At 71.2% G+C, this 113,420-nt stretch carries 100 protein-coding genes and 4 pseudogenes (2 of these 104 running past the window's edge); 58 read left to right on the top strand and 46 right to left on the bottom strand.

All coding sequences use genetic code 11. The annotated features are described in order from the left end of the window. From ACTWQI_RS11635 to ACTWQI_RS11670, 8 genes are all read left to right on the top strand, one after another. Positions 1–408 carry the end of an acyl-CoA dehydrogenase family protein gene (locus tag ACTWQI_RS11635; RefSeq protein ID WP_443269739.1) on the top strand. The gene continues 813 nt to the left of window position 1, outside the view, so 408 of the gene's 1,221 nt are visible here — the last part of the coding sequence; the start codon falls outside the window, past its left edge; the stop codon is at positions 406–408. After that, positions 405–1,565 (top strand): acyl-CoA dehydrogenase family protein, encoded by a 1,161-nt coding sequence (locus tag ACTWQI_RS11640; protein WP_443269740.1) that lies wholly within the window; start codon positions 405–407, stop codon positions 1,563–1,565. The genes ACTWQI_RS11635 and ACTWQI_RS11640 overlap by 4 nt, the downstream gene beginning before the upstream one ends. 122 nt (positions 1,566–1,687) lie before the next feature. Next, positions 1,688–2,593: a phosphatidylinositol-specific phospholipase C/glycerophosphodiester phosphodiesterase family protein gene (locus tag ACTWQI_RS11645; RefSeq protein WP_443269741.1), complete on the top strand. Its 906-nt coding sequence runs from the start codon at positions 1,688–1,690 to the stop codon at positions 2,591–2,593. Positions 2,594–2,708: 115 nt separating this feature from the next. Continuing rightward, positions 2,709–2,903, top strand: coding sequence for a hypothetical protein (locus ACTWQI_RS11650; RefSeq protein WP_443269742.1), 195 nt, complete (start codon positions 2,709–2,711; stop codon positions 2,901–2,903). 190 nt (positions 2,904–3,093) lie between these two features. Beyond that, positions 3,094–3,840 (top strand): PIG-L deacetylase family protein, encoded by a 747-nt coding sequence (locus tag ACTWQI_RS11655; protein ID WP_443269743.1) that lies wholly within the window; start codon positions 3,094–3,096, stop codon positions 3,838–3,840. Between the two features lie 116 nt (positions 3,841–3,956). After that, positions 3,957–5,147, top strand: a complete 1,191-nt coding sequence (locus ACTWQI_RS11660; protein ID WP_443269744.1) for a thiolase family protein — start codon at positions 3,957–3,959, stop codon at positions 5,145–5,147. A gap of 153 nt (positions 5,148–5,300) precedes the next feature. Then, the gene (locus tag ACTWQI_RS11665) at positions 5,301–5,489 is read left to right on the top strand and encodes a hypothetical protein (protein WP_443269745.1); all 189 of its coding nucleotides are present in this window, start codon (positions 5,301–5,303) and stop codon (positions 5,487–5,489) included. A gap of 106 nt (positions 5,490–5,595) precedes the next feature. Beyond that, complete coding sequence (locus tag ACTWQI_RS11670; protein ID WP_443269746.1) at positions 5,596–6,138, top strand: MOSC domain-containing protein; 543 nt, start codon at positions 5,596–5,598, stop codon at positions 6,136–6,138. A gap of 115 nt (positions 6,139–6,253) precedes the next feature. On the opposite strand, the gene ACTWQI_RS11675 is transcribed toward ACTWQI_RS11670, so the two are convergent. Next, on the bottom strand, positions 6,254–7,069 hold the full coding sequence (locus ACTWQI_RS11675; protein WP_443269747.1) for a hypothetical protein: 816 nt from the start codon (positions 7,067–7,069) through the stop codon (positions 6,254–6,256). 214 nt (positions 7,070–7,283) lie between these two features. Continuing rightward, positions 7,284–7,937, bottom strand: coding sequence for a class I SAM-dependent methyltransferase (locus ACTWQI_RS11680; protein WP_443269748.1), 654 nt, complete (start codon positions 7,935–7,937; stop codon positions 7,284–7,286). A gap of 186 nt (positions 7,938–8,123) precedes the next feature. Here ACTWQI_RS11680 and ACTWQI_RS11685 point away from each other — a divergent pair, with 186 nt between their 5' ends. The 7 genes and pseudogenes from ACTWQI_RS11685 to ACTWQI_RS11715 all read left to right on the top strand — a co-directional run. After that, positions 8,124–8,894, top strand: coding sequence for an MHYT domain-containing protein (locus ACTWQI_RS11685; protein WP_443269749.1), 771 nt, complete (start codon positions 8,124–8,126; stop codon positions 8,892–8,894). 108 nt (positions 8,895–9,002) lie between these two features. Beyond that, on the top strand, positions 9,003–11,468 hold the full coding sequence (locus ACTWQI_RS11690; RefSeq protein ID WP_443269750.1) for a sensor histidine kinase: 2,466 nt from the start codon (positions 9,003–9,005) through the stop codon (positions 11,466–11,468). Next, positions 11,465–11,905: a roadblock/LC7 domain-containing protein gene (locus tag ACTWQI_RS11695; protein ID WP_443269751.1), complete on the top strand. Its 441-nt coding sequence runs from the start codon at positions 11,465–11,467 to the stop codon at positions 11,903–11,905. Before ACTWQI_RS11690 ends, ACTWQI_RS11695 begins: the two co-directional genes overlap by 4 nt. After that, complete coding sequence (locus ACTWQI_RS11700) at positions 11,905–12,348, top strand: DUF742 domain-containing protein (protein ID WP_443269915.1); 444 nt, start codon at positions 11,905–11,907, stop codon at positions 12,346–12,348. Before ACTWQI_RS11695 ends, ACTWQI_RS11700 begins: the two co-directional genes overlap by 1 nt. Continuing rightward, positions 12,329–12,937, top strand: coding sequence for a GTP-binding protein (locus ACTWQI_RS11705; RefSeq protein ID WP_443269752.1), 609 nt, complete (start codon positions 12,329–12,331; stop codon positions 12,935–12,937). Before ACTWQI_RS11700 ends, ACTWQI_RS11705 begins: the two co-directional genes overlap by 20 nt. Before the next feature lie 275 nt (positions 12,938–13,212). Further along, positions 13,213–13,623, top strand: coding sequence for a roadblock/LC7 domain-containing protein (locus ACTWQI_RS11710; protein ID WP_443269753.1), 411 nt, complete (start codon positions 13,213–13,215; stop codon positions 13,621–13,623). Between the two features lie 148 nt (positions 13,624–13,771). Further along, a pseudogene (locus ACTWQI_RS11715) lies at positions 13,772–14,497 on the top strand (DUF6397 family protein); the annotation flags it as partial. Positions 14,498–14,746: 249 nt separating this feature from the next. On the opposite strand, the pseudogene ACTWQI_RS11720 reads toward ACTWQI_RS11715, so the two are convergent. Together ACTWQI_RS11720 and ACTWQI_RS11725 are read right to left on the bottom strand one after the other, a co-directional pair. Next, positions 14,747–14,869 (bottom strand): annotated as a pseudogene (locus tag ACTWQI_RS11720) (acyl-CoA thioesterase II); the annotation flags it as partial. A gap of 277 nt (positions 14,870–15,146) precedes the next feature. Then, the gene (locus ACTWQI_RS11725; RefSeq protein ID WP_443269754.1) at positions 15,147–18,209 is read right to left on the bottom strand and encodes a glycoside hydrolase family 2 TIM barrel-domain containing protein; all 3,063 of its coding nucleotides are present in this window, start codon (positions 18,207–18,209) and stop codon (positions 15,147–15,149) included. Positions 18,210–18,723: 514 nt separating this feature from the next. Between ACTWQI_RS11725 and ACTWQI_RS11730 the strand changes: the two genes are divergently transcribed. The 4 genes from ACTWQI_RS11730 to ACTWQI_RS11745 all read left to right on the top strand — a co-directional run bounded on the left by ACTWQI_RS11730 (position 18,724) and on the right by ACTWQI_RS11745 (position 24,888). Further along, positions 18,724–21,597, top strand: coding sequence for a glycosyl hydrolase 115 family protein (locus ACTWQI_RS11730; protein ID WP_443269916.1), 2,874 nt, complete (start codon positions 18,724–18,726; stop codon positions 21,595–21,597). Positions 21,598–21,963: 366 nt separating this feature from the next. Then, positions 21,964–23,205: a glycoside hydrolase family 5 protein gene (locus ACTWQI_RS11735; RefSeq protein WP_443269755.1), complete on the top strand. Its 1,242-nt coding sequence runs from the start codon at positions 21,964–21,966 to the stop codon at positions 23,203–23,205. After that, the gene (locus ACTWQI_RS11740) at positions 23,126–23,530 is read left to right on the top strand and encodes an RICIN domain-containing protein (protein ID WP_443269756.1); all 405 of its coding nucleotides are present in this window, start codon (positions 23,126–23,128) and stop codon (positions 23,528–23,530) included. The genes ACTWQI_RS11735 and ACTWQI_RS11740 overlap by 80 nt, the downstream gene beginning before the upstream one ends. Positions 23,531–23,547: 17 nt before the next feature. Then, entirely contained in the window at positions 23,548–24,888 is a 1,341-nt protein-coding gene (locus ACTWQI_RS11745) for an SGNH/GDSL hydrolase family protein (protein WP_443269757.1), read from the top strand. A gap of 287 nt (positions 24,889–25,175) precedes the next feature. Here ACTWQI_RS11745 and tesB read toward each other — a convergent pair whose 3' ends face one another. Both tesB and ACTWQI_RS11755 read right to left on the bottom strand, forming a co-directional pair. Next, positions 25,176–26,042 (bottom strand): acyl-CoA thioesterase II, encoded by an 867-nt coding sequence (tesB, locus tag ACTWQI_RS11750; protein ID WP_443269758.1) that lies wholly within the window; start codon positions 26,040–26,042, stop codon positions 25,176–25,178. Positions 26,043–26,127: 85 nt separating this feature from the next. Further along, positions 26,128–28,653, bottom strand: coding sequence for a DEAD/DEAH box helicase (locus ACTWQI_RS11755; protein ID WP_443269759.1), 2,526 nt, complete (start codon positions 28,651–28,653; stop codon positions 26,128–26,130). Between the two features lie 179 nt (positions 28,654–28,832). On the opposite strand from ACTWQI_RS11755, the gene ACTWQI_RS11760 reads away from it, so the two are divergent. Both ACTWQI_RS11760 and ACTWQI_RS11765 read left to right on the top strand, forming a co-directional pair. After that, complete coding sequence (locus tag ACTWQI_RS11760; RefSeq protein ID WP_443269760.1) at positions 28,833–29,627, top strand: metal-dependent hydrolase; 795 nt, start codon at positions 28,833–28,835, stop codon at positions 29,625–29,627. A 217-nt stretch (positions 29,628–29,844) separates the two neighbouring features. Then, positions 29,845–31,158, top strand: coding sequence for an MFS transporter (locus tag ACTWQI_RS11765; protein WP_443269761.1), 1,314 nt, complete (start codon positions 29,845–29,847; stop codon positions 31,156–31,158). Between the two features lie 58 nt (positions 31,159–31,216). Here ACTWQI_RS11765 and ACTWQI_RS11770 read toward each other — a convergent pair whose 3' ends face one another. Together ACTWQI_RS11770 and ACTWQI_RS11775 are read right to left on the bottom strand one after the other, a co-directional pair. Further along, entirely contained in the window at positions 31,217–32,998 is a 1,782-nt protein-coding gene (locus tag ACTWQI_RS11770) for an ABC transporter ATP-binding protein (RefSeq protein WP_443269762.1), read from the bottom strand. Next, a complete protein-coding gene (locus tag ACTWQI_RS11775; RefSeq protein WP_443269763.1) occupies positions 32,995–34,911 on the bottom strand; it encodes an ABC transporter transmembrane domain-containing protein in 1,917 nt (638 codons plus the stop codon). The genes ACTWQI_RS11770 and ACTWQI_RS11775 overlap by 4 nt, the downstream gene beginning before the upstream one ends. A 157-nt stretch (positions 34,912–35,068) precedes the next feature. On the opposite strand from ACTWQI_RS11775, the gene ACTWQI_RS11780 reads away from it, so the two are divergent. Both ACTWQI_RS11780 and ACTWQI_RS11785 read left to right on the top strand, forming a co-directional pair. After that, a complete protein-coding gene (locus tag ACTWQI_RS11780) occupies positions 35,069–35,815 on the top strand; it encodes a L,D-transpeptidase family protein (RefSeq protein ID WP_443269764.1) in 747 nt (248 codons plus the stop codon). Between the two features lie 105 nt (positions 35,816–35,920). After that, positions 35,921–37,729, top strand: a complete 1,809-nt coding sequence (locus ACTWQI_RS11785) for an ABC transporter ATP-binding protein (RefSeq protein WP_443269765.1) — start codon at positions 35,921–35,923, stop codon at positions 37,727–37,729. A gap of 102 nt (positions 37,730–37,831) precedes the next feature. Here ACTWQI_RS11785 and ACTWQI_RS11790 read toward each other — a convergent pair. Then, positions 37,832–38,318 (bottom strand): annotated as a pseudogene (locus ACTWQI_RS11790) (pyridine nucleotide-disulfide oxidoreductase); the annotation flags it as partial. Positions 38,319–38,468: 150 nt separating this feature from the next. On the opposite strand from ACTWQI_RS11790, the gene ACTWQI_RS11795 reads away from it, so the two are divergent. Further along, positions 38,469–38,891 carry a secondary thiamine-phosphate synthase enzyme YjbQ gene (locus ACTWQI_RS11795; protein ID WP_443269766.1) on the top strand — a complete coding sequence of 141 codons (423 nt, stop codon included), beginning with the start codon at positions 38,469–38,471 and terminating at the stop codon, positions 38,889–38,891. Positions 38,892–38,930: 39 nt separating this feature from the next. Here the strand turns inward: ACTWQI_RS11795 and ACTWQI_RS11800 are convergent, their stop codons facing one another. Both ACTWQI_RS11800 and ACTWQI_RS11805 read right to left on the bottom strand, forming a co-directional pair. Continuing rightward, entirely contained in the window at positions 38,931–39,848 is a 918-nt protein-coding gene (locus tag ACTWQI_RS11800) for a D-alanyl-D-alanine carboxypeptidase family protein (RefSeq protein WP_443269767.1), read from the bottom strand. Positions 39,849–40,040: 192 nt separating this feature from the next. Beyond that, positions 40,041–40,526: an Lrp/AsnC family transcriptional regulator gene (locus tag ACTWQI_RS11805; protein WP_443269768.1), complete on the bottom strand. Its 486-nt coding sequence runs from the start codon at positions 40,524–40,526 to the stop codon at positions 40,041–40,043. 224 nt (positions 40,527–40,750) lie between these two features. On the opposite strand from ACTWQI_RS11805, the gene ACTWQI_RS11810 reads away from it, so the two are divergent. Further along, the gene (locus ACTWQI_RS11810; RefSeq protein ID WP_443269917.1) at positions 40,751–42,256 is read left to right on the top strand and encodes an FUSC family protein; all 1,506 of its coding nucleotides are present in this window, start codon (positions 40,751–40,753) and stop codon (positions 42,254–42,256) included. 132 nt (positions 42,257–42,388) lie between these two features. Here ACTWQI_RS11810 and ACTWQI_RS11815 read toward each other — a convergent pair whose 3' ends face one another. The 5 genes from ACTWQI_RS11815 to ACTWQI_RS11835 form a co-directional block, all read right to left on the bottom strand. Next, positions 42,389–43,342 (bottom strand): sirohydrochlorin chelatase, encoded by a 954-nt coding sequence (locus tag ACTWQI_RS11815; RefSeq protein ID WP_443269769.1) that lies wholly within the window; start codon positions 43,340–43,342, stop codon positions 42,389–42,391. Positions 43,343–43,468: 126 nt separating this feature from the next. After that, complete coding sequence (locus tag ACTWQI_RS11820) at positions 43,469–44,611, bottom strand: N-acetylglucosamine kinase (protein WP_443269770.1); 1,143 nt, start codon at positions 44,609–44,611, stop codon at positions 43,469–43,471. A gap of 130 nt (positions 44,612–44,741) precedes the next feature. Next, positions 44,742–45,419: a uracil-DNA glycosylase gene (locus tag ACTWQI_RS11825; RefSeq protein ID WP_443269771.1), complete on the bottom strand. Its 678-nt coding sequence runs from the start codon at positions 45,417–45,419 to the stop codon at positions 44,742–44,744. A gap of 76 nt (positions 45,420–45,495) precedes the next feature. Continuing rightward, complete coding sequence (locus ACTWQI_RS11830) at positions 45,496–46,581, bottom strand: WD40/YVTN/BNR-like repeat-containing protein (RefSeq protein WP_443269772.1); 1,086 nt, start codon at positions 46,579–46,581, stop codon at positions 45,496–45,498. 92 nt (positions 46,582–46,673) lie between these two features. After that, positions 46,674–47,789, bottom strand: a complete 1,116-nt coding sequence (locus ACTWQI_RS11835; RefSeq protein WP_443269773.1) for an NADH:flavin oxidoreductase/NADH oxidase — start codon at positions 47,787–47,789, stop codon at positions 46,674–46,676. Positions 47,790–47,910: 121 nt separating this feature from the next. Between ACTWQI_RS11835 and ACTWQI_RS11840 the strand changes: the two genes are divergently transcribed. Then, on the top strand, positions 47,911–48,270 hold the full coding sequence (locus ACTWQI_RS11840) for an ArsR/SmtB family transcription factor (protein ID WP_443269774.1): 360 nt from the start codon (positions 47,911–47,913) through the stop codon (positions 48,268–48,270). A gap of 10 nt (positions 48,271–48,280) precedes the next feature. On the opposite strand, the gene ACTWQI_RS11845 is transcribed toward ACTWQI_RS11840, so the two are convergent. After that, positions 48,281–49,639 (bottom strand): FAD-dependent oxidoreductase, encoded by a 1,359-nt coding sequence (locus ACTWQI_RS11845; protein ID WP_443269775.1) that lies wholly within the window; start codon positions 49,637–49,639, stop codon positions 48,281–48,283. Positions 49,640–49,749: 110 nt separating this feature from the next. Further along, positions 49,750–50,406: a DUF305 domain-containing protein gene (locus ACTWQI_RS11850; protein WP_443269776.1), complete on the bottom strand. Its 657-nt coding sequence runs from the start codon at positions 50,404–50,406 to the stop codon at positions 49,750–49,752. Between the two features lie 171 nt (positions 50,407–50,577). On the opposite strand from ACTWQI_RS11850, the gene ACTWQI_RS11855 reads away from it, so the two are divergent. Further along, complete coding sequence (locus tag ACTWQI_RS11855; protein ID WP_443269777.1) at positions 50,578–52,059, top strand: LVIVD repeat-containing protein; 1,482 nt, start codon at positions 50,578–50,580, stop codon at positions 52,057–52,059. On the opposite strand, the gene ACTWQI_RS11860 is transcribed toward ACTWQI_RS11855, so the two are convergent. From ACTWQI_RS11860 to ACTWQI_RS11880, 5 genes are all read right to left on the bottom strand, one after another. Further along, complete coding sequence (locus ACTWQI_RS11860; RefSeq protein ID WP_443269778.1) at positions 52,050–52,697, bottom strand: TetR/AcrR family transcriptional regulator; 648 nt, start codon at positions 52,695–52,697, stop codon at positions 52,050–52,052. The two genes, ACTWQI_RS11855 and ACTWQI_RS11860, sit on opposite strands and share 10 nt — an antisense overlap. Before the next feature lie 194 nt (positions 52,698–52,891). After that, positions 52,892–53,590 (bottom strand): phosphatase PAP2 family protein, encoded by a 699-nt coding sequence (locus ACTWQI_RS11865; RefSeq protein ID WP_443269779.1) that lies wholly within the window; start codon positions 53,588–53,590, stop codon positions 52,892–52,894. 55 nt (positions 53,591–53,645) lie between these two features. Then, a complete protein-coding gene (locus ACTWQI_RS11870) occupies positions 53,646–54,581 on the bottom strand; it encodes a M56 family metallopeptidase (RefSeq protein ID WP_443269780.1) in 936 nt (311 codons plus the stop codon). Between the two features lie 95 nt (positions 54,582–54,676). Then, the gene (locus ACTWQI_RS11875; RefSeq protein WP_443269781.1) at positions 54,677–55,234 is read right to left on the bottom strand and encodes a DUF5134 domain-containing protein; all 558 of its coding nucleotides are present in this window, start codon (positions 55,232–55,234) and stop codon (positions 54,677–54,679) included. Between the two features lie 147 nt (positions 55,235–55,381). Further along, on the bottom strand, positions 55,382–55,768 hold the full coding sequence (locus tag ACTWQI_RS11880; RefSeq protein WP_443269782.1) for a VOC family protein: 387 nt from the start codon (positions 55,766–55,768) through the stop codon (positions 55,382–55,384). Positions 55,769–55,867: 99 nt separating this feature from the next. Between ACTWQI_RS11880 and ACTWQI_RS11885 the strand changes: the two genes are divergently transcribed. Continuing rightward, positions 55,868–56,416, top strand: a complete 549-nt coding sequence (locus ACTWQI_RS11885) for a GNAT family N-acetyltransferase (protein ID WP_443269783.1) — start codon at positions 55,868–55,870, stop codon at positions 56,414–56,416. 153 nt (positions 56,417–56,569) lie between these two features. On the opposite strand, the gene ACTWQI_RS11890 is transcribed toward ACTWQI_RS11885, so the two are convergent. Beyond that, complete coding sequence (locus tag ACTWQI_RS11890) at positions 56,570–57,253, bottom strand: glycerophosphodiester phosphodiesterase (RefSeq protein ID WP_443269784.1); 684 nt, start codon at positions 57,251–57,253, stop codon at positions 56,570–56,572. 267 nt (positions 57,254–57,520) lie between these two features. Here ACTWQI_RS11890 and ACTWQI_RS11895 point away from each other — a divergent pair, with 267 nt between their 5' ends. From ACTWQI_RS11895 to ACTWQI_RS11915, 5 genes and pseudogenes are all read left to right on the top strand, one after another. After that, positions 57,521–58,963 carry a DUF6421 family protein gene (locus ACTWQI_RS11895; protein WP_443269785.1) on the top strand — a complete coding sequence of 481 codons (1,443 nt, stop codon included), beginning with the start codon at positions 57,521–57,523 and terminating at the stop codon, positions 58,961–58,963. Positions 58,964–58,986: 23 nt separating this feature from the next. Beyond that, positions 58,987–59,742 carry an SDR family NAD(P)-dependent oxidoreductase gene (locus ACTWQI_RS11900; protein ID WP_443269786.1) on the top strand — a complete coding sequence of 252 codons (756 nt, stop codon included), beginning with the start codon at positions 58,987–58,989 and terminating at the stop codon, positions 59,740–59,742. Continuing rightward, positions 59,721–60,803: a threonine aldolase family protein gene (locus tag ACTWQI_RS11905; RefSeq protein ID WP_443269787.1), complete on the top strand. Its 1,083-nt coding sequence runs from the start codon at positions 59,721–59,723 to the stop codon at positions 60,801–60,803. Before ACTWQI_RS11900 ends, ACTWQI_RS11905 begins: the two co-directional genes overlap by 22 nt. Positions 60,804–60,872: 69 nt before the next feature. After that, positions 60,873–61,085 (top strand): annotated as a pseudogene (locus ACTWQI_RS11910) (transglutaminase); the annotation flags it as partial. An 83-nt stretch (positions 61,086–61,168) separates the two neighbouring features. After that, positions 61,169–61,861, top strand: a complete 693-nt coding sequence (locus ACTWQI_RS11915; protein ID WP_443269788.1) for a B3/B4 domain-containing protein — start codon at positions 61,169–61,171, stop codon at positions 61,859–61,861. A gap of 37 nt (positions 61,862–61,898) precedes the next feature. Here ACTWQI_RS11915 and ACTWQI_RS11920 read toward each other — a convergent pair whose 3' ends face one another. Then, positions 61,899–62,627, bottom strand: a complete 729-nt coding sequence (locus tag ACTWQI_RS11920) for a lysophospholipid acyltransferase family protein (RefSeq protein WP_443269789.1) — start codon at positions 62,625–62,627, stop codon at positions 61,899–61,901. A 166-nt stretch (positions 62,628–62,793) separates the two neighbouring features. Next, complete coding sequence (locus ACTWQI_RS11925; RefSeq protein WP_443269918.1) at positions 62,794–63,201, bottom strand: DUF4395 domain-containing protein; 408 nt, start codon at positions 63,199–63,201, stop codon at positions 62,794–62,796. Positions 63,202–63,284: 83 nt separating this feature from the next. On the opposite strand from ACTWQI_RS11925, the gene ACTWQI_RS11930 reads away from it, so the two are divergent. The 5 genes from ACTWQI_RS11930 (at position 63,285) to ACTWQI_RS11950 (ending at position 69,206) form a co-directional block, all read left to right on the top strand. Then, positions 63,285–63,698 (top strand): TlpA family protein disulfide reductase, encoded by a 414-nt coding sequence (locus ACTWQI_RS11930; protein ID WP_443269790.1) that lies wholly within the window; start codon positions 63,285–63,287, stop codon positions 63,696–63,698. A 256-nt stretch (positions 63,699–63,954) separates the two neighbouring features. After that, positions 63,955–64,740: an electron transfer flavoprotein subunit beta/FixA family protein gene (locus tag ACTWQI_RS11935; protein ID WP_443269791.1), complete on the top strand. Its 786-nt coding sequence runs from the start codon at positions 63,955–63,957 to the stop codon at positions 64,738–64,740. 82 nt (positions 64,741–64,822) lie between these two features. Next, entirely contained in the window at positions 64,823–65,785 is a 963-nt protein-coding gene (locus tag ACTWQI_RS11940) for an electron transfer flavoprotein subunit alpha/FixB family protein (protein ID WP_443269792.1), read from the top strand. 150 nt (positions 65,786–65,935) lie between these two features. Continuing rightward, positions 65,936–67,225, top strand: coding sequence for a DUF6986 family protein (locus ACTWQI_RS11945; RefSeq protein ID WP_443269793.1), 1,290 nt, complete (start codon positions 65,936–65,938; stop codon positions 67,223–67,225). A gap of 136 nt (positions 67,226–67,361) precedes the next feature. Then, positions 67,362–69,206 (top strand): serine/threonine-protein kinase, encoded by a 1,845-nt coding sequence (locus ACTWQI_RS11950; protein WP_443269794.1) that lies wholly within the window; start codon positions 67,362–67,364, stop codon positions 69,204–69,206. A gap of 17 nt (positions 69,207–69,223) precedes the next feature. Here ACTWQI_RS11950 and ACTWQI_RS11955 read toward each other — a convergent pair whose 3' ends face one another. Beyond that, entirely contained in the window at positions 69,224–70,219 is a 996-nt protein-coding gene (locus ACTWQI_RS11955) for a LacI family DNA-binding transcriptional regulator (RefSeq protein ID WP_443269919.1), read from the bottom strand. A 170-nt stretch (positions 70,220–70,389) separates the two neighbouring features. On the opposite strand from ACTWQI_RS11955, the gene ACTWQI_RS11960 reads away from it, so the two are divergent. After that, positions 70,390–71,370 (top strand): ROK family protein, encoded by a 981-nt coding sequence (locus ACTWQI_RS11960; RefSeq protein WP_443269795.1) that lies wholly within the window; start codon positions 70,390–70,392, stop codon positions 71,368–71,370. Positions 71,371–71,558: 188 nt separating this feature from the next. Here the strand turns inward: ACTWQI_RS11960 and ACTWQI_RS11965 are convergent, their stop codons facing one another. Then, positions 71,559–73,601, bottom strand: a complete 2,043-nt coding sequence (locus ACTWQI_RS11965) for an NPCBM/NEW2 domain-containing protein (RefSeq protein ID WP_443269796.1) — start codon at positions 73,599–73,601, stop codon at positions 71,559–71,561. A 265-nt stretch (positions 73,602–73,866) separates the two neighbouring features. On the opposite strand from ACTWQI_RS11965, the gene ACTWQI_RS11970 reads away from it, so the two are divergent. The 4 genes from ACTWQI_RS11970 to ACTWQI_RS11985 all read left to right on the top strand — a co-directional run bounded on the left by ACTWQI_RS11970 (position 73,867) and on the right by ACTWQI_RS11985 (position 78,193). Beyond that, entirely contained in the window at positions 73,867–75,135 is a 1,269-nt protein-coding gene (locus ACTWQI_RS11970) for an ABC transporter substrate-binding protein (protein WP_443269921.1), read from the top strand. A 60-nt stretch (positions 75,136–75,195) separates the two neighbouring features. Beyond that, a complete protein-coding gene (locus ACTWQI_RS11975) occupies positions 75,196–76,119 on the top strand; it encodes a carbohydrate ABC transporter permease (protein WP_443269797.1) in 924 nt (307 codons plus the stop codon). Continuing rightward, positions 76,116–77,045, top strand: a complete 930-nt coding sequence (locus ACTWQI_RS11980; RefSeq protein ID WP_443269798.1) for a carbohydrate ABC transporter permease — start codon at positions 76,116–76,118, stop codon at positions 77,043–77,045. Before ACTWQI_RS11975 ends, ACTWQI_RS11980 begins: the two co-directional genes overlap by 4 nt. A 113-nt stretch (positions 77,046–77,158) precedes the next feature. After that, the gene (locus ACTWQI_RS11985; RefSeq protein WP_443269799.1) at positions 77,159–78,193 is read left to right on the top strand and encodes an NUDIX domain-containing protein; all 1,035 of its coding nucleotides are present in this window, start codon (positions 77,159–77,161) and stop codon (positions 78,191–78,193) included. A 182-nt stretch (positions 78,194–78,375) separates the two neighbouring features. Here ACTWQI_RS11985 and ACTWQI_RS11990 read toward each other — a convergent pair whose 3' ends face one another. After that, complete coding sequence (locus ACTWQI_RS11990) at positions 78,376–79,749, bottom strand: dipeptidase (protein ID WP_443269800.1); 1,374 nt, start codon at positions 79,747–79,749, stop codon at positions 78,376–78,378. A gap of 197 nt (positions 79,750–79,946) precedes the next feature. Between ACTWQI_RS11990 and ACTWQI_RS11995 the strand changes: the two genes are divergently transcribed. From ACTWQI_RS11995 to ACTWQI_RS12010, 4 genes are all read left to right on the top strand, one after another. Further along, positions 79,947–81,152 carry a geranylgeranyl reductase family protein gene (locus tag ACTWQI_RS11995; protein WP_443269801.1) on the top strand — a complete coding sequence of 402 codons (1,206 nt, stop codon included), beginning with the start codon at positions 79,947–79,949 and terminating at the stop codon, positions 81,150–81,152. 170 nt (positions 81,153–81,322) lie between these two features. Next, positions 81,323–82,621, top strand: coding sequence for a sensor histidine kinase (locus tag ACTWQI_RS12000; protein ID WP_443269802.1), 1,299 nt, complete (start codon positions 81,323–81,325; stop codon positions 82,619–82,621). Next, positions 82,618–83,283, top strand: coding sequence for a response regulator (locus tag ACTWQI_RS12005; protein ID WP_443269803.1), 666 nt, complete (start codon positions 82,618–82,620; stop codon positions 83,281–83,283). The genes ACTWQI_RS12000 and ACTWQI_RS12005 overlap by 4 nt, the downstream gene beginning before the upstream one ends. Before the next feature lie 72 nt (positions 83,284–83,355). Beyond that, positions 83,356–83,760 carry a MarR family winged helix-turn-helix transcriptional regulator gene (locus ACTWQI_RS12010; protein ID WP_443269804.1) on the top strand — a complete coding sequence of 135 codons (405 nt, stop codon included), beginning with the start codon at positions 83,356–83,358 and terminating at the stop codon, positions 83,758–83,760. Between the two features lie 53 nt (positions 83,761–83,813). Here the strand turns inward: ACTWQI_RS12010 and ACTWQI_RS12015 are convergent, their stop codons facing one another. From ACTWQI_RS12015 to ACTWQI_RS12025, 3 genes are all read right to left on the bottom strand, one after another. Next, a complete protein-coding gene (locus ACTWQI_RS12015; RefSeq protein WP_443269805.1) occupies positions 83,814–84,281 on the bottom strand; it encodes a DUF4442 domain-containing protein in 468 nt (155 codons plus the stop codon). A 51-nt stretch (positions 84,282–84,332) separates the two neighbouring features. Beyond that, a complete protein-coding gene (locus ACTWQI_RS12020; protein ID WP_443269806.1) occupies positions 84,333–85,085 on the bottom strand; it encodes a maleylpyruvate isomerase family mycothiol-dependent enzyme in 753 nt (250 codons plus the stop codon). 75 nt (positions 85,086–85,160) lie between these two features. Next, positions 85,161–86,567 (bottom strand): MFS transporter, encoded by a 1,407-nt coding sequence (locus ACTWQI_RS12025; RefSeq protein ID WP_443269807.1) that lies wholly within the window; start codon positions 86,565–86,567, stop codon positions 85,161–85,163. A 17-nt stretch (positions 86,568–86,584) separates the two neighbouring features. Between ACTWQI_RS12025 and ACTWQI_RS12030 the strand changes: the two genes are divergently transcribed. From ACTWQI_RS12030 to ACTWQI_RS12045, 4 genes are all read left to right on the top strand, one after another. After that, positions 86,585–87,811 carry an ROK family protein gene (locus tag ACTWQI_RS12030; RefSeq protein WP_443269808.1) on the top strand — a complete coding sequence of 409 codons (1,227 nt, stop codon included), beginning with the start codon at positions 86,585–86,587 and terminating at the stop codon, positions 87,809–87,811. 375 nt (positions 87,812–88,186) lie between these two features. Beyond that, positions 88,187–88,477 carry an SHOCT domain-containing protein gene (locus ACTWQI_RS12035; RefSeq protein ID WP_443269809.1) on the top strand — a complete coding sequence of 97 codons (291 nt, stop codon included), beginning with the start codon at positions 88,187–88,189 and terminating at the stop codon, positions 88,475–88,477. Continuing rightward, positions 88,474–89,310, top strand: coding sequence for an ABC transporter ATP-binding protein (locus ACTWQI_RS12040; protein ID WP_443269810.1), 837 nt, complete (start codon positions 88,474–88,476; stop codon positions 89,308–89,310). Before ACTWQI_RS12035 ends, ACTWQI_RS12040 begins: the two co-directional genes overlap by 4 nt. Beyond that, positions 89,307–91,940 (top strand): ABC transporter permease, encoded by a 2,634-nt coding sequence (locus ACTWQI_RS12045; RefSeq protein ID WP_443269811.1) that lies wholly within the window; start codon positions 89,307–89,309, stop codon positions 91,938–91,940. Before ACTWQI_RS12040 ends, ACTWQI_RS12045 begins: the two co-directional genes overlap by 4 nt. A gap of 29 nt (positions 91,941–91,969) precedes the next feature. Here ACTWQI_RS12045 and ACTWQI_RS12050 read toward each other — a convergent pair whose 3' ends face one another. Together ACTWQI_RS12050 and ACTWQI_RS12055 are read right to left on the bottom strand one after the other, a co-directional pair. Then, complete coding sequence (locus tag ACTWQI_RS12050) at positions 91,970–92,554, bottom strand: ATP-binding protein (protein WP_443269812.1); 585 nt, start codon at positions 92,552–92,554, stop codon at positions 91,970–91,972. Positions 92,555–92,725: 171 nt separating this feature from the next. After that, positions 92,726–93,055 carry a hypothetical protein gene (locus ACTWQI_RS12055; protein WP_443269813.1) on the bottom strand — a complete coding sequence of 110 codons (330 nt, stop codon included), beginning with the start codon at positions 93,053–93,055 and terminating at the stop codon, positions 92,726–92,728. Between the two features lie 175 nt (positions 93,056–93,230). Here ACTWQI_RS12055 and ACTWQI_RS12060 point away from each other — a divergent pair, with 175 nt between their 5' ends. Next, entirely contained in the window at positions 93,231–94,364 is a 1,134-nt protein-coding gene (locus ACTWQI_RS12060; protein ID WP_443269814.1) for a PLP-dependent cysteine synthase family protein, read from the top strand. Positions 94,365–94,454: 90 nt separating this feature from the next. On the opposite strand, the gene ACTWQI_RS12065 is transcribed toward ACTWQI_RS12060, so the two are convergent. Further along, complete coding sequence (locus tag ACTWQI_RS12065; protein WP_443269815.1) at positions 94,455–94,952, bottom strand: SRPBCC family protein; 498 nt, start codon at positions 94,950–94,952, stop codon at positions 94,455–94,457. Positions 94,953–95,047: 95 nt separating this feature from the next. Continuing rightward, positions 95,048–95,893: a DeoR/GlpR family DNA-binding transcription regulator gene (locus ACTWQI_RS12070; RefSeq protein WP_443269816.1), complete on the bottom strand. Its 846-nt coding sequence runs from the start codon at positions 95,891–95,893 to the stop codon at positions 95,048–95,050. Between the two features lie 144 nt (positions 95,894–96,037). Here ACTWQI_RS12070 and ACTWQI_RS12075 point away from each other — a divergent pair, with 144 nt between their 5' ends. Further along, positions 96,038–98,422 (top strand): hypothetical protein, encoded by a 2,385-nt coding sequence (locus tag ACTWQI_RS12075; protein ID WP_443269817.1) that lies wholly within the window; start codon positions 96,038–96,040, stop codon positions 98,420–98,422. Here ACTWQI_RS12075 and ACTWQI_RS12080 read toward each other — a convergent pair. From ACTWQI_RS12080 to ACTWQI_RS12095, 4 genes are all read right to left on the bottom strand, one after another. Further along, on the bottom strand, positions 98,382–100,901 hold the full coding sequence (locus ACTWQI_RS12080) for a right-handed parallel beta-helix repeat-containing protein (RefSeq protein ID WP_443269818.1): 2,520 nt from the start codon (positions 100,899–100,901) through the stop codon (positions 98,382–98,384). The two genes, ACTWQI_RS12075 and ACTWQI_RS12080, sit on opposite strands and share 41 nt — an antisense overlap. A 93-nt stretch (positions 100,902–100,994) precedes the next feature. Beyond that, positions 100,995–101,594, bottom strand: a complete 600-nt coding sequence (locus tag ACTWQI_RS12085) for an Rv1733c family protein (RefSeq protein WP_443269819.1) — start codon at positions 101,592–101,594, stop codon at positions 100,995–100,997. Between the two features lie 101 nt (positions 101,595–101,695). Further along, on the bottom strand, positions 101,696–102,520 hold the full coding sequence (locus ACTWQI_RS12090; protein WP_443269820.1) for an MOSC domain-containing protein: 825 nt from the start codon (positions 102,518–102,520) through the stop codon (positions 101,696–101,698). A 96-nt stretch (positions 102,521–102,616) separates the two neighbouring features. Next, a complete protein-coding gene (locus ACTWQI_RS12095) occupies positions 102,617–103,081 on the bottom strand; it encodes a DUF6643 family protein (protein WP_443269821.1) in 465 nt (154 codons plus the stop codon). Between the two features lie 305 nt (positions 103,082–103,386). Between ACTWQI_RS12095 and ACTWQI_RS12100 the strand changes: the two genes are divergently transcribed. Next, the gene (locus ACTWQI_RS12100; RefSeq protein WP_443269822.1) at positions 103,387–104,658 is read left to right on the top strand and encodes a TerD family protein; all 1,272 of its coding nucleotides are present in this window, start codon (positions 103,387–103,389) and stop codon (positions 104,656–104,658) included. Positions 104,659–104,673: 15 nt separating this feature from the next. Here the strand turns inward: ACTWQI_RS12100 and ACTWQI_RS12105 are convergent, their stop codons facing one another. Continuing rightward, a complete protein-coding gene (locus tag ACTWQI_RS12105; protein WP_443269823.1) occupies positions 104,674–105,882 on the bottom strand; it encodes a glycosyltransferase in 1,209 nt (402 codons plus the stop codon). A gap of 153 nt (positions 105,883–106,035) precedes the next feature. Between ACTWQI_RS12105 and ACTWQI_RS12110 the strand changes: the two genes are divergently transcribed. Beyond that, positions 106,036–106,824 (top strand): glutamate racemase, encoded by a 789-nt coding sequence (locus ACTWQI_RS12110; RefSeq protein WP_443269824.1) that lies wholly within the window; start codon positions 106,036–106,038, stop codon positions 106,822–106,824. Between the two features lie 101 nt (positions 106,825–106,925). Further along, positions 106,926–107,492, top strand: a complete 567-nt coding sequence (locus ACTWQI_RS12115; protein ID WP_443269825.1) for a hypothetical protein — start codon at positions 106,926–106,928, stop codon at positions 107,490–107,492. A 3-nt stretch (positions 107,493–107,495) separates the two neighbouring features. On the opposite strand, the gene ACTWQI_RS12120 is transcribed toward ACTWQI_RS12115, so the two are convergent. Beyond that, entirely contained in the window at positions 107,496–108,596 is a 1,101-nt protein-coding gene (locus tag ACTWQI_RS12120) for an O-antigen ligase family protein (protein ID WP_443269826.1), read from the bottom strand. 210 nt (positions 108,597–108,806) lie between these two features. On the opposite strand from ACTWQI_RS12120, the gene ACTWQI_RS12125 reads away from it, so the two are divergent. After that, entirely contained in the window at positions 108,807–109,286 is a 480-nt protein-coding gene (locus tag ACTWQI_RS12125) for an NUDIX hydrolase (RefSeq protein WP_443269827.1), read from the top strand. Between the two features lie 288 nt (positions 109,287–109,574). Continuing rightward, positions 109,575–109,790 carry a CsbD family protein gene (locus ACTWQI_RS12130; protein ID WP_443269828.1) on the top strand — a complete coding sequence of 72 codons (216 nt, stop codon included), beginning with the start codon at positions 109,575–109,577 and terminating at the stop codon, positions 109,788–109,790. A 240-nt stretch (positions 109,791–110,030) separates the two neighbouring features. Here the strand turns inward: ACTWQI_RS12130 and ACTWQI_RS12135 are convergent, their stop codons facing one another. The 4 genes from ACTWQI_RS12135 to ACTWQI_RS12150 all read right to left on the bottom strand — a co-directional run. Beyond that, complete coding sequence (locus ACTWQI_RS12135) at positions 110,031–110,462, bottom strand: VOC family protein (RefSeq protein WP_443269829.1); 432 nt, start codon at positions 110,460–110,462, stop codon at positions 110,031–110,033. Positions 110,463–110,660: 198 nt separating this feature from the next. After that, complete coding sequence (gene dhaK / locus ACTWQI_RS12140; RefSeq protein WP_443269830.1) at positions 110,661–111,653, bottom strand: dihydroxyacetone kinase subunit DhaK; 993 nt, start codon at positions 111,651–111,653, stop codon at positions 110,661–110,663. A 115-nt stretch (positions 111,654–111,768) separates the two neighbouring features. Beyond that, positions 111,769–112,254: a redoxin family protein gene (locus tag ACTWQI_RS12145; protein WP_443269831.1), complete on the bottom strand. Its 486-nt coding sequence runs from the start codon at positions 112,252–112,254 to the stop codon at positions 111,769–111,771. Between the two features lie 177 nt (positions 112,255–112,431). Then, on the bottom strand, positions 112,432–113,420 hold the 3' portion of the coding sequence (locus tag ACTWQI_RS12150) for a PP2C family protein-serine/threonine phosphatase (RefSeq protein WP_443269832.1). 127 nt of this gene lie beyond the right edge of the window; only the last 989 of its 1,116 coding nucleotides appear in the window; the start codon falls outside the window, past its right edge; the stop codon is at positions 112,432–112,434.

The raw sequence follows: 113,420 nt of genomic DNA on the forward strand, positions 1-113,420 counted from the left end.
TTGCGCACCCACGCGCTCCACCAGCGGCTGCTGGAGCTCTGGGTGGAGGCGGAAGCGGCCCGGCTCGCCGGGGAGCGGTTGCGGCAGCAGCTCGCCGCGGGACAGCCGGGCCCTGAGGGCTCGGCGATGAAGCTGGCCTTCGCCCGGCTCAACCAGGAGATCAGCGGGCTGGAGGTGGAACTCCTGGGCGAAGCGGGCCTTACCTACCAGGACTGGACGATGAGCCGCCCCGAACTGGTCGACTTCACCGGGCGCGACGCCGGATACCGCTACCTGAGGGCCAAGGGGAACTCCATCGAGGGCGGCACCACCGAGGTCCTCCTCAACATCGTCGCCGAGCGCGTCCTGGGGCTGCCGCCCGAGCCGCGCACCGACAAGGACATCGCCTGGAAGGAGCTCGCCCGATGAGCGGACCCGAGCCGACCGCCGCAGCGGACCTGCTGTACTCCGAGGCCGAGGACGACCTGCGGGCGGCCGTACGGTCCCTGCTGGCCGACCGCTGCGATCCGGCCTCGACACCCGCCCGGATCGAGGGCGGCGAGGCCTTCGACCGGGAGCTCTGGCGCCTCCTCGCGACGGACATGGGCGCCGCCGGGCTGCTCGTCCCCGAGAAGCTCGGTGGGCAGGGCGCCACCGCGCGGGAGGCGGCCGTGGTCCTGGAAGAGCTCGGCCGCAGTGTCGCCCCCCTTCCGTACCTGACCAGCGCCGTGCTCGCCGTCGAAGCCCTGCTGGGCTGCGACACGGGCGACCCGGAGGTCGCGGAGCTGCTGTCCGCGCTCGCCACCGCACAGACCGTCGGCACGCTCGCCCTGCCACTGAACGCCGCCCCGTGGACAGCGCCTTCGACGACCGTGCGGGTCACGGAGGGCGGGGCGCTGGAGGGCAGGGCCGGCAGTGTCGCGGATGCGGCGATCGCCGACGTTCTGCTGGTTCCGGCCCAGGGTCCGGACGGATACGGGTTGTACGCAGTGGAGGCCACCGGCCCCGGTGTCACCGTCTCCCCGCTAGTGCCCCTCGACCTGACGCGGCCGATCGCCGACATCACGCTCGCCGGCTCGCGGGCGCGCCGCGTGGCCGGCCCGGGCGCCGCCGAGGCCGCCGTCGGTCGTGCTCTGCTCACCGGGGCGGGCCTGCTCGCCTCGGAGCAACTCGGCATCTCCGAGTGGTGCTTGACGGAGACGGTCCGCTACACCCGCGAACGGCACCAGTTCAACCGGCCCGTCGGATCCTTCCAAGCCCTCAAGCACCGCCTCGCGCGGCTCTGGCTCGAGATCGTCTCCGCTCGCGCCGCGGCCCGTCATGCCGCCGACGCGCTGGCGACGGACAGCCCGGACGCGCCGGTGGCGGTCGCGGTCGCGCAGTCCGCGTGCTCGAAGGTCGCGGTGCACGCGGCGGAGGAGTGCGTTCAGCTGCACGGCGGCATCGGTATGACCTGGGAGCACCCGGCCCATCTGTTTCTGAAGCGGGCCAAGGCCGATGAATTGGCCCTCGGCACCCCGGGCCGCCACCGGTCCGCCCTCGCCTCCCTGGTCGGCCTTCCGCCACCCATGACGTCCGTGGACTGAGCCGGGGACTGGGCGGCGCGCAGGCGCCCCGGTCCGGCCAGTTTTCGGCGGTCGCCTCCTCGGTGGCGCAGGCGATACTCGCAGACGTCCGCCCGCGCCTGCGCCCGTTCCCGGGAGGCTCCATGCCCGCGTTACGCCCCACCCGACTCAGCCGTCGAACGGTCGTCGCGTCCTTCGGAGCCGTCGTCGCCGGCACCATGGCAGCCCCTGCGCACGCCTGGGCGGCCGGCGGCTCCAGGCATCGGCCGGGGCCGTTGCGCCGTGCGCATGCGCACAACGACTACGAACACGCCCGCCCGCTCGCCGACGCGCTGGCACACCGCTTTGCCAGCGTCGAGGCCGACATCTGGCTGATCGACGGCCAACTCCTCGTCGGACACGACCTCTCGGACCTCACACCGGAGCGCACCGTCGAAGCGCTCTACCTCGACCCGCTGCTGCGCCGGGTCCGCGCCAACCACGGCTGGGTGCACCGTGGCCACCGGGTGCCCCTGCAGTTGCTCATCGACATCAAGAACACGGGCGAGGCCACCTACCTCGAACTCCACCGCCGACTGCGGCGCTACCGCTCGATCCTCAGCGCCGCCGCGGGCGACAGGGTCCGCACCCGCGCGGTCACCCCCGTCATCTCCGGTGACCGCGCGGCTCGCGCCCCCATGGAGGCCCAGTATCTGCGCTACGCCTTCTACGACGGCCGTCTCGACGATCTCGGCACCGGCGCACCCGCTGCCTTCATCCCCCTCATCAGCAGCAACTGGGCGCAGAGCTTCAGCTGGCAGGGCGTCGGCCCGATGCCTGCCGCCGAGCGCACCGAGCTGCACGGCATCGTCGCCGCCGCGCACGCGGACCGACAGAGGGTCCGCTTCTGGGCGACACCCGACGCACCCGGCCCGGCGCGCGACGCCGTCTGGCGCGAACTCCTCGCCGCGGGCGTCGATCACATCAACACCGATGACCTCGGCGGGCTCGAGGCCTTTCTCAGCACCCACGACCGGGCCCACGGTCGTACGGGCCGGGCCAGGGCTTAACGGGCAGTCAACACCCATTCGGCGGACACCCGGACGGCCGTGACGAAGCATGCGATGCGCCACACTTTGGGCCGGTTGCCGCTCTGTCATCCCGCCGCGGCCAAGGAGGTTCGCCATGGCCATTTCGATCTCAGTGGTCTTGTTGCTCGTGATCCTGACCGTCGTGTTCCTGCGCAGCGGGTCGCTGAAGTTCACCCATGCGCTGGTCTGCATGCTGCTGGGCTTCTGTCTGGCCGGATCGAGCCTCGCGCCCACCCTCTCCAACGGGATCGCGGCGACCGCGGACGTCGTCAGCAGCGTCCGCCCCTGACTGCGCTTCGCCGGTCACAGCAGCGCGGACCGGAGTCCACCGGTTCCTGGGCCATCCACGGGCCGGTGGGAAATGCTTCCTCCCGGAGTCGATCGTCGGCTTGGATGTCCGAGCGGCCACGGGGGAGTGCCTCCATGGGAGTACCTCATCGCCCGCGACGCGGAGTTCGACAACCCGACCAGGAGACGTGATGACGGAGCAGCAGGAGCAGCAGCTCGAACCGATGCCCACCGACTGGGAACGCTGTCTGGCGGTCGTCGCCCATCCCGACGATCTTGAGTACGGCGCGGCCGCCGCCATCGCCACCTGGATCGACCGAGGGGCGGAGGTGTCGTATCTGCTGGCCACCCGAGGCGAGGCGGGCATCGACGGCCTGGCACCCACCAAGGCCGCCGCGCTGCGCGAACAGGAGCAGCGGGAGAGCGCGGCCGCCGTCGGTGTGACCGCGGTGGAGTTCCTGGACCACCGCGACGGTGTCATCGAGTACGACACGCGGCTGCGCCGCGATGTCGCGGCCGCCGTCCGCCGCCACCGCCCTCAGTTGCTCCTGACGCTCAATCACCACGACACCTGGGGCGGCACTGCCTGGAATACCCCGGACCACCGGGCGGTCGGCAGGGCCGTACTGGACGCCGCCGCCGACGCCGGCAACCGGTGGATCTTCCCCGAGCTGATCGAGGAGCAGGGCCTGGAGCCCTGGGACGGCGTGCGCTGGGTGGCCGTCGCAGGATCCCCCCGGCCCACTCACGCCACGGACGTCACGGCCGGCCTCGACCGCGGTGTCCGGTCGCTGCTCGCGCACCGCACGTATATCGAGGCGCTCACCGACGAGGACCCGGAGACCTACTGCCGTACGTTCCTCACCGGCAATACCGAGCTGGCCGCCGCCCGCTTCGGCGGCCGCCCCGCCGTGGCCTTCGAGGTCTTCCCGCGCTGATCGGCCTCTGGTGGCCTGGTCTCCCACGCGGAGCCGGGGATTGCGCGAAGGGCCGCGGCGCGATGAGGATGAACGAAAAGTTCACTCGGTGAACAGGCGAGAGACAGGGACCGAGGATGACCGACCGCCTCCGTGATGTGTACATCGTCGACGCGGTACGTACACCGGTGGGGAAGTACGGCGGCGCGCTCTCCGGCGTGCGGCCGGACGATCTGGCCGCGCATGTGGTACGGGCCCTGGTGGACCGTGCGCCCGACCTCGATCCGGGGCGGATCGGCGATGTGTTCTTCGGGAACGCCAACGGGGCGGGAGAGGAGAACCGGGACGTGGCGCGGATGGCCACGCTCCTCGCCAGGCTGCCGGTCTCGGTACCTGGAGTGACGGTGAACCGGCTGTGCGCCTCAGGACTCGAGGCCGTGGTCCAGGCTTCACGAGCCATCGCTCTCGGCGACCTCTCGGTCGCGGTGGCCGGAGGCGTGGAGTCGATGTCACGGGCGCCGTGGGTGCTGCCCAAGCCGGAGCGGGCCTTCCCGGCGGGCCACCAGGAGCTGTACTCCACCACCCTGGGCTGGCGGATGGTGAACCCCGCCATGCCACCGGAGTGGACCGTGGCCCTGGGTGAGGGCGCCGAGCTGATCGCCGACAAGCACGGCATCACCCGCGAGCAGCAGGACGCCTTCGCGCTGGCCAGCCACGAGAAGGCGGCACGGGCGTGGAAGGACGGGGCGTACGGGCCGGAGGTCGTCCGCTACCCGGGCACGGACCTCGTACGGGACGAGACGATCCGGGACAACACCTCCCTCGCCTCGCTCGCCAAGCTGAAGCCCGTCTTCCGCCCCGACGGCACCGTCACCGCGGGCAACTCCTCCCCGCTGAACGACGGCGCCGCCGCGCTGCTGCTGGTGGACGGCGACGGGCTGAAGGCCACCGGGCGTGAGCCCCTCGCCCGGATCCGCGCGTCGGCGGTCAGCGGCATCGAGCCGCAGTTCTTCGGCCTCGGCCCGGTCGAGGCGGTCCAGCGAGCCCTTGCCAAGGCCAACCGTTCCTTCGCCGACCTGACCACCTTCGAGCTGAACGAGGCCTTCGCCGCGCAGGCCCTCGGCTGCCTGGCGGAATGGCCTGACCTGGATCCCGCCCTGGTCAATCCGCGCGGCGGCGCCATCGCCATCGGCCATCCCCTGGGCGCCTCCGGTGCCCGGCTCGCCGGGGCGGTGGCTCACCAGCTCGCCGCCGCGGGCTCGGGAGTGGGCCTCGCCGCCCTGTGCATCGGCGTCGGTCAGGGCCTCGCCCTCGTCCTCGAGCGCTGACCTGCCGCGCGGCACGGGTACGAGCCGGGGGTCGGCGTTCCGCCGCGCGCGGAGTGAGACTGGAGTCGCGGGACTCCGTGGCGTGGGAACCGCCGGGGGCGCGTCCCCGTTCACAGGATGACTGCGCCGGTCGTCACGAAGGAGGCGTCGGAGATGTCGCGGACTGCCAAGATCGCCGTCGGGGGAGTGGCGGTGGGGATCATCGTGCTGTGGGTGCTCGGGCTGCCGTTCTGGGCGGCCGTGCTGATCATGGTCGGAATCCCTGCGGGTGGGTACCTGCTGCTCGACGAGTCGCAGCGGCGGAGGCTGCGCCGGTCGAGCCGGAAGGAGCTGGGCCGCTGACCGGCCCTGCCCGGCAGGGCGCCCTCATGAGCAATCGGTAAGATCACAGCCGGTCGCGGCTGTTCCGCGGCACGGCAGATCACCGAGCGGGGGGAGATTCGTGCGCATGGGGGGCAGGGTCACGGCGGTGAGCCGTAGCTCAGAGCACGAGTTCGGCAAGCGGAACCACGACAGCATCAGGCTGCTCGCCGGTCTGGGCGTCGAAGGAGACGCGCATCTGGGCGCGACGGTGCAACACCGCTCGCGCGTCGCCCAGGACCCGAGCCAGCCGAATCTCCGGCAGGTGCATCTCATCCAGGAGGAGCTCTTCGCCGAGGTGGCCCAGGCAGGATTCGAGGTGGGCCCCGGCCAGCTGGGCGAGAACGTGACCACGGCGGACATCGATCTGTTGGGCCTTCCGACCGGGACGCTGCTGCGCCTCGGCGCGCAGGCGGTCGTGGAGGTCACCGGTCTGCGTAATCCGTGCCTGCAGATCGACCTCTTCCAGGACGGGCTGCTGAAGCAGGTCCTGGGCCGGGACGAGGACGGCCGCGTCGTCCGCAAGTCCGGGATCATGGGCATCGTGGTGTCGGGCGGAGAGGTCCGTCCCGGAGACACGATCGAGGTCGAACTGCCGACAGGTCCCCACCGTTCCCTGCAGCGGGTCTGAACCACCCTGATGCAGGTCTGAGGGCGCCGCGACGGGTGCCCGGCGGCATGGCCGGCGCCTTGGCGCCCGGCGCGGCGCGTCTGGTGCCGGCGCCGTGTCGACGCGGCGCGCGGCCTCAGGACGGGCGGACCGCCAGGGCGTCGAGCGCCTTGAGCAGGCCGGGAAGTTCAGGACCCCGTCCCACCGGGAGAACCTCGCCGGGCTCGTCGTCGAGGAGGACGAGCGCGATGTCGTCCGTGCGCGCCACCATGCTCCAGCCGGGCCCGTCGACACGCAGGGTGCGGGCTCCGTCCGAGGCGAAGGACGAGCGGATGCGGCCGGGCGGCGGGGGCGCGTCGACATATGTGCGCGCCTCTGCCAGCACCCTGCGCACCCCGCCGTCGGACGTGTCGCTCTCGGCCTTCTCGCCGGGCGCCACGAACTCGACCCCGTCGTCGACCTGCTCCCGCCATATCGCCCATTGCAGAGCGATCTCGTCCGCCCCCAGCCGGCGCTGAGCCGGCCCCCAGTGGTCGGAGTCGGGCGGGCTCAGGGGCGGCCGATCGGTGTCATCCTGCTCCGGGTCGGGCACGGGGTCATGCGGAGCGGGCACACCGGGCGCGGCGACAGCCACGGCGAGCGGCCACCCGGGCAGTGCGGCGACCACGCTGCGCTCGTCGGGCGACAAGTCGTACTCCATGCCGCAGTCCCAGGCCGCGATGGCGCAGGCGACGAGCGACACGTCGTCGACGACCACCGTCCACCGTGCGCCGTCGCCGTCCTGCCCGAGCACCAGGCCGTACCCCTGCTCGTACGGCTCGAGGCCGAGCACCGAGCACGCCTCCGGGTAGTCGTCGCCGAGCACGCTCGGGAACTGCGCCGGCGTGAGCAGCACCGCAGTGAGGACGAACAGCGCATCCCCCGCGTCATCCACGTCATCCGTCCCCGGCACGGCCAACCTCCCCTGGTCTGTGGTCGCCGCACCTTAACCAGTGGGTAACCCTTCCGTCGAGAGTTCGGGAACACCGTGAGAGCCGCCATCCCGGCGGACACCCTTGGAGCCGAAAGGGCAGGCGTCGACGAGGAGCGCCCGTGCCACGGCCCGCGGGAACGCGTCCCGTCCGCGGCCGAGCGTGTCCGTGTCGCCCCGCCGCATCGGCGAACGTTCAAGTGTGCCTCGCACCGGTGCAGTCGGTCTGCATCGAGTGCGGTGAGCGAGAGCGCTCACGACGGACGGCCAGGGCCAGGAAGCGGGTGTCCTCGTCCGTGTACGAGACCAGGCGCCAGCCCGATGTCTCCAGCAGTGGGCGGAGGTTGGGCTCGGCGCGCAGGTCGTCCGGGGTGATCTGCCGGCCCTGGCGGGCGGCGAGGGCGGCCCTGCCGATGGGGTGGAACAGGGCGAGGCGGCCATCGGGGCGCACGACGCGCGCCAGTTCGCGCAACCCGGCGCGCGGCTCCGCCAGATGCGACACCAGGCCGGCGGCGAACACCGCGTCGAGCGAGGCGTCCCGCAACGGCAGCCGGGCGACGTCTGCGACGACGAGCCGTGCGCTGCGGTCGCGGCCGGCGTGGACGGCCGCCGTCAGCATCTCCGGGGTGAGATCGGCCCCGAGGACCGTCCCGTTCGGGCCCACCGCCTCGCGCAGCGCGGGAAGTGCCCGGCCGGTGCCGCAGCCGGCGTCGAGGACCGTGTCGCCGGCCCGGAGGCCGAGGTCCGCCACCGCGGCAGCGTAGGCCGGGGCGTCGTTCGGGAATCGGGCATCCCAGCTCTCGGCCCGGGCTGCGAAGAACTCCCGTGTGTGAGCGTGATCGGCGTCCATACCTCCATGATTCCCTGGCGGGCAGCGGTCCCGCCCGCCGGCCCGTCACGCGTTCGGCGAAACACACGTGCGGTGAGCATGCTCGAGCACAGCCCGATCGTTCGGCAGCGCGTCGCTGTCAAATTGCGTGCGGTTCCGAACTGCGCCCCCGGCGCACGCCCCCATCGGGTCTAGCGTCCCTGAGCCATGGGACATCTGGACCACGCCGCCTTCGGGTGGCTCACCCCCGTGCTGTCGTACGCGATGGCGTGCATCGGCGCCGCGCTCGGGCTGCGCTGCACCGTGCGAGCCCTCGCCGCCACCGGGCGCTCCCGGCGCAACTGGCTGATCACCGCGGCCTCCGCCATCGGCACCGGCATCTGGACGATGCACTTCGTCGCGATGCTCGGCTTCGCCGTCAGCGGCACCGAGATCCGCTACGACGTCCCGCTCACCGTCCTCAGCCTGGTCGTGGCCATGGCCGTGGTCGGCGCCGGAGTGTTCGCCGTCGGGTACGGCCGTCATCGCCTCCGGGCGCTTGCACTCGGCGGGCTGACTACGGGCCTGGGCGTCGCGAGCATGCACTACATCGGCATGGCCGCGCTCCGCCTGCACGGCTCCGTCCGCTACGACCCGGGACTGGTCGTCCTGTCCGTCGCGATCGCCGTGGTGGCCGCGACAGCCGCGCTGTGGGCGGCGCTCACCATCGAGGCGCCGATCGCGGTCGCCGTCGCCTCGCTCGTCATGGGCGTGGCGGTCAGCAGCATGCACTACACCGGAATGATCGCGGTCAGCGTGCGCATCACGCCCTCCGGCGACGCCCTGCCCGGGGTATCGGCGATGCAGTTCATCTTCCCCCTCGCCGTCGGCCTCGGTTCGTACCTCTTCCTCACGTCGGCGTTCGTCGCGCTCTCCCCGACCGCAGGGGAACGTGCTGCCTCCGCGTCGGCGCAGCGGCTGTCGGAGGAACCCGCCTGAGCCGCCTGCCCCAGCCCCTGTCTGTACGCCCCTGTCTCCGCCCACGCGTCGCACATCCCCGTCCCCCGGCGGTCGTTCCGGGGGCCCAGCACCCGGAACGAGGAGGCCATGCCGAACCCGCGCAGTACACCGGGCGGCGCAGCGCCGCAGCCCCCGCCCCCGGCGCGCGGACGACGTGCGCACGCCCGTCCGCCCGCCGAGGAGGCGGATCCGCCCAACGATTCGGCCGCGCGGCGCTCCACCGCAGCCTCCTGGTACCGGATACGTCCTCGGAGCGTACGGGCGAAGATCGTCTGCCTGCTGATGGTGCCTGTCGTCTCGCTGCTCGCCCTCTGGGCGTCGGCCACCGTCGGCACGGCGCAGGACGCCGCACGGCTTCGCGCCGCACAGCGCGTCGACACCCAGGTCCGGGCTCCGGTCGCGGCCGCCGTCGACGCCGTGCAGCAGGAGCGAGTCGCCGCAGTGCGCCAGCTCGCCGCACCCACGCCGAGCCGCGCGGCGGACCTCGCCCAGGCGGCACGCCCGACGGACCGGGCCCTGCGGCGGCTGCGGCTCGGCAGTCGGCACACCGTCGCCGACGCCGCGGACCTGCCGACCGCGGCCGCGCGGGGCGTGAATACCTTCGTCACCAGGGCGGAAGGCCTCGCCGAACTGCGCACGCGGATCGAGAACCGGCGGGCCGACTGGGACGAGGTCTACGACGCGTACACCGACGCGATCGACGCGGCTCTGGAAGCGATGGGCGGGCTCGCGGGGGTGCAGGACGTCCGGAGCACCGCCGACGGACGGATGCTGCTGGAGCTTGCGCGCTCCCGTGAACTGCTCGCCCGCGAGAACGCGCTGCTCACCTCGGCACAGCTCACCGGATCACTCGACGCGAACCGCCACCGCCGGTTCGCGGGCGCCGTGGAGGCCCGCCGGACCTTCGAGGAGGCGGCCGCGGCCGGCCTGCGGGGCGCCGACCGCGAACGGTGGGAGGAACTCTCCGACAGGGGCGCGTACGCTCACCTGCGCGCCGTTGAGGATCGGGTGCTGCGCGCCGCCCCGGGACGCAAGGCAGCAGAGGCTGCGCCGACCGACGCGTGGGAGCGGCCGTACGACACCCTGCGCGGTGACCTCCGTGCCTTGGAGAACGGCGCCCACCGAGCGGCCGAACAGACCGATCCGCTCGCCCGTGCACTCGTCTCACCGGCCGGAGCGGCCGTGCTGCTCGGCCTCGCCGCCGTCGTCGCGTCCCTCGTCATCTCCGTCCGCATCGGCCGCGGTCTGGTCGTCGAGCTCGTGGCCCTCCGCAACCGGGCGCTCGAACTCGCCCGCCACGAACTGCCGCACGCGATGCGGAAACTGCGCGCCGGGGAGGACATCGACATCCGGGCCGAAGCCCCCGCCGGTCCGCCTGCCGAAGACGAGGTCGGCCAGGTCGGTGAGGCACTCGGCAGCGTCCACCGGGCGGCGCTGCGTGCCGCCGTCGAACGCGCCGATCTCGCCGACGCAGTCGCGGGCGTCTTCGTCAACCTCGCCCGGCGCAGCCAGGTCCTCGTGCACCGCCAGCTCGCCCTGCTCGACCGCATGGAGCGGAGAGCCGAGGATCCGGGCGAACTCGGCGACCTGTTCCGGCTCGACCACCTCACCACCCGTATGCGCCGCTACGCGGAGAGCCTGATCATCCTCTCGGGCGCGGCGCCGGGACGTGCCTGGCGCACGCCCGTATCCCTGACCAGCGTGGTCCGCGCAGCGGTCTCGGAGGTCGAGGACTACGCGCGCGTGGAGCTGCTGCCGCTGCCGGAGGCGTCCGTCGCCGGCTCCGCCGTCGCCGACCTCACTCATCTGCTGGCAGAACTCATCGAGAACGCCGCACAGTTCTCGCCGCCGCACACCAAGGTCCGGATCGGCGGCGAGCCGGTAGGGAACGGCTACGCCCTGGAAGTCGAGGACCGCGGTCTGGGCATGGGGGAGGACACCCTCACCGAGGCCAACCGGCGCATCACCCAGTCCGAGGCGCTCGACCTCTTCGACAGCGACCGGCTGGGTCTGTTCGTCGTGAACAGGCTGTCCGCGCGGCACGGAGTCAGAGTCACGCTCCGGCCGTCACCCTACGGCGGCACCACCGCCGTCGTCGTGTTGCCCAGGCCGTTGCTGCGGGCGTCGGAGACATCGCCGAAGCAACAGCAGCGGAGGGAAGACGAGCGGACGGCGGATCCGGTGAAGGCGGCCGGCCCGGGAGGCGACGCCATGGCCTTGCCCGGCCCGTGTCGGAATGCCGGCCGGCGTCCCATCCCTGGTCCGCGGACCGTACCCGAACCCGAGGTTCCTGGCCCGCCTCCCGGGCGTCCCGGCCCCGGCGAGAGCAGCTCGGAGGGCGGGCCCCTGCCCCGCCGCGTCCGCCAGGCCAGCCTCGCCCCCCAGCTCCGCGAGGCACCCCCGCCCGAGCCCGAGGCCCACGCGGCCCCGTCCGAAGAGGCGCCGCAGGAGCGCACCCCGGAACTGGCCAGGGCCCGTATGGCGGCTTATCGCGACGGATGGGTCCGCGGCGGCGGTCCCGCCGCCCCGCCAAGTGAAGGAGACCGAGAATGACCGAGCCTCACAGGACCGACGTCATGCCTGAGTACGGCGAGCTCGACTGGCTGCTGGACGACTTGGTCACGCGGATCGAAGAAGTACGGCATGCGGTCGTGCTGTCGGTCGACGGCCTGGCGGTGAGCGCCTCCGGCGGCCTCTCGCGCGCGGACGCGGATCACCTCGCCGCCGTGGCCTCCGGATTCCACAGCCTCGCCAAGGGCGCGGGCCGCCACTTCGCGATCGGGCAAGTGCGCCAGACCATGGTCGAGATGGACGGCGGATTCCTGTTCGTGGCGGCAGCCGGCGACGGTTCCTGCCTCGCGGTGCTCAGTTCCGTGCGCGCCGACATCGGTCTGGTCGCCTATGAGATGGCCCGGCTGGTGAAGCGCGTGGGCGAGCATTTGAACACCCCCGCCCGATGCACGGCGCAGCAGCCACCGGCGACGAGCTGATGGGGACCGCGGTGTCCGACCTGCTCTGGGACACAGGTGGCCGCCCGGTCGCCGCCGGGCCGCGATACTCCAGCCACTGGTACGACCACGAAGCGGGCCCTCTCGTCCGTCCGTACACCCTGACGGGTGGCCGGACCCGGCCCGGGGCATGCACGGCGCCCTTGGACCTGATCACCCTGGTCTCCACGGACGACCGTGCGGCATCCGCCGACGCGGCCCGGCTCGGGCCGGAGCACCGGACGCTGCTGGACCTTTGTCGCTCCGAGGCCCAGTCGGTCGCCGATCTGGCCGCTGACACCGACCTCCCGGTGGGGGTCGTCCGGGTCCTCCTCGGTGACCTGCTCGACCTCGGCTGCGTACGCGTCAGCATGCCCGTATCCCCTGCGCACCTTCCCGACGAGAACATCCTGAGAGAAGTGATCGATGGACTCCGCGCACTCTGACGGGGCAGAACAGGCCGCCGGGCCGGAACTTGCACTGAAGATCCTCGTGGCGGGCGGATTCGGGGTGGGCAAGACCACCTTGGTCGGATCCGTCAGCGAGATCCGGCCGCTCCGCACCGAGGAACGGCTGAGCGAAGCCGGGCAGGACGTCGACGACATCGCGGGCGTCGAGCGGAAGACCACAACCACTGTGGCCATGGACTTCGGCCGGATCACCGTCCGATCGGGGCTGTCGCTGTATCTGTTCGGTACGCCGGGGCAGGACCGCTTCTGGTTCCTGTGGGACGAGCTGGCGACCGGGGCACTGGGCGCGGTGGTGCTCGCCGACACCCGCAGACTTGACGACTGCTTCCCGGCGGTCGACTACTTCGAGCACCGCTCGATCCCCTTCGTCGTGGCCGTCAACTGCTTCGCGGGGGCACGGGCGTTCGGAGCGCAGGAGGTCTCGCACGCCCTGGATCTCGAGCGGGGCACCCCGGTGGTGCTCTGCGATGCGCGGGACCGCGACTCGGGGAAGGAGGTGCTGGTCAGACTGGTCGAGTACGCCGGGCGGGTGCACACCGCCCGGCTGCTCGACTCGGTGAGTTAGGCCCGGCCTGATCGACCGGACAGGACCTAGTCGGCGACGCCGGACTCGGCCACGGCCCGGTGTACGGGGGCACGGCCGGCAGCTCTCCGGGCGTCTCATTCCTGGGCCATGGCCGCCGCCCGCTACGAGCCGTACGGCGCCGGTGCGGGCAGCGCGGGTTGCCCATCCTGCCGAGGTGGGACAGGCTGGCACGTCGGGTACGGGGGCAACGCCGCACGGCAGGATGCCGCACGAGCGGAACGCTGCACGGGGTAACGCCGAAGGGGGAGGCGCGCATGGCGCCGAGCAGGGGACTCGACTGGCTGCTGGACGACTTGACGCACCGGGTCGAGTCGGTGCGGCATGCGCTGGTGCTGTCGAACGACGGGCTCGTGACGGGAGCGAGCGAAGAGCTCGAGCGAGAGGACGCGGAGCACCTCGCCGCGGTGTCGTCGGGGCTGCACAGTCTCGCCAAGGGCTCCGGCCATCACTTCGGCGCCGGCCGGGTGCTGAAGACGATGGTCGAGTTCGAGGACGGGCTGCTGTTCGTGACGGCGGCGGGCCAGGGGAGTTGTCTCTGCGTGCTCAGCGCCGCGGACGCTGACATCGGTCAGATTGCCTACGAGATGACGCTGCTCGTCAACCGGGTGGGCGAGCATCTGGGAGTCGCCGACCGTGGGCAGGGCGGGGCGCCCGGCGAGCGCTGAGCACCGGCGTGTTGACCGCCGGTGCGCGGCCCTGACGGTCGATCACCGCCGCGTGGTCGGAGAGTTATCCACAGGGGGAGCGGGCCGGGGATCTCCAGCGCTACGGTCGTCACTGAGAGTGAACGGATCGGAGCCGGGGGAGGACGTCATGGCGGTTCGGGAACGGCGCGCGACGCAGGGCGCGGGCGGTAACGAGACGGTTGCATTCGGCAGGGCGGCCGAGGAGTTGGGCCTGAAGCCAGGGGAGTTGGAGCTTGCGATCCAGCTCGAGGAGGTGCGGACCGTTGCGGCACCGGGGACCGGACGGCGCCGGGTGCCGCGTCAGGAGCTGGACCGACTGAGGCAGGCCGAGGACTTTCCCGAGGGACTGCGCGAGCGTGTGCGGGCGGTCGGCACGGCCGAGGGGGCGCAGCTGATGGGCATCAGCCCCGAGCGTTTCACCCGCCTCGCCCGCGTCGGGCTGCTCAGTCCCGTGAAGTTCTATGTCAATCGCTACCGGGCCGTCGTATGGCTGTATCCGGCAGCGGAGCTGCGGAGGTTCGCGGAGAAGGAGCCAGCACTGCTGACCGGTGTCACGCCCAAAGGTTTACGGACGATGCTGGACGCCGGGGAGGACTGGCGGGCGCGGAGTTGGCGCAGCCGCAGGGTCGGGCAGTTGACGCGGCAGTCGGACGACCCGTGGGAGCGGGCCGCTGTGCCGGCTGCGGTGCTGCCCGGCGATGACCTCGCGGACATCGTCGACGATCCCTACGAGCGGGCGTATCTGCGCAGACTGCGACCGGCGCTGGTGCCGGTACGGGCCGACATCGGTGCGACGTGGGATGTGGTCGCGCGGCTGATCACGGCGGATGATCCGGATGAGATCCTCTGGATCCGGCTCGGCCTCACCTTCGCGCTGGACGAGGCCCGGGCCGTCCGGCCGGCGCCGATGCCGGGCGATTCTCCGTCGGTCGACCCACCTGCGGGCCGGCCACCGGGTTCGGACCTCGGATCGCACTCGGAAGGGCCGCCCGCCGAGCGAGGGCGACGACTTCGGGGCTGGTTGCGACGGCGGACGAGTCGTGGCGAGCCATCAGCTGCTCAGCCTCCGGGACAGGCCGTCCTGGCGAGGCCTGACACCCCTTCACACAAGTCTGAACAGACCCTCCTGCATCACCGACACGAGCAGTCGGCCCGCCCGGTCGAAGATCTGACCGCGGGCCAGCCCCCTGGCTCCGGTGGCGATGGGTGACTCCTGCTGGTACAGCGGGTCGGACCCTCTCTACGCCGAGATCGTCTACCGGGAGGGCGCCCACCCGGAGGTGGGCGCCCTCGGTGACGTACCGGCCTGGGTGTCGGGGGCGCCTGCGGGCGCCGAGGGGCCGGGCAGGCCGGGGAACGGCGCCGCTCCACGGCGAAGGGAGCTGCTGGTCCTGGACCTCCACGCCTTCGGCCCCGCCCTGAGCCTGTCACCGTCCCAGTATCGGCTGTCCAGCTCAGCGGGGGAACTTCAACGACTGCAAGATCCCCGACAGAGTCAAGTGCTAACGTCCGACCGCCACCTCCGCGATCCCGAGGAACCCGCGTGTGGTGCCCGGCGCGCGGCTGGTCAGGTCGAGGCGGATGCGGCTGGTGCTCACGGGAGCGAACGTGACCTTGGTCGGTTTGCCGGATTCCGTCGCCCACTCGACCCTCGCGTTGCGGACCGGCACGAACGCCGTTCCGTCCCAGTAGGACACCGAGATCGTCGCGGGCAGGGAATGCGACGTGTCGATGATGAACGAGGCCTGCACCGAGCTGATCGAATCGCCGCTCAGACCGGACAGCGACACCCACTCCGTCGCGTGCGCACGGCTCACCGCCGGCAGCAAGGCCGTGGCGACCTTGAGGTAGTAGTTCGACCACTTCGTTGACGCGTTGCCGTCGAGCATCGCGGCCGGGATCGTGTTCGGTGCGCCCGAATAGCTCGCGTCTGCCGTCACCGCCGCCGCCGTCGGCGGTGCTGACGGCTCCGGCACGGGACCCACGGCCGGTGCGACGCCAAGTCGGGCACCGGTTGCCATGACGGTCGCGGTCCCGGTTTGCAGACCCGGCGCACGCGCCGTGACCCTGATCGCGGAGGACTCCTGTCCGGATCGGACCATCGCCAACGCCTTGCCGTTGAACGCGGTGCGCGAGCTCGCCTGGTAGTTCTCCGCACTCTCCTGACGACCGTTGTCCAGCCCCGCCAGGCTGCCGCCGCTGACCTGGAACGAGATCAGGTTGTCCGCACCTGGCACGACCACCCCGGCGCTGTCGACGACGTCCGCGGTGACGAACGTGAGCGACTTGCCGTCGGCTTTGGTGGCGTTGCGGTCGGGCGTCAGCCTGATCGCGTGCGGCGCGCCCGCCGTGACGACCTCGTCCCTGGCGACCTCCACACCGCCGCGCTTGGCGACCGCGACGAGCCGTCCCGGCTGGAAGGGCACCGACCACGTCAGGTGCAGCTTGCCCGCGCTGCCGTTGGGACTGGTGTAGCTACCGGGGAAACGGCCCGAGGTGACCGTCTTGTCGTCCCCGCTCGCCTCGGTGGTCTCCAGGTACCGTGCGCCGTAAGTGGTCGTCTTCGTGTTGAACTTCTTCTCTCCCAACGACTTGCCGTTGAGGATCAGCTCGACGGTGTCCACGTTGCTGTAGGCCCACACCGACACCGGCTCACCCGGCTTGTGGTCGGTCCAGTTCATCGGCAGCAGGTGCACCATCGGCTCGGTGGTCCACTGGCTGCGGAAGAGGTGGTAGAAGTCCTTCGGGAACCCGGCGGTGTCCACCGCGCCGAAGAACGACGACTTCACCGGGAACACGTCGTACGGCGTCGGCTCACCGATGTAGTCGATGCCGGTCCACAGGAACTGGCCGGCGAACCACTTGCGGTCGCGGTCCTTCTTCAGCCCGTACTCGCCGCTGTAGGTCCAGCTCGCCAGGTTGTTGTCGTAGGAGGAAGTGTTCCGTTTACCCGGCGTGTAGTTCTCACCGGTGTTGAGCTGCTCCGGGTCCTGGTAGTAGCCGCGCGTCGAGGTGGAGGACGACGACTCGCCCTCGAAGAAGAACTTGGTGGGGTACCGAGCGTGCAGCCCGTCGATCGAGGACGAGTTGTTGTAGTTCACGCCCAGCCCGTCGAGCATCTTCAGGATCTGGTCCTGCGGTGACCCGGCCGACGGGACCTGGCGGTAGAAGTTGGAGCCCATCACGATCGGGCGGGTGGTGTCGATGGCCCGCACGTCGCCGATGAGCCGCCTGGCGATCGGCACGCCGGCCGCCGAGGTGGTGTCGGGGATCTCGTTGCCGATCGACCACATCACCACCGACGGGGAGTTCTTGGCAGCGTGCACCATCTCGCGGAGATCGGCGCTGCTGTGGACGTCGAAGAACCGGCCGTAGTCATACCTCGCCTTGGAGATACGCCAGGTGTCGAACGCCTCGACCTGCAGGAGCAGGCCCAACTCCTCGCACGCCCGGATGAACTGCGGTGAGGGCGGGTTGTGCGAGGTCCGCACGGCGTTCACACCCATGCTCTTCATGATCCGCAACTGGCGGACGGCCGCGTCCGGCGAGACCGCGGCGCCGAGCGCGCCGAGGTCGTGGTGGAGGTTGACGCCCTTGAGCTTCATCTCCACGCCGTTGAGCGAGAAGCCGTTGTTCGGGTGGAAGGAGAAGTACCGGATGCCCGTGCGCGTGCTCACGGTGTCCACGACCTTGCCGCCGACGCGGACCTCGGTGTCCACCGTGTACAGACGCGGCCGGTCCACCGACCACAGCGTCGGCCGGTCGATCCGCACGTCGGCGGTCGCGGTGCGCGGTTGCGCGGCCAGCGCGGCACGAACTGTCCCGGTGCCCACGACTTGGCCGTTCGCGTCCTTGACCGTCGAGACGATCTCGGCCTGGGCCTCGCCCTGTTCGCTGACGGCGGTGGTCGCCACGCGCATCGTGGCGTAGCCGGAATTGATCGTGTTCGCCAGGTTGGGCGTCGTCACCTGCATTCCGTGGCGCGTCACGTGCGTCTGCTCGGTGACGATCAGCCGGACGTCGCGGTAGATGCCGCTGCCCGAGTACCACCGGCTGCTGGGCACCTGGTTGCGGACCTTGACCGCGAGAACGTTCGGTGTGCCGTCGGTGTGTGCGCGCGAGCTGATGTCGTACGCGAAGCCGGTGTAGCCGTACGGGTGGCGGCCGAGGAGCGTGCCGTTGAGGTACACCTCGGAATCCATGTAGACGCCGTCGAATTCGATCGACACCTTCTTGCCCGCCATCGACGACGGCAGGGTGAACGTCTTGCGGTACCAGCCCAAACCACCGGGCAGGAATCCGGTGCCCGCGGTGGTGTTCGGCCCCTGCACGGGGTTGAGCCCGATGCTCCAGTCGTGCGGCAGACGCGTGTCACGCCACGCCGGATCGTTCGCATCCGGCTGCGGCGCGTCCGCGCCGGTCCTGTTGGCCAGGAAGAACTTCCACGCCTCGGTGAAGTCGACCGTCCGCCCGGCGGACCGCACCTGCTCCGCCGGCGCGGCCTGCGCCGTCCCCGGCGCACTGCACACCCCGGCCGCGACCACGCAGCCGAGGATCAGTGCCAACCATCCGTTCAACCTATTCGACCGTCGATTCGACAAAATCGCACCGCCCCATGGTGAATTCCGCACTGAAACCAACGTGAATCAACGCGAGATTTCCGCCAACCGGCACGGATGTCAATAGACGGTGTGGAAAACGCTTTCAGTCGTGCACGCCCTCGGCGGCCGACGGGTCCGAGCCGGTGCGCCGGCTGCGAAGCAGTCGGCGAGCAACGGGGCGATCAGCAGGCCGGCGGCCAGCAGACGGGGAGAGCGCATGGTCAGTTCCCTCGGATGGCAGGGATCGGGGGGAAGTCCCGGGTGGCCGCTTGACGGTCTCCTCGGACCCGCTCTACGGTACGGGTCAGTAAGCGCTTTCCATGATCTGCGTCACATCACCTCTTCTCCGCCGTCGGGTACCCAGTATCTCTGCAGTTGTCATATGCATGTCATCTTCCCGGGACCTTGCGCAGGAAGGTTGGGAGCCGTGTCGAACAAGGAATCGAGCGGATGGGCGCGCAGGTCGTTATTGCGCGGTATGGCGATCGCCGGGGTCGCCCCGCTGCTGCCGGGGATCGCGGTGGCCGCGCCCGAGCAGGACGGGGTCACCCTCGTCCACGACGGCGCTGCGGTGGACCTGTTCGTGGACCAGGCGGACGACCCCGCCGTCGCACGCGCCGCGGGTGACCTGGCCGCCGATCTGGAACGGGTCAGCGGCGTGCGGCCACGCCTGCGCCGCACCACGTCCGGGATGTCCGCGACCGCGGTGCTGATCGGCACCATCGGTGCGAGCCCGATCATCGACCGCCTGATCGCCGAGGGCCGGCTGGACACCTCGGAGGTGGCGGGCCGGTGGGAGGCGTCGGTGACACAGGTGGTGGAGCGTCCACTGCCCGGCGTGGCACGGGCGCTGGTGATCGCGGGCAGCGACCGGCGCGGCACGGTTTACGGCATCTACGACACCTCCGAGCGAATCGGTGTGTCGCCGTGGTACTGGTGGGCCGACGTGCCGGTGGAACGCCGCGCCACCGTGAGTGTCGAGGCGGGGCCGTTCAAGCGCCGTGAGCCGTCGGTCCGCTACCGGGGCATCTTCATCAACGACGAGCAGAACCTGACCACGTGGTCCCACCGGACCCAGGAGCGGGACAAGAACATCGGCCCCGAGACCTACAAGAAGATCTTCGAGCTGCTGCTCCGGTTGAAGGCCAACTACCTGTGGCCTGCCATGCACCCGTACTCCGACTATTTCAACAAGCATCGGGAGAACGCCCGGCTCGCCCACGAGTACGGGATCGTCGTCGGCTCCAGCCACCCGGAAGCGCTGCTGCGCAACGGTGTCCACGAGTGGCAGCCGTGGGCCGAGGCGCACCGCAACCCCAACGGCAGCCTGCCGGAGTACGACTACACGGTGAACCCCGGCGTCATCGCCGAGTACTGGAGGGCACGCGCCCGGCAGAACGCCGCCTACGAGAGCTGTTGGACGATCGGTATGCGGGGCCTGCACGACTCCGCGTTCCAGACCCGCTACGCGAAGACGGTGCCGGAGAAGGTGGCGGTGATGAACCGGATCATCACCGACCAGCGCCGCATCCTGGCCGAGGAGGTCGGCGCCGCCGCCAGCCCGCAGATCTTCATCCCCTACAAGGAGGTCCTGGACCTGTACAACGCGGGCGTGCGGGTGCCCGAGGACATCACCCTGGTCTGGCCGGACGACAACCACGGCAACATGCGGCAGATGCCCAACAGCGCGGAGCGGCAGCGCTCGGGCGGCAACGGGCTCTACTACCACATCTCGTACTGGGGCACCCCGAAGAGCTACCTGTGGCTGGACACCACCCAGATCACCAAGGTCTGGCAGGAGCTGCGCCGCGCCTACGAGCACCGCGTCGACCGCGTGTGGGTCATCAACGTCGGCGACATCAAGTCGATCGAGGCCGGCCTGTCCTTCTGCATGGACCTGGCCTGGGACGTGCACCGGTGGGGCCCCGACAACATCGAGGAGTTCCTGGTCGAGTGGGCCGGCCAGCAGTTCGGGCGGCAGCACGGCAGGGAGATCGCCGCCATCCGCACGGAGTTCTACCGCCTCGCCGCCGAACGCCGCCCGGAGTTCGTCGACCGCGGCTCGATCTCCTTGGTCCACCACGGCGACGAGGCGGGCGGGCGGATGGCCGCCTACCAGAACCTGCTGGAGCGGACGCGGGCGCTGGGCCGCCAGCTGCCCCCGGCCTATCAGGACGCCTTCTACGAACTGGTCCAGTACCCGGTGCACGGCGCCTACCTGATGAACCTCAAGTACTACTGGGCGGACTGCAACGCTCTCGCGGCCCGGCAGGGCCGGGGAGCGGGGGTGAACCGGTACGCGGACCTGTGCCACGCGGCGCACGCGGAGGAGGAGGCGCTCACCCGGCGCTACAACACCGAGATCGCGGGCGGCAAGTGGAACGGCGTCGTCAACCCCTACCCCTCGGAGATCCCCAAGGCACCGGGCCGCCCGAACGTGGTCCGGGTGAGGCCACAGAACACCTCGGGGCTGGGCGTAGCCGCCGAGGGGAACGAGACCGGGGCTTCGCGTCCGCTGTCCTTCTCCTCCTATCCGCGCGACCGCCGTTTTGTGGACGTGTTCAACACCGGGTTCCTCTCCTTCACGTGGCGCGCGTCGGCGAGTCAGCCGTGGGTGCAGGTGAGCTCGACCTCCGGCACCGTCACCGACCAGGTCCGCGTGTGGGTCTCGATCGACTGGGGGCGGGTGCCCGTGGGCAGGCACGAGGCGACGGTGACGTTCACCGGTGCCGGGCGGAGCGCCTCCGTGCCGCTGCGGGTCACCAACGACGGTGAGCAGGCACGCACGCGCGCCACGGGGTTCGTCGAGGCCCACGGCTACGTCTCGATCGACGCGGCGAACTTCCACCGCCGCGTGCCGCGCGGCGGCGCGGACTGGCGTGCGGTGCGAGGACTCGGCAGGCGGCGGGTCGCGGTGGAGGCCGTGCCTTCGACCGCGGCTCCCATCACCGGGGACCTGACCACCCGCTCGCCGGAGCTGTCGTACCGGATCCAGTTCACCAGCACCGGCACGTTCCCGGTGACGGTGTTCCGCCTGCCGTCGCTGGACGCGCGTGGGAAACGACGGCTTGCCATCGCCCTCGACGACGGTCCCGCCGTGGTGCTGTCGGGTCAGGCCATCGCCACGGGCAAGCACGATGACGTCTGGGCGCGCAACGTCACCGAGGGCGTGGAGAAGCTCACCGGCTCGCTGACCGTCACCACGCCCGGCGACCACGTGCTGCGCCTGCTGATGGTGGACCCGGGCATGGTCGTGGACCAGATCGTGGTGAACACCGGAGGCCTGCCCGCCAGCTACCTCGCTCCTCCGGAGAGCTACCACCCAGAGGCGGCGGACCGCGAAGCCCGCTAGGGGACCACTACCCGACCGAGTCGGCGCGGCTGGCCCTCGGGTCTGGCGCCTGGACGGTGCGCAAGTCAGGACCGGGCGGTTCTATCTGGCCGCCAGCGCCGCCAACAACGCCGTCGTCTGGAACTCCGGCGGTGTCGCCGCCGACTCGCTCTGGAATCTGGAACCGGTCTCCTCCGGAGGCTTCCGCCTCAACAACCAGAGCACGGGCACCGAGTACCTCCACGCGACCTCCTCCGGCGCGGTCAGGTGGAACACCGGAGCCCCCGACGCAGGCACGGTCTGGACCTTCGAACCCAAGTAACCAACGAGACGGGCATATCCATGGTTTCACCAGCAGGAAAGATCAAAGCAGTTTGCCTAGCCCTGATGTTGTCGGTCGCCGCATCTGTCGCCGGCCTGACGAACCAGGCATCGGCCGACACCACGACACAGCTGAACGCCTCGCAGATCGTCGCCGACATGGGCGCCGGCTGGAACCTGGGGAACCAGATGGAGGCCAACTCCAACGGATATCCCAGCGAAACGGTATGGGGCCAGCCGACCATCACGCAGGCCCTCATCGACAAGGTGAAATCCGCAGGATTCAAAACAATACGAATCCCGGTCTCCTATCTGCGACACATAGGCCCCGGGCCGGACTACACGATCAACGCCGCCTGGCTGAACAGGATCCAGGAAGTCGTCAACTACGCCTACAACCGTGGCCTGTACGTGCTGATCAACATGCACGGCGACGGCTACAAGACCATCTACGGCTCCTGGCTGATCTGTGACTCGTCCAACCAGACGGCGATCAGAGCCAAGTACCAGAAGGTCTGGCAACAGATCGCGACCAGGTTCCAGAACTACGACCAGCGCCTGATCCTGGAGTCCATGAACGAAAACTTCGACGGTCAATACGGCCGCCCCACCCAGCCGTGCTACTCGAACATCAACAGCTACAACCAGATCTTCGTGGACACCGTCCGGAGGACCGGCGGGAACAACGATTCAAGGTGGCTGCTCGTTCCCGGCTGGAACACGAACATCGAGTACACCGCAGGGAACTACGGCTTCGTGCTGCCGACCGACCAATATCGCTCCCCCTCCATCCCCAGTAATGAACAGCGCATCATGATCTCTGTTCACTACTACGACCCGTGGGACTTCGCCGGAGCAGAAAGCGGCACCATCACGCAGTGGGGACGAGCATCGACCGATCCGTCAAAGACGTCGACCTGGGGACAGGAGGACTATCTGGACGCGCAGTTGAAGAAGATGTACGACAAGTTCGTCGTGCGGGGATACCCGGTAGTCGTCGGTGAGTACGGTGCGATCGACAAGTCATCGTTCGATTCATCGAACCCCAGGTATCGTGCGGACTACGTGCGCGCCGTCGTGTCCACCGCCAAGAAGTACGGAGCGGCCACAGTCTACTGGGACAACGGAGAAACCGGACAATACGGTTTCGGGCTGATCAACCGACGCACTCTGGCGGTGAGCCATCAGGGCGTCATCAATGCCATCATGAGCGGACTCGGCGGCGGCGGTGGCAACCCTGGTCTGCCGACCGGCACACACAAGATCAAGAACACGGCGACAGGCACGTACCTCGACTCGGACGCTTAACGGCGCGGTCATCCTCGCCGCCGCCAGCACCTACGACGACCAGGACTGGGTCCTCACCCAGACATCGTCCGGCACCTGGACGATCCGCAACGTCCGATCCGGCCGGTTCAACCTCGCCGTCGCCGCGAACAACTCCGTCATCTGGAACTCCGGCGGCACCGGCGCCGACGCGCAATGGACCCTGGAACCGGTCTCCTCCGGAGGCTTCCGCCTCAACAACCAGAGCACGGGCGCCGAGTACCTCCACGCGACCTCCTCCGACGCGGTCAGGTGGAACATCGGAGCCACCGACGCAGGCACGGTCTGGACCTTCGAGCCCAAGTAACCAACCAGGAAACCGACATGCGAATCCGGAGAGTCTTCTGGCACCGGGCTGCCGCGGCTGTTGCCGCGGCAGCCCTCGCCCTCATCGCCCCCACCGCCCGCGCCGCAGCCGGTGTCCTCATCGACGAGATGTTCAGCGCGCAGACGTCCCCGGCGAACTTCGGTTTCCCCACCGGAGCCGCGGTGGGCAACGGAGTCCTGAACGTCACCAGCGGGATGCGCAACTACACCACCTCGGTCAAGACGTTCGACGCGGCCGTCGCAGCGGAACGGACTCTTGACCTGACCTTCGACTGGAAGACGGCGGTCGCCACCAACGGGAACAAGACGGGCATCGAACTGCGTGACAGCCAAGGCAATCTCGTGTTCTCGCTCGCCGGCACCACCACCGAGCTCCGGTACGGCGTGACCGGCCCCGTGTCCAACTCGGCGTCCGCCCCTGACTCGCTCAACCCGACCTGGACCAAGATCGCCTACGATCGCACCAAGTGGTACACGGTGAACCTGCACCTCGACTTCACACTGCAGCGGGTGCAGTACCTGATCAGCACCAGGGAAACCGCCGCGAGGGTCATGACCTCCGGCACGGCGAGCATCACCGGCAGGAACCTCGCCAAGTTCGTCGCCTGCAACTACTACGGAACCGGCGTGCAGTCCATCGACAACGTCCGCCTCACCGCGCCGGCGAACGCGGCGAACGGGCAGTTGCAGGGCAAGAGGATGTACGCGTTCGGCGACAGCATCGTCTACGGCCACAACTACTCGCGCAGCTTCGTGAACCTCACGGCCGAACGCGAGCTCATGAACCTGACCAAGTACGCCGTGAACGGCGCGACGATCGGCCCCGCCGGCGGTACGGGCCAGATCCTCTCGCAGGTGCGGGGCGCGTCCTCGCAGTCGCCTGACTACGTGGCGTTCAACGGCGGCACCAATGACGCCGGGCTCATCTACGAGGGCCGGTACAGGGTCGGCAGCATGGCGCCCGGCTTCGACCCCGCCACCTTCGACAGGTCCACCTACGCGGGCTCCCTGGAGACCACCCTCCACACCATGCGCACCAAATGGCCGGCCGCGCGGATCGTGTACGTCGCCGTGCACAAGCTCGGCTCCCGCGACTGGAACACCCAGCTCGCGATCCGTTCGGTGACGCTGCAGATCTGCACCAAGTGGGGTGTCACGGTCGCGGACGTCTTCAACGACACGGCCCTGGACACCCGCATCAACAGCCACCGGGTGGCGTACACCTTCAACGGCCTGGTCAACGGCTACCCCGGAACCGGCGGCACCGGCACACATCCGAACCTCGCCGGTATCACCTTCTACGTCCCGGTGCTCACCGCCGCATTGACCCAACCATGACGGCGTGCCTCGGCACGGGACAGCCCTTAGGCAGTCCCGTGCCGACAAACCAGAACCCAACACCGGTCTGACGATCGGGTGTGTGACTGTAAAACGTTCGGCTCTGTCCCGTAATCGGTGGTGAGCGCTGTGTGGTGATCACTGGAGGAGGATGCGATGGCGGAGCAGGGCGAACCCGGCTCGGCCGTGCATCTGCCTCATGATCCTCTTGGTTCGCGCGTTGACGCCCTCGGTGCGGCCGTTGTGGTGGGGGCACACCGCCCGAGTGGCATCGGTAGAAGACCAGGTCAGCTGCCCAGCTTCCGGAACAACCCCTCCTGGACGACCGAGACGATCAGCTGCCCCTCGCGGTTGTAGATGCGGCCCCGGGCCAGGCCGCGGCCGCCCGTGGCGATGGGGGACTCCTGGTCGTAGAGGAACCACTCGTCGGCGCGGAACGGGCGGTGGAACCACATCGCATGGTCCAGGGACGCGATGTCGAATCCCCGTGACCCCCAGAGCGGCTCGACGGGGACACGGACCGCGTCGAGCAGCATCATGTCGCTCGCGTAGGTGAGCGCGCAGGTGTGGACGAGTGGGTCGTCGCCGAGCGGTCCTACTGCCCTCATCCACACGGCGCTGCGCGGCTCGACCCCTGCGAGCTCTTCTCTGGACCAGCGCAGCCGCTCCACGTACCGGATGTCGAACGGCTGCCGTCGGGACATCCGCTCCAGCCGCTCGGGCAGCACCTTCAGGTGCTCGCGGATCTCGTCGGCCAGCGGCGGCAGCTGCTCCGGCCCGGGGACCTCGGGCATGGGCAGCTGGTGCTCGATGCCCGACTCCGGCTGATGGAAGGAGGCCGTCAGATTGAAGATGGTGCGACCCTGCTGCACCGCGACCACCCGGCGCGTGGTGAAGGACCGACCGTCACGCACCCGCTCCACCTGATACACGATCGGCACGCCGGGCCTGCCGGGACGGAGGAAGTAGGCATGCAAGGAGTGCACCGGGCGCTGCCCGTCCGTGGTCCGCCCCGCGGCCACCAGCGCCTGCCCGGCGACCTGGCCGCCGAACACCCGCTGAAGTGACTCGTCGGGGCTGCGGCCGCGAAAGATGTTGACCTCGATCTGTTCCAGGTCGAGCAGGTCGACGAGCCGGCCGGCTGGGTTGGTCATCAGTGCTCCTCGGGTCGTACCACCGCGGCGAAAGACTAGAGCAGCCCGAGGTAGGAGATCCGAAGGGGCGCTGCCGACGCCGGCGCTACAGCTGTCCCACCGACGTGACGCGGACGACTGCGCGGGCCTCCTCGTCGGACGCCGCGAGGTCGACCTCGGCACTGATGCCCCAGTCGTGGTCGCCGTTCGGGTCGGCGAAGGTCTGCCGGACCTTCCACAGCCCGTGCTCCGGCTGCTCCTCGATCAGCAGCAGCTTGGGGCCACGGGCGTCGGGGCCGGTCCCCAGGTCGTCGTACTCGTCCCAGTACGCGTCCATCGCCTCCGCCCAGGCGTCCGCGTCCCAGCCGGACTCGGCATCCATGTCGCCCAGCTCCTCGACCTTGTCGAGAGCGGCGAGCTCCACCCGCCGGAACATCGCGTTCCGCACCAGTACCCGGAAGGCGCGGGCGTTCGAGGTGACCGGCTTCACCTGGTCGGCGCGCTCCTGTGCTTCTTCGGCCGACTCCTCCTCCGGGTTGGCCAGCTGCTCCCACTCGTCCAGCAGGCTGGAGTCGACCTGACGGACCATCTCCCCGAGCCAGGCGATCAGATCCTGGAAGTCATCGGACTTCAGATCGTCGGGGACGGTGTGCTCCAGGGCCTTGTACGCGTTCGCGAGGTAGCGCAGCACAATGCCTTCGGTGCGGGCGAGTTCGTAGAAGGAGGTGAACTCGGTGAAGGTCATGGCCCGCTCGTACATGTCGCGGACGATCGACTTCGGGGAGAGGGGGTGGTCGCCGACCCACGGGTGGCTCTTGCGGTAGACGCCGTAGGCGTGGGACAGCAGCTCTTCCAGCGGCTTGGGATAGGAGACGTCCTGCAGCAGCTCCATGCGCTGGTCGTAGTCGAGGCCGTCCGCCTTCATCTGCTGAACGGCCTCGCCCCGCGCCTTGTTCTGCTGCGCGGCCAGGATCTGGCGGGGATCGTCCAGCGTGGATTCCACCACCGACACCATGTCCAGGGCGTACGACGGCGACTCCGGGTCCAGCAGCTCGAAAGCCGCCAACGCGAAGGTGGACAACGGCTGGTTGAGCGCAAAGTCCTGCTGCAGATCCACCGTCAGCCGTACGATCCGGCCCTCCGCGTCGGGATCGTCCAGCCGCTCCACGACCCCGCCGTCCAGCAACGACCGGTGGATCGCGATGGCCCGGCGAATGTGCCGCAGCTGCGAGCGCCGGTCCTCGTGGTTGTCCTCCAGCAGGCGTCGCATCGCGTCGAAGGCGTTGCCCGGGCGGGCGATCACCGACAGCAGCATGGCGTGGGTGACGCGGAAGCGGGAGGTCAGCGGCTCGGGGTCGGAGGCGATCAGCTTCTCGAAGGTGTTCTGGCCCCAGTTGACGAAGCCCTCGGGGGCCTTCTTCCGCACCACCTTGCGGCGCTTCTTCGGGTCGTCGCCCGCCTTGGCGAGCGACTTCTCGTTCTCGATCACATGCTCCGGCGCCTGGGCGACGACGAGGCCCGCGGTGTCGAAGCCGGCGCGTCCGGCGCGGCCCGCGATCTGGTGGAACTCCCGGGCGCGCAGCGTTCGCACTCGGTTGCCGTCGTACTTCGTCAGCGCCGTGAACAGGACGGTGCGAATCGGCACGTTGACTCCCACGCCGAGGGTGTCGGTGCCACAGATGACCTTCAGCAGACCGGCCTGTGCCAGCCGTTCGACCAGCCGTCGATACTTCGGCAGCATCCCCGCGTGGTGCACGCCGATCCCGTGCCGTACGTAACGCGACAGATTCCGCCCGAACTTGGTGGTGAAGCGGAAGTTGCCGATCAGCGCTGCGATCTCGTCCTTCTCCTGGCGCGTGCACATGTTGATGCTCATCAGCGCCTGGGCCCGCTCCACCGCCGCCGCCTGGGTGAAGTGGACGATATAGACCGGCGCCTGGTGGGTCTCGAGCAGCTCGGTCAGCGTCTCGGTGAGCGGCGTCATCCGATACTCGTACGACAGCGGCACCGGCCGGGTCGCCGACCGTACGACCGCGGTGGGGCGGCCGGTTCGCCGGGTGAGGTCCTCCTCGAACCGCTTCATATCGCCCAGCGTCGCGGACATCAGGATGAACTGCGCCTGGGGCAGTTCCAGCAGCGGGATCTGCCAGGCCCAGCCCCGGTCCGGCTCCGCGTAGAAGTGGAACTCGTCCATCACGACCTGGCCGATGTCGGCGTCCTTGCCGTCCCGCAGCGCGATGGATGCCAGCACCTCAGCCGTGCAGCAGATCACCGGCGCGTCCGCGTTGACCGACGCGTCACCGGTCAGCATGCCCACGTTCTCGGTGCCGAAGAACTTGCACAGGTCGAAGAACTTCTCCGACACCAGAGCCTTGATGGGAGCGGTGTAGAAGGTCACCTGGTCGCTCGCCAGGGCGGTGAAGTGCGCGCCCGCGGCGACCAGGCTCTTCCCCGAGCCCGTGGGCGTGGAAAGGATCACATTCGCCCCGGAGACCACCTCGATCAGCGCCTCCTCCTGGGCGGGATAGAGGGAGATGCCTCGCTCCTCGGCCCAGGTCGAGAACGCTTCGAAGAGGGCGTCGGGGTCGGCGTCGTCCGGCAGATGATCAATAAGGGTGGTCACGCCCTCCATACTGCCTGCCTTCGTACCGGATCCGGGAACCGGGCGTTCGCCCGAAGATCACGGAGCGATACGCTGTGCCGCCGACGGGGCGTCAGCTCGTGCGCCGAGGGTGCGGCAGGACAACCGCACCAGCACAACAGCAGAAGAACAACAGGAACGCACAACAGCAAAAGGGGTGGGGAACGACCATGATGGGACCGGCGCACTCGCTGTCCGGGGCGGCGGCCTGGCTGGGGGTGGGCGCGGCGGTTGCCGCGGCCGATCGCCCGATGCCCTGGCCGGTGCTCGTCGTCGGCGCCCTGATCTGTGCGGGAGCGGCGCTCGCCCCCGACCTCGACCACAAGTCGGCGACCATATCGCGCGCCTTCGGACCCTTGTCCCGTGGCCTGTGCGAGGTGATCGACAAGCTGTCGTACGCCGTCTACAAAGCGACGAAGATGCAGGGTGATCCGCGGCGCTCCGGCGGGCACCGCACGCTCACGCACACCTGGGTGTGGGCCGTCGCGGTCGGCGCCGGGACCTCGGCACTGGCGATGGTGGGCGGCCGCTGGGCCGTGCTGGCGATCCTCTTCGTGCACATGGTGCTCGCCGTCGAGGGACTGCTGTGGCGGGCCGCCCGCGGGTCGAGCAGCGACATTCTCGTCTGGCTTCTCGGCGCCACCAGCGCCTGGATCCTCGCCGACATTCTGAACAAGCCGGGCCATGGCTCCGACTGGCTGTTCTCCGCGCCCGGCCAGGAGTACCTGTGGCTCGGCCTGCCCGTCGTCCTCGGTGCGGTCGTGCACGACATCGGTGACGCTCTGACCGTCTCCGGCTGTCCGATCCTGTGGCCGATCCCGATCGGCCGGAAGCGCTGGTACCCGCTCGGTCCGCCGAAGGTGATGCGCTTCAAGGCGGGCAGCTGGGTCGAACTGAAGGTCCTCATGCCCGTCTTCCTGCTGCTCGGCGGGGTGGGCAGCCTGGGGGCGCTCGGCGTCATCTGAGCCCCACCGCGCATTGCCGTACGGCCGAAGAGAAGAGTCGGCCGGGGCCGACGTCGCCCCGGCCGTCGGCATACCGACCAGTAGGACGGTGAGTTCGGTGCAAACCGTTGACGCCATACCACCCGGTCGGTACGTTCGCGCTTCACCCGGGTCCCAGCCCCCCATGTCGGCGCCGACACCTTCATCCGTCTCCACGTCCCCTGCGAAGGGCGGCACCATGGACACCACCCCTTCTGTCAGATCAGCCGAGACCCCCACCGACGCCTCGCACCGACGACGCACCGCCGGCGCGGCAGCACTCGCCGCTGCCGTGGAGTGGTACGACTACTTCATCTTCGGCATCGCAGCAGCCCTGGTCCTGGGCGACCAGTTCTTTCCCTCCGCCAGCCCGGTCGCGGGCGTCCTGGCCGCGTTCGCCACGTTCGCCGTCGGCTTCCTCGCCCGGCCCGTCGGCGGTGTCATCGCGGGTCACCTGGGTGACAAGCGCGGACGCAAGCCCATGCTCGTCCTCGCACTGACGATCATGGGATTGGCCACCACCGCGATCGGTCTTCTGCCGTCGTACGAGACGATCGGCATCCTTGCGCCCGTCCTGCTGGTCGTCCTACGCGTCCTGCAAGGCATCGCCGTGGGTGCGCAGTGGGGCGGTGCGATGCTCATGGCCACCGAGTACGCCCCACCCGGCAAGCGCGGGCTGTACGGCAGCCTGGTCCAGCTCGGCGTCCCCATCGGCGTCGTCACCGCCAACGTCGCCTTCCTCCTTGCCGAGAGCGTGGCCCCGGGCGGGGCCTTCACCTCGTGGGGCTGGCGGCTGCCCTTCCTGGTCGGCGTCCTGGTCCTGGCCCTCGCCTGGTACATCCACACCCGCGTCGAGGAGACACCGGAGTTCCGGGCGGCCGAACGGCGCCTCGCGGCCGAGGAGAAGGCAGAGCAGGGCGACCGGTCCCCGCTGCGCGAGATCCTCCGCGACCACCGGGGGACGGTGCTCCTCGCGGGGGGCTCGTTCGCCGTCAACACCGCGACCTTCTACATCCTCATCACCGGAGTCCTCGACTACACCACCCGCGAACTGGGCATGGACCGCGGCTCCGTCCTCACCATCTCCCTGCTCGTCAGCTGCTTCCAGCTGCTGACGATCCCGGCCGCGGCGGCGCTGTCCGACAAGTTCGGCAGGATCAGGGTCTACGAGATCGGTGCCGTGGGCCTGTTGCTGTGGGCGGTTCCGCTCTTCCTGCTCATCGACAGCGGCTCACTCCTCGGGCTCGCGGTGGGCACCTTCGTCGGGAGCCTGTTCCTCAGCATCATGTACGGCCCGCAGGCAGCCCTGTTCGCCGAGCTGTTCACGGCGGAGATGCGCTACACCGGAGCCTCACTGGGCTACCAGATCGCCGCCGTGCTCGGCGGCGGACTCGCGCCCTTCATGATGGTGCTGCTCCTTGAGAGCACGGGCACATCGATGTCCGTCTCGGGCTACATCATCGTTCTCGCGGTGATCGCCCTCGGTTCGATCGCTGTGCTCAAGCGGAGGTAAGACGGTTGGGCATGCGTTCTTCCCCCAGCGGGGAGGAACGCATGCCCACAACGCGGCACTAGCCGTGCCAGGAGCGCCAGAGCGCGGCGTACGCACCGTCCGCCGCGACCAGCGCGTCATGACTGCCCAGCTCGCTGATCCGCCCGCCCTCCACCACCGCGATCACATCCGCGTCGTGCGCGGTGTGCAGCCGGTGTGCGATGGCCACGACCGTACGGCCGTCCAGCACCCGCCCGAGCGACCGCTCGAGGTGTCGGGCCGCCCGCGGGTCGAGCAGCGACGTCGCCTCGTCGAGTACCAGCGTGTGCGGGTCGGCGAGCACCAGCCGGGCCAGCGCGATCTGCTGCGCCTGTGCCGGGGTGAGCGCGAGACCACCCGAACCGACCTCCGTGTCCAGGCCGTCCTCCAGCGCCCGCGCCCAGCCTCCCGCGTCCACCGCGGCGAGCGCCGCCCACAGCTCGGCGTCCTGCGCATCCGTCCGCGCCAGCAGCAGATTGTCCCGCAGCGACCCCACGAAGACGTGGTGCTCCTGGTTGACCAGCGCCACGTGTTCGCGTACTCGCTCCGCGGGCATCCGTGCCAACTCCGCGCCGCCGAGGGTGACCTCACCCGCCCGCGCCGCGTAGATCCCGGCCAGCAGCCGACCCAGGGTGGACTTGCCCGCACCGGACGGGCCCACCAGGGCCAGCCGGGTCCCCGGCCGTACGTCGAGCGACACCCCGTGCAGCACATCGCTGCCCGCGAGGTAGCCGAAGCGGACGTCGTCCGCCTTGACGTGCCGGCCGTCGGGCGAGATGCCGGTGTCCGGGGCACCGCTCTCGACCTCCCGGACACCCACCAGCCGGGCCAGGGACACCTGGGCCCCCTGTAACTCGTCGTACCAGCGCAGGATCAGGCCCACCGGCTCGATCAGCATCTGGGCGAGCAGGGCCCCCGTGGTCAGCTGCCCGACCGTCATCCAGCCCTGCAGGACGAAAGTTCCACCGATCATCAGCACCGAGCCGAGGATCAGCATGTACGTGACGTTGATGACCGGGAAGAGGACCGAGCGCAGCCACAGCGTGTAGCGCTCCCATGCGGTCCACTCCCGGATCCGCCGCTCCGACAGGGCGACGCGCCGGCCGCCGAGGCGGTGCGTCTCGACGGTCCGCCCGGCGTCCACGGTCTCGGTCAGCACCGAGGCCACCGCCGCGTAGCCTGCCGCCTCCGACCGGTACGCGCCGGGAGCCCGGCGGAAGTACCAGCGGCAGCCGATCAGCAGGACCGGCAGGGCGACCAGCGTGGCGAGCACCAGCGGCGGCGCGGTCACGGCCAGCGCGCCCAGCAGCAGCGCGGCCCACACCACGCCGATGGCCAACTCCGGTACGGCCTCGCGCATCGCGTTCGCCAACCGGTCGATGTCGGTGGTGATCCTGGACAGCAGGTCGCCCGTACCGGCCCGCTCCAGTACCCCCGGCGGCAGGCCCACGGAGCGTACGAGGAAGTCCTCGCGCAGGTCCGCGAGCATCCGCTCGCCGAGCATCGCGCCGCGCAGCCGCACCAGTCGTACGAAGACCGTCTGCACCGCGACCGCCACCGCGAACAGCGCCACGGTCCGCTCCAGATGGAGGTCGCGGGCCCCGTCCGCCAGGTCCTCCACCAGGCCGCCCAGGAGGTACGGACCCACCATGGAGGCGATCACGGCGACCGCGTTCACCGTCACCAGCACGGCGAACGAACGGCGGTGCCGACGCAGCAGCTCGCCCACGTACGCCCGTACGGTCGCGGGTGAGCCCACCGGCAGGGTGGCCGCTGTCTCCGGCGCCGCGGGGTCGTGCGCCGGAGGTGCCACGCCGATCATGCCGACTCCTCCATCTCGTCCAGCCCGTCGTCCATCGCTTCGAGGCTGTCCCTCGTCGACGGTTCCGCCTGCCCGGCGATCCGCTTGCGCCGCTCCTCCTCCGTCTCCCGAGTGACGACCTCCCGGTAACCGGTGTGGTCCCGCAGCAGTTCGCGGTGCAGGCCCACCGCCGCCACCTCGCCCTCGGGCACGAACACCACGCGCTCCGCGCGGTCCAGCAGGAGCGGACTCGAGGCGAACACCACGGTCGTCCGCCCCGCGCGGATGCGTCGCAGCCCCTCCGCGATCCGGGCCTCGGTGTGCGAGTCGACGGCGCTCGTGGGCTCGTCGAGCACCAGCACCTCGGGGTCGGCGACCAGGGAGCGGGCCAGCGCCAGCCGCTGCCGCTGGCCGCCGGAGAGCGACCGTCCGCGCTCGGTGATCCTGGTCCGCATCGGGTCGCCCCGCTCCGTACGGTGAGTGGCCGTGTCCGGCGCGGCGAGTGCCAGCGCGTCCAGCACGTCACCGCACTGCGCCGCCGCCAGGGCATCGGCCGCCGACACCGCACCCGAGGACGGGACGTCCAGCAGCTCGGCCAGGGTCCCAGAGAGCAGCACCGGGTCCTTGTCCTGGACCAGCACTGCGGAGCGGGCGACCGCCAACGGCAGCTCGTCCAGGGCCACCTCGCCGAGCAGGGCGGACGGCAGGGGACACTTCCCGGCAATAGCTGGGGAAGGCTGGTCGTCCGCCTGGTGAACCGCATGACCGCCGAGGCGGTCGGCGAGCCGGCCCGCCGCGTCCGGATCGCCGCACACCACGACCGTCAGCCGGCCTTCCGGGGCCAGCAACCCGCTGACCGGGTCGTAGAGATCACCCGTCAGCTGTGCCGTGGTCGGCCGCCCGGCCACCTGCGCGGTGCGGCGCAGCCCGAGGACCCGGGCCGCGCGTTTCGCCGACGGGCGGGAGAAGGAGTACGCCATGGCGATCTCCTCGAAGAGCTGCAGCGGGAAGAGCAGGAAGGTGACCGCCCCGTACACCGTGACCAGTTCGCCGACGGAGATCCGGCTGTCAAGCGCCAGCCGGGCGCCGTAGAGGACCACGACGATGAGCAGCAGCCCCGGCAGAAGCACCTGCACGGCGCTGATCAGCGCCCACATGCGGGCGCTCCGCACGGCGGCCCGGCGTACCTCCTGGGACGCGCGCCGATAGCGACCGAGGAACAGCTCCTCGCCGCCGATACCGCGCAGCACACGCAGCCCGGCGACCGTGTCCGAGGCCAGCTCGGTGGCCCGGCCCGCCTTCTCCCGCTGCTCGTCGGCCCGGCGGGTGGCGTTCGGCAGCAGCGGCATGACGGCCAGCGCGAGGACCGGCACGCCGACCGCCACGACTACGCCCAGTTCGGGCCGGTAGACCAGGAGGGCCCCGCACACCGCCACGGTGGTGAGAGCGGCCGCGGTGAAGCGGGAGAGCGCTTCGACGAACCAGCCGATCTTCTCCACGTCGCCCGTCGACACGGCGGTGATCTCGCCCGCGGCGACGCGCCGGGTCAGCACGGCCCCCATCTCCGCCGCCTTGCGGGCGAGCAGCTGCTGCACCCGGGTCACCGCGCTGATCCAGTTGGTCACGGCGGCGCGGTGCAGCATGGTGTCGCTGAGCGCGATCAGCCCGCCGAGGACGGCGATGAGGCCGCCGGCGAGCGCCAGCCGGACACCGGACCCGCCCGGGCCGCCGGGCCCAGCGGGATCGACGACGGCATCCACGGCAAGGCCGATGGCCGCCGGCAGCAGGGCGACGGCGGACATGTGCAGGCTGCCCCACAGCAGGGCCTTGACCTGTCCGCCCAGCTGCCGGCAGCCCAGCCACATCAGGAACCGGGGGCCGGACCGTACGTCCGGGACGCCGGGTTCGGGATACGGAAGATCGCGAATCTGCATGACGTCCCAGGGGGTTGTGTGGCCACAGTCTTGTCGGGCTGGTCGGTGAAGCCGTGCAAGGTTCGCGCTCCAAGAGGGGCCGAATCAAACGATTTTTCCCAGCTCGTGCCGACGGTCGCGGATCGTCCCCGGCCCACCCGGGTGGGACCATGGGCTCATGCACAGATCGGGCATCACGTGGCCGGCGGTCGTGGTCGCGGCCGGCATCGCGCTCCTCGCAGGCTGCGCCGGCACGGATGGCGGCACGGGTCACACCAGCGGCGGGGCGAAGGACGACCAGCGCGCCCGGGCGCCCGGAGCCTCGCCCACCTCCGGACTCGAGCGGATCCCGGGCGTGGGCGACCGACTCCGGTCACGGATTCCGCAGGACGCCCGGCAGGTCGTCGCCGTGTACGGCCGGGGCGCGGATTCGGCCGAATCCACCGTCGTGCTCTGGACCAAGCAGGGCAGCACCTGGGACCGTACGGCCAGTTGGGCCGGGCACAACGGCAAGCGCGGCTGGACCACGGACCACCGTGAAGGTGACAAGCGCAGCCCCGTCGGCGTGTTCACCCTCTCCGACGCGGGCGGGCTGCTGCCCGACCCGGACCCCGGTGCCGGACTGCCCTACGACCAGTCGCCGGCCTTCACGACCCCCGGCCACTGGCCCCCGTCCCATCGCCATGACTTCGACTACGTCATCGCCGTCGACTACAACCGGGTCAGGGGCACCTCACCGGTCGACCCGACCCGGCCCCAGGGACAGTCCAAGGGCGGCGGCATCTGGTTGCACCTCGACCACGGCAGCGGCACCTCCGGCTGCGTCAGCCTCCCCAAGTCCGGGATGACGTACCTGCTGCGGGATCTCGACCCGGCCCGGCACCCGGTCGTCGTCATGGGCGACGAGGCGCACCTGCGCCGATGACCTTCCGCACCGGGCGGACATCCGGTGCGGGTACAGACGGGTGCGAACGGATACGTCACCGTATGCTCCTTCCGTCATCGTTCGCCGACGTCCACGAAGGAGCACATGCGCCACGACGAACCCGAATGGACCCCACCGCCCGCGGATCCGGAGCAACCCGCGCAAGTGCGGCGCATCCTCCGGCTCTTCCGCCCCTACCGCGGCCGGCTCGCCCTGGTCGGACTGCTGGTGGCCGCGTCCTCGCTGGTCACCGTGGCCTCACCGTTCATGCTGCGCGAGGTCCTCGACACGGCCATCCCCGAGCGGCGTACCGGCCTGCTGAGCCTGCTCGCCCTCGGCATGATCGTGTCCGCGGTCGTGGGCAGCGTCTTCGGCGTGCTGCAGACGCTGATCTCCACGACCGTCGGGCAGCGCGTGATGCACGATCTGCGCACCGCCGTCTACGCGCAGCTGCAGCGGATGCCGCTGGCCTTCTTCACCCGCACCCGCACCGGAGAGGTGCAGTCCCGCATCGCCAACGACATCGGGGGCATGCAGGCCACGGTGACCTCCACCGCCACCTCGCTGGTTTCCAATCTCACCAGCGTGGTCGCCACCCTGGTCGCGATGGTCGCCCTCGACTGGCGCCTGACGGTGGTCTCGCTCCTGCTGCTGCCGCTGTTCGTCTGGATCAGCCGCCGGGTGGGCCGGGAGCGCAAGAGGATCACGTCGCAGCGGCAGAAGCAGATGGCCGCGATGGCGGCGATGGTCACCGAGTCGCTGTCCGTCAGTGGCATCCTCCTCGGCCGCACCATGGGCCGCGCCGACTCGCTGACCAAAGGCTTCGCCGAGGAGTCCGAGCGCCTGGTCGGGCTGGAGGTCCGGGCCAACATGGCCGGGCGCTGGCGGATGGCGATCATAGGGATCGTCATGGCCGCCATGCCTGCCGTCATCTACTGGGCGGCGGGCGTCTCGCTGCAGTTGGGCGGCCCGGCGGTCTCCATCGGCACGCTCGTCGCCTTCGTCTCCCTGCAGCAGGGCCTCTTCCGGCCCACCGTGAGCCTGCTGTCCACGGGTGTGCAGATTCAGACTTCGCTCGCGCTCTTCCACCGCATTTTCGAGTACCTCGATCTCCCGGTCGACATCACCGAGCCCGCCACCCCGGTCCGGCTGCCCGAGGTCCGGGGCGACGTGCGCTTCGAGGCCGTCCACTTCGCGTACGACCCGGACGGCGCACCGACGTTGAGCGGTATCGATCTCATCGTCCCGCCCGGCGGGAGTCTCGCCGTCGTCGGGCCCACCGGCTCCGGCAAGAGCACCCTGGGCTACCTGGTGCCGCGCCTGTACGACGTGACGGGCGGTCATGTGCGCCTGGACGGTGTCGATGTCCGCGAACTCGACTTCGCCACCCTCTCCCGGGCGGTCGGCGTCGTCTCCCAGGAGACCTACCTCTTCCACGCGTCCGTCGCCGACAACCTGCGGTTCGCCAAGCCGGATGCGACGGACGAGGAGATCGAGGCGGCGGCCAGAGCCGCGCAGATCCACGACCACATCGCGGCCCTTCCCGATGGGTACGACACCCTCGTCGGCGAGCGCGGCTACCGCTTCTCCGGTGGCGAGAAACAGCGCCTCGCCCTCGCCCGCACCATCCTGCGAGACCCGCCGGTCCTGGTGCTGGACGAGGCGACCAGCGCGCTCGACACCCGTACCGAGCAGGCCGTGCAGCAGGCCATCGACGCGTTGTCCGCGGGCCGAACCACGATCACCATCGCCCACCGGCTGTCCACCATCCGGGACGCCGGCGAGATCGTCGTGCTCGACGGCGGACGGGTGGCCGAGCGGGGCACCCATGACGAACTGATCGCTCTGAACGGGCGGTACGCGGGGCTCGTCCGCCGTGACGCGGCACTCACTCCCGCGGCCGCCGCGCCCTGAGTCCGCCCCGCCTGCCTGAGGCCTTCGGACCGCGGACCTGTGCCCGGTGGTGCGTGCGATGCCGCCCGCGACGCGCGGAAGCCCCTGGACGGGAGGACGGCGTCACGCGGCGGGCTCGGCGGCCGGACGCGGGGCGTGTCCGCCGCGCCTGAGCTGCGCCCGGATCTCGCGTACGGCGGTGCGGCCGAACCGGTTGGCCCCGACGGTGCTGGCCGACGGCCCGTAGCCGACCAGGTGAACCCGAGGATCGCGCACCGCGCGCGTCCCCTCGACCCGGATGCCGCCGCCCGGCTCGCGCAGGCGCAGCGGCGCCAGGTGGTGGATGGCGGCCCGGAACCCCGTGGCCCACAGGATGGTGTCGGCCACCACCGTGCGGCCGTCCGCCCACCGGCTTCGGCCGCACCCGGGCCCCACCCGGAACACCGGAGGGCGCCGTGTCACCCACGTGGTCTCCGCCGCCACCTCCGCGATCTCCATCAGATGCTGTACGGCCGAGGTGCCGCCGCCCGAGAACGGTCTCCTGGCCCGGGTAGCGGGGCCAGAACGGGCGGTCCCAGGTGCCCGTGGCGTTGATCAGCGCGCGGGTGGCCAGCGCCTGCGACTACGACCTCGACCGGGGTGCCGGAATCTTCCGGCCCGCCTCGCAGGGCCCCGCACGTCGGCCACGGCGTCCGAGAGGACGGACCATGGTGCTCGAAACCTGGACGCGTGGTCCCCGTACCTGGGGGAGGATGGTGGCATGTCCGAGGCCTTCACCACGCGCATGATCGATGTCGTCACGGGCTCCTCCGAGACGGTGCACGATCTGACGGCGATCTGCGCGGAGTTCCTGCGCGAGGCGGCCGGCGGCCGCGACGGGCTGCTCAATGTCTTTGTGCCGCACGCGACGGCGGGCGTCGCCCTGATCGAAACCGGTGCCGGCAGCGATCATGATCTGCTGGCCGCGCTGCACTCGCTGCTCCCCGCCGACGACCGCTGGCAGCACCGCCACGGCAGCCCCGGCCACGGCCGGGATCACGTGCTCCCCGCGATCGTCGCCCCGCACGCGACGCTGCCCGTCATCGGCGGACGGCTGGAGCTCGGCACCTGGCAGTCCGTATGCCTCGTGGACACGAACCGCGACAACGCGGACCGCCAGGTGCGACTGTCCTTCCTGGGCTAGGTGCTGTCCGGCCGGAGAGCACCTCACGCGAACCGCGCGTCAGTCGCGCTGCGCGCCCTGCGGCAGCGTGCGCAGCTTCATCGACGATTTGGTGCCGTACGCCCAGTCGAGCATCTTCTTGGCGTCCGTGTACCGGTTGGAGTCGTTCAGGACGACCCCGGCGATCGCACGGCCGCCTCGCTTGGCGGCGAACACCAAGCACGGTCCCGCGACCGTACCGGTCCCGGTCTTGATGCCGATCGCGCCGCGGTACGAGCCCAGCAGCTTGTTCGTGTTGTACCAGGTGTAGGTGCGGCCGTTGGTCGCCTTCTGCTTGGTGCTCGCCGCCTTGACGACCGTGCCGAAGGTGGCGCTCTTCAGGGCGTGCCGCGCCAGCTTCGCCAGGTCGCGAGGCGTCGAACGGTTCCGGCCGCTCTGTGATATGCCGTCGAACGAGTCGAAGTCCGTCTTCGACATGCCCAGTTGATCGGCCCTCTTGTTCATCTTCGCGATGAACGATTTGGTGCGGGCGGCCATCGTGCTGCCCGTTCCGAAGGTGTCGGCCAGCGCGTACGCGGCGTCGCATCCCGACGGCAGCATCAGCCCGTAGAGCAGCTGTCGCACGCTCAGCTTGTCGCCCGTGCGCAGGTCCGCCGTGCTCGCGCCGTTCCGGGTCACGTAGTCCCGGTACCCCTGCTTGACGGTGACCTTCCGGTCCAGATTCACGCCCCGGGTGTCCAGCACCACGACCGCGGTCATGATCTTGGTGGTGCTGGCCATCTGCCGCTGCGTGTCGGGGCTCTTGCTCCACAACTGCTTGTTGGGACCGCTGTCGAGCAGAAACGCGCCCTTGGCGGTGATCCCCGACGGGCCGCCGGCGGCCTGCGCGGTGCCTGTCGGCACCAGAACCGACACGGCGGCCGCCGAGCCGACGACCGCCACCCCCCACCGGCGCACCGGTCTACCCCCTGTGGTCATCTACACTCCGTTTCCTTAGGTTTTCGCATGGCCGGCGCTCATGATTACGCCGCCCGCACCGGGAGATTACGGCAGGTGACGGCGGCTCAGCGCATCTGGGCGGTCCCGCGCAAGCGGTGTCGGCGGCGAACGCGTCCGCACCGCCGCCCTGCTGAATGCCGAGGAGGCGCAGCCGAAGGGCACCGGCCGGGGTCACCGAGTACGGGCGGAAGCCCGGCCGACCTCTGCGACCAGCGGCAGCATCCGATGCGGGACGCGCTCGCGGAGCGCCACCTCGGTACGGGTCCGCACCACGCCCGGCAGCTGGATCAGCCGCTGGATGACGTCCTCGAGATGGACGTTGTCGCGAGCGACGACCCGGGTCATCAGATCTCCGCCGCCGGTGATGGAGAACGCCTCGATGATCTCCGGAAGCTCCGCGAGTGCGTCCCCCACGTCGTCGAGATGCCCCTGGGTGACCTCGATGTGCACGAAGGCGAGCACCGGGTGGCCGAGCGCGGCCGGGGAGAGCCGGGGACCCGAGCCGGTGATGACCCCGGTCCGCTCCAGCCGGTCGAGCCGCGCCTGCAGGGTGCCACGGGCGATGCCGAGGACCCGGGCGCACTCGCGCATGCTCGTGCCGGGCTGCTCCAGCAGCAGTCGCAGGATCCGTGCGTCGAGCGCATCCACGTCCGCCATGGGCCATCGGCCCCCTTCCGGTCGCGCTTCCGTGCCCATAACTGTACCGATGGCCCAGTTCATTCCTCGCGAGTTGAGCCATCGATGCAGCGGATGCTTTCCTGGGGCCATAGATGGTGTTGCCCCACGCTGCGCGTCGGACGGCGAGGAAGCCGATTCCGTACACCGCAGCGCTTTGTCATGTCCGAGTGGGTGTAAGGGGCGGGAGAACCGCGGTGAAGAGGATGTTCGTGGCTCCGGACCCGGGGCTGCTGCGGCTGCGTACGTCGCTGCGCGCCGTAGTCGGTGTCGGCCTCGCCGTCGGGACAGCCGAGCTCTGCGGCCTTTCGCTTCCGGCCTCGATCATCGGCGGCCTGGCCGCCCTGCTGGCGCTCTTCGTCGTCGGCGATCCGACCGTGCGGCGGCAGGCGGTCACCACCATCCTGCTCCCCGCCGTCGGCCTCCCCGTGCTGGCGCTGGCCACCGCGCTGCACGGCAGTCCCGAACTGCGCGATGCGGCGTTCCTCGCCGTCGTCTTCGGCGGGGTCTACGCCCGGCGCTTCGGGCCACGCGGTCATGCGCTGGGGGTCTTCGCGTTCATGATGTTCTTCGCCGCGCAGTTCCTCCAGCCGGCCCCGGGTCGGCTGCCCGAGCTGTGCGCGGCCGTGCTGATGGCGCTCGGCGCCTCGTCCGCCATGCGCTTCGGCGTCTGGTGCATCGAGCGGCGGACCCCGCCGCCCGCGGCGCCGGCGCCACTCGGCGGACGCGGACTCGCCCGCCCCACCACGCGGCAGGCGTTCCAGTGCACCCTCGCCTGTGCGCTGGCGCTCGCCATCGGTCAGGGCCTCTCCGACGAGCGCTGGTACTGGGCCGTCGGCACGGCCTGGTGGATCTTCGTCAACACGGCCTCGCGGGGTGAGACCCTGATCCGCGGCTTCCGCCGGGTGGTGGGCACCGTGGCGGGTATCGCGGCGGGGCTGGTGGTCGCCGTACCGCTGCACGGGGTTCCGGGGCCGACCGCCGCCCTGGTGGCCGTCTGCGTCTTCGGGATCTTCTACACCGCCGCACCCTCGTACAGCTGGATGATGTTCTTCGTGACCGTCATGGCCGGGCTGCTCTACGGGCTCCTCGGTGTGCTGCACCCCGGCCTGCTCGCCCTGCGCTTCGAGGAGACGGTGGTCGGGGCACTCGCCGCCGCGCTCTCTGTCGCCGCCGTGCTGCCGATCACCACGCATGCGGCGACCGACGCCTGGATCCAGCGCGCGCTGCTGTGCGTACGGCAGTGCACCGCGGAGGCGGCCCGGCGGCTGGCCGGCGACGAGGCGTCCGACCCCGTGCAGCGCGTCGCCGAACTGGAGCTGCTACTCGGACGGGTACGCACCTCCCTGGCCCCTCTCGTGCACCCGCTCAACCCCCTGAAGGCACGCAAGGCCCGCGCGCGGCGGGTCCTGGAGCTGCTCGACGACTGTGCCCGGGAGATGCGAGGCCTGGCCGAGGTGGCGGCCGACCCGGACGCTTCGCACGACGCCCGGCTGACCGCCGCCTGCCTCCGGGTGGCGGCCGCAGTGGAGGCCCTGGTGGCGCCGGCCGAGCACCGTACGGCCCTCACCTCAGTCCCGGCGGCCGAGCCGCACCCGCACCACCCCGGCGTCGAGCGGGCCCTGGCCCATCTTCACGGTCTGGAGACGGCGCTGGCCGGGCTGGCCGCGCCCCTGCGAAGCAATCCGCGCGCCCCGCTCGCCTCGCCTTGAGCGCTACGGGCCCGCGGCCGGTGCCGTATTGGGGCTGGCGCGGTGGCTGTGGGCCGGTACGACGAGGGCCGGTGTCCGTGCTGCGGGACACCGGCCCTCGTGCCGTAGTGGGCGGGCTGGGTCAGAGGCCCGTCACCGGACCGGGGAGCCCAGGGTGAGCTGCGGAGCAATGCCGAGGACCGTCGCGTACTTCGCCAGCACCAGCTTGCCGATCGCGGGGTAGGCGCCCAACGCGTCGGCCGCCGCGCACCCGGCCTCCTCCGCGGCCGTCCTCAGCAGGCTCTGGGCGATCTCCGGGCCGATCAGGTACGGGGCGAGCGCCAGCTGCGCCGAGCCGGAGCCACGCAGCTGCTCGGCGGCGCGGGCGACCGCGCCGTCCACGTCCAGGGCCGCGGCCAGCACCGGCACCGCGAGGCGGGCGGAGAGCAGCATGCCGGTGATGCCGGCCGCCTGCTCGGCCTCTTCACCACCGACGGTCGCCAGGACGATGCCGTCCGCGGCGGTCGCCACGGTGAACAGGCGCGCCCGGTCGGCGCGGGCGAGACCGGCCTCGGACAGCCGTACGTGCAGGGCCTCCGCCAGGAGCGGGTGCGGGCCGAGTACATCGGTCAGCTCGGCGACCGTGCGGCTGTTAGCGACGGCCTGGCGTATCCGGCGCATCAGAGCGGCGTCCGGGCCGGCCAGCAGCGGGACGACCACGGCGACGGGGCCGTCGTCGGGCTGCGGCGCGGCCACGGGCTCGGTCTCCCCGGACTCCAGGGCCGCGAGCTCGGCGGCGCGTGCGGCGCGGGCGGCACGCTCGGCGGCGGTGGCCGCGAGCACGGCCTCCACCGACGGGAACTCCTGCCCGTCCCCGTCCACGTAACCGATACGGGCGTCGAGGCCGGGCAGCTCGGAGCGCGCGATGCTCACGACCTCCTCGGCCAGGCTGCGCGCGCCGTCCCCAGGGGTGCCGGGCACGGCGAGAACGAGCGCGGGCGCCCCCTCGGGAGCAGCCAGCGGCTCCGGTCTGCGGTGCCGCCCTGGCTGGCGGGGACGCGGCATTCGAACGGGCAGGCCGGACGCGGGCCCTGTGGGGTGGCTCATGGCGTCGCATGGTAACCCCTAGGGCGGCTCGGTTGTTCGGGGAGGGGGCAGCTGTGCGGTTTACGTCCCGATTTATTCAGAGCTGCGCCCTGGCTGGTGGGCGCTGAAAAGTTGAGTGCCTCGGCCTCAAGTGTCCGACGGATCCTGATACGGCAGATGCAGTAGCCGGCCGTCGACCGGCAGGACCAGGTTCCCCTTCGCGAGGGCACCGGCGATGCACAGCGCACCGTCGAGCGAATCACCGGCCGCCTCGACGCGGCGTGCGTACGGCAGCTGTCGCGCCAACTCGGCGCGGAGTGGGGCCAGCAGCGGTTCGCCGATCCGCAACAGGCCGCCGGTGAGGGCGACTTCGCCCCCTTCGCCGGGCGGGCAGACGGCGGCCGCGGACTCCGCGATGGACCGGGCCGCCTCCGCCAGGATGCCCGCCGCGACGGTGTCGTGGGCGGCGCACCGGGCGACCTCCGGGGCGAATGACGCGAGCAGGGCAGCCCGGTCGGTGCGGGGATACAGCTGCTCCGGGAGCCCGGGCGCCGGGCCGAACACCGCCTCCAGAGCGGCCAGCAGCGGCGTGGAACCCCTGGCGCGGCCGTCGTACGCACGCAGCGCGGCCTCCAGCCCGGCCCGCCCGATCCAGGCGCCTGAGCCGCAGTCGCCGAGGAGGTGGCCCCAGCCGTCGGCGCGCCGCCACTCGCCGTCGGGAGCCCCGGAATCGGATCCTTCCCGCCCCTGCTCCGTAGCGCGGTATCCCGCGCTCCCATCCTCTGTCCCCGGCGTCCCGGGACCTGCCCCCGGTGATCCGAGGCGGCCGCCTCGCCGGCCTGGTCCGACCGGTGTGTTGAGCATCGCGCCGAGCGCGATCAGGCCCGTGCCGGCGGCCACGACCGCACCGGGGCGCTGGCCCAGTGCGCCCGCGTAGGCGGTGACCGCGTCGGCGGCGAGGGCCAGCCGCCGCACGCCGAGGGATTCGGCCAGTGCGCCGGGAAGTACGGCTCGCAGATCTTCCCCGAGTGTGGCCATGCCGGCGGCGCCGACGGCGACCGCCGCCGGCTCGGCGGCGCCGACCCGGTCGAGGAGGGCCCGGGCGGCGGGCAGCACCTGCTCCAGCAGGTGTCCGGCGTCGATCCCGGACGGGCCGGTACGTACCGGCTCCCGGGACACCACCGTGTCGAGGGGCTTCACGTCCCCGGCGCGGGCGAGCCCCACCCGCACGCCCGACCCGCCGGAGTCGACGCCGATGACCCACGTGGGCGGCGCGTTCCAGGCCGTCATGAGCCTGCGGGGCCGACACCGTGCCCGGGGCGTCGGCGCCATCGCGGAGCACCTGCCCGGCCGCATCGGCCGATCGACCTGCCGTGGGGCAGCTGAGCCCGCGAGCGAGGGCTTCGCCGTGGCGGAGCGCTCACGGCAGCCGCCAGTCCACGGGCTGGGTCCCCTGGCGGGAGAGCAAGTCGTTGGCCCGGCTGAAGGGGCGCGAGCCGAAGAAGCCGCGGTCGGCGGACATGGGGGAGGGGTGGGAGGACTCGACGACGGGCAGACCGCCGAGCAGCGGGCGGAGGTTGCGTGCGTCCCGGCCCCACAGGATCGACACCAACGGCCGTCCGCGGGCGGCGAGCGCCCGGATGGCCTGCTCGGTGACGTCTTCCCAGCCCTTGCCACGGTGCGCCGCGGGTTTGCGGGGGGCGGTGGTGAGCGCCCTGTTGAGCAGCAGAACGCCCTGGTGGGTCCACGGCGTGAGATTGCCGTTGGACGGTCTGGACACACCGAGATCGCTCTGCAGCTCGCGGAAGATGTTCTCCAGACTGCCGGGAAGCGGACGCACCTCCGGTGCCACCGAGAAGCTCAGCCCCACCGCATGCCCCGGTGTGGGATAAGGATCCTGGCCGACGATCAGGACCCGCACCTCGTCGAACGGCTGCTGGAACGCACGCAGCACATTCGCACCCGCGGGTAGATAGGTCCGGCCCGCGGCGATCTCGGTACGCAGGAAGTCGCCCATCGCGGCGATCCGTTCGGCAACCGGCTCCAGGGCCTTCGCCCAGCCCGGCTCAACGATCTCATTCAACGGTCGTGCAGCCACGGAGCGTCACTCTACTGGCTCAGCGGCCCTTCTCCTCAACTGATCGCGGCCCATGACAGCGGTGACGAACGGCGGTTCAGGCGATGACGGCGGTCCGAACGCACAGCACGTCCGGCAGGTGGGAGGCGATCAGCTGCCAGCTGTCCCCGTCGTCGGCGCTGGCGAAGAGCTCGCCGTTGCGGTTGCCGAAGTACACCCCCGCGGGGTCAGCGTCGTCGACGCACAGCGCGTCCCGCAGCACCGTGCCGTAGTGCGGGCCCTCGGGCAGTCCCGCATGCAGCTCCTGCCAGCTCGCTCCCGCGTCCTCCGTGCGGTAGACCCGGCACCGCCGCCCCGCGGGAACCCGGTCCTCGTCGGCGTTGAGCGGGAACACGTAGGCGACATCGGGGCGGTGCGGGTGGGCGGCCACGGGGAAGCCGAAGTCGGACGGCAGACCCTCGCCGATCGACGTCCAGGTCGCGCCGCTGTCGTCGCTGCGGTAGACGCCCCAGTGGTTCTGCAGATACAGCCGGTCGGGGTCTCCCGCGTCCTGTGCGATCTTGTGCACGCACTGGCCGAAGTCCGGGTACCGGTTGGGCAGGAAGACCGCCTGCACCCCGGAGTTGGACGGCGCCCAGCTCGCTCCGCCGTCCTGAGAGCGGTACACCCCGGCGGCCGACACCGCGACGGTCACCGCATCGGCGTCGCGCGGATCCGTGATCACCGTGTGCACGGCCTCCCCGCCGCCGCCCGGCATCCAGTCCTTCCGCGTCGGGTGCTCCCACAGTGCCCGCACCAGCTCGAAGGTCTCGCCGTCGTCCTCGGAGCGGAACAGGGCACCCGGTTCGGTGCCTGCGTACACCACGCCCGGCGCCGCGGGCCCGGCCGGGTGCAGCTGCCAGACCCGTTCGAGCGAGGCACCGGTGTCCTGCGGGAACTTGATCGCCGGCTGCTGGGGCTCCAGCCAGGTCTTTCCGAGATCGTCGGAGTGGAACACCGACGGCCCCCAGTGCGAGTTGGTCCCTCCGGCCAGGAGCCGCGGCGTACTCCGGCGCCTGTCGATACCGATGGAGTAGACCGCCTCCGCGTTGAAGTGCGGGCCGTCGAACTCCCAGGCTCCGTCACGCCGCCTGCCGACGAAGAGCCCTTTGCGCGTGCCTACCGCGAGCAGTACATCGGCCATCGCCGACCACCTCCGGGACGCCGTTGTCGAGGTCAAGGGCCAGTCTGCACCCACCCACTGACAACGGCGCCCGGACGCGCCGTCGCAGCAGGTCAGGCGGCGCGATGGTACTGCTGCGGGGAGCTGACCACACCGCCCAGCTCGCGTGCCGCCTGGCGCGCGAAATAGGGGTTCCGCAACAGCTCACGGCCCAGGAGCACGGCATCCGCCCGCCCGGACGCCACGATCTTTTCGGCCTGCCGCGGCTCGGTGATCTCCCCGACGGCGGCAACCGGCAGACTTGTCTCCACCTTGACCCGCTCCGCGAACGGCACCTGATAGCCGGGGCCGGTCGGGATCCGCACTCCGGGGGCGTTGCCCCCGCTGGAGACGTCGAGCAGATCCACCCCGTGCGCCCGCAGGTCCGCCGCGAACCGCACGGTGTCGTCCACCGTCCAGCCCACCCGGTCGTCCGGCCCTGCTTCCGAAGTCGGACGAGTCTCCGTCAGCCAGTCGGTGGCCGAGATCCGGAAGAGCACCGGCAGTTCGGCGGGCCACACCGATCGCACCGCGTCGACGACCTCGAGCGCGAACCGCGTCCGGTTCTCGTACCCCCCGCCGTACGCATCGGTGCGGTGGTTGGTGTGCGGGGACAGGAACTCGCCGATCAGATAGCCGTGCGCCCCGTGCACCTCGACGACCTGGAAGCCGGCTGCCAGCGCCCGTCGCGCGGCGTCCGCGAACTGCTCGATGATCTCGGTTATCTGATCTGTTGTCAGCTCGTCCGGCACCGCATGTCCCGCGGCGAACGGCAGCGGGCTCGGCGCCACCGGCTGCCAGCCGTGCCGGTCCGCACCGACCGGCGCGCCCCCCAGCCAGGGCAGGTCCGTGGAGGCCTTGCGTCCGGCGTGGGCGATCTGAATACCCGGAACCGTGCCCTGCTCCCCGAGGAAGGAGGTGATCCGCCGGAAGGCGGCGAGCTGCGCGTCGTTCCAGATCCCGAGGTCGGCGGGGCTGATCCGGCCCTCCGGGCTGACCGCCGTGGCCTCGACCAGGATCAGCCCGGTTCCGCCGGTGGCCCGTGCCGCGTAGTGCGAGAAGTGCCAGTCGTTTGGAACGCCTGCGTCCGGCCCGAAGACTTCGGCGGAGTACTGGCACATCGGCGCCATCCAGAGGCGGTTGGGGATGGTCAAGGACCGCAGGGTGTAGGGCTCGAAGAGTGCGCTCACGGCGGGATCCCTCTCTCGTCTCGGCCGGGTCACGGCTCCTACGATAGGCATCGTAGTACGGCGAATGTCAAACTACGAGGAATCTCGTACAATGGCCTCGGGAGACGAGGAGGCCGCCGCCATGACGATCGCCACGAGCACGCAGCCCAGCCGCACGCTGGATCACCCGACGCGCGATCAGATCCGGCTGGAGGAGGTGCTGCACGCGCTGTCAGACCCGATGCGGCTTCGGGTGGTCCGCTGCCTCGCGCAGGGGGACCAGGAGCTCTCCTGCTCGGTCTTCGACCTGCCGGTCAGCAAGTCCACCACCACGCACCACTTCCGGGTGCTGCGCGAAAGCGGCGTGATCAGCCAGACCTACCGCGGCACCGCGAAGATGAACGGACTGCGCCGCGCCGATCTCGATGCGCTCTTCCCCGGGCTGCTCGACAGCGTCCTGGTGGCTGCCGACCGCCAGGCGGACCGGTACGGGGAGGCCTGAGAGCGGGCTCTCAGGTCCGGCGGCCGCCCCGCGCCGCGCTCAGCAGCCCCGCCCAGTCCGGGATCTTGACGGTGGTCCGGCCCAGCGAATGTCCCAGCGCGACCTCCGCCGCCTCGATGGCTTGCCAGCCCGACCAGTCCACCGGATCCTGCCCCAGGCGCCGCAGCGCCTCCCGCGGATCGTCGGACACCTGCCGCCTCATCAGCGCATCGGCGTCGGCGAGCAGCGACGCCGCGGTCTCCTTGGCGCACGGCCGGTTGGTGCCGATCACGCCGGTGGGTCCCCGCTTGATCCATCCGGCGACGTACTCGCCGGGCGAGGGCGCGCCGTCGCGCAGTATCCGCCCTGCCGTGTGCGGCACCGTCCCGCGCTGGGGATCGAAGGGCAATCCGGGCAGCGGTACGCCCCGATAGCCGACGGACCGCAGGACCAGCTCGGCGGGGATGTCCTCGAAGGCGCCCGTTCCCACGACGCCGCCGTGCCCGTCGGGCATCGTCCGCTCGAACCGGACCCCTCCGACCCGCCCGCCGCCGGGGGCCTCCAGCACTGCCACAGGACGCAGGAAGAACCGCAGGGTGAGGCGGCGGTCCCGACCTTGGGGCGGGAGGCCGGCCCAGCCGCGCAGCACCTCCACATTGCGCCGGTTCACCGCCGGCAGCCCGGAGGGGTCGGCGAACGCCGGGTCCAGGACCAGGTCCGCGGGATCCACGACGACCTCCGCGCCCGGCAGTGCGCCCAGCTCCCGCAGCTCCTTGGTGGTGAACTTCGCCTGGGAGGGCCCGCGCCGTCCCACCATCTGCACCTCGCGCACCCGGCTCTCCGCCAGTACGCCGAGCGCCGCCTGCGGCACATCCGTGGGTCGCAGCTCGTCCGCGCCCCGCGCCAGGATGCGGGTCACGTCCACCGCGACATTGCCCACGCCGATCACCACCGCCGAGCGCGCGCCCAGCAGGAAGCCGTTGACCGCGGCGTCCGGATGGGCGCTGTACCAGGAGACGAACTCGGTGGCGGAGAAGCTGCCGGGCAGCTCCTCTCCAGGGATGCCCAGCCGGCGGTCGGTCGCCGCGCCCACGCAGTAGACCACCGCGTGATACATGTCCCGCAGCTGCTCGGTGCCCAGCCCGCCGGTGCCGATCTGCACATGGCCGAGGAAATCGACGCGGGGGTGCTCCAGCACGGTGCGCAGATTCCGCTGCAGCGATTTGATCTTCTCGTGGTCGGGCGCGACGCCGTACCGCACCAGCCCGTACGGGCAGGGCAGCCGGTCCAGTACGTGCACATGCACATCCGGTACGGCCTGCTGCTCGACGAGGGACTGGGCGGTGTACACCCCGCTCGGTCCTGAACCGACGACGGCGACGCGAAGCACGGAAGGCTCCTTCCCGCAGGATGCTTCCAGCATCGCACCGGGGACGGCGGGACGGGAGATGCCCTGCCGGGCACGCCACAGGAGGTCCGCCGATTCCTCAGGACATTCGGCTAGGACATCCCGCGCATCCGGTTGATCTCACTCGTCTGCTGCGCGATGACGTCGCTCGCCATCTCTTCGACCAGCACGTTGTTGCCCTCCGAGAGCACCTCCGCGGCCATGGTGATCGCTCCCTGGTGATGCGTGATCATCAGCTTCAGGAACAGCGCGTCGAAGTCGTCGCCGCGCGCCGCGCGCAACCCGTCGAGCTGCCGCTCGGTGGCCATGCCCGGCATCGACCCGCCGCCGTGGCCGGTGTGGTCCTTCGGACCCCCGTTCTTCTTGAGCCAGGCCTGCATGGCCTTGATCTCGGGTCCCTGTGCCGCCGCGATCCGGGCCGCGAGGCGCCGGATCTTCTGTGAACCGGCCTGCTTCCCCGCCACGTCGGTCATCACCAGCGCCTGCTGGTGATGGTCAATCATCCGCTGCACATAGCCGAAGTCTGCCGAGTTGGGGCTGTCGTCGCCGAGAGCCTTCTCCGCGTCCTCCGCAGACAGCGTCTCCGCCGCCTCACCCGGCTTGCCCGGCGCCACAACCGAAGGCCGGTCGTCCGCCTTCGCCGAGGGGTCCGCGTCGGACTCGCAGGCGCCGAGGGCCGGTACCGCGACCGCGAGTGCCGCCACGGCGGTCACTGCACGGAGGCGCGCAGTCGAACGGCGGTGGAACACGGTGACCTCCTGGAAAGTGCGGGTCAGTCGGGTCTGTCTAGCACGCGACCACGGAGCGCTGATCGGAACGCAGCATTACAGCTTGGTTGCATCTATTGATATGTACATGCGACCCGCGATACTGCCGGGATCCGGACCGTTCAATTCCGAACGGACACAAGGGAGGACGCAGTGACGTCGTTGCACACACCCCCAGTGCGGCGCAGACGGCTCGGCGTGGCGGCGGCCGCCTTCGGCCTGATCGCCTCGTTCCTGGCAGCAGGCCCGGCGGCCGCAACGCCCGACCCGGGCGACGCACCCGCCGAGAAGCGCGTGAGCAAGGGCCAGGCGGCCGAGACCCGGACCGCCATCACCAGCGGTGAGATACCCGGCGTGGACGAAGTCGTCCACAGCGATAACGTGACCCACCTCGCCAACATCCCCAAGGACGCTCTCAAGGGGACCAATTCGGACCTCGCCTTCCAGGGCAGGTACGCCTTCGCCGGCAACTACGACGGCTTCCGCATCTTCGACATCCGTAACCCCAAGTCGCCGGAGACCGTAAGCCAGGTCCTGTGCCCCGGCGCCCAGAACGACATCTCCGTCTCCGGTGATCTCCTCTTCCTCTCCACCGACTCCTCGCGCAATGACAACTCCTGCAACAGCACCACGCAGCCGGCGAACGAGAAGTCCTCCTGGGAGGGCATGAAGATCTTCGACATCAGCGACAAGCGGAACCCGAAGTACGTCGCTGCCGTCGAGACCGCCTGTGGCTCGCACACCCACACCCTGGTGCCCGAGCGCCGCAACATCTACGTCTACGTCTCCTCGTACTCACCGAACGAGGCATTTCCCGACTGTCAGCCACCGCACGACGGCATCTCGATCATCAAGGTGCCGCGACGGGCACCTGAGAAGTCCGCCCTCGTCAACTTCCCGGTCCTCTTCCCGGATGGCGGCAATCCGGGCGGCCCCGCCAACCCGGGCGTCTCGAAGACCACCGGCTGCCACGACATCACGGCCTTCCCGAAGCTGAAGCTGGCCGCCGGCGCCTGCATGGGCGACGGCGTCCTGCTGGACATCTCGGAGCCTGCCGCCCCGAAGGTGATCGACCAGGTCCAGGACAACGTCAACTTCGCGTTCTGGCACTCGGCGACCTTCAACGAGCGCGGCAACAAGGTGGTCTTCACCGATGAGCTCGGCGGCGGCGGCGCGGCCACCTGCAACGAGCGGACCGGCCCGAACCGCGGCGCCGACGGCATTTACGACATCGTCGGCGGGGGGACCGAGCGCAAGCTCGCCTTCCGCAGCTACTACAAGATCCCGCGGCACCAGGCCGACACCGAGAACTGCGTCGCCCACAACGGCTCGCTGATCCCGGCGAGGGGCCGCGACATCATGGTCCAGGCCTGGTACCAGGGCGGCGTGTCGATCTGGGACTTCACCGACTCCTCGAAGCCGGAGGAGATCGGCTACTTCGAGCGCGGCCCGCTCTCCACGGACATTCTCACCGGCGGCGGCTCGTGGTCCGCGTACTACTACAACGGCCACATCTACTCGAACGACATCTCCAAGGGCTTCGACGTCCTGAGGGTCGCCGACCGGCGGACCGACAGCGCCAAATGGCTCCGGCTGCACGAGCTCAACGTGCAGACACAGCCGGACTACCGTTGATCGGTCTGGTGCACCAGCTGTGCCGAGGTCCCGCCGGGCGGTCCGCCACCCGGCGGGACGCCGAGCCCCCACTCCAGCCCGTAGCGCTGGAACAGCTCGGCGCGCAGCCTCGGGAGCGGCATCGGCGCGCCCGGGAGCAGCAGCGCGACCACTGCACCCATCAGCAGCGCACGCAGCATCGGATAGTCGGCGTCCGGGTCGGCCGAGCCGTAGCGCACCACCGTGTCCCGGAGCAGGGCGGCGAGCCGCTGCTGCTCCGGGCACTGGATGAAGCCCTCGGCCGTGAGGATGCCCGCCATGTGCGTGCGCATGAGCGTGGGTCGGTCGCGAGCGATCCCCAGGATGGCGTCGATCGCCCGGGCCAGCCGCTCCCTGCCGTCGTCGGTCCGCGGTTCCCGCTCCAGGGCGGCCTCGAGTGTCAGACGCATGAGCCGGTGTACCGCCGACTGCAGCAGCTGCCGCTTGCCGGGGAAGTAGTACGACACCAGGCCCCGGGCCGAGCCGGCCCGGTCGGCGATGTCGGCCAGCGTCGTCGCTTCGTAGCCGCGCTGTCCCACCAGCTCGACGGTCGCCTCCAGCAGCCGCTCACGCGAGCGTCGGCGCAACTCCTCGTTGGCCGCTGCACTTCGCGGGGACATTTGGTAACTCCGGCGTTGACTGGCTCAGAGCCAATATACTCGTGATGTCTCCGGACACCGGCCCCGGATTCGGGACAGTGGTCCGGGACGCTGCCGTCTCGGGCGACGCGGGGGATCGTCCGAGACGGCGGTTCCCGCTCGTAGCGGAACGGGCCCCGCCCCCGGGCGGGTGCCGGTGGTCTCCCCGCCTCCGCTCACGCCCGGCTGGACGATCGTGCCTCACGGTCGCCGCCCGGAGCGCCCCACCGGACGCAGGCAGCGGTCGCCAGCGCCGCCAGGGCCACGCCCAGCAGCCAGCCGCCCAGGACATCGGACAGCCAGTGCACGCCCAGGTACACCCGAGTGAAGCCCACTCCCAGGACCGAGACGACTGCCACCGCGGCGACGGCCCACAGCCACCGCGCTCCCGCTGCGCGGTGCCACAGCAGCCACAGCAGCAGGGTGCACGCCAGGGCCGCGGTCATGGCGTGACCCGATGGGAAGGCTCCGTTCTGGGCCATGTCGACGGGGTCCTGCCAGACCGGGCGCGCCCGTCCGACGGCTAACTTCATGCCCCCCTGCACGAGCCAGCCGATGACCGTCGCGACCAGGACGATCACTGCGGTCATCGAGTCGCCGCGCACCACGAGCAGGGCGGCCACCAGCAGAAGCAGCACGCGCATCGTCGCCGGGTCCCAGACCCAGTCCGTCAGCGCCTGGTTGGCGTCTGCCCAGCCGGGGTGGTCCACCGCCGAGCGGTGCAGACCGTGGGCGACCGTCCGGTCCGCCGACATCAGGGGCGCCCACTCCGCCACGACGAGCCCGAGCAGGGCGGTGTACGCCAGGCCGCAGGCCACTGCCGTCCACAGATACGGGAGATACCAGGCCGGTGAGCGAAGAGATGACGCGTCCATGGGGACGATCTTCGCGGATGGCCGGATCAGAAGGCCATCCGAACACCCCACGCCCCTAGAACAGCTGGCCGAGCGCGGGCACCAGGGTCACGACGAGCGGCACCACCGGCACGAGCGCGGCCGCGGCGGTCAGCCTCAGCCGTCGGGCCGGAGCGAGCCGCGGCGCCGCGGCCAGCAGTCGGTCCACCCGCCGCGGGACCTCGGCCTGGGCCGTCGGGCACGGGCCGAACACCCCTCGGTCCTCGTTGAGTTCGACCAGCGCCAGCGCGATCGTCAGCCGCCCGAACCGGCGCGAGGCGACGTCGTCAGCGGCCAGTTCGACCAGCCGGTGCATCTGGTCGCGGAAGGCAGCGAACATCGGCACCTGCGGGAATCCGCCCGCGAGCGCCGAGGAGCAGTGCAGCAGCCATGCGTGGCGGGCCCGCGCATGGCCCTGCTCATGGGCCAGTACGGCGTCCAGCTGGCGCCGGTCGAGCCGCCGGAGAGCAGCGGTGGTGATGACCAGCCGCGGCGCTGCACCCGGCAGCCACCAGGCGTCCGGTCGCTCGCCCTCCAGCACGCAGAGCCGGTCCTCGGCGGGCGCCTCGCCCGGCATCCGCGGGGAGCGGGCGAGCAGTTCCGCGCGCTGCTGCTGGCGCTTGGCGCGCGCCGCCCAGACCTCGCGGGTGAGCATCGTGGCCGTCCACACTCCGCCGCAGGCCAGCAGGGCGGCCACGGTCCCCGCCCACGGACCGTATCCCTGCAGGGCGTACGCCTCGACGACACCGCGCGGAGCCGGAGCGAACACCTGCCCGCGGACGGCCCCCCAGGCGGCGGCCGCGCTGAGCGCCATCGCCAGCGCACAGCAGAGCAGCACCGCTCCCACCACGCACTGCCACACCCACAGAGCCAGCACCGGCTCGCGGTCCGGCCACTCGGCCCGCGCCATCAGACGCGGGGCGACGACCGCGGCCAGCCCGCCGAGAGCCAGCAGCGCGAGCGGGAGCATCATGGTCGCCAGCCTACGAGGGGGTGGCTACCGGCGGGTATGACCCCGACCGCGAAGTGACGCAGACCACGGATTCGGAACTGAACGGTGCAGGTCCGTCAGACCGTCAGCAGCATGGCGAACGTCCCGATCCCCATCGAGACCCGGCACGCCGTCGCCACCTCCGGGCGCTCCACCCAGCCCGTGCCCGGGGCAGCCGGGCCACCGTCGGCCGTCGCCCCGAGCGGCACCATCCGGACGCCCGTGCGGAGCACGTACACCGCGAAGTACGCCAGCAGCAGACCCGTCAACAGGGGTATTCCGTCCGCAGGTTGGACGGCGGAGTGGTGGCCGCCGGCACCGCCCGAGAGTGCCATGTGGACCATCGCGACGGACCCCAGGGCGTGGTGCAGATGGTGCACTCCGGTGCGAACGAGCAGCAGCCCCCGCAGCGCCGCCGTGGCGAACACCACCACGAACGCCGACGACATCCAGGCCTGCGGATCCGCGGCCAGCACGGGAACCGCCATGGCCGCCATGCCCAGGCCCATGATCGCCTCGCCGCCCGCGTGCCGACGCACCTCCGGGTTGCGGGCGCGGGTGCGCATCAGGCAGTACAGCCCGCTGGCGCCGCACACCGCGACCATCAGCCAGCCGACCAGCGGCGGTCCGTGCACAGCGCACCTCCGTGTCCGGCAGGGAACACGCCGGGAGGATGCCCCGGGGTGCCGCCGCACACGGGAGCGCACGGGCGCACCGGGGGAGCGCGGCGGTGCGACGTTTCGGCGGGGCCTGCGCTGTGACGCCACCCCGGACGGCAGAGGTCACGGCCGATAGCGCAGGGGATGGTCCTCGGGGACCTCGACGACCGCGATCCGTACGCCGTCCGGATCGGAGATCCACATCTCCACGAGACCCCAGGGCTCCTGCTTGGGCTCCCGCAGGATCTCCACGCCGCGAGCGGCCAGCTCCTGGTGTGCGGCCACCGCGTCGGCGACCTGCAGCCACAGCTGGAGCCCGGGGGAGGGAGGAGCGTCGGACCTCCCGGACACCTCCAGGAAGCCCCCGCCGAGGAAGTAGACCGTCCCTCGCTCCGGCCCGGTCCCGAATTCGCGGTAGACCGCGAGTCCGAGGGCCTCCCCGTAGAAGGCCCGCGAGCGCTCGGGATCAGTGGGCCGCAGCAGGATCCGACTGCTCAGAACATGCACCATGCACCGCTCCTTGCGCACGAGTGCCCGCGGTAAACCCGCAGGAGGGGCTTGTTAGCCTCATAGCCCCCGGCCAGGCCGGACGAGAGGAGCCCCGCCGCCATGGACACCGCCCCGGCCAGCGATGCCGAACTCACCTTCCGGGACGCCACCGAAGCCGACGTCCCGGCGCTCGTCGAGCTCATCGAATCGGCGTACCGCGGCGACGTCAGCCGTACCGGATGGACCACCGAGGCCGATCTGCTGGACGGGCAGCGGACCGACCCCGAAGGCGTGGCGGTCGTGGTGCGGAGTGCGGACAGCCGGATGCTCGCCGTGGAGCAGGACGGCGAGCTCGTCGCCTGCTGCCAGCTGGAACACCGGGGCACGCACGCGTACTTCGGCATGTTCGCGGTCCGCCCGCGACTCCAGGGCGGCGGGCTCGGCAAGGTGATCATCGCGGAGGCGGAGCGGAGCGTCCGCGCCGGGTGGGGTGTCCGCGAGATGCACATGACCGTGATATCGGCTCGTGACGACCTCATCGCCTGGTACGAGCGCCGGGGTTACCGCCGCACCGGGAAGATGAGCCCGTTCCCCTACGGCGACGAGCGCTTCGGCATCCCGCTCCGCGCCGACCTGCAGTTCGAGCTGCTCGTCAAGGAGCTGGACTAGGTCTGCCGGACGAGGTCCGCGGCGGCGGACCGTCGCCACGGCAGCGTCCTCCCGTGAGGCTCACGACAGTGGCGAGGAGGACGCTGCGGACGTGCGACACCGACGCCGCTGTGGAGTGCTAGGCCCTGTCCGGCGTGATCGGCCGGACAGGGCCTAGGCGGTGAAGCGGCTGGTGCGCTTGACCTCCGGGAAGTCCGTCGTCGCGCCGTCCAGACCGAGGGCGCGCACCAGCCGCAGGTGGTCCGGGGTGTTGACCACCCACCCGATGACCCCCAGCTCGGCCGCCCGGGCGAGCTCCACGATCTCCAGGGTCAGCCGACGGATGTTCAGGACCAGCGTCTTGGCGCCCACCGCCCGCGCGCGGTCAATGGCCTCGGTCCCGTAGCGGCTGGCCACGAGAGCCGTACGGACCTCGGGCAGCAGCCGCCGGATCTCCGCCAGGGCCTCGTCGTGGAACGAGAGGACCTCCACCCGGCCCATCAGGTCTCGGCGGGTCATGACGTCGGCGAGCGCCCGTGCCGCGGCCACGTCCTTGATCTCCGCCTGGAGAGGTGCCTTCACTGCGTCGAGGACCTCCTCGAAGACCGGGATGCGCTCACCCTCGCCCGCATCCAGCTCACGAAGCTCGGCGAGGGTGAAGTCGGCGATCGGGCCCTTGCCGTCGGTCGTACGGTCCACGTCCGCGTCGTGCATCACCACGAGCGCGCCGTCCTTGCTCAGATGAAGATCCAGCTCGATGACGTCCAGGCCCTCGCGGTCTGCGCGGACGAAGGACCTCAGCGTGTTCTCCGGCTCGATGCCCATCACTCCGCGGTGTCCGATGGTCAGGAAAGTCAAGGCTGTCTCCATTCCGGTGTCCGTCCGGCGGGCAGTCCCGCAGCCTAACGGGACGGGCCGCCCCGGGCGCCCCGGCCGCGCTGGTTTCCCGTGCGTTTAGACAGCGGCAGGCGTGGGGCGCCGGACCTCCGGGTACGGGTGCCCTGCAGGAAAAACGTCGGTGTAGATAGGTGGCCTGCAGGATAATTTCCGGCGGCTCGGCTTGAGTGAGAGATCCTCATCTGGATACGGTGTCCGAACGAGAGGTTCTCCCGTGGAAGGTGGGCTATGACGGAAATTCTTGTGCAGGGCCGCAAGGGAGGCGGCGCTCCTTCCGCCGAGCGTGTCGTCGACCACGCTTCCTGGCCCGTCCTCAAGGGTGCCGTGGAAGAGATCCGCCGCTGGCAGTCCAAGGACGGGTCGATCGACTTCGAAGCCGAGGGCGCGCCCGCCCGGGCCACGGTGGAGCTCGCGCTCGACCGGGCCATCTCGGCGATCGAGGACCTCTCCCCGCTGCTGCCGCACGACGCGGAATATCACCGCGCCCTGGTCACCGACTTCCGCCGCTGGGCCGACGCCGGCTTCGCCGTGCCGGACTTCCTGGACTCGCTGCTCTCCTTCCAGCCCGCGCAGCAGCGCGCCGACGGCCTCCAGCACCTGGTCGTCTTCCCGATGTACACCCAGAACGGCAACCCGAACCGCAACCTCGAGGCTGTCGTGCTGCGCGTCGTCTGGCCGGACTGGCTCGCCGAGCTGGAGCGCACCCGCTTCGACAACCCGATGTTCCTCGGCATCACCTTCGAGGACTTCACCGGCGGCTACGACACCAACTCGGCGGTGCTCTTCCCGGAGACCATCGCCGTCCGCGAGGCCCCTGAGCGCTTCACCTGGGGCGCCATCTTCTGCGACCGCGAAGCCGCCCGCTTCCGCAAGGTCACCGAAGCCGCCGTCGACATCCTGCGGCTCGAGCTCCCCGAGGACATCCGGGAGATGATCGGCGACCAGCGGCGCTGCCAGCAGGCGTTCGTGCTCTGGGACATGGTGCACGACCGGACCCACAGCCACGGCGATCTGCCGTTCGACCCCTTCATGATCAAGCAGCGCCAGCCGTACTGGATGTACGGCCTGGAGGAACTGCGCTGCGACCTCACTGCCTTCAAGGCGGCCGTGAAGCTCGAGGCCGAGGGCTTCGCACAGGCTCGTGATGTGCAGTACGCGGTGATCTTCGACCGGATGTTCCGCTTCCCGGTGACCGGCGAACGGGTCCGCAACTACGACGGTCTCGGCGGCCAGCTGCTGTTCGCCTACCTCCACCGGCACGACGTCGTACGCTGGACGGACAACACCCTGCACATCGACTGGGACCGCGCCCCGCAGGTCACCAACCAGCTCTGCGCCGAGATCGAGAAGCTCTATCGCGAGGGGATCGACCGCCCCAAGCTGGTCCACTGGTTTGCCGCGTACGACCTGGTCTCGTCGTACCTCGCTCCGCACCCCGGGTCCACCTGGGCCAAGGGCCCCGACGCTCTCGACCTGACCCAGCCGCCGCGCAAGCTCGTGGACGACGTGCTTCCGGACGAGTTCCCGCTCAGCATGTTCTACGAGGCACTCGCCAAGAAGCTCAAGGGCGTGATCGCCTCGACGAAGGGGATCACGGCGCAGAGCGCCGCATCGACGAGCGGTGCAGGACCAGCGCCGGCGAAGCCGACGGTTACGGCGGGCGCCGCGTGAGCCAGTCCGGAGAGGCGACGACCATGACGATCAACGGTAAGGGGTCCCTCGACGGCGCGGTGGTCGCGGTCGCCGGAGCCGGCGGGCCTGCGGGGCGGGCGGCACTGCTGCGCCTCGCCCAGGCGGGTGCCACCGTCGTCGGTTCCGACGCCGACGCCGAGCGGCTCGCAGAGGCCGTCGACGCGGCCCGTTACGCCCACGGCGGCGCGACGGTCACCGGCGACATCGTGGACCTCCTCGACCTCGATGCGACCCGCGAATGGGCGGCCCGTATCGAGAAGGAGTTCGGCCGGGTCGACGGCCTGATCCACCTCGTCGGCGGCTGGCGCGGCAGCAAGACCTTCGCCGACGCACCCCTCGCCCACTGGGACACGCTGCACGACCTCCTCATCCGGACGGTGCAGCACACCTCGCTGGCCTTCCACGACGCCCTCGAGCGCGCCGGCAACGGACGCTATGTGCTGATCAGTGCGGCCGGGGCGAGCAAGCCCACGGCCGGCAACGCGGCCTACGCCGCGGCGAAGGCCGCCGCCGAGGCCTGGACGCTCGCGCTCGCCGACGCGTTCCGGAAGGAGGGGGGCGAGGCCGGCCCCAAGGCGGCGGCTGCCATCCTGGTGGTGAAGGCGTTGGTGCACGACGCGATGCGCGCCGAACGCCCCAATGCGAAGTTCGCGGGCTTCACGGACGTCAAGGACCTGGCGGACGCCATCGTCGGTGTCTGGGACCGGCCCGCCGAGGAAGTGAACGGAAACCGCCTGTGGTTGACCCCGCGACCGTGACCACCGACGCCCGGCGGCGTCACGACCCCGAGCTGCGCGGCTTCGCCAGTGACAACTACGCAGGAGCGCACCCCGAGGTCCTGGCCGCGCTCGCCCTCGCCAACGGCGGCCACCAGATCGCCTACGGCGAGGACGTCTACACCGAGCATCTGCAGCGGGTCATACGCAGCCACTTCGGCCAGTCCGCCGAGGCCTTCCCGGTCTTCAACGGTACCGGCGCCAACGTCGTCGCCCTGCAGTCGATCACCGACCGCTGGGGTGCGGTGATCTGCACCGACAGCGCGCACGTCCACGTCGACGAGTGTGGAGCCCCTGAGCGCGTCGGTGGGCTGAAGCTGCTCACCGTGCCGACGCCGGACGGCAAGCTCACCCCCGAGCTCATCGACCGCGAGGCGTACGGCTGGGACGACGAGCACCGTGCCATGCCGCAGGTCGTCTCGATCGCGCAGAGCACCGAACTGGGCACCGTCTACACGCCCGACGAGATCCGGGCCATCTGCGAACACGCCCATCAGCACGGCATGCTGGTGCACCTCGACGGGGCACGGCTGGCCAACGCCGCCGCGTCGCTGGATCGGCCGATGCGAGCCTTCACCAACGCCGTGGGGGTGGACATCCTGTCCCTCGGCGGCACGAAGAACGGCATGGTCTTCGGTGAGGCCGTGATCGTCCTGAACCCAGGTGCGGCGCGGGCGATGAAGCATGTGCGCAAGCTGTCCATGCAGCTCCCGTCCAAGATGCGCTTCGTCTCCGCGCAGTTGGAGGCCCTGCTCGCCGGCGATTTGTGGCTGCGCAACGCCCGGCACGCCAACACGATGGCCCGCCGGCTCGCCGAAGGGGTCCGCGGAGTGGGCGGTGTGGAGATCGTCCACCCCGTGGAGTCCAACGCGGTCTTCGCGACCCTGCCGCACGACCTCGCGGAGCGGCTGCAGAAGCGCTACCGCTTCTACGTCTGGGACGAGGCGGCCGGAATCGTCCGCTGGATGTGCTCCTTCGACACCACGGAGGCGGACGTGGACGGGTTCGTCGCCGCCCTCGCGGAGGAGATGGGTCGGCGGTAACTGCATGAGTATGCACTCTGCTGTAATTCGAATGACCCTGGTCGGGCGGATCCCTACGCTTCCGATGCCATGGAGCTGACGCAGGAAGTCCCGGACCTGTCCGGGTACCTCGCCGCCGACGAGGTCATCGATCACGAGCACCCGCTGGTGCGTGAGACGGCGGCCCGGCTCCGGGCGCGGTCCGGCGACGCATACGCATACGCCAAGGTGGCCTACGAGCACGTACGCGACACCATCCCGCACTCCGCCGACAGCGGAGCCATGCGCGTCACATGGCGCGCCTTCTGAAGGCCCTCCAGGACGCGACCGACCGGCCGCACCTGTTGCGGTTGCTCCCCACCGCCCTCTGAGGACGAGGACAGTGCATGACACTCTCCCTCACCGTCTCCGACGAGGTCCGCGCCATCGTGCCGAGCTTCGTGCACCTCGCCGTCGAGGCGCGCGGCCTGACCAACGGCCCCAGCGACGCGCACACCTCGGGGCTGCTCAACGCGGCCGCCCGTCGGCTCGCCGAGCGGCTGGGCGGGCGCGCCTTGCACGAGGACCCGCACATCGCCGCCTGGCGCGCCGCGTACACCGCGTTCGGGTCCAAGCCGTCCCGCACCCGCAACTCCGCCGAGGCGCTGGCCCGGCGCGCCCTCGCGGGCGGCGAGCTGCCGCGCATCAACCGCCTCGTCGACCTCTACAACGCTGTCAGCGTCGCCCACCTCATCCCGGTCGGCGGCGAGGACATCGATCACATCCGGGGCGGGATGCGGCTCGTACGAGCCGTGGGCGACGAGCGGTTCGCGACCGTGGCGGGCGGCGAGCCGGCCGTCGAGCACCCGGACCCGGGCGAGGTCGTCTGGTGCGACGACGAGGGCGTGACGTGCCGCCGGTGGAACTGGCGCCAGGGCGTACGCACTCGGCTGACCGACGCGTCCGTCAACGCGGTCTTCCTGCTGGAGCGGCTCGAGCCGATGACGTTGGGCGAGCTCGACGCCGCTGGTGCCGAACTCGCCGAGTCACTGGCGAAGTTCAACCCCGGCGCGGAGATCGAGGTCCACGGGGTCGCTTAGGGCGCGGGCGGCTAGGCCCTGTCCGATCGGACAGGACCTAGTCCCGTTCCCGGCCGACGGACTCCGCCGGGGCGGGTGCGGTGCCCCCGAGGTGGGCTGGAATCCACCAGGTGTCGTCCGGGCCCTTGGGGCGTACGGGGTAGGCACGCTGGCAGGCCTCGAGCAGATCCTGCACGCGGCCGCGCAGCCGGGAGGTAACGCTCATCGCTGTCTCACCCGGATCGGCGGCCAGCGGCTCGCCCACTCGCATCGTGATCGGTATGTGGTTGCGGCCGAGGTTGCGCGGGCGGCCCTTGGTCCACAGGCGCTGGGTCCCCCACAGCGCCATCGGCAGCAACGGGACCCCCGCCTCCTGCGCCAGCCGGGCCGCGCCCGACTTGAAGTTCTTGAGGGTGAAGGACGGCGAGATCGTCGCCTCCGGGAAGACCCCGATGATCTCCCCCGAGCGGAGCGCCTTCAGGGCGTGCACGTAGGCGTTCTCTCCTTGTGAGCGGTCGACCGGGATGTGCTTCATCGCGCGCATCAGGGGACCGGAGATCTTGTGCCGGAAGACCGACTCCTTCGCCATGAAGCGCACCAGGCGTTTGGCGGGGAGGGCGGTGAGCCCGCAGAACACGAAGTCCAGATAGCCGATGTGATTGCTGACCAGGACGGCCCCGCCGCGCCGCGGTATGTGCTCGGTGCCCTGGATGTCGAAGCGCAGGTCGAGCACTTTGAACATGGTGCGCGCGACGCCGATCACCGGTGGGTAGACGAGCTCTGCCATGCGGGGGACCCTTCTGCGCGGCCTGGGGAGGGTTCTCCCGGGGAAGTTACGCGGCCGTAGGTATGCGGCTCTGGCAGATCGTGCCTGATGCGTGGGCCCCCCGGCCAGCTCGCGGGCGGCCTCGGCAGGAGATTCTCGTCACGTCGGTCCGATACCTGACGCCTCGTCAGCCGACCGTGCGGCGTAGCAGAAGGTACATTTCGCAGCCCAAGCAGTAGGCAAAAGCCGCATTGAGGAAGGCCGCGGCAAGGGCGCACCCCGTGGCGGCCATCCCGAGCCACTCCGGCCCGACGACGTAGCCGACCAGCCCGAGGAGCGCGAAACAGAGGCCGACTCCCTGGGCGAAGCGCGGCGGAGCCGGGTCCTCGAACTCCGTGGGCGGCCCCAGTCGCGGGCGCACCACGGCCCGGAACAGCCAGCCGTACGGCGAGCGTCCCACCCCGGCCACCGTCCCGAGCGCGAAGCACAGCGCCTGCCACGCCAACAGCCATTCGCTGCCGGAGATCAGCACGGCGGCCAGCACGACCGTGGTCACGGCCGCTCCGAACCTCGGTCCTCGTACGTCGATGCCCACGGTCATGCCGACCAGCATGTCGCAACCCCGCGGACTGGACGCCGCGGGAATTCTTGCGGTCTCGTGAACGCTGCCAGTGGACGATGACGGGCCTGATGGTGTGTGTGGCGGTGCTCGCGGCGGCGAGCGTCTTCGGGCTGCTCCACAAGCGATGGAATGGACGGTTGACGGTGCGCGGTCGCGACGGCGAGACGCGGCTGAGTGCGGCGGAGCTGGGCCAGGCCCTCGGGGAGCGGGCGACGCTCGTGCAGTTCTCCAGTGCCTTCTGTCAGCCCTGCCGGGCCACTCGGCGCACCCTGGCGGACGTCGCCGGGATGGTTGAGGGCGTGGCTCATGTGGAGCTCGACGCCGAGGCCAACCTGGAGCTCGTACGGGGCCTGCGGATCCTTCGCACGCCCACCGTCCTGGTGCTCGACGCGGACGGCAGGGTCGTCCGCCGCGCCTCCGGACAGCCGCGCAAGGCGGATGTCATCGCAGCCCTCGGAGCGGCGATCTGACCGGGCTCCGCTCGACTGGGCGTGAACGCCCTCCGGGACTGAGCCGTCCCGGTTACGGAGCGTTGGCAAGGTCACACTCCGCCGCCCTTGCTCAGCGGGAATCGGGGGAGTGTACTGGCGAGTAATATGGGCCGAAGAGCGGGCCGCCCCAACCGGGATTCATCCCGAAAGGCGCCTATGCTGCCAGCAAGAAGGCAGGCCCCTGGCCTTCGGCATGGGGGACGCCCCGAAGTGACGATGCAGTAGGAGAGCCGGCGTGAGCTTGAGGATCGTTGTCTGTGTGAAGTACGTGCCTGACGCCACCGGCGACCGGCACTTCGCCGAGGACCTGACCACCGACCGCGAGTCGGTCGACGGCCTGCTGTCCGAGCTCGACGAGTACGCCGTCGAGCAGGCCCTCCAGATCGCCGAGGCGGCCGACGACGCGGAGATCACCGTCCTGACGGTCGGCCCCGAGGACGCTCGCGACGCACTGCGCAAGGCGCTCTCCATGGGTGCGGACAAGGCCGTCCACGTCGAGGACGACGACCTGCACGGCACCGACGCGCTGGGCACCTCCCTGGTCCTCACCAAGGCCATCGAGCACACCGGATACGACCTGGTGATCTGCGGTATGGCCTCGACGGACGGCACCATGGGCGTGCTGCCGGCGCTCCTCGCCGAGCGGCTGGGCGTTCCCCAGGTCACCCTGCTCTCCGAGGTTTCCGTGGCGGACGGCAAGGTCACCGGCCGCCGCGACGGCGACGCCGCGACCGAGCAGCTCGAGGCGTCCCTCCCGGCGGTCGTCTCGGTGACCGACCTTTCCGGTGAGGCCCGCTACCCCTCCTTCAAGGGCATCATGGCCGCCAAGAAGAAGCCGGTGGAGACCCTGGACCTGTCCGACCTGGGCATCGACGAGGACGAGGTCGGCCTCGAGGGCGCCTGGACCACGGTCGACGCGGCCGAGCAGCGCCCCGCCCGTACCGCCGGCACGGTCGTCAAGGACGAGGGCGAGGGCGGCAAGCAGCTGGCCGCCTTCCTCGCGGAGCAGAAGTTCATCTGACCGCAGTCACGAGAGCCGGAACCACCCCGGCTCGAACGCCCCACCGCCCCCAGATACTTCGCATTCGCAGGAGAGCAATCCCATGGCTGAAGTTCTCGTCTACGTCGATCACGTGGACGGCGCCGTCCGCAAGCCCACCCTCGAACTGCTGACCATCGCCCGCCGCATCGGCGAGCCCGTCGCCGTGTTCCTCGGCGCCGGTGCCGACGCCGCCGCCGCGACGCTCGCCGAGTACGGCGCGGTGAAGGTCCTCGCCACCGACGCGCCCGAGTTCGGCGACTACCTCGTCGCCCCGAAGGTGGACGCGCTGCAGGCCGCCTACGAGGCCGTCTCCCCGGCCGCCGTACTCGTCCCCTCCTCCGCCGAGGGCAAGGAGATCGCCGCCCGCCTCGCGGTGCGGATCGGCTCCGGCATCATCACCGACGCCGTCGACCTCGAGGCCGGCGACGAAGGTCCGGTGGCCACCCAGTCGGTGTTCGCCGCCGCGTTCACCACCAAGTCCCGGGTCACCAAGGGCACCCCGGTCATCACCGTCAAGCCCAACTCGGCCGCGCCCGAGGCCGCCCCGGCCGCCGGCACCGTCGAGCAGCTGGCCGTGAACATCGCCGACGCGTCCAAGGGCACCAAGGTCGTCTCGCGTACGCCGCGCGAGTCGACCGGCCGCCCCGAGCTGACCGAGGCCGCGATCGTGGTCTCCGGCGGCCGTGGTCTGGGCGGGGCCGAGCACTTCTCGCTCATCGAGAAGCTGGCCGACTCCCTGGGCGCTGCCGTCGGCGCGTCCCGTGCCGCGGTCGACGCCGGCTGGTACCCGCACACCAGCCAGGTGGGCCAGACCGGTAAGTCGGTCTCGCCGCAGCTGTACATCGCTGCGGGCATCTCCGGCGCCATCCAGCACCGGGCCGGTATGCAGACCTCGAAGACCATCGTGGCCATCAACAAGGACGCCGAGGCCCCGATCTTCGACCTGGTCGACTACGGCGTGGTCGGCGACCTCTTCCAGGTCATCCCGCAGCTGACCGAAGAGGTCAAGGCTCGCAAGGGCTGACCCCTTCTCCTGTTAGGCCCCCGCACGCGCGCGTGCGGGGGCCTTCTGCGTGCAGAGTGGGTGTTGACCTGCGAACCCGCCATGGATAGCTTCACTATGCGGATTACTCTTTCCGTTTTACGGAAGCCCGGCGAAGTGAAAGGTGTGGGAATGGGGCAGCACGAGACGGTCGCCACCAGCCTCGCGAGCGCGGTGCGTGCGGAGATCGGGGCCTCCCTGGCGGCCGTGGACGCGGAGCTCGCGCATCGCTACCCGGGCGACCCCGGCACCCGGCAGCCGGTCCACACCGTCTACGTCCCCGCGGACGCCGTCGACGCCGGCACCGTGCGCTCCTGGGGTGACCAGGCCCTCGCCGCCCTGGACGAGCACGCCCCCGACGCCGCCTCCTTCGCCGCCGTCCTCGGGCTGAGCGACGAGCTCGCCGAGCCGGTGTACGAGCGGGTGCGCGCCAAGCTCGTCCGGGAGCCCGTCGAGGACCTGCGCCTCGACTTCGAGGACGGCTACGGCCCGCGTCCCGACGCCGAGGAGGACGCCGCCGCCGCTCGCGCCGCGCGGCTCGTCGCGGACGCCTTGCGTGAGGGCGTGCCGTCCTCATGCCCTCCGTACCTGGGCATCCGGATGAAGTGCATGGAGGCCGCTGTGCGCGACCGGGGCATCCGCACCCTCGACATCTTCCTCACCGGACTGATGCGGGCCGGCGGACTCCCCGACGGGCTCGTCCTCACCCTCCCCAAGGTGACGTACGCCGAGCAGGTCGCCGCGATGGTGCGCCTGCTCGAGGAGTTCGAGAAGGCCCACAGCCTGGAGCCGGGCCGGATCGGCTTCGAGATCCAGATCGAGACCACCCAGGCGATCCTCGGCCCCGACGGTCGCGCCACCGTCGCCCGGATGATCGACGCAGCCGAGGGGCGGGCCACCGGCCTGCACTACGGGACGTTCGACTACAGCGCCTCCTGCGGCGTCAGCGCCGCGTACCAGTCCATGGACCACCCGGTCGCCGATCATGCGAAGGCCGTCATGCAGGTGGCCGCGGCGGGCACCGGCGTCCGGCTCTCCGACGGCTCCACCAACGTCCTCCCCATTGGCCCCCGTTCGCAGGTCCACGACGCCTGGCGGCTGCACTACCGCCTCGTACGCCGGTCCCTGGCCCGTGCCTACTACCAGGGCTGGGACATGCACCCCGGCCACCTGCCGACCCGCTACGCGGCCGTCTACGCCTTCTACCGCGAAGGCCTGGAGCAGGCCGCGGCCCGGCTCGCGGCGTATGTGAACCGCGCGGGCGGCGACGTGATGGACGAGCCCGCCACCGCCAAGGCGCTCAGCGGCTACCTGCTGCGCGGTCTCGACTGCGGCGCCGTGGACGCCGAGGAGGTCGCGCAGCTCACCGGCCTCGCCCGCGCCGACCTCGACCGGCTGGCCGGACGCCCGGTCAAGAGCTGACCGACGGCATCATCCCGCCGGCGCCACAGCCGAGTTGTGGCGCCGCTGTGAGTGTGTGCCCAGGTCACCGAACAGCCCGCCGAAACCGCCCCTTAGGCTGTACGCCACAAGAATCGGTTGAAGGAGCGGGGCGGCGGTGTCTTCGGGGGAGTACGGGCAGGACTGGGCGGGGCGACTGCTGGCTGGCCGTTACCGGGTGGTGCGTCAACTCGGCCGCGGCGGCATGGGCGTGGTGTGCCGGGCCGTCGACGAAGTCCTCGGCCGCGAGGTCGCCGTCAAGGTGCTGCGCACCTACCGCGACTCCTCGGGCCCCGAACTCACCGATCTGCGACTGCGGATGCAGCGCGAGGCGCGGGCCGCGGCCCGGATCAAGCACCCGGGGGTCATCGCGGTGCACGACGTCGCCGAGGACGACGGGTGCCCGCTGATCATCATGGAGCTCATCGACGGCCCCTCGCTCGACGACGTCATCCGGGAGCACGGTGTGATCGGCCCGCGGGAGGCGGCGGCCATCGGCGCCAAGGTGATGGAGGCGCTGGACGCCGCCCACCGGGCCGGGGTCCTGCACCGCGACGTCAAGCCCGGGAACGTACTCCTCGACCGAGGGAGCACCCATGCCGACGCTCCCCCTGGCCCCGGGGCGGGCGTGCCCCCACTGGGAGGCCGGGTCGTGCTCACCGACTTCGGCATCGCCACCATGGACGACCCGGGAGACGGAGCGGCGACCCGGATCACGCAGAGCGGGGACATCGTCGGCTCGCTGGACTACCTCGCTCCCGAGCGGGCCCAGGGACAGGAGCCGGGTGCCGCCTCCGACGTCTGGTCGCTGGGGGCGACGCTGTACGCCGCGGTGGAGGGCTCCGCGCCCTTCCGTCGCACGTCCACGTACTCCACCATCACCGCGATCGTCGCCGAGCCGATGCCCGAGCCGCGGCGGGCCGGGCCGCTGACGCCCGTGCTGCGGGAGCTGATGCACAAGGACCCGCAGCGGCGTCCTGACGCACCTCGCGCCCGGAAGCTGCTGGAAGCGGTCGCGGCGGGGCTGCCGTACGAAGGGCCGGGCGATGCCCCGGACCTCGGCGGAGCGGGGGCGTCGCGGGAGCCGACGGTGCTGGACACCCCGCGCTTCGGCCCGGTACGGGACGTACCTCTGCCCTCCGGACCCCCGCAGGCGATTCCCCCGCAGCCGGGCCCGCCCGGGGCGCCCGCGCACTCGATCGGGTATGCCGCCGACGCCCCGCTGGTCACCAGTGGCTCTTCGCAGGGCTCCGAAGGCGGCCGTCGCCGGCGGGTCGTCGTCGCCGCCGCGGTCGCGGCCGCTCTCCTTGCCGGAGCCGGAGTGACCGCCGCCGCGATGATCGACGGTTTCGGTGACTCGCAGCAGGCCGCCTCGCGCCGCACGCCGTCCGCTCCTGGTTCCGCACCCGGCGAGGAGAAGCCAGGGGAACAGGGCAAGTCGGCGGGCGAGAAGGCGAAGCGCGCCAAGCCCACGGGGAAGACGTCCCCGTCACCCGGGACGACCAAGCCGGCGGCCGGCGGCGGGGACGGTGAGACAACCGGAGGGAGCGACTCCGGCGGCACGGGCGACGGGTCGGACTCCGGCGGCGATTCGGCCGGCGACGGCAGCGGCGTGTCCACGTCCACGAGCGGCGGCGGCTCCAGCGGCGGCAGCACCGGCGGCGCCGAGGATCCGGCGCCGGCGCCGGTGTGCCACGCCATCGGCGGCGGCAAGTACAACTGCCAGGTCTGGAAGACCGCCAAGTCCTATAACAGCGCCGGCACCGAGGTGGGCGTGCTCAACGCGGGGACGAACTACTTCTACTGCCAGACGCAGGGCCGCCGGGAGACCTACGACCGGTGGACGAATGTCTGGTGGGCCAAGACCGATGACGACAGCGGCAACACCGGGGTCTACATCAGCGACGTCTACATCAAGGGCGGAGACAACGACCAACCGGTCCCGGGCCTGCCGATCTGCTGATGGACCACAGCAACGCGTCAGGCCAGATCCGCGGGCGGCGGCAGCTCCCCCGACCCTCGGGGGATCAGCCGGGTCGGCAACAGGACCTGGACCGGCTCGTCCGCCCCGCCGTCCAGCCGCCGGAACAGCCGCTCCGCGGCGGTGCGCCCCAACTGGGCGGCGTCCTGGGCGATCACGGTGACGGCGGGGGAGAGGAGATCGGCCAGTTCGAAGTCGTCGAAGCCGACCAGGGCGACGGGCCGCGGCCGACCGCTGAGGACACGGACCGCCGTGACCGTCACCCGGTTGTTCCCCGAGAACAGCGCGGTGATCGGTTCGGGGCCGTCCAGCATCGACAGGGCCGCGGACCGTACGCGCTCCGGGTCGGTGGAGCCCAGCGCCACCCAGGAGTCGTCGACCGGCAGACCGGCGTCCGCCATGGCCGCGCGGTACCCGCGCAACCGCTCGGTCGCGGTGTGGATCCGCGGCTGGTCGCCGATGAAACCGATCCTGCGGTGACCGTGGGCTATGAGGTGCGCCACACCGTCGCGCGCGCCGGTGAAGTTGTCGGTCAGCACCACGTCCGCCTCGATCCGCCCCGGCGGGCGGTCCACGAACACCGTGGCCACGCCCGCCGCGATCTCCGGTTCGAGGTAGCGGTGGTCGTCGCTGGCGGGGACGATCACGAGTCCGTCCACCCGGCGGGCGCAGAAGGCCAGTGCCAGCTCGCGCTCCCGCTCGGAGTCCTCGGCGCTGGACCCGTGGATCAACAGGGCGCCGTGCGCCCGGGCCGTCTCCTCGACGGCGCGGCTCATCGGCCCGTAGAAGGGATCCGCCAGGTCCTCCAGGACCAGCCCGATGCTCGCCGTACGGCCCTTGCGCAGCACCCGGGCGCTGTCGTTGCGCCGGAAGCCCAGGGCCTCGATCGACTCCTGCACCCGGCGCATGGTGTCGGGCGTGACACCGGGCTCACCGTTCACCACCCGCGAGACGGTTTTGAGGCCGACGCCGGCCCGCAAGGCGACGTCCTTCATGGTCGGCCGGGCGCTGTAGCGGCGCTTCGTGCGAGGGGCGATGTCGGCCACGGTGCACAGTCCTGTTCGTCCAATGGCGGGTCGGCTATGAGCATAAGGCCTGGACAACGTTGTCAAAAGCAGTGAGACTGAACCGTCGGAACCGCCGCCCACCAGGAGATACGACACCGATGCGCAACGACGTCGTCGCCGCCCTCGACATCGGGGGGACCAAGATCGCCGGGGGGCTGGTCGACAGCGGCGGGAAGCTCCTCGTCCGGGCCCAGCGGCCGACCCCCGCAGATGAGGACGGTGACACGGTCATGGCCGCCGTGGCGGCCGTGCTCCAGGACCTCGCCTCCGACGTGCACTGGGACCAGGTCAGCGCGGTCGGCATCGGCAGCGCCGGACCGGTCGACGCCTCGGCCGGGACGGTCAGCCCCGTCAACGTCCCGGGCTGGCGGGACTACCCGTTGGTGGACCGCGTGGCGGCCGCCGTCGGGGGCCTGCCGATCACACTCATCGGCGACGGAGTCGCGATGACGGCCGCCGAGCACTGGCTGGGTGCCGCCCGTGGCCGGGCCAACGCCCTCTGCATGGTGGTCTCCACCGGAGTGGGCGGCGGCCTGGTGCTGAACGGACGGCCCCATCCGGGCCCCACCGGGAACGCCGGCCACATCGGTCACATCAGCGTGGACCTCGACGGCGATCTCTGCCCCTGTGGCGCGCGCGGCTGTGTCGAGCGCATCGCGAGTGGCCCCAACATCGCCCGCCGCGCCCACGAGGGCGGCTGGCGACCGGGTCCTGACGGCGACAGCACGGCGGTTGCGGTGGCCCGCTCGGCACGTGCCGGAGACCCGGTCGCCCGGGCCTCCTTCGAGCGCGCGGCGCAGGCTCTCGCCGCCGGGATCGCGGCGACGGCCACGCTCGTCGAGATCGAGATCGCGGTGATCGGCGGAGGAGTGGCCGAGGCGGGCGAGGTGCTCTTCAGCCCGCTGCGCCGGTCGCTGCGGGACTACGCCACGCTCTCCTTCGTCCAGCGGCTCGACGTCGTACCAGCCCAGATGGGCACGGACGCGGGGCTCGTGGGCGCGGCCGCGGCAGCGTGGACGCCGTCCGGCGCGGTTCGCCCGGCGCCGGTGGCATCCCCCGCGGGGTCTCCCGCCCCGTAGCCGGTACGTCCCCCGCCACCGGCGTGCAGCCGCGTACGAGACGGGAACCCACGGCGGGGGTTGTGCGCCGTTGCCGGGTGCGGGCCCGGGTGTGCCCACCCTCCCCCAGAGCTTCGCCTGAGAGGTACCCCCAGCCCCGCGGAACGAATACCCACACCCAGGCACAGCGGGTCCTCCGAGCCTCTGCGTCAGCAGGTCAACTTCGCGTTCGCCCAGTCCGCGTGGTCGGAGTCGATGCCGTCACCGCCGTCTGTCACGACGAGGCGTACGACGCTCGCCCCGGTCACATCCGCCGAGAGGGGTTGCGCCGGCATCGCCGTGGTGAGCACCCCGGTCGACGCGACCTTCGTGCCGTCCGCCCAGATCTCGAAGGTCACGGTTCCGTTCGACGTCTTCTCGTCGTCGACCCCCACCTGTGCGGTCGCCGTACGGCAGCGTCCGCCCGTGTAGTACTCCACGACGCTCGGGGCGTGCACCCCCAGACCCTTGGCGAAGACCGCGCCGCCGATGGTGATCGGCTTCCCGTCACCCGCGGCGCTCTCTCCGACGCTGGTGTCCTTCTCCACCGGACCCCAGCCGTTGCTCGCGCTCAGCCACGGCACATCGCTGAGGTGCGAGGTCCCGCTCGGGGGCGGCACGACGACCGCGATGCCGGCGGGAAGCTCCGCTGCCGCTTGGGCGCCTTGCGGGGAGGTGTACGCGGATCTGAGGGTGAGGTTGTACGTGCCGGGAGGCGTACTGGACGGGGAGGTGATCGTCCAGGCCGTCGTCAGTTCCCCGCCGGTGGGCAGTGAAGGGGCCGTAGTCGGCGACGTGGCCTTCACCGTCCAGCCCTCGGGAGCAGCCAGAGTGGCCGAGACCCGCTTGGCGGGCGTGCGGCCCAGATTGGTCACGGTCGTGGCGAGCTTGCTCGTCTGTCCTGCCTCGGCCAGCGCCCGTCCGTCGAGCCCCAGCTCGACGGCGGGCGGGTAGTCGGCCCACTTCGGGTCGACCGCGACGCGTACCAGGACCGTGCCGTGCGCCGGCACGGATGCCGAGATCGTCCCCGCCGAGTTGGAGGTCTCGTGCTTCCACAGATCGCGCACCGTGTACGCATCCGCCTCCGGCAGACCCACGGCCTTCGCCGTGGTGGAGATGCGCTGCGTGGTTGCCGACTCGTTGAAGAGGGCGACGGCGCGGCTGCCGTCGGTCATCTCCTTGGCCACGACCCAGCGGCCGCCCTCGGAGGAGAGCACCTTGCCCTGCTTGCCCAGCGGGTCCTGATCGACGGCGATGACCTCGCGGTTGCCCAGAATCTCGAAGGTCTCCTGGCTCACCTTGCGCAGATCGGAACCGATGAGCAGGGGCGCGGCCATGACGGACCACATCGAGAAGTGCGTGCGGTACTCGGTGGCGGTCATGCCGCCGTTGCCGACCTCGAGCATGTCGGGGTCGTTCCAGTTGCCCGGCTTTGCGTAGGGCGCGAGCGGCAGGTTCTTCTTCATGATCGAGACCATGCTGGACCACCGGTCGCTGATGTCGCCGGTGGTGCGCCAGAGGTGACCGACGTCTCCCGCCCACTCCCAGGGCTTGTTCTGGCCCCACTCGCAAATGCTGTAGACGATGGGGCGGCCGGTGGCTTTGAGCGCGTCCCGCATGGTGGTGTACCGCTTTTTCGCGTCCACGCCCTGGTTGTTGCAGTTGTCGTACTTGAGGTAGTCCACGCCCCAGTCCGCGAACTGCTTGGCGTCGCTGTACTCGTGGCCGAGCGCGCCCGGGAAGCCGGCCTTGTTGCACGTCTTCGTGCCCGCGCTGGTATAGATGCCGAACTTCAGGCCCTTGGAGTGGACGTAGTCGGCGACCGCCTTGATGCCGTTGGGGAAGCGCGCCGGGTCGGGGACGAGCTTGCCGTTTCCGTCGCGCTGGGGGAGGGCCCAGCAGTCGTCGAGGTTGACGTACTGGTAACCGGCGGCTTTGAGGCCTTTCGACACGAAGATGTCGGCGATCCCCTTGACCATGGCCTCGTTGAACTCGGCCCGGCAGTGGGTGGTGTTCCAGTTGTTGAACCCCATGGGGGGTGTCAGGGCGAGCCCGTCGCCCGGCGCGGCGGGCTTCTCCGCGGACGCGGTGCCCCCAGCCGGAGCAGCCGTCGCGGGAGCGGCCGGCGCCGCGAGCCCCGCGCCGCAGAGCAGCGCGGCGGCCATGGCTCCGATGACTCTTCGGGTTCCGTTACGGGCGGATAAGTGGCGCATCGTTACGGTCCTCCGTCTTCGCAGGATGACATGGATGTCATGTACGTAACACCGCGAGCGTTTACGGTAGACCCTGTTCGACTCTGTTGGAAGAGATGCGGTAACGGTTGGGCATTCGTACGTCAAAAACCTTGACGACACCACCTGAGCAGGATGAGATCCGAACGCTCGCGTTCGGTTGTGTTCGGTTACCTCCGAGGAGGGGGACATGGCGCAGTCATTCTTCAACGGTCAGGCCGGGGGATGGGACAGGACAGGACATCGGATGTCCCGTCGGTCCCTGTTGCGAGGTGCGGCCCTCGGAGCGGGGGCTGTCACTCTCCCGTCACTGCTCACCGCCTGCGGCGGTGGCCCCGGAGCCGACGCGGACACGATCAAGATGGGCTCCAACGCCTCGGACCCGATCCCGAAGAAGTCGTACGGCCAGGCCTTCGCTGCCTATGAGAAGAAGTCGAAGAAGACGATCAAGGTCAACACCGTTGACCACAACACCTTCCAGGAGAACATCAACCGGTATCTGCAGGGCACCCCGGACGATGTCTTCATGTGGTTCGCCGGGTACCGGATGCAGTTCTTCGCGAAGAAGGGCCTGCTCTCCGACATCAGCGATCTCTGGGAGGGCTTCGACGGCTTCTCGGACGCATTGAAGAAGCAGTCCACGGGGGAGGACGGAAAGCAGTACTTCGTCCCCTACTACTACTACCCGTGGGCCGTCTTCTACCGGAAGAGCGTCTTCGAGAAGGGCGGTTACGAGGTCCCGAAGACCTTCGACGACTATCGGGCGCTGGCCCGGAAGATGGACAAGGACGGCCTCGTCCCCTTCGCCTTCGGCGACAAGGACGGCTGGCCCGCGATGGGCACGTTCGACTATCTCAACATGCGCGCCAACGGCTACGACTTCCACATATCGCTGATGAGCGGCGAGGAATCCTGGACCGATCCGCGGGTGAAGAACGTCTTCGACCTGTGGCGCGGACTGATGCCGTATCACCAGAAGGGGGCGAACGGCCGTTCCTGGCAGGAGGCCTGCCAGGCGCTGCAGCAGAAGAAGGCCGGAATGGCCGTGTACGGACTTCCCCACCCCGGCCAGCAGTTCAGCCAGGCCGACCGCGAGGACCTCGACTTCTTCCCCTTCCCGGAGATCGCACCGGAGCACGGCCAGGACGCGGTCGAGGCGCCGATCGACGGCTTCCTCATGGCGAAGAAGGCCAGGAACACCAGCGGTGCGAAGGACCTGCTGAAGTACCTGGCCACGCCGGAGGCCGAAGAGCTCTATCTGAAGAGCGACCCGAACAACGTCGCAGTTCACGAAGACGCGGACGCGGCCTCGTACAACACGCTGCAGAAGAAGGCCGCCGAACTGGTCTCGGGCGCCAAGCAGATCTCGCAGTTCATGGACCGCGACACCCGACCGGATTTCGCCTCCACGGTCATGATCCGGGCGATCCAGGAGTTCATCAACAACCCGAACGACATCGACGGCCTGGTCAAGGACATCGAGCGGCAGAAGAAGGACATCTTCGCCGCGGACTAGTCTCGACGGATCAGCCGAAGAACTGGCCGATCTGGCCGGACCGATGAGGAGTCACCTGCAGTGCCGCTTCACACCGCGCGGCCCGCAGCGCGTACCGGACGACGGGGCCCGCGGCGCTTCACGCGCCGCGACCTCGCCGTCCTCGGCCTGCTGCTGGGTATACCCATTCTGCTCGACATCGCCCTGATCTGGGGCCCGACCCTGGCGTCCATCGGGCTGTCCTTCACCACCTGGGACGGCATCGGGGACATCGAGTGGGCCGGAAGTAAGAACTACGCCACACTCTTCACCGACTATCCGCAGTTCTGGCCCGCGGTCCGCAACAACCTTCTGTGGCTGGGCTTCCTGGGACTCGTCGCCACACCGTTCGGGCTCTTTCTCGCGGTTCTCATCGACAAGGGTGTCCGCTTCAGCCGCTTCTACCAGTCGACGCTCTACATGCCCGTGGTGCTCTCGCTCGCGATCGTCGGCTTCATCGCGCAGCTGGTCTTCTCCCGCGACCAGGGAGCGCTCAACGCGGTGCTCGCCAACCAGGACAACCCGGTGGACTGGCTCGGCAACCCCGACCTGAACATCTGGATGGTCCTGCTGGCCGCCGCCTGGCGGCACACGGGCTACGTCATGATCCTCTACCTCGCCGGACTCAAATCGGTCGACGCGTCGCTCAAGGAGGCGGCGGCCATCGACGGTGCGAGTGAGACCCAGACGTTCTTCCGGATCGTTCTTCCGACCCTCCGGCCGGTCAATGTCATCGTCGGCGTCATCACGGTCATCGAGGCGCTGCGCGCCTTCGACATCGTCTACGCCATCAACAAGGGCAGAAACGGCTTGGAACTACTGTCCGTCCTGGTCACCGACAACATCATCGGCGAGGCCAGCCGCATCGGCTTCGGCTCGGCCATCGCCGTCGTCCTGCTCACCGTCTCCCTGGGCTTCATCATCACCTACCTCGTCCAGGAACTCCGAGGGGAGAAGAAGGCATGACCGTCGACACCGCGCCGGCGCCGGCCGTCCCCTCCCCGTCCCCGACCGCGCCCCGCACCCGGGGCCGGCTGCGCGTCCGCCCGGCCCGGCTGGGCCTGCACGCATTCCTGCTGGCCGTGTCGCTCGCCTTCCTCGCACCGCTGCTGCTGGCCGTGTACGCGTCTCTGCGGCCGTACGAGGAGACCGCCCGGCACGGGTACTTCTCGCTGCCCCGGAATCTGTCCTTCGACTACTACCGGCAGGCGTTTCTCGACTCCGGGATGACCAAGTACTTCGTCAACTCGCTGCTCATCGCCGTTCCCGGTGTGCTGCTCGCGCTCTTCCTCGCTTCCTTCGTGGCCTTCGCGGTCGCCCGGCTGCGGATGCGCGGCGGCATGGTGCTCCTGATGCTCTTCACCGCGGGCAACCTGCTGCCCCAACAGGTCATCGTCACCCCGCTGTACGTCCTGTTCAACCGCGTCCCGCTGCCGTACTGGATGTCGGAGTCGATGACCATGTACGACTCCTACTGGGCCGTGATCGCCGTTCAAGTCGGCTTCCAGCTGGGCTTCTGTGTCTTCGTCCTGGCCAACTTCATGCGGACGCTGCCGCACGAGATCCTGGAGGCGGCGGTGGTTGACGGGGCCGGGGTGTGGACGCAGTACTGGCGGATCACCCTGCCGTTGTGCCGTCCCGCCCTCGCGGCCCTGGGCACGCTCCAGTTCACCTGGATGTACAACGACTTCCTCTGGGCCCTGGTCTTCGTCTCCGATGGGGACAAGCTCCCCATCACCTCCGCGCTGAACAACCTCCGCGGCCAGTTCTTCACGGACTACAACCTGCTCGCAGCGGGGTCGGTGATCGTCGCGCTGCCCACGATCCTCGTGTTCCTCATCCTCCAACGGCACTTCATCGCCGGCCTGACCCTCGGCTCAAGCAAGGGCTGAACTGTCTGCGTCCGGCCGCTGTGGGCGGCCGTCGACCGCGCGCCTTGCCCCGGAGGGTTTCCGGGGCAAGGTGTAGCGGGCAGTCCACTGGGGGCTACCGAAGAGGGGGAACCGTGATCGTCTGGCTGAACGGTGCGTTCAGTGCGGGGAAGACAAGCGCGGCACGAGAACTGACCGATTTGATACCGGGCAGCACCCTGTACGACCCCGAGGTGACCGGCGGAACGCTGCGGCAGCTGCTGCCGCAGAAGCGGCTGAACGAGGTCAGCGACCCTCAGGACCTGGCGATCTGGCGCAGGCTGGTGGTCGACACCGCGGCTGCGATGCTGGCCGAGCTGGGCGGCACGCTCGTCGTGCCGATGACACTGCTGCGCCAGGACTACCGCGACGAGATCTTCGGCGGCCTCGCAGCGCGCCGGATCCCCGTGCGGCATGTGCTACTAGCACCTGACGAAACGATCCTGCGCGAGCGGATCGCGGGTCGCGAGGAGTACGAGGACGCGGAACGCAGCGCGAGTGACCGGCAGTGGGCACTGGACCACATCGCCCCGTACCACTCCGCGCTGCCCTGGCTCAGCGCCGACGCCCATGTCATCGACACCAGTCGCCTCACCCCGCGGCAGACCGCCGAGCGCGTTGCCGAGGCCGTACGGACCGGGGCCGCCGCGGCCTGCCGGATTGTGCAGACGCCCGAGCCCACGGCCGAGACCCTGGCGGCCGGGGTGCTCCTCTTCGACGAGCAGGACCGGGTGTTGCTCGTCGATCCCACGTACAAGCCGGGCTGGGAGTTCCCCGGCGGGGTCGTCGAACCGGGCGAGTCACCCGCCCGGGCCGGCATGCGCGAGGTCGCCGAGGAGATCGGGATCCGGCTGAATCAGGTACCGGGCCTCCTGGTCGTCGACTGGGAGCCGCCCCGGCCGCCCGCCTTCGGCGGACTCCGCCTGCTCTTCGACGGCGGCCGGCTCGGCAGTGGCTCCGCCGACCGGCTGCTGCTGCCGTGCGCGGAGCTGCGCGACTGGCGCTTCGTCAGCGAGGGGGAGGCGGCGGAGCTACTGCCGCCGCTCCGCTTCAACCGCCTCCGCTGGGCGCTGCGCGCCCGCGAGCGGAACACGGTCCTCAACCTGGAGGCAGGGGTTCCGGTCGGCTGATGTCAGGGCGAAGAGCGGCCGTCCGCATCCAGGGAGGCCGCCTCCCGCTCGGCCGATCCACGCAGAGCGCGCGGCGCCTTCCCGTGCCTCACGCCGGCAGTGATGAGGTCCTGGGCCTCGACCGTAGGCGTCGCGGCCGGGACGGCGGAATCCTCGCCGTGCGTGCACCAGGGTGCCGCCGCTCAGCCTGCCTGGGACGCCGCGTAGTTGACCAGGAACAGCGCTTCCGCGAGGGAGAGTCGCTCCAGTTCCTCCGGGGAGACGCTCTCGTTCACCGCGTGGATCTGCGCCTGCGGTTCGCTCAGGCCGATCAACAGGATCTCCGCCTCCGGATAGAGCTCGGCGAGGGTGTTGCACAGCGGGATCGAGCCCCCCTGACCTGCTGTTTGCATCTCCTCGCCCGGGTAGGCGGCCTGCATCGCCGCCGCCATCGCGGTGTACGCGGGGCTGCTGGTGTCGGCGCGGAACGGCTGGCCCTGGGCGAGCTGTTCGACGGTGGCTCGGGCGCCCCAGGGCACCTTGCTCTCCAGGTGTGCGGCGAGCCGTTCGGTGGCCTCGTCGGCGTCGGTGCCCGGCGGGACGCGCAGACTGACCAGAGCACGGGCACTGGCCTGCACGGAGGGCGTGGCGCCCACGACGGGTGGGCAGTCGACGCCGAGGACCGTGACGGCCGGGCGCGCCCAGATGCGGTCGGCGACCGTGCCCGAGCCGATCAGCCAGACGCCGTCGAGGACCTTGGCGTCCTTGCGGAAGTCCTCCTCGGGGTACTGCAGCCCCTCCCACCGTGCGTCGGAGTCGAGGCCCTCGACCGCCGTCGAGCCGTCGTCGGCGCGCAACGAGTCCAGGACGCGGATGAGCGCGGCCAGGGCGTCGGGTGCGGCGCCACCGAACTGGCCCGAGTGGAGGTTGCCCTCGAGGGTGTCCACCTGGACCCGGACGAGGGTCATGCCGCGCAGCGTCGCGGTGACCGTCGGCAGCCCGACCCGGAAGTTGCCCGAGTCGCCGATGACGATCGTGTCGGCGGCCAGCAGCTCGGGGTGCTCCTCGGCGTACCGCTCCAGACCTCCCGTGCCCTGCTCCTCCGACCCCTCAGCGATGATCTTCACGCCGACCGGTACGCCGCCGTTCGCCTTGAGGGCGCGCAGCGCGGTCAGGTGCATGATGAGACCGCCCTTGCAGTCGGCGGCGCCGCGCCCGTACCAGCGGCCGTCGCGCTCGGTGAGCTCGAACGGAGGGGAGAGCCAGGCGGACTCCTCCAGCGGCGGCTGGACGTCGTAGTGCGCGTAGAGCAGGACGGTCGGCGCGCCCTCCGGGCCGGGCAGGAAGCCGTAGACCGACTGTGTGCCGTCGGGGGTGTCGAGGACCGCGACGTCCTGGAAACCTTCCGCGGTGAGTGCCTCGGCGACCCAGTTCGCAGCCGCTTCGCACTCGCTCCGCGGGAACTGCGCGGGGTCGGCGACCGACCGGAAGGCGACCAGCTCGGCGAGCTCCGCCTTGGCGCGGGGCAGCAGCGAGGCGACGCTCTCGGCGAGCGGGGCGAACGGGGTCGACTCCATGGGCACGCTCCTCGTGGGTGCGATGGGGAAGGCGGGGTAGGGGCTGCTGTGGTCCGGGCTGGTGTGCGGGCCGCGCAGTGCTGCCGATCATCCCACAGCGGGTCGTGATGACCTTGAGCCGTAGGATGCGGATCGGTAGCCGAGCATCCCCTGGCCAACGGCTGTGGGGGGACCAGGGCGAGTGGGAGCGGTAGCAGGTGAGCAGCGAGCAGGCAGGGCGGGAAAGCGCATCGGTGTGGGATGTCGTCGTGGTCGGGGCGGGCCCCGCCGGCGCATCGGCGGCCTATGCCGCGGCTGTCGCCGGCCGCTCGGTGCTGCTGCTGGAGAAGGCGGAGCTTCCCCGCTACAAGACATGCGGGGGCGGCATCATCGGTCCCTCGCGCGACGCCTTGCCGCCCGGCTTCGAACTCCCGCTGCGCGACCGGGTGTTCGCGGTCACCTTCTCGCTGGGCGGCAGGCTGACCCGCACCCGCCGGTCCAGGCACATGCTCTTCGGCCTGGTCAACCGGCCGGAGTTCGACCAGGCCCTGGTCACCGCGGCACAGGACGCCGGTGCCCGGGTACGGACGGGCGCCACCGTCTCGCGGGTGGAGCAGCACGGCCCCTCCGTGCCGGACCGGCGGACGGTCGCCGTGGTGCTGAACGACGGGGAGACCGTGCTGGCCCGCGCGGTGGTCGGCGCGGACGGCAGCGCCAGCCGGATAGGAGCGCATGTCGGGGTGAAGCTCGACCAGGTGGACCTCGGACTGGAGGCGGAGATCCCGGTTCCGGCGACGGTCGCGGAGGACTGGGCAGGCCGCGTACTCATCGACTGGGGGCCGATTCCGGGCAGTTACGGCTGGGTGTTCCCCAAGGGCGACACCCTCACGGTCGGCGTGATCTCGGCGCGCGGCCAGGGCGCGGGCACCAAGCGCTACCTGGAGGACTTCATCGCGCGGCTCGGGCTCGCCGGGTTCGAGCCGAGCATCTCCTCCGGGCATCTGACCCGCTGCCGGTCGGACGACTCGCCGCTGTCGCGCGGCCGGGTGCTGGTGTGCGGGGACGCGGCCGGACTGCTCGAGCCGTGGACGCGCGAGGGGATCTCCTTCGCGCTGCGGTCGGGGCGGCTGGCGGGGGAGTGGGCGGTACGGATCGCCGAGGCGCACGATGCGGTGGACGCCCGCCGTCAGGCGCTGAACTATGCGTTCGCCATCAAGGCGGGGCTGGGCGTGGAGATGGGGGTCGGGCGGCGGCTGCTGCAGGTCTTCGAGCGCCGCCCGGGACTGGTGCACGCGGCGATCATGAGTTTCCGCCCGGCGTGGCACGTCTTCGCGGAGATCACCCGGGGCCAGACGACTATGGCCGAGCTCGTGCGGACGAGTGGGCTCGCGCGGCGGGCCCTCATGGCGCTCGACCGCTCCTGACCCCGCCGTCGTACCGGGTGCCGCCCAGCGAGCCCCCGGCGCCCGACTTTGGGACGCCGGACGTAACCGCGCCGCCTCCAGACGGCTGCCGCGCTACTCCGCGGGGAGTAGGCGTGATCACTACGCCCGGCTGACGTCGCCTGGGCCCGGTCCGGTTTAGCGTGGCCGGTATGACGGAGCCGAGCGAGACCACAGTCCCCCAGCTACCGCCGGGAGGTGCCCCCAGCGGCCGGACGTGGCAGCGATGGCTGTCCCCGCACGCCGTACAGCGCCTGCCCTGGGCCTCCTCCCTCGCCGTGGCCGTCTTTCAGATGGTCGGAACCCACTTCGCGGCGGAGAACCAGCCGGACCGGGCCTCGCTCGACGCGTTCGCCCGCACCCTGCTGCTGATCGGGCCGGCCCTGCTGCTCGTACGCCACCGGTATCCCCGGATCACCGTCTTCGGTGTCTGCACCGCGGCGATGCTCTACTTCGGTGCCGGCTATCCGTACGGCCCCATCGTGGTCAGTGTCGCCGTCGCCTATTTCGCCGCGATCCTCGCCGGGCGCCGGTGGGCGGGCTGGGCCGCTCTGGGACTGCTCTGGGCGGGCCATCTGATCGTCGCGCACTGGCTCTACCGCTGGCTGCCGCCGAGCGGCGACGACCCCGCGTCCTGGGGCCAGGAACTGGGCGTCGCCGCCTGGGTGGTGGCCGTCGTCGCGGCCTCCGAGCTGGTCCGGGTGCGCCGCGAGCAGATCGTTCGCGACCGCGCGGAGCGGGAGGAAGCGGAGCGCCGCCGCGCCGACGAGGAGCGCCTGCGCATCGCCCGGGAGCTGCACGACGTGCTCGCCCACAGCATCTCCGTGATCAACGTCCAAGCGGGGGTCGGCCTCGCCCTTCTCGACCAGGACCCGGAGCAGGCCCGTACCGCCCTGACCACCATCAAGTCCGCCAGCAAGGAAGCGCTCGGCGAGGTCCGGCAGGTCCTCGACACCCTCAGGACGCCCGGCGACGCGCCGCGCTCGCCCGCCCCCGGACTCGAGCGGCTGTCCGATCTGACGGAACAGGCGTCCCGCGCCGGCCTGAGCGTCGACGTGGTCGTCGAGGGGGTACCGGACGCACTGCCGGCGGGGGCCGACCTCGCCGCCTTCCGCATCATCCAGGAGGCGCTGACCAATGTCGTCCGGCACTCGGGCTCGCGGACCGCGCGGGTCGTCCTGCGCCACACGCCGGAGCAGCTGGAGCTCCGCGTGGAGGACGAAGGCCCGGCGACGGAAGGCCGCGACAGCGGGGGCGGTCGAGGACTGGTCGGTATGCGTGAGCGGGCCGCCGCGCTGGGCGGCACGGTCGAGGCCGGGCCGCGCCCCGACGGCGGATTCCGCGTGCTTGCGCGTATCCCCCGCGGCTCTCCGGCTACCGTGGCACGGGGCCGGGCCGCTCCCCACGCCGGGCCGCCCCCGGCTCAGGCTCCAGAGGAGGAGGCACCGTGATCCGCGTCCTGCTCGCCGACGACCAGGTGCTCGTGCGGGCGGGCTTCCGCGCGCTGCTCGACGCCCAGCCCGACATCGAGGTGACCGGCGAGGCCGCGGACGGAGAGCAGGCCCTCGAGCTGGTCCGCCAACTGTGCCCCGACGTCGTGCTGATGGACATCCGCATGCCGGAGCTGGACGGTCTCGCGGCCACTCGCCGGATCACCGACGACCCGGATCTGGACGCGGTCAAGGTGGTCATGCTCACCACCTTCGAGCTGGACGAGTACGTCTTCGAGGCGCTTCGCTCCGGCGCCTCCGGATTCCTCGTCAAGGACACCGAACCAGACGAACTGCTGCGCGCCGTACGGGCCGTGGTCGGCGGCGACGCGCTGCTCTCGCCCGGTGTGACGCGCCGGCTGATCGCGGAGTTCGCCTCCCGATCGAAGGAGCCGGTGACCGCCGCGAGCCTGAGCGAGCTGACCGAGCGGGAACGGGAGGTGATGACCCTGGTGGGCATCGGGCTGTCCAACGAGGAGATCGCCCGCCGACTGGTCGTCAGCCCGCTCACCGCCAAGACCCACGTGAGCCGGGCGATGGTCAAGCTGGGCGCCCGCGACCGCGCGCAACTGGTCGTCCTGGCCTACGAGTCGGGTCTGGTCCGACCCGGCTGGCTCGGCTGACCCGGCAACAGGCCGCCGTAGCCGAGGAGTCAGCCGCTGACGACCTGCTGCAGCGTCGGGTAGCGTTCGCGCATGGCGCATGAGAAGGCCGAGCGGGTGATCGTGGAGGAGTGGCGGAAGATCCTCGCGCTCCACGCCCGGACCATGTGCGAGCTCGACCGGGCGCTGCACGGGCACGGCATCGGGGCCAGCGACTTCGAGGTCCTCGACGTGCTCGCCGAGGGCGGCGCGGCGGACGACGGTCCTTCCTACCGGGTCCAGGAGCTCGCGGATCGGGTGCACCTCAGTCAGAGCGCGCTGTCCCGGCTCATCGGGCGTCTGGAGAGGGACGGGCTGGTGTTCCGCGGCATGTGCAGCGAGGACCGCCGTGGTGTACGGGTGGTCCTCACGGAGGCGGGGCGGGCGCGCCACGCGGAGGTGCTGCCGCTGCAGCGCGCCGTGCTCGCCCGGACACTGGCGGAGCGCCGGTCCTCGTAGCCGGCGGCCGTGCTCCACGACCTGACGCTTCTCCCGCCCATTCGGCCCCTCCGTCATGTGCCGGGCTTCCGGCGGACGTACAGCTGCTTGCGCAGGCGCGCCACGACCGTCCCGTCCGCGCCGGCGATGTCGCACGTGAACCAGGGCAGCGCCTTGCTGCCGTCCGCCGTCGCGCGGCGGATCTCCTCCAGCCGGTCCTCGGTCAGCTTGAACTCGGCGAAGACGTCGCCGCGGCCGGGGGAGAGGAACTCGATCTCTCCGGCCTTGTCCCAGACGATGTAGTCGCGGCCGAGGCTGTTCATGGTGAGGAGCATCCAGAACGGATCCGCCATGGAGAACAGTGAGCCGCCGAATTGCGTGCCGACGTAGTTGCGGTTGAAGCGGCCGAGCCGCAGGCGTACGCGTGCGCTGCTCCAGTCGTCCGCGATCTCCAGCACCCGTACCCCGGCGAAGAGATACGGCGGCCACCAGTTCATGGCGCGCCGGAGCGACCTGGGAGCAAGCGAGCGTCGTCGGAACATGTTCCGACGCTAACACAGGTTGTTACTCGTGGGTAACCTCTGGCCGTCCGCTCAGCTCCACTCGATCGCCGACGTCTCCCGCCAAATCCGCGCCACGTCCGCATCGCCGACGACGTCGACCTCGCCGTACGGCAGCCGGTTCCACAGCGCCAGATAGAGATCGGCGGCCGGGCCGACGACCTCGCAGTCCGCCGCGTCCGCCGCGCCCGTCGCCCCGCGCTCCGTACGCGCCGGGGCGTCGGACAGCCGCACCGTCCAGACGTCCGCCGCATCCGTGGCCCGGATCCGCAGGCTCCGCGGCGTATCCGTACGCACCTTGCTGCGCTCCCGCGCATGGAAGCCGACGAGCAACTCGTCGATACCGTCGAGCGCGAACGCCGCGTCGATCCGCGTGACCCTCTCGCCGAGGGCGGCCTCGGCGTCGACGCGGTGCACCGTGGTCTCGTGCGCCTGCCGACGGGCCCAGAAGGCGAGTGGCGAGGGAGCGGGCAGGAAGGCCCAGCACTCCAGCCCCTCCGGCGCCGCCGCCAGCGCCGCCACCAACCGCCGGTGCCCGTCACGGAACCAGTCGAGCAGCGCCGGTCCGTCGAGGTCCGGCTCGGCCTCGGCCCGCCGCGGCCGCGTCAGGCCTTCCGCGACGAAGGTCGTCGCCCACCGGTGCACCATCCCCGTGTGCCGTACGAGATCCCGCACCCGCCATCCCGGGCAGGTGGGCACCTCCGCGTCCGTACCGGCGCACGCGGCCGCCTCCGCCAGCAAGACGCCCTCTGCGCGAAGCGTTTCGATGAGCTCCGAGATCTCCATGCCGCGGATGCTATGGGAGACCTCTGACGTAGACGGCCGCATCAGGTGTGTCCATAGCCGCGGACGTACGGCGCGTCAGCCGTCCGATGTCCGCCCTGCGTTCCGCGTCGCAGCGGCGACGACCGCCGCCAGGCCCGCCAGCAGCGCGACCGTGGTGAGGGCCGCGCGAAGCGAGAACCAGTCGGCGAGGAAACCGATGGCGGGCGGGCCGAGCAGCATGCCGCCGTAGCCGAGTGTGGAGGCGGCGGCCACTCCGCTCGGCCCGGAGAGGGCGCCTGCCCGGCCGATGGCGATCGGGAAGATGTTGGCCAGACCCAGGCCTGTGACGGCGAAGCCGAGGAGTGCGAGCCACACCGACGGCGCAAGAGCGCCGAGCAGCATGCCCCCCGCGGCTGTCGTACCGCCCGCGACCAACGCCCTTGTCTGGCCTAGGCGTTCGAGGAGCACGGTGCCGGTCAGTCGCCCGACCGTCATGGTGAGTGCGAAGACGGAGTAGCCCGCTGCCGCGACCCCCGGATGTGCGTCCAGATTCTGCTGGAGGTGGAGCGCACTCCAGTCGGCGAGCGCCCCTTCCCCGTACGCCGTGCACAGCGCGATCAGCCCGAAGAGGGCCACCATGCGGCGTGCACCGGCTGCCGTACGCGCGGCGGGGGCCGCGGTGCGCCGTACCGCCCGCTCGGCTCCCGCTCGGGCACGGGGCTGGGGGCACGCCCCCTGGCTTCGCCGGGGGGATCCCCACCCTGGGGGCACCTCCCAGCGGTAGCTGGGGGAGGTAGTCCCCCTGGGCCTAACGGCCCGGGTGGGGGCACCCCCGGCGTTAGCTGGGGGAGTACCCCCAGGGGGAGGGTGCGCGAGGAGCGTACGGCCCGCGACGGCGGTGAGCAGCAGCCCGACGACCGTGAGCAGGATCAGGTGCCGCGTGGCGGAGAGATGGCCCGCCAGCAGGCCACCGAGGCCCGCCCCGAGCATGCCGCCCAGGCTGAAGGCGGCGTGGAAGCTCGGCATGACAGGTCGTCGGAGCGCGGCGACGAGATCGACCGCCGCGCTGTTCATGGCGACGTTGATCGCGCCGTATGCCGCGCCGAACACCAGCAGTACCAGGCCGAGGGCGAGGGCCGACCCGGTGAGCGGCGGCAGCGCGATGCTGAGCGAGAGCAGCACGCCGGCGGCGACGGTGACCGGATGGTTGCCGAACCGGCGGCACAGCCGCCCCGTCAGCATCATGGTCGCGACCGCGCCCGCCGACACGCCCAGCAGGGCGAGACCGAGGTCGCCGGTGGAGGCGCCGGTCTGCTGCTTGATGGCGGGGATGCGGACGACCCAGCCGGCGAAGAGGAAGCCGTCCAGGGCGAAGAAGGCGGTCAGGGCGCGACGGAGTTGGTTCGGTACGGGGTTCGGAGGGACGGGCTCTGCGGACCTGCGGGCGCCTGTTCGCGGCGCGACGGGTGAGAGGGGCGTCCGTATTTTGTTTAGGCTCGGCACAAAGTCAGAATAGAGGTGTGACCCAGACTCGGACAACACGGCTGGAGAGAGGCCGCGGCGCCCTCGGACCGGCCCTGGAGCTCGTACACACCGGCCGGGCGCCGACGCGCGCCGTACTGACCGCGGAGTTGGGCGTGACCCGCGCCACCGCGGGCGCCGTGGCCGCCGAGCTCGAGACGCTCGGACTGATCCAGGTGGACTCCCGGCCCGGCGCCGCCGCCGGGTCGCAGGGCAGGCCCTCGCACCGGCTGTCCGTCGACCCCGACGGCCCCGTCGTGCTGGCCGCCCAGGTGCACGCCGACGGCTTCCGGGCCGCGCTGGTCGGTCTTGGCGGCCGGATCGTCGCCACGGCGCCGGGTTGCATGACCGTGCCCGCCGACCCCGTGCACGTCCTGACCGCCGTCGTCGATGCGGGGACAGAGCTGCTGCGGGACAGCGGCCGCCGGTGCCTCGGCGCCGGACTGGCCGTCCCTTCCGCCGTCGCGGAACCGGAGGGCACCGCTCTCAACCCACTGCACGTCGCCTGGCCTGCAGGTGCCCCCGTACGGGCGATCTTCGCCGAACGCGTCCGGGAATCGGGCATCTTCGGCCCGGCGGGCTCCGGCACGGGCGCCTTCACCGGCAACGACGTCAACCTCGCCGCCCTCGCCGAACACCGGCACGGCGCCGGACGCGGTGCGCGAGACCTGCTGTGCGTGGCGACCGGGCACCGCGGCGTCGGCGGCGCGCTGGTCCTCGACGGGCGGCTGCACAGCGGCAGTTCTGGCCTCGCGCTCGAAGTGGGCCATCTGACCGTCAATCCCGAGGGGCGGCCCTGCCACTGCGGCAGCCGCGGCTGCCTGGACGTCGAGGCCGACCCGCTGGCCTTCCTCACCGCCGCCGGCCGCGAGCCGGGCCCCGAGGTGTCGCTGCTCCAGCAGGCCCGGGACCTGCTCCGTGCGGAGTACGCGGATCCTGCGGTACGGACCGCCGCCGAGATCCTGATCGACCGGCTGGGTCTGGGACTCGCCGGGCTGGTGAACATTCTCAACCCGGACCGGATCATCCTCGGCGGCCTCCACCGCGAGCTGCTGGAGGCCGATCCGGAGCGGCTGCGGGCCGTCGTCGCCGACCGCAGCCTGTGGGGGCGCAGCGGCGGCGTTCCCATCCTGCCGTGCACGCTCGACCACAACAGCCTGGTCGGTGCGGCCGAGCTGGCCTGGCAGCCCGTGCTGGACGACCCGCTGGCCGCGCTCGCCGCGTAGGCCGTAGCTCCCCATCCGGGATGGGGGTACCCCTGGGAGCAGCTCCCAGAAGTCAGTTGGTGGGGGAGCCCCAGGCGGGCATAGGGCTCGTCCGGGCCGGGGAGGGCCCGGCTCCGGGTGGCTGCCGTTCGTGCGGCCTCCCGGCGGGCGGGCCCTCGCGCCGTCATGGGCAGGTGCAGCGTGCGCCGTCGTGCTGGCCGCTTCGGCAGGGGAGGGGACGGCGGGTCTGCGCGTCTCCGTCCGAAGCAGCGCGTCGACGGGCACGTACTCCCGCGGAAGCAGCGCAGGTGCCGACGGGCGTACGACGACCTGAGCCCGCTTCGCGACGACGCTCGGTAGCGAGAAAGGACGTCACTACCGAGGAGTTGAACCGCGATGATGACCTTGGCGCACGACGGGCCCGGCCCGTGGATCCTGTTCGTACCGCTGATCTGGGCGGCTGTGGTGCTCGGCGTCTTGACCGTGCTGCGTCGCACGGTCTGGCGGGGCCGGGGGCCCGGCCACGGCCACGGACCGTGGCGCGACCGGTCCGCCCGCGACGAGAACTCGCCTCTCGATCTGCTGGGCCGCCGCTTCGCGGCCGGTGAGATCGACGAGGACGAGTACTGGCGGCGGCTGTCCGTCCTCAACGAGGAGTTCGCGCGCGGAAAGGGCGGTGCGGCATGACCGGCCTCACCGCCTCACCCGCCGCCACCGGCCCGGCCGTTGCCGCCCGGGTCGTGGACGCCGTCAAGGTGTACGGCACCGGAGAGACCCGGGTACGGGCCCTGGACGGAGTGAGCGTCGACTTCCCCGCCGGCTGCTTCACCGCGATCATGGGACCGTCCGGCTCCGGCAAGTCCACGCTGATGCATTGCGCGGCAGGGCTCGACACCCTCACCTCCGGATCGGCGTACATCGCCGGGACGGAGCTGAGCGGCCTCGACGACCGCAGGCTCACCTTGCTGCGCCGCGACCGCATCGGCTTCGTCTTCCAGGCGTACAACCTCGTGCCGACCCTTTCCGTCGCCGAGAGCATCACCCTCCCTGAGGACCTCGCCGGCAGGCGTGGCGACGCCGAGTGGACCGATGCCCTCATCGACGTCGTCGGCCTGCGGGATCGGCTGCACCACCGGCCCAGCGAGCTTTCCGGCGGGCAGCAGCAGCGGGTCGCCGTGGCCCGGGCCTTCGCCGGGCGGCCGGACGTCGTCTTCGCCGACGAGCCGACGGGCAATCTCGACTCGCGCTCCGGCGAAGAGGTGCTGCGGCTGCTCGGCCGTGCCGTACGGGACATGGGGCGCGCGGTCGTCATGGTCACCCACGACCCGGTGGCCGCCGCCCACGCGGACGAGGTGGTCTTCCTCGCCGACGGTCGCCTCGTCGACCGGATGGCCGCGCCCACTGCCGAGCGCGTGCTCGACCGGCTGCAGCGACTGCTGCCCCACGAGACCGGGCCGGCGACCGAGAGCACTGTGGGCCCGTCCGCCCGCCCCACCGACCCGAAGGAGGTGACGACATGAAGCACAGCAGAACGACGTCGACGAGCGACGGTACGGGCAGCGGCGCCCGTGCCACGCTCCGGATCAGCCTCGCGTCGCTCCGCGCCCACAAGCGGCGCTTCGTCGGCACCTTCGTCGCCGTGCTGATCGGTGTCGCCTTCCTTGGCGGAACCCTGGTCATGGGCGACACCCTGCGAGCCGGCTTCGACACCATGTTCGGCAACGCTGCCCAGGGCACCGACGCGGTGGTGCGCAGCGCCGATGTCGTGACCGTCTCCGGCGAGGGCCAGGGCACCCGGCAACCCATCCCGGTCTCCATCGCCGATGAGATCGAGAACGTGCCGGGCGTCGCCGCCGCGGCGCCGAACGTTCAGGGCGCGGGCCAGCTCGTCGGCAGCGACGGCGAGCCGGTGGGCGGGAAGGGCCCGCCCACCCGGGCGGGCAACTGGATCGACGACCCGCAGCTCAACCCCTACCGGCTGGCAGACGGACGGGTGCCGAGCGGGCCGGGTGAAGTCGTGGTCAACCGTGGTGCCGCCAAGGCCGGCGGACTGCAGGTCGGCGACCGTACCGTGCTGCGCACCCCCGACCCCGTCCGGGTGACGGTCGTCGGCCTGGCCACGTTCGGCGGCGGGGACGGCATGGGCCAGGTGACCTTCACCGGGATGACCCTGGCCGACGCCGAGAAGTACCTGACCCCGAAGCCCGGCCGGGCGGCGAGCATTCAGGTGCGTGCGGACCCCGGCACGAGCCAGCAGGAGCTCGTCGACGCCCTCGGCCCCGTGCTGCCGCGCGGTGTGGAGGCCATCACCGGCCAGGAGTCGACCGAGGAGAACCTCGATCTGGTGACCGGTCAGTTCCTGACCCTCTTCACCACCTTCCTGCTGGTCTTCGCCGGGATCGCCCTGCTGGTCGCGACGTTCTCCATTCACAACACCTTCGCCATCGTCGTCGCCCAGCGCACCCGGGAGAACGCCCTGCTCCGGGCGCTCGGCGCGTCCCGTCGCCAGGTGGTCGGCTCGAGCCTGGCCGAGGCCTCGGCCGTCGCCGTCGCCGGGTCGCTCGCCGGGGTGCTCGGAGGCGTCGGCATCGCGGCCGGGCTGCAGGCGCTGTTCCCGGCGATCGGTTTCCCCTTCCCGGACAGCGCACTGGTGATCAGCGCCACGTCGCTGCTGCTTCCGCTCGCCGTGGGCGTCGTTGTCTGCCTCGGCTCGGCCCTGCTCCCCGCGATCAGGGCCGGCCGGACGGCACCGCTGGCCGCGCTGCGCGAGAGCGCCGTCGACCTGCCCCAGCTGTCTGCGGGTGGTGGCGGAGCCGGCGGAACCTCCCGCACCCGCGCGGTGGCGGGCACGGGCGCCCTGGCCCTCGGCGTCGGCCTGACCGTGCTCGGCGTGGCCTCGGGCCCGTCGATCGGGTGGACCACGACAGGGGCCGTCCTGACCCTGGCGGCCTTCGTCGTCCTCGGGCCGGCCGCGTCCTCGTACGCCGTACGGATCCTCGGTGCGCCGCTCGCCCGGCTGCGCGGTGTGGGTGGGGCGCTCGCGCTGCGCAATGCGCTGCGCAGTCCGAAGCGGACGGCCGCCACCGCGACCGCTCTCATGATCGGTGTCGCCGTCGTGTCCCTGTTCACCGTCTTCGGCGCCTCGCTGAAGGCGACCATGGACCAGACCGTTTCCCGGGCCTTCGCGGGCGATGTGGCCGTAAGCGCCCCCGCGTTCGGCGCGGGCGGCAGCGGCCTCAGCCCGAAGCTGGCCCCCACGGTCGCGAAGTTGCCCGAGGTGGACACCGCGGTCGGCCTGGGCCGGGGCGTCGCGGACGTCGACGGCGGTGGGCGGCAGCTGACCGTCACCGACCCGGTCGCGCTCGCCCGGGTGCTCGATCTCGGCTCGGTGGACGGCTCGCTGAGCGGACTCGGCTCCCGTGGGCTGGCCGTCTCTCAGGACGAGGCGGACGAGCGCGGCTGGCGGGTCGGCAGCACCGCGCGGCTGTCCTTCCCCGACGGCGACCGGCAGACCTTCACCATCCGGGCCGTCTACGGCCAGGACGACCTCGCCGGTGACTATCTCGTCATCCGCGAGGCCTGGGCCCCGCACCAGGTGCAGGACTCCGACACCCTGGTCGCCGTCGGATTCCGGGACGGCGTTGCACCGGCCGACGGCAAGGCGGCGGTGGAGCGGACCGCCGACGCGTACGGGAATCCGGAGGTGCAGACCCGCGACGAGTACGCCGCCTCCTCGGCCGGAGGCATCGACATGATGCTCACGCTGGTCTACGCCCTGCTCGCGCTGGCCGTGCTCATCGCCCTGCTGGGCATCGCCAACACCCTCACCCTCGCCATCCATGAGCGGACCCGCGAACTCGGCCTGCTGCGCGCCGTCGGGCAGACCCGGGCCCAGCTGCGCGCCATGGTGCGCTGGGAGTCGGTGCTCGTGGCCGCGTTCGGCACGGTCGGCGGGCTCGTCCTCGGTGCCTTCCTCGGCTGGGCGCTGGTGCGGGCCGCCGACGACGCCGGGACGAGCGCCTTCGCCATCCCGCCGCTCCAGCTCGTGGTGGTGGCGCTGGTGGGCCTGGCAGCGGGGGCGGTGGCGGGGGTACGCCCGGCGCGCCGCGCTGCTCGGCTGGATGTGCTACGAGCCATCGCCACCGAGTGAGGCAGGGCTCCAGGTGGGCGAAGGCCCGGTCACCCCGCGACGGTCGACCGGGCCGTCGCCGGCTCGCGCCGAACCGCGCAGTGCCCGGCACCGGCCCGGAGCGCCGGCACGGGGTCGACCGGGCCACGGGCGGCGGCGGGTGAGGGCTGCCGCAGCGGCTGGGACGTGAGGGAGGGCACGGGGAGCGGAAGCGCGGCCGGCGTCGCGGGCACGGCCGGAGGGGACAGCCGCAGCGTGAACCACACGACCTTGCCGCCGTCGTCGTGCGGCCGTACGCCCCAGCTCTCGCTGACCGAGGCCACCAGCGGCAGCCCCCGCCCCCCGGCGGCGGTCGGGTCCGCGCCGTGCAGGCTCGGCACCCTGGGGTCGCTGTCCCGTACCGCCACGGTCAGCCGGTCCCGGTGCAGAACGATCTCGACGCGACATTGTTTGTCCGGCAGGGCGTGCCGGTGGACGTTGGTGAGGAGCTCGGTGACCCCGAGTGCCGCCGAATCGATCAAGGTATCGAGATGCCAGTAGCGCAGCTGCGCCGAGACGATCCTGCGGACCTGGCCGATCCGCGGCGGCAGGGCCTGGAGCTCTACCGCGCAGTGCCTGCTTGGCTTACTGATCACGGCCGACTCCCTGACAAGGTTCGGAAGACGAAGGAGCATCCGACAGTGCTGACTGATGCTGTGCTCGGCGGCGCCGGTTCCGAGCGTCACCACCGGTGAACCCTCAGTTACGCTCCACCAGAGTGAACCCGGACGGGCGCCTGCGCAACTCGCATACCGCCTCAAAGTGTGTCAATTCCGAGCCGTTTGCCCGCCGGCCGTGCGGATCGCGTCAAGAAACCGGTTGGCCGACGGCGGCCCGGATTCGCCGGGCGCGGGGTCGCGGTCGCTCAGGGTCAGGTGGTACCGGGTGCCGTTGACCGTGGCCAGCGCGCGGTCACGGGTCGCGAACCACGGCTTGGCGGCCCGCACCAGGTGGACGGGTGCGCTGTCGATCTCGCTGCCGTAGCTCGTCAGCAACAGCAGCCTTCCGTCGCGGATGAGGACCTGCCCCGCGTTCGTCAGCGGGCGCAGCCAGCGCCCGATCCGCACCCTGGTCGCCGTGAACTCCGGCTCCGCCATGCTGCACCGCCCCCTGGCCAGAAAGCGTCGGCGTATCGCGCCTCGGCCGTAACGCCATATACGTCCTGTTGCGCAGTGTGCCCGTGCCGGGCCCGGTGCACCAGTGGGCACTTATGATCGAACTGACCCGGCCGGACCGACCTGGCGCGGGGATGCGAGCGTGAGGAGCGCGCTGGTGAGCACCACCCAGCGGGAAAGCGGCCGCACCGCGGCGGCGACCATCGATGTGGACCGCACCGATCCGGCCTACCGGGCGTGGCTGAAAGAGGCCGTCCGCAAGGTCCAGGCGGACGCCAACCGCTCGGCCGACACCCATCTGTTGCTCTTCCCGCTACCCGAGCGATGGGGCATCGACCTGTACCTCAAGGACGAGTCCACGCACCCGACCGGCAGCCTGAAGCACCGTCTGGCGCGCTCGCTCTTCCTGTACGGGCTCTGTAACGGATGGGTCCGCCCCGGAAGGCCGGTGATCGAGGCCTCCAGCGGCTCCACGGCGGTGTCCGAGGCGTACTTCGCGAAGCTGATCGGCGTGCCGTTCATCGCGGTGATGCCGCGCACCACCAGCCGGGAGAAGACCAGGCTCATCGAGTTCCACGGCGGGCGGTGCCATCTGGTGGACGACCCGCGGACGGTGTACGAGGTCTCGGCTCGACTGGCCGCCGACACCGGGGGCCACTATATGGACCAGTTCACCTACGCCGAGCGGGCCACGGACTGGCGCGGCAACAACAACATCGCCGAGTCGATCTACGAGCAGCTGCGGATGGAGCGCTACCCCGAGCCGGCGTGGATCGTCGCCACAGCGGGCACCGGCGGCACGTCCGCGACCATCGCCCGCTATGTGCACTACATGCAGTACGACACCCTCGTCTGTGTGGCCGACCCGGAGAACTCCTGCTTCTTCGAGGGCTGGACGACCGGGAACCCCGATGTGTCCAGCGACTGCGGCTCCCGCATCGAGGGCATCGGCCGCCCTCGCATGGAGCCGAGCTTCGTGCCCGGGGCCATCGACCGGATGATGAAGGTGCCGGACGCGGCCAGCGTCGCCGCCGTACGAGCCCTGGAGCGGGCGATCGGCCGCAAGGCGGGCGGCTCCACGGGGACCGGTCTGTGGAGCGCGCTGAAGATCGTCGCGGAGATGGTGGCCGAAGGGCGCAGGGGCAGCGTGGTCACGCTGTTCTGCGACCCCGGCGACCGGTACCTGGACAAGTACTACTCCGACGCCTGGCTCGCGGAGCAGGGCCTGGACATCACGCCGTACGCCGAGGCGATCGACACCCTGCTCGCCACCGGTGTCTGGCCCGACTGAGCGGGCGGTGCACGGCGAACCGGAACGGACGTCACACCAGGGCACTGCGACCGGTCCCGGCTGCGATTCCGGCCTGATCGACCGGACCGCCTAGGCGAGCCGCCGGTCGAGGGCGCGCACCGCGTCGCGGAACGCGCGCCCGAGGCCGGGACGCAGCGCCGCGAGGGCGAGGCGCAGCGGCAGCGGACCGTCCGCCGCGAAGGTCCACTCCACGCGGGTGCCGGCGCCGGCGGGTGTCAGCCGCCAGTCCTCGAGCAGCGCCCACAGGCCCGGCACGTTGGTCTCGTCCACCCGGTAGGCGTACCTTCCCCCGCCATCGCCGGGCGGTGACACCCCCGTCGGGGCGTCCGCCGAGAGGATCGTCTCCAGGAAGCGCGTGCCGCCCATCAGACGGATCTCGCGGCCCTTCCCGCCGTATGCCGGCCGGGCGACCGCGACGGCGCGGAACCACCGCGGCCAGCCCTCGACGTCCTCGGCCAGCGCCCGGTGCACCACCTCGGGCGCGGCCGTCATCTCGGCGGCGAAGACCAGCCGTACCGGAGCGGTCGGGAGGAAGTCGAGCTCAACGGGACGGAGTCGGCGCGCCATGGGATGTGCACCTCCAGCGGTGTCGTTCTCGCTCACTCGGGGCGGCGATCCGGCCCGCGCGGACGCGAGGCGCGGACACTCTGGCCGCCGGGCCGTCAGATGCCGGTGGCGCCGTTGCTCTCGCCCGCGACGATCAGCTGTGGCAGATGCTCGGCTATCTCCGCCCGGGCCTCCGCCGGCAGACCCGCATCGGTCACCAGCGCGTCCACCTCCTCCAGCGTGGCGAACGAACTCAGGCCCACCGTCCCCCACTTGGTGTGGTCGGCGACCACCACGACCCGCCGCGCCGAGCGCACGAACCGCCGGTTGGTCTCCGCCTCCGCGAGATTCGGCGTCGACAGTCCCGCCTCCACCGATATCCCGTGCACCCCCAGGAAGAGCACGTCGAAGTGGAGCGCGCCGATCGCCTGGTCCGCAACCGGGCCAACCAAGGAATCGGACGGGGTGCGCACCCCGCCCGTCAGCACCACGGTGGCCGAACCCGGCCGGTGTCCTTTGCCCCCTCGCGCCGCCGCCCGCTGGGCCGAGTGGAACACATCCGCCACCCGCACGGAGTTCGTCACCACGGTCAGGTCGGGCACGTCCAGTAGGTGGTGCGCCAGAGCGTATGTCGTCGTCCCCCCGGACAGGGCGATCGCGCTGCCCGGCACCACCAATGACGCCGCGGCCAGCGCGATGTCCTCTTTGGCGGTCGGCTCCAGGCCCGCCTTCACCTCGAAGCCCGGCTCGTGCGTGCTGGCTTCGGAGATCGGCACCGCGCCTCCGTGCACCTTCTCGACCACGCCCTGCCGCGCCAGCGCGTCCAGGTCCCGACGGACCGTCATGTCCGAGACCCTGAGCTTCCGAGTCAGTTCATTGACCCGCACCCCGCCGCGTCGCCTGACCTCGTCGAGGATCAGGGCACGCCGTTGCTCCGCGAGCAGATTCTGGTTGTCGCTCACCCCGGCCCGTCCCTTCCGCCATCGGTCATCCCGGCCCGCCGGCTTTCATCCTCCCACGTGGGAGTGACAGCCGTATGGGTAGCTGCGCCCGCCCCCGGGCTGGGAGGATCGTGGAGCGGAGCACATACGGCCTCGGGGGAGACTATGGCGTCGTCCATGCAGCCGGACACCGGCGCGACAGCGGACAGCGGGACTACGGAGGCACGGGGGGAACGTCGGTACGGCACGGAACTCGCCCTCGAACTGCTGGTGCACGGCGTCGGCGGCACGACGCCGCAGGAGATGCTCGACGACCCCAGCGTCGTTCGGATCGCCGGGGACGACACCGCCGGCATCCACCGCCGCCGCGAAGACGCCGAGGCGGAAAGCCGTCCGGCCGACTACCGGGACCGTCCCGTCCCCGAGGCCTACTGCTGGTCCAATCTCACTTCCGGCAACGGCGCCCGTGCCCTGTGGCTCGTCCTGCTGCCCTTCATGGTCGCCAATCTCGCCCACTGGATGCGGCCCGCCTCTTTAGGCCACACCACCGCGGTGCGGACGTACGGCGTCCTCGTACGGCTCGTCGCCCTCAGCCTCACGGTGCTGCTGGTCGCGGCCGCCTGCGAGGTGGCGCTCGACCTGACCGCCTGGCAGTGCGCGGGGGTCGAGGCCTGCGCCAGCGGCAGGTCCTGGCTCGGCTTCCTCTCCCCGGAGCGGGGAGGCTGGTGGAGCCAGCCCGGGCGCCGGCTGGCCCTCGCCGCCCTCGTGCCCACCGGCCTGACCGGACTCCTGTGGTGGCTCTCGCACCGCACCTGGAGTGCGTACGAGTCGCAGCCGCCGGTGCGCCGCCCGGTCGGCGAGGAGGATCCCGAGGCCGCTGCGCGCCCCGCGTTGTGCCTGCCCGGCTTCTGGTACGGGCGTCGGCTCGTCGCCCGGCTGCGTGCCGCCCACACCGCCGCCGGCTTCCTGACCGTCGCCGCGGCGCTCGCGGCGGCCGCCACCCGCTACGACCGCAAGCCCGGCGGCAGTGCCTGGCTGGACGCGGTGGGCTGGGCGCTCGAGGTGACGCTGGTGGCGTCCGGAGCCTTCGTGGTGTGGGTGGTGTGCAGCCGGGGCCGCAGCGAGAGCGCGCCCGACGACCGCATGGACCGCGCCATTGTGCGCGCCCTGCCGGGCGCGGCCCTCGTCGTCCTCGCCGTCGCCGTGCTGCACGCCGCCTGGTCGCGCCCCGGCTGGAGGTCGTCCGGGTGGCTCCCCGGAGACGAGACCTTCGCGGTGCTCGCCCTCGTCCAGGGCACGCTCGTCCTCGCCATCGGAGTCACCGCCTGGTGGCTGGGCCGCAGCGCAGCCGACGACCGGACGGCGCTGGGCGGACTCGGGGGAGCGGCCTGTGCGATGGTCGCCTGCGCGCTGGGCGGGCTGATGTCCGGCGGCGTCTCCCAACGGGTCGCCGACTGGCTGGACGGGACCGGCATCCCCGGACCGCCCGTCGTGCTCTCCTGGCAGGCCGCCATGATTCCGGTGCTGCTCCTGGTGCTGGCCGCCCTGGCCGGTTCCTTCGCCGTGCGGACCTGGCGGACCGCCCGTCGCGAGGCGCCTGCGGTCCGCGCCGGTCACCCCGGTGAGCCGGAGGACACCTCCCGTACCCTCAGGATCGCGGTCACCCTCGCGGCCGCCCGACTCACCGACTACGCACCGTGGTTCGTCGGCACCTTCGCCGCGGCCACCCTGCTACTCGGCGGCGGGGCGATCACCGGCGCCTGGGCCACTCACCAGGAGCCGGGGCAGGCTGCCGAGGGAACCCCGGGGCTGATGGCCGCAGGTGCGCAGCTCGCACAGGCGCTGGGCTCCTGGCTCATCGGCGTGGCGTTCATACTGCTCATCGCTTCGGGCCGGCGCGCTTACCGCGACCCGTCCGCCCGCCGCACCATCGGCATTCTGTGGGACGTCGGAACGTTCTGGCCGCGTGCGGCACACCCCTTCGCGCCCCCCTGCTACGCCGAGCGCGCCGTCCCCGACCTCACCTGGCGGATGGCCACCTGGACGCAGTGCACGGGCGGGCGGCTCGTCATCTCCGGCCACTCCCAGGGCAGTGTGCTCGCCGCCGCGGTGGTCTGGCAGCTCGCCCCGCACACCCGCCGCCGGGTGGCCCTGCTGACCTACGGCTCGCCCCTGGAGCGGCTGTACGGCCGGTGGTTCCCGGCCTACTTCGGCCGCGGGCCGCTCCGGGCGCTGCACAGCGAGGTGCACTACTGGCGCAACCTGTGGCGCCGTACGGACCCGATCGGCGGCCCGGTCATGCCGGTCGACGCTGCGGACCCGGAGGTGGACCGAGCCCCGTTGCAGGATCCGCTCGCCTATGGCCGTACGCTCGAACACCCGCTGCCCGCACCGATTCTGGGCCACGGCGACTACCAGGCGGACCCGGCCTTCGCCGAGGAGCGCGCGGGCCTCCTCGCGCGCCTCCCGGACGTGCCGCTCCAGCGCTCCGTGCTCGCCGCCGGCCCGGTCAGGGCAGCTCGGGGAGGTCCTCCGGGTAAAGGAGTGTGAGGTCGTCCGTGCTGGGGTCGGCGAGTTGGGCGACCCGGCCCGCGTGGCGCTCCACCATCGCTTCGAAGGTCTGTCGCGCGGTCCGCCCGTTGCCGAACGCCGGTCCCTTCGGAATGAGCGTGAAGTACTTGAGCAGCGCCTCCACGGCGCCCTCGCCCATGCGGTACTCGTGCTCCTGAGCCTGCTGCTCCACGATGCGCAGCAGCTCCTCCGGCGCATAGTCGCCGAAGGTGATCGTCCGGGAGAAGCGGGACGCCACACCGGGGTTGACGCTGAGGAACCGCTCCATCTCCGCCGTGTACCCGGCGACGATCACCACGACCGCCTCGCGGTGATCCTCCATCAGCTTCACCAGGGTGTCGATCGCCTCACGACCGAAGTCCCGGCCCGAGTCCTCCGGGGAGAGCGCGTACGCCTCGTCGATGAACAGCACGCCGCCGCGCGCCCGGTCGAATGCCTCCTGGGTGCGGATCGCCGTGGAGCCGATGTGCTCGCCGACCAGGTCGACCCGGGACACCTCGACCAGATGCCCCTTCTCCAGCACGCCCAGAGAGGCCAGGATCTCGCCGTACAGCCTGGCGACGGTGGTCTTGCCGGTGCCGGGGGAGCCGGTGAAGACCAGATGGCGGCGGACGGACGCGGCCTTGAGCCCCGCCTGCTGCCGCCTGCGGCCGACCTCGATCATGTCAGTGAGCGCCCGGACCTCGCGCTTGACGCTCTCCAGGCCCACCAGCGCGTCCAGTTCGGTGAGCACCGCCCGGGACGGGCGGGCGGGTGCGGAAGCCGGCGCCGGGTCGGCGGACGCCGGTGCCGGCGCGGACGGCGCCGTCTGCTGCGCAGGCACCATCCCGAGCAGGCCGGTCCCCGAGCTGGTGGCAGCCCCCCAGCCATCTCCCTCGGCCACGGCTGGGTGGGGGTCCCCCCGGCCGTAGCTGGGAGAGTGCCCCCAGGGAGATGCCTCCTGCACTGCCGAAGCCGTGGCGGGGGACGACGGAGGCCGGCGGTGCTCGGTGCTCTCGTCGCTGGTGCAGTCCTCGCTCACCGGCCCTTCCTCGGCGAACTCGTAACCGCCGCGGGCGCACCGCTCAGTGCGACAGCGCGTCAGTGTGGTGCGGCAGCCGTCGATGATGTGGAACCCGTAACCGCCGCTGCCCGTGACCCGGCAGCCGTGGAAAGTACCGCGGCCCTCGGCGGAGACGTAGAAACCCGCCTCCGCCGGAGAGGTGACCGTGCACCGCTCGACCGTCGGGTCCGCGCCCTTGGTGACGATGACGCCCGTGGCGGGCCCGTCGATGGTGCAGCCCGAGAGGCTGCCGCCGCTGCCGTGGTCGCGGAACCACGCCCCCGTCGTGGCCTCACGGATCCGGCAGTCGTCGAGCTGGGCACTCGCTCCGTCGCTCACCGACACCGCCGTGTTGCGAACCTGCGCGATGTCGCTGTCGACGACGTCGGCGCGCGACCCCCGGTCGAGGACGAACAGCGCGTCCGGTACGTCGTGCACCCGGCACGAGTCGAGTACGGCAACTGCTCCATCGCTCACCCACACCGCCGGGTAGTCGCCCGTACTGTCGTGGATCTCGCACTGGTTGGCGTCGACCCGGGTCCCGGGATCCCAGACGGACAGCCCGTTGCGCCCGAAGCGGCGGACCTTGCTGCGGGTGAGCGTGAGCACCGAACGGGACCGCAGATCGACCGCGTTCTCCGGGATGTCGTGGATGTCGCAGTCGGAGAGGGTGAGCACGGCGTCGGTGTCGAGGGTGACCCCGTCCGCCGAGGTCCGGTGCACGGTGCAGTCGGTGAGGTGACCGGTGGCGCGTGAAGTGACCTGTATGCCCGCGCCCTTGATCTCGTACAGCTCGCAGCCGATGGCCTCCAGGGAGCTGCCCTCGCCGGTCAGCGACAGGCCGGCGCCCGAGGCGTGGTGAATCCTGCAGCGCTCCAGCCGAGGGTGCGCGCCGCCGCGCACGGCCACCCCGGACTGGCCCGCGCAGACCACCTCGCACTCCTCGAAGACCCCACCGGAGTCCTCCATGACGCCGATGCCGATGCCGCCGGGGTTGTCGACGGTGCAGCGCCGGACGATGGGGCGCGCCCCGCCCCGCACCTCGATACCGGCCGCCGAACGCGTCACGATCCTCAGGTCGGTGAGCTCCGGGGTGCCGTCCTCCAACAGCAGGGCGGGGGCGGACGAGTCCTGGCCCTCGAGGTGCAGATCCCGGATGATCGCGGAGGCGCGGACGGTCAGGGGGACGCCGTCGGCGGGGGCGATGCGCACCGAGCCGCGGTTCCCGTCCGGACCGCGGAGGGTGACAGCCCGCTGGACGATCAGGTTTTCCCGGTACGTACCGGGGGTGATGGACAGGACGTCGCCGTCTCCGGCGGCCTCCAGGGCCGCGGCGAGGGAGGCGTACTCGCCCGTGCGGCGCCGCCACCGCGACGTGCCGGTGTGCGTCACCTGGACCGTGCCCTGTGGTGCCATGCTGCTGCTGTGCCCCCACCTCGTGCGTTTCACCGCGTACGGCTGTGCTCTGGCGCTCCACCGTAGCGTGCGCGAGGCAGCGGAGTTGACCGGTCAGCTGCCTGTGCCGGTCCTGCCCCAGTCCTGACCGGCTCGCCACCACTCCTGGTCCCACTGCTCGTACCGTCGGCGGACGAGACGCCACACGACCAGTCGGCGGGCACCCTCCACGGCTCCGGCGACGGCGGCGCCGACGCCCAGGCCCGCGAGCGCGGCGTGTGCGTCGGCCGTCGAGCGGTCCATGGGGCGGGCGACGAGGCGTCCGGCGCGGTCCGTCCAGACCCGGAAGCGGTCACCGGGGCCCGCGTTCCGTGGCGCGGTCGCCGGTCCGGTGCGCGTGCCGCCCCGGACCGGCCAGGTGGCGACCACGCGGTGGTGGGTGTCCCGGTCGGAGGCCGTCTCGGGATCGGGATCGACGGGCGGGTGCGGCAGCCGCCGAACGACCGTCGCCGTCACCGGATGTCGCTGCTGGTGCTGCTCACGCACCATCCGCTCCAGCGCGTCCTGAGCCGCGAACCCGGCTGCGATGCCGACGGTGGGGGCTGCGACGGCGACGACCAGGGCGGCGAGGAGCGCCACCCAGGACTCGACGAGGTCGGTCCGCCGGCACAACGGATTCCGCCGCCATCGGATGAGCCCGGTCATCGCCCGCATCGTCGCGCCCCCTTCCCTGTGCCTAAATACCGCATACGGCAGGGCACATGTGGGCAACCGGGCGAAGAGAGAGCGGCATCACGCGGATGTCCGGTGTTCCGCTACCCGACGATCTCCACAGGGTCGCCGAGGCGGATGGTGCCGGTCCCTTCGGGGATCAGATTCTGACCGAAGAGCATGTCGTCGCCGAACCGCCGGTGGCGCGCCAGAGTGCGCAGCGGCTCCTTGCCGCGCTCCGCCGTCCGCTGATCGGTCGTGGTGATCACACAGCGACTGCACGGCTTGGCGACCCGGAACGGGACCTCGCCGATCCGGAGCCGGGACCAGTCGTCCTCGGCCCACGGTGCGGTGCCGTCCACGACCACGTTCGGCCGGAAGCGGTTCATGGGCAGCGGCCCCTCGTCGGCATGGTCGCCCTGGGCGATGAGGGAGTTGAGCGCGTCGAGCGACGCCGTGGTCGTGAGCAGCACGGGATAGCCGTCGGCGAAGGTGACGGTCTCGCCGGGACGGGCGTACTTGGGGTTGACGGGCCGACGGTGCGCGGGATCGTCCAGATGCACCAGGCGCACCTCGGTGCCGAGGTGCGCGCTGAACCACGCCCCGGCCGCCGGATCCGCCGGTACCGCCTCGACCTTGTCGCGCCAAACGGCGACGGGGGTCGTGCCGACGGGCTCGGGGACCTCAACGGTCAGCGGCCGGGCGCCCGGTGCCGTGACCCGGACTCCTCCTCCGGGGAGCGGCTCGGCGGCCGCCAGTGCCAGCCGGGGGTGCCGCCGCTGAGTGATGCAGCGGCCGTCCGGGCCGACCAGCATCCACCTGCGGTCGCCTGCGAGTCCCCACGGTTCCACGACGGCCTCGTCGAGACCATGGCCCGCCACCGACTTGACCGGATGGACATGGACCGCACGGAGCGCTGGTTCGGGCATGGATCCAGTCTGCCAGCCGGGTCGGTCATGCGGCCTGGGGGTGCGGCCCAGGCCGGAGGCTGTGGGGCTGGGCGCAACCCGGGCTGGAAGAACGGATCAGTACCCCCGTCCCGGGTACCGGCGGCCGTACGGATCGTCATAGGCCGCGGGTGCGGGTGCGGGTGCTTGACGGGGCGCCGGCGGCCGGGGTGCGGCGGGACGCATCTGGTCGTAGCGGGTGCCGCCGGGTGGCGTCGGATGCTGTTGCGGCCCTGGGTAGCCGCGCGGGCCGGTGGCCTGCTGAGGGATGTACGGCGCCGGGGCGTGCTGCAGCGGGGTGGGCTGCGGCGCCGCCTGCGGGTAGCCGTATGACGGGGACGAATAGGAGGGGCCCGCGGGGAGCGCGGGCAGCGCCGACGGCAACGCCGGCAGATTGCCGCCGGTGTCGTACGGGGAGGGCACCCGGATGGGAGCGATCTGCGGCGTGCCTCGCTCTGCAACGAGGTTGTCGTAGATCGGCGTGTCCGGGAACGACGGAGCGGAGTAGTAACCGCCGCCATAGGTGGAGCGGGGGGAGGTCATAGCCCATAAGTTAAGCCCACGATGTGCTGGTTGGGGAGACCGATAAGAGGGTTGTTTCACGTGTTCGGAGTGACTCTGGCCACCCAATGTGAGCGAACCTGGGGAAAAGGGTCTTCCTGCCGTGTTGAGATCCTGTAAAGGACGAGTTCCGGACGGGTTACCGCGGGTTGGCCGAGGGGTCTGCACGGGCGGCGGCGGGCGGGAGCGGTACCGGACGCGGCCCGGCGGGCCCTAGGTTGGTCCCCAGGCGGCTCCACGCACCCGGGTTGCGGTCGGCCGACGAGCAGCGAGCGAAGAGGGAGAGCATGACGATGCGCAAGGGCGCGAACGTTCCGATCCCCGCATCGGAGGTGCGGGTGGAACTGGGCTGGCGCGCGGGCCCCGGCGTGCCCGACGCCGACGCCTCGGCTCTCCTGCTCCAGGAATCGGGGAAGGTCCGTTCCGACGCGGACTTCGTGTTCTACAACCAGCCGCAGCACTCCTCCGGCGCGGTACGGCACGAGGGCAAGCGCAGCGCGGGGGAGACCGTCACCGACAGCGTCTCCGTGAACCTCACCCGGATCGAAGCCGATGTCCGGACCGTGGTCCTCGCCGCGTCGGCGGACGGCGGCAGTTTCGGGCAGGTGCCCGGACTGCACATTCGTGTCCTGAATGCGGCGGACGGGTCCGAACTGGCCCGCTTCGACAGCGAGGACGCCACCGTGGAGACGGCGTACGTGCTCGGCGAGCTGTACCGGCGGCAAGGAGCGTGGAAGTTCCGCGCGGTCGGGCAGGGCTACAGCTCGGGACTCGCCGGTCTGGCCACCGACTTCGGCATCTCGGTGGACGAACCGGACACCGCACCCGCACCCCCGTCCGCGCCGGCCCCGGCTCCCGTACCGCAGCCCACAACGGCCGCCGCGCCCCCGGTGCCTCCGCCCGCAGCCCCGGCACCGGTGCGCCTCACCAAGGTCACGCTGACCAAGGAAGCACCCGCGGTCTCACTGACCAAGCAAGGCGGCACGTCGGGCACGATGCGGGTCAATCTCAACTGGCAGGTGCGCAAGCAGTTCAAGGGATGGGGGAACAAGCTCGGCCGTGCCATGGCGATGCACTCCGACCTGGACCTCGACCTGTGCGCGCTGTTCGAGCTGACCGACGGCAGCAAGGGTGTCGTCCAGGCACTGGGCAACGCCTTCGGATCGCTCCACCGGCCGCCCTTCATCCACCTGGACGGCGACGACCGGACCGGCGCCGTGGCATCCGGTGAGAACCTCTCCATCAACCTCGACCACAAGCACGACATCCGCCGGATCCTGATCTTCGTCGCCATCTACCAGGGCGCGCGCAGCTTCGCCGACCTGAACGCCACCGTCACCCTCCAGCCCCAGTACGGCGCACCGATCGACTTCTCGCTCGACGAGTGCACCGTGCCCTCCACGGTCTGCGCCCTCGCTCTGATCACCAACACGGGCGGCGGCGAGCTCGTCGTCCAGCGCGAAGCCCGCTTCCTGGTCCCCGAGCGCGGCGTCAGCCCGCAGCGCACCGTCGACCGCGCGTACGGCTGGGGCATGAATTGGACTCCGGGCCGCAAGTGAGCCGCAGTGTTCCGGTCATGGCCCGGCTTCTTCCTCCGCGGTGCCGGCCCGTCGCCCGGGGCGCGCCGGGCCCGGATATGTCCGCCCCTTCCACGCGGCACCCCGGCCGCGACAGTGCTGCACGGCAGAGTCGACGGTCATGGCGAGATAGAGCGCGGCCGTCAACGGCAGCAGCGGCGCGGTCCACCCCTGCCGGCCGTAGTAGCGGAGCATCGGGACGTACGTCCCCGCCATCACCATCCAGGCCGTTGCGCCTGACACTGCTGCGAGAGGGTCCCCGGTCCGCCATCCGGCCGCCAGGGTGACCGGCGGCGCGAGATACATCAGCGCAAGCCCCCCGAGGGTTCCGGCGAGCAGCAGGGGACTGTGGCGCAGCTGCGCGTACGCGCTGCGCGAGACCATGCGCCACAACGTGCCCAGGCCCGGATACGGGCGCACGCTGTGCACCCCGTCGGCGAGCCCGAGCCAGACGCGCCCACCGCCGCGCTTGACCACCCCGGCGAGCGCCACGTCGTCGATCACTGCCTGCCGGATGCTCTCGGGGACGCGGCTCCGCTCGGCCGCCGCGTCGCGCAGCAGCACACACCCGCCCGCGGCGGCCGCCGTCCGCGACCCGGCCCGGTTGACCCACCGGAACGGATACAACTGCGCGAAGAAGTACACGAAGGCCGGGACGATCAGCCGCTCCCAGAAGGTCGCCACGCGGAGCCGCGCCATCAGCGAGACGAGATCGAGATTCTCGGTGCGGGCAGCGCTCACCAGGTCACGGAGGCTGTGTGGAGCGTGGGCGATGTCCGCGTCCGTCAGGAGCAGATACTCCGGGGGCGGGGTACGGGCGCGCGCGAGCGCGATCCCGTGCCGCAGCGCCCACAGTTTCCCGGTCCACCCGGCCTCCGGCTCACCAGGCGAGGACACGGTCAGTGGCAGACCACCGGCCTGTGCGGCGAGTTCGTGTGCCAGCCGACCCGTGCCGTCCGTGCTGCCGTCGTCGATGACGAAGATCGCGGCCGGCCCGGGATACTCCTGGGCGAGCAGCGACGCCAGGCTCACGGGAAGCACCTCGGCCTCGTCGCGCGCGGGCACGATCACGGCGACGGCGGGCCACTGAGCGGCGTCGTCCCGTCGGGGGAGCCGTACATCGACCCGCCAGAACCACCCACGCCCCAGCAGCAGCCACAGCCATGCGACCAGCGATCCGACCGCGATCCAGCCAAGCGTGCTCACCCCGGCAGTCTGCCGGACGGCGCCGCTGAGGCAGGTGATGCGCGGAGGTGTTTCCGATCCGCCGTCAGGCATCGACCCGGCGGCCCTGCGCTGGGGCCTGGCACCGGTCCGCCCGGCGACAGCCCTGGACGGACCATCCACTAAGGTTGCCGGGTGAAGATCGCGCTCATCGACTCCGGCATCGGGCTGCTGCCCGCCGCTGCCGCGGTGCGCCGGCTGCGGCCCGACGCCGCTCTCGTTCTCTCCTCCGACCCCGACGGCATGCCATGGGGACCGAGGACTCCGGAAGATGTCACCGCCCGCGCGCTGTCCTGCGCACGGGCGGCCGCCGTACATCGCCCCGACGCGCTGATCGTCGCCTGCAACACCGCCTCCGTGCACGCTCTGCCCGCGCTCCGCGCCGAACTGGAGCCGGGACTGCCCGTGATCGGGACCGTGCCGGCGATTAAGCCTGCTGCGGCGGCGGGCGGACCGGTGGCCGTCTGGGCCACGCCCGCCACCACGGGCAGCCCCTACCAGCGCGGTCTGATCGGGGACTTCGCGGATGGCGTGGTGACGACCGAAGTGCCGTGCCCGGGGCTCGCCGACGCCGTGCAGCGGGCGGACGAGGCGGAGACCGACGCCGCCGTCGCCGCGGCCGCCGCCCTCACCCCCGCGGATGTCAGGGCTGTCGTTCTGGGATGCACCCACTACGAACTGGTCGACGAGCGCATCAAGGCGGCCGTGCAGCAGTCCGGGCGCCCGCGGGTCGCGCTGTACGGCTCCGCCGGTGCCGTCGCGGCCCAGGCGCTGCGCCGGATGGGTGCCGAGCCCGCGCCTGGCGCGGAGCCGACCGACGCATTGACGGTGATCCTCAGCGGCCGTGAGGCCGCGCTCCCCGCGTCGGCTCTGGCGTACGTCGAGGGGCGCGCGCTCGCCGCTGTGAGCCCCGCCCCCAGCTAGTCCGGGAGACCGCTCCCTCGTGGTGGACACAGCCCCATGCACACACTGTGGCCGGCCGCAACCCTCTGCTATCGCCGCCGATCACGGGTAGGCTCGCTCATATGAGGGGCAACGTCGACGACGACGCGGGCCCGGCCGAATCCGTCCCCGAGGTCTGGACCGGGCGTGCGACCAACCGTGCGCAGTGGCCGCTCGCTGCCCTCGGAGCGGCGAGCCTCGCCCTGGGGATCGAGCTCGCCGTGGACTCCGACTGGACCTCGGGGCTCGCCCCGCTGCTGATGTCCGTGATCGGCTGTGTCGCCGTCGGGCTGCTGATCCTCTTCGGCACGCTCGCCTTCGTGCACGTCCACGTGACGGTCGACCGGGACGCGGTCGAAGTCCGCTGCGGCCACGTCGGCCTCCCGCGGCGGCGGATCCCGCTGGAGAACGTCGTCGGGGCCTACTTCGCGCCCCGCGTCACCCCCCACGAGTGGGGTGGCTGGGGCTATCGCTGGCGCCCCGAGAAGGGCACGGCCGTCGTCGTACGCCGGGGCGAAGGCCTGGTCGTACGGCTCGGTGACGGCCGCAAGTTCACGGTGACCGTCGATGACGCCGAAGCCGCGGTACGCGTCATCCGGTACCGGCTGGGCCGGATCGCCTCATCCAGGCCGGCCGCACCGCAGTCCTGACGGCTATGCCATCGGTTCGCGCCATCCTCCGCTCCCGCCATCGGCGGGGCCCTCATGCAAGGCGGTCGCGGTGGCCGGGGTCAGGGACGGATGCCCGGGGTCCTCGGCGAAGGGCCGGGCGGTAGCCAACCCGGCCAGGATCCCCGCTCCGGCGGTGACCTGCGCAAAGCTCAGCGCGTTGCCGACGCACGCCAGTGCGGCCACGGTCGTGAGCGCCGCTGCCGCCGTGAGCACGACCTCGGTCGGGCGGGGCGAGCGCCACAGGGCGGAGAGCACCCAGACGAAAGCCGTGCCGAGTAGCAGCACTCCGGGCAGTCCCTGCTCGGCGGCCTGCTGCAGCACCGCGGAATGCGGCGTGCTGTCCGCCTCCGCCAAAGCCTGCGCCGTCGGGCTCAGGTCCGCGAAACGGTCGGGCCCCGCGCCGGTCACCGGATGTCGTTCCGCCAGCCCGATTGCGTCCTGCCACAGCCGTACCCGGTGCTCGGTGAGCTGACCGTCCAGCGAGGCCGTCAGCCCCTTCGGCAGCACGCCTTCCGCGACCGCCCACGAGCCGCCGGCGATCACGGCGGCGACGCACGCCAGAGCGGCGAGGGCGGGAAAACGGTGCCGCGCCCGGGCGGTGGCGAGCGAGCACAGCAGCACGGCGGACGCCGCGATGCATCCGGCGACCGAGCCGAGTACGGCGGCCGCCACTGCGATGCCCCCGGCCAGCAGCCGCAAGCACGTCCGCGCGGCGGGCGGACGCGCTGCCCAGGCCGCACAGCAGGCCGCTCCTGCTGCGAGGGCGAACTGCGCGGCGCTCGCCGCAGTGTGTCCGGGCGTCGGATCGACGGCCGCGCCCGACACGTCGTCCGGAGTGGCGATCACCAGGGCCAGGCCTGCGATCGCCGCCGTGGCCGGCGCGGCGACCGGGAGCACGGCTCCGCCGATGCGCCCGCAGGCGTATCCCGCGGCGACCGCGAGCAGTGCCAGCAACATGCCCTCGGGGCGCGCATCGTGGCCTGCGGCCGTGAACAGGGCCCACGCCGCGCAGCAGCCGAGCACGAGCACGCCGATCCCATCGGCGGTGCTGCGCCGATCTCGTACGGCGGGCCTTGCCGCCATCCGCGCCATCCCGTCGCCCCCCATTGATCTGACGGGCACCGCGCGGCACTGGTGATGCCGTCCACGGGCACCTGACGGGCCACACCGTAACGGCTCATCCCGTGAGCTGAGGAGTTCTTGCGCAGAAACGATGCGGCGGATGCGTCGACCGGCAGCTCGGCCACCGGCTCGGAGCGGGGCCAAGATCTCCACGGCCGCTACCCTCGTCGCATGGCGACGCCCGACTTCATCCGTGCCCTGCGCGCGACGGCCGGCCACCAGCTCCTGTGGCTCCCCGGCGTCAGCGCCACGGTCTTCGACGACCAGGGGCGGGTACTGCTCGTGCGGCGCGCGGACACTGGCAGGTGGTCCATCATCGGCGGCATCTGCGAACCGGGGGAGCAGCCCGCCCGGACGGCGGTGCGCGAGGTCTACGAGGAGACCGCCGTGTGTTGCGTGCCCGAACGGGTCGTCCTGGTCCAGGCACTGGACCCCATCGAGTACCCGAACGGCGACCGCTGCCAGTTCATGGACATCACCCTGCGCTGCCGGGCCGTCGGGGGCGAGGCCCGCGTCAATGACGAGGAGTCCCTGGACGTGGCGTGGTTCCCGCTGGACGGTCTGCCGGAGCTGGAGGACTTCGTCCTGACGCGGATCAAGCAGGCGCTGGCGGACGGTCCTGCGTGGTTCGATCCGGGCATCGACCTGTGACGTGTGTGCGCCGGCCATAGCGGTCGGGTCGCGTCCGGCAAGTGGGCCGCCGTATGGGGAAGTTCCCGTAGTTCCCGCTCGAGCGTCGCCGGCGGCTCCAGGGGGCCGGTCGGCTTCCGGGCCCGGACCGGCCATCGCCGCTGCCCGGGCGTGCAACCGGCGGCCCCCGTACCCGCTGTTCGCCGCAGTGGACCGCTGACGGCTTCGCCCGAGGTGCGGCCTCCCGGACCCTGCGGCAGCGTGGACTGCGGACAGAACTGTCCGTATCCGACAAGGAAGGCAACTCCCATGAGCGAGCGGACCGGCCGCCGACGCGGCGCCGCCGAGCAGATGAAGGGCAAGGCCAAGGAGGTGGCCGGGAAGGTCACCAGGGACGAGCGCCTGCGCGGTGAGGGCACGGCCGACCAGGCCAAGGGCAAGGCGAAGGAAGCCGTGGACGCGGCGAAGGAGAAAGTGACCGGGGCGAAAGACGCCATGAAGGCCAAGGGCCGGCGCAAACGGTAACGGCATCAAACGGTGCGGCTGCGCGGTCCGAGGACGCCCGGGGGTCCCCTGGGGGCACGCTCCCAGCTAACGCTGGGGGTCCCCATCCAGCGGTAGCTGGGGGAGTGCTCCCAGAGGGAGTGGCCCCAGGGGGAGCATCGCAAGGCGATGGGGCCCCAGCCCGGCCTCGAGACCTGGTAGCCGCGCGGCACGTCCGGGCCGGCCCCATCGGCCCGGACGTGCTCGGCACGGCTCGCGCTTCTACTGCCCGGCGCTCGTGTAGGCGGCGGCGAACTCCGCCGCCGGTTCGATCGGGGTGATGATGTCGACCAGTACGCCGTCAGGGTCCGAGACCATGAAATGCCGCTGCCCGAAGTCCTCGCTGCGCAGCGGCAGCACCGGAGCCAGACCCGCCTCGTCGACCAGTCGGGCGTGCTCGGCGTCGACATCGGCCACTTCGAGATTGAGCAGCAGACCCTGGGCCGGGCGGCGGTAGCCGGCGGGCAGGGTCGGATGGGCCGCGTCGAGCAGGGCCAGTTCGTAATGCGGTGCCTCCCTGCGGCGCAGACTCACGTACCAGTCCGATTCGAAGGTCTTCTCGAAGCCGAACAGCGTTGTGTAGAACTCCATGGACTCGGCGACGTGCTCGCTGCAGATCACCGGGTAGAAGCTGGTCACGTTCGGGGAGCTCATCTCATCACCGTTCCCGTGGTACGCGAGGGTGGCATGTCACGTGCGGTCTTCTCGCTGATCGCATGGTGAACCGGTGACAGAGTAGGTGCCGGGTGTGACAGTCCGATCTCTCCGCTTCCCTGCTCCCTCGAACGTGTGAAGGCTGCCCCGAACTCGTGAAGGGGACGGGACCGGCCGCCGCATCCGTCCTCCTCGGGCTCAGCGCCCCCAGCGCAGTGCGGCCGTGGCCACCGGGGCGTCCCAGAGCCGCAGCAGCTCCTCGTCGACCTGACACACCGTCACCGAACAGCCGGCCATGTCGAGCGAGGTGACGTAGTTGCCCACGAGCGTACGGGCGACACTGACCCCGCGCTCGCCGAGCACCCGGTGCACTTCGGCGTTGAAGCCGTACAGCTCCAGCAGTGGCGTCGCGCCCATGCCGTTGACCAGAACGATCACCGGGGACTCCGGGCGCAGGTCGTCCAGGACGGCGTCGACCGCGAAGTCCGCGATCTCACCCGAGGTCATCATGGCGCGCCGCTCGCGCCCCGGCTCGCCGTGGATGCCGATGCCCAACTCCAGTTCGCCGGGCGGCAACTCGAAGGTGGGACTGCCCTTGGCCGGGGTGGTGCAGGCGCTGAGCGCCACGCCGAAGCTGCGCGAGGATTCGTTGACCTTCCGGGCGATGGACTCGACCCGCTCCAGCGGCGCGCCCTCCTCGGCCGCCGCGCCCGCGATCTTCTCCACGAACAGCGTCGCGCCGGTGCCGCGACGACCGGCCGTGTAGAGGCTGTCCGTCACGGCCACGTCGTCGTTGACCAGCACACTGGCGACCTGAATGCCCTCGTCCTCGGCGAGCTCCGCCGCCATGTTGAAGTTCAGCACGTCGCCCGTGTAGTTCTTCACGATGAACAGGACGCCCTTTCGGCTGTCCACCGCCGCCGCAGCACGCGCCATCTGGTCGGGCACGGGTGAGGTGAAGACCTCCCCGGGACAGGCGGCGTCGAGCATCCCCGGTCCCACGAACCCGCCGTGCAGCGGCTCGTGCCCCGACCCGCCGCCGGAGACCAGGCCGACCTTGTCCGCGACCGGCGCATCCCGCCGTACGATCACCCGGCCCTCGACGTCGACAGTGAGCTCGGGATGAGCGGCGGCGACGCCGCGCAGCCCATCCGCGACCACGGTCTCGGGCACATTGATCAGCATCTTCATCGGTACCTCCGTGTGAGCACGCTGATACAGCGGGACACAGTCAGTATCGCCAGCGGAACCGAACGGGTCACCTTCTGCCGTCGGCGCTTTGCGAGAAGTCGTGGCGACGAGCGCCTCAGCCGGCGAGTTCGGCGATGCGCCGATCGAGCTCCCCCGGACCCGAGGGGGTTCCGCTGTGCACGGTCCTGCCCTTCTCGTCGAGCAGGACGTAGGAACTCTGCTGCGTGATCTCGAACTTCTTCCAGATGCCGCCCTCCATATCGCCCAGGTGCGGGAATCCGCCGACCTTCGTGGCGGAGACGAAGTCGCGCATCGCGGCGGTCCTGTCCAGTCCGGCCACGCCGACGACCTGGACCCTCCCCTTGTACTCCTTGGCGAGCTTCGCCGTCTGCGGCGCCTGGCCGCGGCACGTCCCGCACCACGGCGCCCAGAACCAGAGCACCGTCGGCTTCCCCGCGAGTGTCGCTCCGTCGAAGCGCTTCCCGTCGAGCGTGGTGCCGGTGAACTGCAGGGTCTGCGGCTTTCCGCCGCCGTCCGTGCCGCATCCGGCGAGCGCCAGCGCGGCGGCCAGCAGGACTGAGGCGAGAACACGGGCGCGCATGCAGGACTCCTCGGGCAGGGAACCGGACGTCACAGCAGTGGCGGATACGGCCTCCCCCAGCTGACGCTGGGTGGGGGCACCCCCACCCAGCGTCAGCTGGGCGCGTGCCCCCAGGGTGGTGCCCCCAACCGCGCCCGACTGCTCATCACATGGGTACGTGTTCCGGGGCCCGAGGACTCAGTTCACCTCTGGGAGACCGGCAGTGCGCGTGACCGCGAGGAGCGCCAGGTCATCGGTGCTCCGCCCACCGGTGTGTGCGTTCACATCGGCGAGCAGCGAGTCCAGCAGCGCTTCCGGCTCCTGGTAGCACCGTCCCGCGAGCCGGGCGGCAGGGTCGTAGAAGGTCCCCGCGCGGTCTCGCGCCTCGGTCACGCCGTCGGTGCACAGCAGAAGCGTCGCCCCGTCCGGGAACCGCACGGTGTCCATGGAGCCCGCGGCGGGGCCCAAGCCGGACAGGCCCAGCGGCAGGCCGTGGTCGGCGGGCTCCACGGTGCGCACCGTTGCGGCGGACAGCAGCAGAGGAGCGGGGTGACCGCGGTTGACCAGCCGCACTTCGTCCCCGGCGGGCGTGAACTCGGCCAGCACGGCAGTGATGAAGCTTTCGAGCGCTTCGACGCCGGAACGCTGCTCGATGTCACGGGTCAGGGCCCGATCCAGCCGTGCCGCGACGTCCGCCGCCGTCGGCTCTTCGGCGGCGGCCACACGGAACGCGCCCAGCACGACGTTCACCACCTCGACGGCCTCCAGTCCTTTGCCGCGCACGTCGCCGACCAGGCAGCGCACACCGTAGGGCGTGTTCTGGACGGCATACAGATCCCCGCCGACCCGGGCATCCGCGTGGGCCGCTTCGTAGCGTGCGCCGATGAGCAGGCACCCGATACGGGCCGGGGGACGGGGCAGGACCGCGCGCTGCATGGCGTGGGCGATGGTGCGTGCGGACCGCAGCCGCACATCGCTGCGGTACAGGATGCGGTTGATGACGACGGCGATACCGGAGACGGTGGCGACCGCCCCCAACTCGCTGTTCCCGCCGCCCTCGCCCAGGTAGCCGAAATGCGCGAGGAGGGCGGTGTCGGCGAGGCAGGCCCCGATCCCCACCAGGACGGTCCAGCGCAGCGAAAGAAACGGGGCGGCCGCCATCGGCGCCGCCGAGTAGAAGGCCTCGC

The organism is Streptomyces sp. KR80 (assembly GCF_052245555.1).
Lineage (GTDB): Bacteria > Actinomycetota > Actinomycetes > Streptomycetales > Streptomycetaceae > Streptomyces.

Bases quoted from the DNA above. Each gene is read 5' to 3' on its own strand.
- ACTWQI_RS11640 (WP_443269740.1), top strand. From the start codon at position 405: ATGAGCGGACCCGAGCCGACCGCCGCAGCGGACCTGCTGTACTCCGAG.
- ACTWQI_RS11645 (WP_443269741.1), top strand. From the start codon at position 1,688: ATGCCCGCGTTACGCCCCACCCGACTCAGCCGTCGAACGGTCGTCGCG.
- ACTWQI_RS11650 (WP_443269742.1), top strand. From the start codon at position 2,709: ATGGCCATTTCGATCTCAGTGGTCTTGTTGCTCGTGATCCTGACCGTC.
- ACTWQI_RS11655 (WP_443269743.1), top strand. From the start codon at position 3,094: ATGACGGAGCAGCAGGAGCAGCAGCTCGAACCGATGCCCACCGACTGG.
- ACTWQI_RS11660 (WP_443269744.1), top strand. From the start codon at position 3,957: ATGACCGACCGCCTCCGTGATGTGTACATCGTCGACGCGGTACGTACA.
- ACTWQI_RS11665 (WP_443269745.1), top strand. From the start codon at position 5,301: ATGTCGCGGACTGCCAAGATCGCCGTCGGGGGAGTGGCGGTGGGGATC.
- ACTWQI_RS11670 (WP_443269746.1), top strand. From the start codon at position 5,596: ATGGGGGGCAGGGTCACGGCGGTGAGCCGTAGCTCAGAGCACGAGTTC.
- ACTWQI_RS11680 (WP_443269748.1), bottom strand. From the start codon at position 7,937: ATGGACGCCGATCACGCTCACACACGGGAGTTCTTCGCAGCCCGGGCC.
- ACTWQI_RS11685 (WP_443269749.1), top strand. From the start codon at position 8,124: ATGGGACATCTGGACCACGCCGCCTTCGGGTGGCTCACCCCCGTGCTG.
- ACTWQI_RS11690 (WP_443269750.1), top strand. From the start codon at position 9,003: ATGCCGAACCCGCGCAGTACACCGGGCGGCGCAGCGCCGCAGCCCCCG.
- ACTWQI_RS11695 (WP_443269751.1), top strand. From the start codon at position 11,465: ATGACCGAGCCTCACAGGACCGACGTCATGCCTGAGTACGGCGAGCTC.
- ACTWQI_RS11700 (WP_443269915.1), top strand. From the start codon at position 11,905: ATGGGGACCGCGGTGTCCGACCTGCTCTGGGACACAGGTGGCCGCCCG.
- ACTWQI_RS11705 (WP_443269752.1), top strand. From the start codon at position 12,329: ATGGACTCCGCGCACTCTGACGGGGCAGAACAGGCCGCCGGGCCGGAA.
- ACTWQI_RS11710 (WP_443269753.1), top strand. From the start codon at position 13,213: ATGGCGCCGAGCAGGGGACTCGACTGGCTGCTGGACGACTTGACGCAC.
- ACTWQI_RS11730 (WP_443269916.1), top strand. From the start codon at position 18,724: ATGGCGATCGCCGGGGTCGCCCCGCTGCTGCCGGGGATCGCGGTGGCC.
- ACTWQI_RS11735 (WP_443269755.1), top strand. From the start codon at position 21,964: ATGTTGTCGGTCGCCGCATCTGTCGCCGGCCTGACGAACCAGGCATCG.
- ACTWQI_RS11745 (WP_443269757.1), top strand. From the start codon at position 23,548: ATGCGAATCCGGAGAGTCTTCTGGCACCGGGCTGCCGCGGCTGTTGCC.
- tesB (WP_443269758.1), bottom strand. From the start codon at position 26,042: ATGACCAACCCAGCCGGCCGGCTCGTCGACCTGCTCGACCTGGAACAG.
- ACTWQI_RS11755 (WP_443269759.1), bottom strand. From the start codon at position 28,653: ATGGAGGGCGTGACCACCCTTATTGATCATCTGCCGGACGACGCCGAC.
- ACTWQI_RS11760 (WP_443269760.1), top strand. From the start codon at position 28,833: ATGATGGGACCGGCGCACTCGCTGTCCGGGGCGGCGGCCTGGCTGGGG.
- ACTWQI_RS11765 (WP_443269761.1), top strand. From the start codon at position 29,845: ATGGACACCACCCCTTCTGTCAGATCAGCCGAGACCCCCACCGACGCC.
- ACTWQI_RS11770 (WP_443269762.1), bottom strand. From the start codon at position 32,998: ATGATCGGCGTGGCACCTCCGGCGCACGACCCCGCGGCGCCGGAGACA.
- ACTWQI_RS11775 (WP_443269763.1), bottom strand. From the start codon at position 34,911: ATGCAGATTCGCGATCTTCCGTATCCCGAACCCGGCGTCCCGGACGTA.
- ACTWQI_RS11780 (WP_443269764.1), top strand. From the start codon at position 35,069: ATGCACAGATCGGGCATCACGTGGCCGGCGGTCGTGGTCGCGGCCGGC.
- ACTWQI_RS11785 (WP_443269765.1), top strand. From the start codon at position 35,921: ATGCGCCACGACGAACCCGAATGGACCCCACCGCCCGCGGATCCGGAG.
- ACTWQI_RS11795 (WP_443269766.1), top strand. From the start codon at position 38,469: ATGTCCGAGGCCTTCACCACGCGCATGATCGATGTCGTCACGGGCTCC.
- ACTWQI_RS11800 (WP_443269767.1), bottom strand. From the start codon at position 39,848: ATGACCACAGGGGGTAGACCGGTGCGCCGGTGGGGGGTGGCGGTCGTC.
- ACTWQI_RS11805 (WP_443269768.1), bottom strand. From the start codon at position 40,526: ATGGCGGACGTGGATGCGCTCGACGCACGGATCCTGCGACTGCTGCTG.
- ACTWQI_RS11810 (WP_443269917.1), top strand. From the start codon at position 40,751: ATGTTCGTGGCTCCGGACCCGGGGCTGCTGCGGCTGCGTACGTCGCTG.
- ACTWQI_RS11815 (WP_443269769.1), bottom strand. From the start codon at position 43,342: ATGAGCCACCCCACAGGGCCCGCGTCCGGCCTGCCCGTTCGAATGCCG.
- ACTWQI_RS11820 (WP_443269770.1), bottom strand. From the start codon at position 44,611: ATGACGGCCTGGAACGCGCCGCCCACGTGGGTCATCGGCGTCGACTCC.
- ACTWQI_RS11830 (WP_443269772.1), bottom strand. From the start codon at position 46,581: ATGGCCGATGTACTGCTCGCGGTAGGCACGCGCAAAGGGCTCTTCGTC.
- ACTWQI_RS11840 (WP_443269774.1), top strand. From the start codon at position 47,911: ATGACGATCGCCACGAGCACGCAGCCCAGCCGCACGCTGGATCACCCG.
- ACTWQI_RS11860 (WP_443269778.1), bottom strand. From the start codon at position 52,697: ATGTCCCCGCGAAGTGCAGCGGCCAACGAGGAGTTGCGCCGACGCTCG.
- ACTWQI_RS11865 (WP_443269779.1), bottom strand. From the start codon at position 53,590: ATGGACGCGTCATCTCTTCGCTCACCGGCCTGGTATCTCCCGTATCTG.
- ACTWQI_RS11870 (WP_443269780.1), bottom strand. From the start codon at position 54,581: ATGATGCTCCCGCTCGCGCTGCTGGCTCTCGGCGGGCTGGCCGCGGTC.
- ACTWQI_RS11880 (WP_443269782.1), bottom strand. From the start codon at position 55,768: ATGGTGCATGTTCTGAGCAGTCGGATCCTGCTGCGGCCCACTGATCCC.
- ACTWQI_RS11885 (WP_443269783.1), top strand. From the start codon at position 55,868: ATGGACACCGCCCCGGCCAGCGATGCCGAACTCACCTTCCGGGACGCC.
- ACTWQI_RS11895 (WP_443269785.1), top strand. From the start codon at position 57,521: ATGACGGAAATTCTTGTGCAGGGCCGCAAGGGAGGCGGCGCTCCTTCC.
- ACTWQI_RS11900 (WP_443269786.1), top strand. From the start codon at position 58,987: ATGACGATCAACGGTAAGGGGTCCCTCGACGGCGCGGTGGTCGCGGTC.
- ACTWQI_RS11915 (WP_443269788.1), top strand. From the start codon at position 61,169: ATGACACTCTCCCTCACCGTCTCCGACGAGGTCCGCGCCATCGTGCCG.
- ACTWQI_RS11920 (WP_443269789.1), bottom strand. From the start codon at position 62,627: ATGGCAGAGCTCGTCTACCCACCGGTGATCGGCGTCGCGCGCACCATG.
- ACTWQI_RS11930 (WP_443269790.1), top strand. From the start codon at position 63,285: ATGACGGGCCTGATGGTGTGTGTGGCGGTGCTCGCGGCGGCGAGCGTC.
- ACTWQI_RS11940 (WP_443269792.1), top strand. From the start codon at position 64,823: ATGGCTGAAGTTCTCGTCTACGTCGATCACGTGGACGGCGCCGTCCGC.
- ACTWQI_RS11945 (WP_443269793.1), top strand. From the start codon at position 65,936: ATGGGGCAGCACGAGACGGTCGCCACCAGCCTCGCGAGCGCGGTGCGT.
- ACTWQI_RS11955 (WP_443269919.1), bottom strand. From the start codon at position 70,219: ATGAAGGACGTCGCCTTGCGGGCCGGCGTCGGCCTCAAAACCGTCTCG.
- ACTWQI_RS11960 (WP_443269795.1), top strand. From the start codon at position 70,390: ATGCGCAACGACGTCGTCGCCGCCCTCGACATCGGGGGGACCAAGATC.
- ACTWQI_RS11965 (WP_443269796.1), bottom strand. From the start codon at position 73,601: ATGCGCCACTTATCCGCCCGTAACGGAACCCGAAGAGTCATCGGAGCC.
- ACTWQI_RS11970 (WP_443269921.1), top strand. From the start codon at position 73,867: ATGTCCCGTCGGTCCCTGTTGCGAGGTGCGGCCCTCGGAGCGGGGGCT.
- ACTWQI_RS11980 (WP_443269798.1), top strand. From the start codon at position 76,116: ATGACCGTCGACACCGCGCCGGCGCCGGCCGTCCCCTCCCCGTCCCCG.
- ACTWQI_RS11990 (WP_443269800.1), bottom strand. From the start codon at position 79,749: ATGGAGTCGACCCCGTTCGCCCCGCTCGCCGAGAGCGTCGCCTCGCTG.
- ACTWQI_RS12000 (WP_443269802.1), top strand. From the start codon at position 81,323: ATGACGGAGCCGAGCGAGACCACAGTCCCCCAGCTACCGCCGGGAGGT.
- ACTWQI_RS12010 (WP_443269804.1), top strand. From the start codon at position 83,356: ATGGCGCATGAGAAGGCCGAGCGGGTGATCGTGGAGGAGTGGCGGAAG.
- ACTWQI_RS12015 (WP_443269805.1), bottom strand. From the start codon at position 84,281: ATGTTCCGACGACGCTCGCTTGCTCCCAGGTCGCTCCGGCGCGCCATG.
- ACTWQI_RS12020 (WP_443269806.1), bottom strand. From the start codon at position 85,085: ATGGAGATCTCGGAGCTCATCGAAACGCTTCGCGCAGAGGGCGTCTTG.
- ACTWQI_RS12035 (WP_443269809.1), top strand. From the start codon at position 88,187: ATGATGACCTTGGCGCACGACGGGCCCGGCCCGTGGATCCTGTTCGTA.
- ACTWQI_RS12040 (WP_443269810.1), top strand. From the start codon at position 88,474: ATGACCGGCCTCACCGCCTCACCCGCCGCCACCGGCCCGGCCGTTGCC.
- ACTWQI_RS12045 (WP_443269811.1), top strand. From the start codon at position 89,307: ATGAAGCACAGCAGAACGACGTCGACGAGCGACGGTACGGGCAGCGGC.
- ACTWQI_RS12055 (WP_443269813.1), bottom strand. From the start codon at position 93,055: ATGGCGGAGCCGGAGTTCACGGCGACCAGGGTGCGGATCGGGCGCTGG.
- ACTWQI_RS12065 (WP_443269815.1), bottom strand. From the start codon at position 94,952: ATGGCGCGCCGACTCCGTCCCGTTGAGCTCGACTTCCTCCCGACCGCT.
- ACTWQI_RS12075 (WP_443269817.1), top strand. From the start codon at position 96,038: ATGGCGTCGTCCATGCAGCCGGACACCGGCGCGACAGCGGACAGCGGG.
- ACTWQI_RS12080 (WP_443269818.1), bottom strand. From the start codon at position 100,901: ATGGCACCACAGGGCACGGTCCAGGTGACGCACACCGGCACGTCGCGG.
- ACTWQI_RS12085 (WP_443269819.1), bottom strand. From the start codon at position 101,594: ATGCGGGCGATGACCGGGCTCATCCGATGGCGGCGGAATCCGTTGTGC.
- ACTWQI_RS12090 (WP_443269820.1), bottom strand. From the start codon at position 102,520: ATGCCCGAACCAGCGCTCCGTGCGGTCCATGTCCATCCGGTCAAGTCG.
- ACTWQI_RS12095 (WP_443269821.1), bottom strand. From the start codon at position 103,081: ATGACCTCCCCCCGCTCCACCTATGGCGGCGGTTACTACTCCGCTCCG.
- ACTWQI_RS12100 (WP_443269822.1), top strand. From the start codon at position 103,387: ATGACGATGCGCAAGGGCGCGAACGTTCCGATCCCCGCATCGGAGGTG.
- ACTWQI_RS12115 (WP_443269825.1), top strand. From the start codon at position 106,926: ATGAGGGGCAACGTCGACGACGACGCGGGCCCGGCCGAATCCGTCCCC.
- ACTWQI_RS12120 (WP_443269826.1), bottom strand. From the start codon at position 108,596: ATGGCGGCAAGGCCCGCCGTACGAGATCGGCGCAGCACCGCCGATGGG.
- ACTWQI_RS12125 (WP_443269827.1), top strand. From the start codon at position 108,807: ATGGCGACGCCCGACTTCATCCGTGCCCTGCGCGCGACGGCCGGCCAC.
- ACTWQI_RS12130 (WP_443269828.1), top strand. From the start codon at position 109,575: ATGAGCGAGCGGACCGGCCGCCGACGCGGCGCCGCCGAGCAGATGAAG.
- ACTWQI_RS12135 (WP_443269829.1), bottom strand. From the start codon at position 110,462: ATGAGCTCCCCGAACGTGACCAGCTTCTACCCGGTGATCTGCAGCGAG.
- dhaK (WP_443269830.1), bottom strand. From the start codon at position 111,653: ATGAAGATGCTGATCAATGTGCCCGAGACCGTGGTCGCGGATGGGCTG.
- ACTWQI_RS12145 (WP_443269831.1), bottom strand. From the start codon at position 112,254: ATGCGCGCCCGTGTTCTCGCCTCAGTCCTGCTGGCCGCCGCGCTGGCG.